Raw genomic sequence first — 115,030 nt, 5'->3', positions numbered from 1 at the left:
GGGCGGCGGCGACGCTGGGGGCAGGCCCCTGGCAGCGCTTCAAGACCATCATGTTCCCGCTGCTGCTGCCAGGGCTGGCGATCACCTTCTGCCTGAGCTTCGTGCAGGCCTTCTCGGTCTTTCCCTCGGCTGTGCTGCTGGGTGCACCGGCGGGGCCGACGCGGGTGATCTCGATCGCGGCCTATCAGGCAGCCTTCGAGGAGTATGATTATTCGATGGCCTCGGCGGTGGCGATGATCATGGGCGTCGTTCAGCTCGGGATCGTCGTCCTGATCCTGAGCGCGCGCGGCCTGCTCTATCGCGGCCCGGCCGGCGGCGGGAAGGGCTGACGATCATGGTTGCAGATACCCGCCTCTCGACGAAGCTCTGGGCCGCCGCCAACTGGGCTGTCATCGGCTTCTTCCTGCTCAACCTGCTGGCAATGATCGCCACCGTGGTGACGAGCTCCTTTGCCTCGCGCTGGCTCGGCACCTGGTTCCCGGCCGGCTGGACCATCCGCTGGTACTCGGCCGCCTGGGCCGAGTTCCAGCTCGACGAGGTGCTCAGCGTCACCTTCCAGATCGTCTTCCTGGTGGTCCTCCTGTCGGGGTTGATCGGCGTGCCGGCAGCCTATGCGCTGGCGCGGCGCGAATTCCCCGGCAAGCGGCTCGTCATGCTGCTGTTCCTGCTGCCGCTGCTGGTGCCGCCGATCACTTTCGGCATTCCGCTGGCGACGGTGCTCTACCGGCTCGGCCTCGCCGGGCAGATGTCGGGCGTCGTGCTCGCCAATCTGGTGCCGACAGTGCCCTTCGTCATCCTGGTGATGATCCCCTTCATCGAGCAGATCGACACCAAGATCGAGGCGGCAGCGCGCGTCTTCGGCGCCAACACCTTCAAGCTCTTCGTGCATGTGCTCCTGCCTTTGCTGATGCCGGGCATTCTCGCCTCGCTGCTGCTCGTGCTGGTGCGCACCATCGCGATGTTCGAATTGACCTTCCTGACCGCGGGGCCGACCAGCCAGACGTTGGTCGTGGCGCTCTACTACGCCGTCTTCGCGGCCGGCGTGCGCGCCGTGCAGTCGATCGACGCGATGGCTGTGGTCTACATGGTCACGACGCTGATCTGGCTCGTGATCGCACTGCGCTTCGTCAACCCGACACAGATCGTCGGGCGGGGAGGGCGGCGCTGACACAAAACTAGCGCAGCCGGCTCAGGGCCGGCTGCGGAGGGATGAATTCAAGGCCCCGGCGCGCCCTGTCAAAGGGGGGCGGATAGAGGGTCGAACCTTCAGGGAGATAAGCCATGACAGATTCGACATATCCGACACGCAGACGCGTCGTGACTGGGGCGGCGGGACTTGCCGCGCTGGCCGCGACAGGGGCCCGGGCCCAGACCGCGCCGGTGGCGCTGAACATCATCGATGTCGCGGGCAATCTGCAATTGACGCAGGCCGCGATCGAGCGCTTCGGCAAAGACAATCCCAAGCTGATCTCGCGATTGAATTTTTCGCGGGCACCCTCGCCGGAACTGCCGGCGAAGCTCAAGGCGCAGCAGGAGGCAAACCGCGTCGATATCGACCTCGTCCTGACCGGGCCGGGCGCGATGTCGGATGGCATCCAGCAGGGCTTGTGGGTCGATGTCTGGACATCGCATGCGGCGAAACTGCCCAAGGCCGAGGAGGTCTATCACGAGCAGGCGCTGATGATGCAGCGCAATTTCGGCCAGAACGAAGGCGTCGCCGTCGTCTATTCGCCGTCGGGCCCGCTCTTCGAATATGCGCCCGAACGCCTCAAGGTCGTGCCCAAGACGGCCGAGGAGTTCTTGGCTTATGTCAAGCAGAACCCCAAGCGCTTCACCTATGCCCGGCCGGTCAATTCCGGCCCCGGCTGGACCTTCCTGCAGGGCCTGCCCTACATCCTCGGCGATACCGATCCGTCCGACCCGATGAAGGGTTGGGACAAGAGCTGGGCCTATCTCAAGGAGCTCGGAACCGGCATCGACTATTATCCCGGCGGCACCACGCCGACGATGAAGGAGCTCGGCGAGGGCACGCGCGACGTCATCGTCTCGACCTTGGGCTGGGACATCAATCCGCGTGCGCTCGGCATCGTGCCGAAGGAGGCCAAGGTCTTCGTGCTCGCCAACACGCACTGGATTCCCGACACCCAGTTCATGTGCATCCCCAAGGGCGTGCCGGCCGACAAGATCGCGGTGCTGCTGGCGCTGATGTCGCATATGCTGAAGCCCGAGGCGCAGGCCGCGACCTATGACAAGGGCTATTTCTACCCGGGGCCGGCGGTGAAGGGCGTGACGCTTGCCATGGCGCCGCAGGAGAGCCGCGACGTCCTCACTGAATATGGCCGCCCGGAATATGACGACCTCATCGCCAAGCTGCCGACCAGGCCGCCCTTGACGCCGGAGCGTCTCGTTGCCGCCTTCCGGCGCTGGGACCAGGAGATCGGCGTTGGGCACGGAGCACCGAAATAGGATGCGCTTCGCCGCGACAGGGCTGGACCACCGCCATATCTTCCACATGGTGGGCGGACTCATCGAAGCCGGCGCGCAATGCGTCGGCTTCGATCCGCGGACCAGCGACGAGCGCGTGCTGTCAGGCTTCCGCGAGCGCTTTCCCGCCCTCGCGCCGCGCAGCACGGACGAGCTACTCGACGACCCCTCGATCGAGCTGATCGTCTGCGCCGGCATTCCCGATGAGCGCGCCGCGCTGGCGATCCGCGCGATGCGGGCCGGCAAGGATGTCATGGTCGACAAGCCCGGCGTCACCACGCTGGCGCAGCTGGCCGAAGTCGAGGCGGTTGTGGCGGAGACCGGCCGCATCTTCTCGGTCTGCTTCTCCGAGCGCTTCATCGTTCCCGCGACCATCATCGCCGGCAAATTGATCGCGAACGGAGCGATCGGGCGCGTCGTGCAGACGATCGGGCTCGGGCCGCATCGGCTCAACCGCGCGATCCGGCCCGGATGGTTCTTCGACAAGGCCAGGTTCGGCGGCATTCTGACCGATATCGCCTCGCATCAGATCGACCAGTTCCTGCACTTCACCGGCTCGCGCGATGCCGAGATCGTGGCCTCCGCCACCGGTCATTTCGGCGCGCGCGACCTGCCCGACTTCGAGGATTTCGGCGAGATCCTGCTGCGCAGTCCGCAGGCTGGCGGCTATATCCGCGTCGACTGGTTCACCGCCGATGGCCTGCCGAGCTGGGGCGACGGGCGGCTCACCATCCTGGGAACCGAGGGCACGATCGAGCTGCGCAAATATGTCGATGTCGCAGGTCGACCGGGAACCGACCATGTCTTCCTCGTCGACAAGGTCGGCACGCGCCATATCGACGCCTCGCAGGAGCCATTGACCTATTTCCGCGACCTCGTCGCCGATATCGCCGCACGGACGGAGACGGCCATGGCGCAGGCCCATGTCTTCACAGTCTGCCGGCTGGCACTGGAGGCGCAGGCCAGGGCCGTGCGGCTGCAAGCGGAACCGGGCCGGGCCATGCCAGGGAGTGCACGCGCGTGACGGGCAAGATCGGCATCGCCATCATCGGGCTTGGGCCGGCTTCGCTGCCGCATTCCAAGAGCCTGCTCGATCTCGCCGATCGCAGCCAGGTGCGCTGGGCGGTCAGCCGCTCGCAAGAGCGCAGTGAGGCCTTTGCCAGGCAGTTTCCGTTCCCGGTGACGACCGATCTCGACGCCGTGCTGGCGGACCCCGCTGTCGATGCGGCGATCGTTCTGACGCCACCGAGCAGCCATCTCGACGCGTCGGCGCGCTGCTTTGAGGCCGGCAAGCATGTCCTGGTCGAGAAGCCGCTGGAATTGACGAGCGCGCGCGGCGCCCGCCTCGTCGAGGCGGCGCGAAAGGCCGGCAAGATCTTCGGCGTCGTGCTGCAGCATCGTTTCAGGCCGGCGAGCCTTCGCCTCAAGGCTGCGCTGGACGACGGCGAGCTCGGCAGCGTCGAGGCCGCCTTCCTGCGCGTGCCGTGGTGGCGGCCGCAATCCTATTATGACGAGCCGGGGCGCGGCACGCTGGCGCGCGATGGCGGCGGCGTCTTGCTGACGCAGGCGATCCACTCGCTCGACCTGTTCCGTTCGCTGGTCGGCGTCTCCAAGGTCGTGGCGGCGCAGGCTCGCATCACGGCGTTGCACCGCATGGAGACGGAGGACTACGTCTCGGCACTGCTCGAAACTGGCAATGGTGCGCCCGCGACATTGGTCGCGACCACGGCCGCCTATCCCGGCCATCCCGAGCGCATCGAGATCATCGGCAGCAAGGGATTTGCCGCATTGGTCGGCGGCCGGCTGGAATTGTCGTTTCTCGACGGCCGCTCCGAGATCGTCGAGGCCGAGGGCTCGACCGGCAGCGGCGCCAACATCATGGATTTCCCGCATGACGCCCATCGCGCCGTGATCGCGGATTTCCTCGATGCGATCACGCAGGGCCGCGATCCGGTCGTGACCGGCGAGGAGGCGCTGACCTCTCAGCGGCTCGTCGACGATATCCTCGCGGCAGCCGGCTGGAAGGCAGGCGAGGGAGGCGCGCCATGAGGCCGGGCTCGCGCCGCTCAAGCGTTCTACGGCAGGCGGGTCTCCGGCTGCAGCCGCACGATCTCGGCGCAAGCGAGCAGCAGGTGGTAGAGCACACGCACTGGGACCGCCTCAACGATGGCTTGCCCGGCGCTGTCGATCTGGTTGATCCAAAGCCCGGTCTTGCGATCGACGAAGCGGTCGAACATCAGGCGCAGATGGGCGTCGAGCCGGCCCGCCGCGGTTTCGTCGCCCTCGAACTCGATCCGTGCGACGAGCGCCTTGAGATATTCGGTCTGGGGCCAGAGCAGTGCCGCGCCGTTCAGAACCGCTCCGCTGGGGTCGATCTCGTTGATGACGGGACGCGTCGTGCCTTGATCCCGATGCCGCTCGGCGAAGCCGTAGAGCCGGCGTGCGTCGACGCGGGCGCTGGCGGAATGCGTCAATCGCTCATGGTGGTAGAGCAGCCAGGTCCATTCGTAGTGGTGGCCGGGCTCACGGACGAGTCCGCGCGGTTCCGGCCAGGCGTTCCAATCCTGGCCGAAGAACTCGCCGAGCGAATCCGTCGCCTCATCGAGCATGCGGCTGCGCATCAGCGCGACGATTGCGTCCGCGCGCGCGAGCCAGCGTCTGTCGCGGCTCGCTTCGGCCAAAGCGTGGCAGGCTTCGAGCAGGTGCATATGCGGGTTCTGCCGGCGCGGCAGGGTGCCCAGCGTATCCTCCCTGAAGCCGCCATCGGGATGCGCGAGCTGCGTCTCGATGAAGCCCATCACCTCTTCTGCCCGCGCCAAGGCCGGGCCATCACCGCTCGCCCTGGCGAACCAGCCGAGCGAGAACAGCACGAAGGCGAGGTCGTAGAAATCGGACCGCGCATCGACGACCTCTCCGCTTGTCCTGCAGCGATGGCAGAAGCGGCCATCGGGGCGCCGGCAGGTCGCCCAGAGGAAGGTCATGCCGTGGCGTGCAGCATCCAGCGCGCCGGGCACGCCGAGCAGATGCGCGTGGCTGAAGACATAGGTCAGGCGCGCCGTCACCAGCGTGCTGCGGATGTCGCTGCCGGAGGCTGCGCCGCCGGGCTCGAGCATCTCGACGAAGCCGGGCCGGGTGGGGTCGTAGACGCGCGCGAGCCAGCCCGGCAGCAGCGTTTCCTTCAGCCAGCCGGAGAGCGTGTCGGCGGTGTCGGCAGGCATGGCGTCGTCCTTTGCAGGCCCCGGCGTCGGGACATCTCGAAGGCGATGTATCGGGACGCTGCGAGCTTCGACAAGTGCGCGGCGCGACAACGCGCCATTTCATTTCCGCATCCGCCTCGGCGCTGCGGCCAAGGACGTCGGGCCTGACTCGACGGAGTTCCGGCCTGACGAAACAACCAAGCAAGGGAGACACACAATGACAGACGATCAGAGGACAAGAAAGCCGGGCGCTTCACGCCGGCAATTCGTCGAAGGCGGCGCAGCCATGCTGGCGACCCTGCCGGCGCTGGGTGCGACGGGCGCCTTCGCGCAGGCACCGGCGCTGCCGAAATCGCCGGTTGCGATCAGCGTGATCGATGTCGGCGGCGCGCTCGCTTTGCTGCAGAAGCCGCTCGAGAATTATCGCGACGCCAAGAAGAATCTGGTCTCGCGCATGACCTTCACCAAGGCGCCGGCGCCGGAGCTGCCGGGCAAGATCAAGGCGATGCAGGAGGCTGGCCGGGTCGATATCGACCTCATCATCGGCGGCCTGGATGCGCTCGCTGCCGGCATCGAGCAGAATCTTTGGGAGCCGCTCCTGCCGGCTCATGCGGCGTCGCTGCCCGATCCGACCAAGATCCTGCTGAAGGCCGCGCTCGACATGCATAATCTCGGCGGCGGCCAGGGCATGTGCGTGGTCTACTATCCCTCCGGTCCGCTGCTCGAATACATGCCGGCCAAGGTCAAGACGCCGCCGACCACGGTCGAGGAGCTGCTGACCTGGACCAAGCAGAACCCCAACCGCTTCCTCTATGCCCGTCCGGCCAATTCCGGCCCGGGCCGCACCTTCATCATGGGGCTGCCCTATCTGCTTGGCGACAAGGATCCCAAGGACCCGGTCAATGGCTGGGACAAGACCTGGGCTTATCTCAAGGAGCTCGGACAGAACGTCGAATACTACCCGACCGGCACCGGCGCGACGATGAAGGAGCTCGGCGACGGCTCGCGCGACATGATCGTCTCGACCACCGGCTGGGACATCAATCCGCGTGCGCTGGGCATCGTGCCGAAGGAAGCCAAGATCCAGGCGCTCAAGGGCTTCCACTGGGTCTCCGACGCCCAATACATGTTCGTGCCCAAGGGCGTTTCCAGCGAGAAGCTCGCCGTCATCCTCGACCTCATCAGCCACACGATGACGCCGGCGCAGCAAGCCTTCACCTATGACGAGGGCTATTTCTATCCGGGCCCGGCCGTGAAGGACGTGCCGCTCTCGATGGCGCCCGAAAGCAGCCAGAAGGCGATCGCCGAATATGGCCGGCCCGAATATGCCGACCTGATCGCCAATAATCCGATCGAGACGCCGCTGACGCCCGACAAGATGGTCGTGGCCTTCCGCCGTTGGGACGAGGAAGTCGGTACCAAGCGGAAATAGCTCTTCCGCTGGTAGGCTCTAGATCACGGCGCTTTCGGACAGTTACGTCCGAAAGCGCCGTGATCGATTCCATGAGTTGAGAGCATTGCTCTTGCGAAAAACCGGTACCCACTTTTTCGCGCAATGCTCTGGCCTAAAACAAGAAGGCGGCGCGGTTCATCCGCGCCGCTTTTTTCGTATGGGCTCGGTCTCTCGGCTCAGGCGGCTTGCGCGAGGAAGCGCTCGGCGTAGTGGCAGGCGACCAGGCGTTGGTCGAGCTCCCGGGCCGGCGGGCGCTCGCTGCGGCAGAGATCCGTCACATGCGGGCAGCGGGTCGAGAAGACGCAGCCCTTGGGCGGGTTCAGCGGCGAGGGCAATTCGCCTTTCAGCACGATGCGCTCGCGCTTTTCCGTGGTGACGCGCGGCGTCGAGGCGAGCAGAGCCTGGGTGTAAGGGTGCAGGGGCCGGGCAAAGATCGCCTGCTTGGGGCCATGTTCGATGGCATGGCCGAGATACATCACCATCACGTCATGGGCGATGTGCCGGACGACGCCGAGATCATGCGAGATGAAGAGATAGGCCAGCCCGAACTCGTCCTGGATATCGGCGAGCAGGTTCAGCACCTGGGCCTGGATCGAGACGTCGAGCGCCGAAACCGGCTCGTCGGCGACCAGCAGCTTCGGCGACAGGATCAGCGAGCGGGCGATCGCGATGCGCTGGCGCTGGCCGCCCGAGAACATGTGCGGGTAGCGGCTGTAATGCTCCGGGCGCAAGCCGACCTTGGCCATGATGGCGCGCGCTTTCTCGGTGCGCTCGGCCTTGCTCAGCTTGGTGTTGATCAGCAGCGGCTCCTCGAGGATCGCGCCGATGCGCTTGCGCGGATTGAGCGAGCCGTAAGGGTTCTGGAAGACCATCTGCACCGTACGGCGCAGCCTCGTCCTTTCGGAAGACGGCGGGTGGATGGCGTCGAGGCCGTCGAGCGTCAGCGCGCCCGATGTCGGGGTCTCGATCAGGGTGGCCATCCGCGCGAGCGTCGATTTCCCGCAGCCGGATTCGCCGACCACGGCGAGTGTCTTGCCGGGGTCGACTGTGAAGGAGACGCGGCTGACGGCTTGCAGGCTCGCCGGAGCGCGGAACAGGCCGCGCTTGACCGGATAGGTTTGCGTCAGTTCGCGCGCATCGATGACCGGGTTTGTCACGGCGTCGTCTCCGGGGCCGCGAGCTGATTGCCGCCGGCCGCGCGCAGGGCGTCGCGCTGCGGATCGCCGAGCGGGTAGTGGCAACGGATCTGCCCGTCCTGCCAGGGCCGCAGCTCCGGCTGGACCAGGAGGGAATGGTCGGTGGCATAGGCGCAGCGCGGGCTGAACAGACAGCCCTTGGGCCGGTCATGCAGGCCCGGCACCATGCCGGGAATGGTGGCGAGCCGGTGCTCGCCTTCGCTGCGCTCGGGCAGGGCGGCCAGCAGCGCGGCGGAATAGGGGTGCTGCGGGGCCGCGAAGAGCGAGGCGACGTTGCGCTCCTCCATGATCTGGCCGGCATACATCACCATGATGCGCTGCGCCGTCTCGGCGACCACGCCCATATTATGGGTGATCAGGACCAGCGCCATGTCGCGCTCGCGCTGCAGCGAGATCAGGAGATCGAGGATCTGCGCCTGGATGGTGACGTCGAGCGCGGTGGTCGGCTCGTCGGCGATCAGCAAGCGCGGATTGCAGGCGATCGCCATGGCGATCATCACGCGCTGGTTCATGCCGCCCGACAACTGGTGCGGATAGGCCTTCATCCGGCTCTCGGGAGCGGGAATGCCGACCTGCTCGAGCAGTTCGATCGCGCGTCGGCGCGCCGTCTTGCCGTCCATGCCTTCATGCTTCCTGAGCGTCTCGGCGATCTGGAAGCCGATGGTGAAGCAGGGATTGAGGCTCGTGCTCGGCTCCTGGAAGATCATCGCGACATCCTTGCCGGTGAGCTTGCGACGCTCCCGATCGGACATGGCGAGCAGGTCGCGTCCGCCGAACATCAGGCGGTCGGCGGTGATCTTGCCGGGATAGGCGACGAGGCCCATCAGCGCGAGCATGGTGACGCTCTTGCCGGAACCGGACTCGCCGACGACGCCGAGGATCTCACCCTCGTCGAGCGTCAGGCTGATGCGGTCGACGGCCTTCAGCGTGCCGGCGGAGGTCGGGAACTCGACGCTCAGATTCTCGATTTCGAGCAGCGGCATGGCTAGAGCATGATGCCGAAAAGTGGGAACCGGTTTTCGGACGACATCATGCTCACTCCTTAGTTGTAGAGACGGATTCAGATTTCAGGTCGATCCGACCTGAAATCATCCGGCTCTAGCGTTTCAGTTTGGGGTCGAGGGCGTCGCGCAAGCCATCGCCGAGCAGGTTGAAAGCGAGCACGGTGATCAGGATCGCCAGGCCCGGCAACGTCACCACCCACCAGGCGCGCAGCACGAACTCACGCGCATCGGCCAGCATCGTGCCCCATTCCGGCGTCGGCGGCTGCGCGCCCAGGCCGAGGAAGCCCAGCGCCGCGGCGTCCAGGATCGCGGTGGAGACGCCGAGCGTCGCCTGCACGATCAAGGGAGCGGTGCAGTTGGGCAGCACTTCGCTGAACATCAAGCGCAGGGTGCCTGCGCCGCTGACCTTGGCGGCGACGACATAGTCCTTCGAGGTCTCGGCGATGACGGCAGCGCGGGTGATCCGGACATAATGCGGCAGCACCACGATCGCGACGGCCAGCATCGCGTTCATCAGGCCCGGCCCCAGGATCGCGACGATGACGATGGCGAGCAGCAGGCTCGGCATCGTCAGCACGATGTCCATCAAGCGCATGATGATGATTTCGGTGATGCCCTTGAAGAAGCCCGCGACCAGGCCGAGCACGATGCCCAGCGCCATGGCGAGCGCCACCACGGCGATGCCGATGACCAGCGAGAGGCGCGCGCCATAGAGCAGGCGCGAAAGGATGTCGCGGCCAATCGCGTCGGTGCCGAGCGGATAGCTCCACGAGCCGCCTTCCTGCCAGGCCGGCGGCTTCAGGAAGACGGCGTTGTTGGTCAGATAGGGCGAATGCGGCGCCAGCACCTCGGCGAAGACGGCCGCCAGCAGCACGAGCACGATGACGATGAGGCCGGCAACCGCGCCGCGATTGGCGCTGAAATAGCTCCAGAACTCGCGCAAGGGATGGGGCGGGGCGCCGGCAGGGACGGTCACGCTCGGGGCTTCCAGGGTTTCGGTGGTCATGGTTCAGAGCCCCTCAGCGTGCATGGCGGATGCGGGGGTTGATCAGGCCGTAAAGCAGATCGACGAACAGATTGACGCTCATCACGACGACGCCGATCAGGAGCGTGCCGCCTTGCAGGATCGGGTAGTCGCGCCGGCTGATCGCCTCGATCAGCCATTTGCCGATGCCCGGCCAGGAGAAGATCGTCTCGGTCAGGATCGCGCCGGTGAACAGCACGCCAACCTGCAGGCCGATGACCGTGATCACCGGGATCAAAGCGTTGCGCAGGGCATGCAGCCCGACGACGCGCAAAGGCGCCATGCCCTTGGCGCGCGCAGTGCGGATATAGTCCTCGCCCAGCACCTCCAGCATGGCCGAACGCGTCATGCGCGCGATCACGGCGAGCGGCACGGTGCCGAGCACGATCGAGGGCAGGACGAGATGCGACAGCGCCGATTTGAAGGCGTCCCAATCGCCCGCCAGCAGGCTGTCGACGGTGAGGAAACCGGTGACGGGCTCGATGTAATATTGAACCGCGATGCGGCCTGAGACCGGCGTGATCCCGAGTTGGACCGAGAACAGCAGGATCAGCAGCAGGCCCCACCAGAAGATCGGCATTGAGTAGCCTGTCAGCGACAGGCCCATCACGCCGTGGTCGAAGATGGAGTTTCGCTTGACCGCCGCGATGATGCCGGCGGGCAGTCCGATCGCCAGCGCGATGAAGATGGCGCAGAGTGCGAGTTCGATCGTCGCCGGGAAGAGCGCGTTGAACTCCGAGATCACGCTCTCGCGGGTGACGATCGACTTGCCGAGATCGCCATGCAGCACGCGGCCGATATAGATGCCGTACTGGACCAGCAGCGGCTGGTCGAGGCCGAGCTCCTTGCGCAGCATCTCATGGCGCGTCGCGTCGATGCCGCGCTCGCCGGCCATGGTTTCGATCGGATCGCCAGGCACGAGCCGGATCAGGAAGAAAGCCAGCATCGTGATGCCGATGAAAGTCGGGATCACGAGGCTGACGCGTGTGAGGATGAAGCGAAGCATCGGAGCCCCAGTCTTGTCGGCCTGTTCGCCGCGTGAACCGATCGTCGCGACAGATTTTATTTGGTCCTGTTACAACGAGGTCGAGCGTGCCTGCAAATCCTGCCTGTGGATTAGGCAATCCGGGCGCGGCTTTGAGAGGCCCGCGCCCGGTTTCTCAAGTCATTTCGTCAGCGAGACGCCGACGAAGGGTTGGCCGCCGAAGAAGTGGATCTTGTAGTCCTTGACGTCCTTGCGCACCGGCGTGAAAGCCTGCGCATTGGCAAAGAGCAAGCCGCCGACATCCTCCTGGAAGATCTCCTGCATGCGCACGAACATCTTGGTGCGCTCGGCCTGGTCGGTAATCGTGTTGGCCTTGGTCAGGAGGTCGGAGAACTCCTTGTTGCACCAGCGCGCCCGGTTGGCGCCGGATTTGACGCCGTCGCAATGCCAGCCCGAGAGCAGGATCTGGCTCGGATCGGGATAATCCCAGGTGTAGCCGAACATGCCGACCTCATGGTCGCCGGCACGGCCGCGCTTGAGATATTCGCCCCATTCATAGCTCTGGATCTCGGCCTGGACGCCTATCTTGGCCCAGTCGGCCTGGATCAATTCGGCGGCGCGACGGCCATTGGGCATATAGGCGCGCACCACCGGAATGGCCCAGAGCACGGTCTTGAAACCATTGGGGTAGCCGGCCTCGGCGAGCAGGGCCTTGGCCTTCTCGGGGTCGTAAGGGCGCGGCTTCAAGGCGTCGTCATGCGACCAGAGCGAGGGCGGCACGAGCGCTGCCGCCTGCTTGCCGGTGCCCTGATAGACGGCGTCGATGATGGCGGGGATATTGGTGCCGTAGACCAGCGCCTCGCGCACGCGCTTGTCGTCGAAGGGCTTCTTCTGCTGGTTGAAGGCGAGGAAGCTCTGATCGGCAATGCTGCCCGAGAGCATGGTCAGGTTGGGGTCGGCCCGCATCGCCGGCAGGTCGCCTGGATTGGGATAGCGCGCGATCTGGCATTCGCCGGACTTGACCTTGGCGTAGCGCACCGAGGCGTCGGGCGTGATCACGAAGATCAGATCGCTGACCAGCGCCATGCGGTCGCGATTGCCGACGGCCTTGGTCCAATGGTCCGGCACCGCCTTGAAGCGGATCGTCGCATCCTTCTGATAGACGACGAGGGAGAAGGGGCCGGTGCCGATCGGCGCCTGATTGACCTGCTCGGGCGTGCCCGCCTTCATCATCGCATCGGCATATTCGGCCGAAAGGATCGACATCGGCTCGACCGAGAGCGCGCTCAGGAGCGGTGCGTAAGGCTTGGTCAGCGTAACCTTGAGGGTGTAGTCGTCGAGCTTCTCGACCGCCTTCAGGCTCGGCTTCACGATCTCGCCGAAGAACTGATAATTCGAGCCGCCGACTTTGTAATAGGGGTGGTTCTCGTCGAACATCCGCGTGATCGTGAAGATCACGTCGTCGGCGTTGAAGTCGCGCGTCGGCGTGAAGATCTTGCTGGAGTGCCACTTCACGCCGCGGCGCAGCTTGAAGGTGTAGACCAGCCCGTCATCCGAGATCGTCCAGGATTCGGCGAGGCTCGGAATGATCTGGGAGCCGCCGCGCTCGGTCGTGACCAGCTTGTCGTAGATCTGCGCCGCGACATCATAAGCCGTGTTCTGCGACGAGAATTGCGGGTTGAGGAAATCGGGGCTGGCCTCGGAGCAGACGACGAGCGCCTGCGCGCCAGCCGTACTCGGCTGCAGAAGGGCGCTCAGGCCAAAGGCCGCCGCGGCGGCGAACATGCGAACGGACATTGTGGTCTCTCCGAAGACAATCAAAGGCAGAGCAGGACGCGAGAACCGGTTTCCGCCTTTGACAAAACCGCTCTAGTAAAACGGGCGCGGCTCGAAAGCCGCGCCCAGCCGTCAATGCATCAGGCGGGCCAAGGCCTCAATTGGTGATGTCGACGCCGTAGAAGACATGGCGGCTGAAGGGCGAAAGCTTGAAGTCCTTCACCTCCTTGCGGATCGGCTTCAACTGCACTGCGTGCGCAATGGTAAACCAGGGTGACTGCTCCTTGAAGATCACTTGCGCCTGCCGATAGAGCTCGGTGCGCTGCGCCGGATCGGAGATCGTCTTGGCCTTCAGCACCAGATCCTCGAAGGGCTGGTAGCAGAACTTCGCGACGTTGCCGCCGTTGTTCTTGGAGGCAGCGCAACCCAGCAGCGTGTGCAGGAAGTTGTCCGGATCGCCATTGTCGCCGGTCCAGCCGAACATGCCGGTCTGGTGCTCGCCTGCCTGCAGGCGCTTGCGGTATTCGCCCCATTCGAACGTCTTGATCTCGGCCTTGATACCGACCTTGGCGAGGTCGGCCTGCATCAATTCGGCGATGCGCTTGGCGTTGGGATTATACGGACGCTGCACCGGCATCGCCCAGAGGTCGATCTCCAGCCCGTTCGGATAGCCGGCCTCGGCCAGCTCCTTCTTGGCCGCCGCCGGATCATAGGGATCGTCCTTGATCGTCTCGTTATAGGACCACATCGAGGGCGGGATCGGGTTGATCGCGGCGATGCCGCTCGACAGATAGACCGCGTCGATGATCGCCTGCTTGTTGATCGCCTTGTTGACTGCGTGGCGGACCTTGACGTCGTCGAAGGGCTTCTTGGTGGTGTTGTAGGCGAGATAACCGATGTTCAGACCCGGCTGCTCCAGGATCTGGACATTGGCGTCCTTCTTCATCGCTTCGAGATCGGCCGGATTCGGATAGGGCATGACATGGCATTCGCCCTTCTGGAGCTTGGCCCAGCGGACAGAGGCGTCAGGCGTGATCGCGAAGATCAGGTCGTCGATCTTGGCCTTGCCGGCCCAGTAATCCGGGAAGGCTTTGTAGCGGATGATCGCGTCCTTCTGATACTGCACCAGCGAGAACGGGCCGGTGCCGATCGGATCCTGGTCGATCTTTTCAGGCGTGCCGGCCTTGAGCATGGCGTCGGCATATTCCTTCGACTGGATGCTGGCATATTGCATCGCGAGGTCAGAGAGGAACGGCGCCTCGGGCTGGTTGAGCGTGATCTTGACGGTGTAGTCGTCGATTTTCTCGACTGATTTCAACAGCTTGGGCATGCCCATGTCGTTGAAATAGGAGTGGTTCGAGCTGGTGACCTTGTAATAGGGGTCGCTCTCCTTCCACTGCCGGTCAATCATGAAGATGAAGTCGTCGGCGTTGAAGTCGCGCGTTGGCTTGAAGGCGCGGGTGTTGTGCCACTTCACGCCCTTGCGCAGGCTGAAGGTGTAGGTCAGCCCGTCCGGCGAGATATCCCATTTCTGGGCAAGCGCCGGCTCGACCTTGGTGCCGCCGCGCTCGAACTGGACGATGGTGTCGTAGATCTGGGTGTTGGCGTCGAAGGAGGTGCCGGTCGTGTTGATGCTTGGCGCGAAATTCTCGGGGCTGCCTTCGGAACAATAGACCAGGGTCTTGGCCATCAGCGGCTGCGCCGCCATCAAGGCCGACGCCGAGAGCGTGGCCAACAGAATCTTCTTCATGATCAGCTTCCCCAGTTTGTGATCGCACGGTTCAGGGTCGTTCATGCCCAACTCCGTCCGATCTTTCATGGGACCATGGCGCGAGCCTCGGCCCGGCCGGAACTTGGTCCCGATTGGGACGGAGCTTATTGGAATGCGAGCAAGCTGGGTAGCAGATTTGCGGGGGTTGTAAGGCAGGGCGTCTTATCCAAATGGCTCAGATGTATGGCACGGGATCGTCGTGTCGGCCGGTTCAACGACAGAAATCGGCGCAAGCCTGATCCCAGAACGGCGTGTTGGCTGCCGGCTGCGGAATCGACGGGCGCGGCTTGCTGCCCGGCAGGTCGGTCGGCGTCGGGCTGACCTTGTCCCACCAGCCATGGGCGCATTGCGAGCGCCAGGCCATCTGGTCGGAGATCGAGGTGCCCTCGCGGGCGAGCACTGCATCCAGAGCCTCGCAGCTCTGGCGCAGAATGGCGTCATGCGCGTCCGAGGGGGTGTTGGCGTAGTCGTGGAAGGCCTCGGTGAAAGCCTCCATCTCGCGGGCGATATGGGGCCATTGCGTGCGCTCGAGATTCCAAGCCTGCATCCACTCGCCCACGACGGTCTCCACAGCCTCGGCCTTCGGCTTGCCAGCGACCTTTTTCGCGGTCGTCAGCATATGGCGCATCAATTCGGCACGGGCGTGGATATGGCGGGCGGCGAGCGCGGCCTGCTTCATGCGCGCGATGGCGCCAGCCGCTTCCTGCTGAAGCTCTTCGACAAAATGGGACATGCAGGTTTCCTTGAGGGCGTGCCGACGGCTTCCGGTCAGGGGAGGGTAGCGAGGCGCGCGGTCATGCGCTCGAACAGTTCGTGCGCTTGCACGCCCGCGACGACATGGGCATTGGCCGGGCGCTTCAGCCGGCCGTTCCAGTCGATCGTCGTGCGGCCGCGCTGGGAGCCGTCCGAGGTCTCGACCGCGACGAAGCAATCGCGCCCCTCGAACAGTTCGGGCCAAAGCAGGAAGGCGATGACGCAAGGGTCATGCATCGGGTGGCCGGCCGTGCCGAGCCCACCAGGCCGCGGCCGTGTCAGCATGCCGTGGATCGCCTTGCCGGTCGCGGTGCCGAGCGCGCCGATCGCGGCGACCTGTTCATGGCTCGCGATCGCCTGATGCGTCACGCCGAGCCCCATCATCACAATCGGCCGGCCTGAAGCATAGACGATCGCGGCGGCATGGGGGTCGACATAGATGTTGAACTCGGCCGCCGGCGTCATGTTGCCGAGCCCGAGCGCCCCGCCCATCGAGACGATGCGCTTCACCTTCGACAGGATGTCGGGTGCGAGGCGGAAGGCGAGCGCGAGATTGGTCAGCGGCCCGAGCGGGCAGAGCGTGACACTGTCATCGGGCGCGGTGCGGCAGAGTGCGATGATCGCCTCGACGGCATGGCAGGGTGCGGGCTCGCTTTGGGGTGGCGGCAGATGGGCGCCGGCCAGCCCGTCCGGCCCGCAGACGAATTCGGCGGTTTCGAGCGGGAAGAGCAGGGGACTTTCCGCACCGCGATGAATGGGCGTCCCAGTGCCGGCGAGCTCACGGATGCGCAGCGCATTCGCCGTCGTCTGGTCGACCGGGACATTGCCGGCGACGGTGGTGATGGCGCGCAGATCGAGCTGGTCGCTGCTGGCGAAGGCGAGCAGCAGGGCAACCGCATCGTCCTGGCCGGGATCGGTGTCGATGACGATCGTCTCGCGCATCGCTTCAGGCCGCCTTGGCGTTGCCGCTCATGATCATATGGGCGATGTCGTCGGCGCTGAGATCGCCGATCGGCTGGTCGACATATTTGCGGCCCGCTCCCATGATCACGACCCGGTCGGCCAGCGCCACGACATCGCGCATGTTGTGGCTGATCAGGATCACGGTGCGCCCGTCCGCCTTCAGCTTGCGGATCAGGTCGAGCACCAGCGCTGTCTCCTTGACGCCGAGCGCCGCCGTCGGCTCGTCCATGATGATGATCTCCGCGTTCCAGCGCAGGGCGCGCGAGATCGCGACGGCCTGGCGCTGGCCGCCGGAGAGCCGCTCCACCGGGCGGTCCATGTCGGCGACCGTGACCGAGAGCTGCGAGAGGAAGCCGCGCGCCTGCTCGCGCATCCGCGCCTTGTCGAGCACACGCAGGAAGGGCAGCAAGACCGGCCTCGTCAGCTCCGAGCCCATGAAGACGTTCTGGGCGATGGAGAGGCGCGGGGCGAGGGCGAGATCCTGGTAGATCGTCGCTACGCCGTGACTCAAGGCATCGTGCGGGGAGGCGAAGACGACAGGCTTGCCGCGCATCTGGATGGTGCCGGAGGTCGGCTCCTCCGCGCCGGAGATGACCTTGATCAGGCTCGACTTGCCCGCGCCATTGTCGCCGCAGATCGCGACGACCTCGCCGGGGAAGATGTCGAGATCGACTTCGCGCACGGCGGCGACGGCGCCATAGCTCTTGCTGACGCCGCGCAGCGAGAGGAGGGGAGTGGATAGATTGTCGAGGCTATGGGTGGACATCACGCGCTCCTTCCTTCTCCCCTCGGGGGAGAAGGTGGCCCGGCGTCAGCCGGGTCGGATGAGGGAAGGACGGATGAGGGCATGTGTGACATCCCTCATCCGTCAGCGCTTCGCGCTACCACCTTCTCCCCCGAGGGGAGAAGGCAAGAGCTCACTTCAGGAACTTGTCGACATTGGTCTTGTCGACCAGCACGGCCTCGGTGAAGAGATAAGGACCGCTCGTCACCGCCTCCTTCGGCTTCTTGTCGATGACGATGGTCTGGATCGCGTCGACCGCCTGCTTGCCCATCTCCTCGAAGGGGATCGAGACCGTCGCGGTGAAGGTCGAGGCCGGGTCGGCGATGCGGGCATAGGTTTCCTTGCCGCCATCGACCGAGATCAGCGGGATCTGGCCCTTCTTGATCCCTTGGGCCTGCAGCAGGTCGTCGATGATGTAGGCCTGGCCGTCGAAGGAGGCCCAGATGCCATTGATCTTGCCCTGGTTCTGCAGCAGCAGCGCCTGCATGCCGGCGCGGACATCGTCCCTCCAGCTCTGGGTGCGGGCCATCGAGAACTTGCCGAGCTCCTTCACGCCCTGGTTCTCGGCCAGAACATTGTCCAGCACCTTGCCGCGGATGCGCGAGGCGACGTTGAGGTCGAAGCGGGCGGTGACGATGTTGCCCTGATAGCCGAGCTGGCCAAGCAGATAGAGCGCGGCATCGGCGCCGATCTTGTATTCATTGCTCTGGATGTCGAAGAGTGCATGCGGGCTTGCGCCCGACTGCACGGTGATCACCGGGATCTTGGCGTCCTTGGCCGCCTTGAACTGGGCGTCGGCCTCGACCGGCTTGCCCATGGCGATGATGATCGCGTCGACCTTCTTGGCGATCAGCGCGTCGAACTGCTCGGCATGCTTGGGCAGCGAGCCCTCCGAGTTCAAAAGCGTCACGCCCCAACCCTTGGCCTTGGCGGCGGCGGCAGCGGCATTGGCGACGCGCGCATGCGTCTCCGAGGAGAACTGGAAGCCGATGACGCCGACCTCGAAGGCCCCAGCCGATTGGCAAAGCGCGATCAGCGTCGCGGTCGCGACCAGGAATTTGCGAAACCCTGACATGATGAACACTCCCCCTGTCTTTTAGAACTTGCCCTGTCTTTTAGACCATGAACGTCGCTAGACTTGGAACGCCGCCTTCTTCATCGCGCTGGCCGAGAAGGCGACCGAGCCGATGATGATGACGCCGAGAACGATATCCTGAGCGTAATAGGGTGCGCCCATCATGACCAAGCCATTGCCGAGAACCTTCAGCACCAGCGCGGCGAAGACCGTGCCCGGCACATTGGGCTTGCCGGGTTCGAACATGGTCATGCCGAGCAGCACGGCGGCGATCGCATAGAGCAGATAATCGCCCGCCATATTGGGCGCGGCCGAGGACAGGCTCGCCGCCAGCAGCATGGCCGTAATGCCGGCGAAGAGACCGGTCAGCAGGAGGCCGATCCGCTTCATGCGGCCCGTCGCGATGCCTGCGAGCCGGGCGGCTTCATCGGCCTCGCCGGTCGCCACCATATGCGCGCCGGTGCGGGTCCATTTGACCAGGCCATAGGCGAAGAGCGTGACCGCCGTCATCCAGAGGACGAGATTGGGAATGCCGAAGGACGTGCCGCGCGCCAAGCCGGTGAAACCCACCGGCCAGCGCCCGACGAAGGCGATGCCCTGCGTGATCATGAAGGCCAGGCCCTTGGCGATCGCCGCCGTGCCCAGCGTCATGATCAGCGAGGGGATGCGCAGCACGGTGACACCGAAACCGTTGAACGCGCCGAGCGCACCGCCGACGCCGATCGCAGCGGCGACGGCGACGATGGGCGGATATTGCGACTGGATCAGCCAGCCGCAGACGACGGCCGCCAGGCTCGCCGTCTCGGCGATCGAGAGATCGAGCTCGGCGACGGTGAAGGCGAGCGCGAAGCCGAGCGCCAGGATGGCGAGGAAACTCGTATCCTTCAGCACATTGACGAGATTGGTCGCGCTGGCGAAATTCGGCGCGAAAACTAGGAAGAAGGCGATCAGGACGAGCCCGGCGATCGCCGTGCCATAATGTCCGACCACATCGCGCCAGTTGAGCCCGAGCACGGCCTCATGCCCCCTTGGCGATGGTCGAGATCGGCGACAGGATCTCGATGCCACCAGTGATCGGGATCAGTGCGCCGGTGACGAAGGCGGCTCCGGGCGAGAGCAGGAAGGCGATCACGGCTGCGACATCCTCGGGTTTTCCAAGCCGGCCGAGCGGCGTGCGGGCCGCCGCGCCTGCGACCAGGGTGTTGAATTGCTGCGCGAAGCCGTCGCGCACCATCGGCGTGTCGATGATGCCGGGCGCGACTGCATTGACCCGAATCCCATGCGGGCCGAGCTGCTGGGCCATGCCATAGGTCAAGGTGGCGACGCCACCTTTGGCCGAGCCGTAAGCGAGATTTGCACCGCCATTGGCATGGGCGATCGAGGAGATGTGGACGATGGCGCCGCCTTCGCCCTGCGCGATCAAGTGCTTCGCCACAGCCTTGGAGATGCGGAAGACCGCCGACAAGTTGATGTCGACGAGCTTGTCCCACTCATCGTCTTCCATCTCGACGAGCTTGACCGACCGCGAGGCTCCGGCTGCCGTGACGAGGTTGTCGAGCCGGCCAAAGCGAGCGATGGCGAGGTCGACGAGTTCCTGCGGCAGGTCGTGTTCCCGGACATTTCCGGCGAGCGTTACGACCTCGCCGCCTGAGCGGGCGATCCCTTCGGCCATTTCCTCCAGCGGCGCGGCGTCGAGCCCGGAGAGGACGAGCCGATGGCCTGCAGCAGACAGCATCGCGGCGAGCGCGCCGCCGATGCCGCCCGATGCGCCGGTGATGAGCGTGACGGGAGCGCTCATGGCGCGGGCCTCCTTGCGGTCGGGGCGTCGGTGCCGTGCGACAGGGCAGCAAGCTCGGTCGAGATCGGCGCGAGCGCCGCTTCGCTGCGGCGGTAGAGCGAAAACAGGTGGTCGTAGAGCGCGGCGCGTGCCGGGTCGGGCTCGAAGCGCGCGGCGACGCCGACCAGCGCAGCCTGCGCCTCGGCGAGCGAGGCGAAGCGGCCAAGCCCCGTCCAGGCGATGATCGCTGCGCCCAGAATGCCTGGCTCCTTCGCATGGCCGATCGCGACCGGACGGCCGCAGATATCGGCCTTGATCTGGCACCAGAGCCGGTTGTTGGCCGCGCCGCCGCCGAAGCGGATTTCCGAGACGGGCGCACCGAGCGCGGCTTCCGCCCGCTCCAGCACGATGCGGTTGAGGAAGGCGACGCCTTCCAGCACCGCCCAGGCGAGGTCGGTCGCGCCATGCTGGCGGTTGAGGCCGATGAAGGCGCCGCGCAGCGACGGATTCCAGTAAGGCACGCGCTCGCCCTGCAGATAGGGCAGGAAGAGCAGCGGCTGGGCGTGGCGCGGGCCGGCGAGCAGGGCGTCGATATCGCGCCCGATGGCGGCGTGGTCGCCATCGCCGCGTGCCAGCAGCGACAATAGCCAGGACACCGTATCGGCGCCGTTCTGGCTGGGGCCGCCGAGCTGCGATACGCCGCGCCAATCGACGGTCATCAGCCCCTCGGCTTCCGCTGCGCGCTCACTGACGACGCCGAGCACTTCGGTTGTGCCGGAGATATTGTAGGCATAGCCCGGCCGCATGGCGCCAAGCCCGGCGACGGCGGCCCAGGTGTCGTTGGACGAGCAGAACACCGGCACGCCCGTGATCGCATCGAACGGCGTGGGTAAACCGGACTTGACCGGTCCGACGATCTGGCAAGGCTCCAGCACCTCGGGCAGGATCGCTGAGGAGAGGCCGACCGCGGCGAGCGGGTCTGCGCCTGCGACGATCTCGGCGGAGGCAAGCAGGCGCGCCAACGAGACCGGATCGCCGGCCTGGCGGCCGGTCAGCCTGAAATTCAGATAGTCCTTCGGCTCCAGCACCGAGCCGAGGTTCTGGAAGGTCGCCTCCTCCTCGTGCAGTTCTTGCTCGTGCAACCAGGCGAGGCGCGCCAGGGGATGGAAGGCGTTGATCCGTGCGCTTTCGGGGTGCGCGTTGCCGAGCCGCTCGCGCAGGCGCGAGGCGGCGGCTTCCGAGCGCGTGTCCTTCCAGGTCATGGCGGGGCGTAACGGCTCTCCATCGCGTCCGAGGAAAACCTGCGTGCGCGTGACGCCGCAGATCGCAACGGCCTGGACATGAGAGAACAGCGCCGGCTGCGCCTTCGCGATGGCGGCGCAGGCCTCGATCAGGATCTGCCACCATGCGGTCGGATCGACCTCCGACCGGCCCATCCGGTCGAGGCTTGCCGGCCCCGGAATCATGCTCTCGGCCAGCGTCGTGCCCTGGGCGTCGACGAGCGCGGCGCGGAAGCTGGTGCCGCCGAGATCGCAGGCGAGGACGACGCTCATGAGGTGGCGCCCGGAGCCCGGCGATGGATGATGAAATGGTCGATGGTCTGGCGGATCAAGTCAGTGCCGCTCTCGGTGATCGTCGCCGGCAGGCGGGAGGCAACACTCCAGGCGGCCGGCGATGTCCTGACGATCGATCACAATGCGGCCCCTCTCCAGCGCCGCATGTGAGGGACAAGCCCGGGATAAATCAAGCCGGCGCGAGCGGCGACCGCTGCAGTCCCCTGGATCGTTTGCCGAATGGCGGGATCAGGGCGCGCGGTTTCAGGCGCCGTTCTTCATCAACTCCCTGGCGATGATCGTGCGCTGAATCTGGTTCGTGCCTTCATAGATCTGCGTGATCTTGGCGTCGCGGTAGAGCCGCTCGACCTCGAAACCCTGAATGTAGCCGGCGCCGCCGAATATCTGCACGGCGTTGGCGGTTTGGGCGACGGCCATGTCGCTCGCGAAGCATTTGGCGATCGAGGCGGCCGAGGTCGCCGAGGCTCCAGCGTCGATCAGGCCGGCCGCCCGTTCGACCAAAGCGCGGCCGGCGGCGATGTCCTTGGCCATATCGGCCAGCATCCATTGCACGCCCTGATTCTCGATGATCGGCTTGCCGAACTGGCGGCGCTCCCGGGCGTAGCCGAGCGCGGCCTGCAGCCCCGCCTGGGCGATGCCGACCGCCAGCGCGCCGATGCCGACGCGGCCTTTCTCCAGCACGCTCATCATGATGTGGAAGCCGCGATTGATCTCGCCGAGCAAGGCATCTGCGGGCAGCAGCAGATCGTCGAAGCTCAGGCCGCCGACCTGGCTCGCGCGCTGGCCCATCTTGTGCTCCTTCTGGCCGCGCGAAACGCCCTTGGCGTGCAGGTCGACGATGAAGATGCTCATGCCGCGATGCCTGGCTTGCGGGTCGGTCGAAGCCAGCACGAAGCCGAGATCGGCGACCGGCGCGTTGTGGATCCAGAGCTTGCCGCCATTCAGCACCCAGCCCTCGGCCGTGGGCTTCGCCGTCGTCCTGACATTGGACAGATCCGAGCCGGCCTCCGCCTCGGTGAGGCAATAGGCGACGCGGGTGCGGGCCTTGAGAATGGCGGGCAGATGGCGCGCCTGCTGCGCGGCCGTACCGTAGCGCGTGAGCAGCGTCCCGATCAGCTCGACCAGGCCGCATTGGTCGGCGATCGAGGCGTAGCCCCGGGACAACTCCTCCATGACGATCGTATAGGCCAGCGTGTCGAGCCCCGCCCCGCCAAGTGCTTCGGGGACGGTGATGCCGAACAGGCCGAGCTCGGCCATCTGCTGGTAGATCTCGGCCGGAAAGGCCGCGCTGCGGTCGAGTTCCACGGCCGCGGGGCGGATGACATCGTCTGCGAAACGGCGCGTGGTGTCGCGGATCTGGTCGTAGATGGCGATGTCGATTGTCATGGCGGCGGCCGGGCTTTGGGGTTGCGAGGAGCGAGGTGGCAAGGCGGGCGTCAGGACGAAAGTTCGATTGCTTGGGAAATAGCCTCTTTGGCGGGGCGCCGCTGCCCCAACTTTAGCGCCGGAGGAGGCTCGCCTTGTGCGCGGGGTACAAGGCGGCCCTCGTTCGAAAGTCGGTTCCTCCTTTGGCGCGTCATGCTCTAAGGAACGTTTCATGGGCCGCGCCGCTTGCCGGAGCGATGGGGTTCGCGCGACTTTAAAACACGGTGGCCGGGTTCAACCGACTCCAGACTATCTGGGAATAAGGAAACCTGATCTTGATCGAGCCTATGCCGCCCGCTTGTTCCTGTCGCCCTGTCCGGATGCGGCGCTGAGATGGGCTATCAATTCGAATTCGCGGATGTCTTCGCCTATTGGCCGGATCTGCTCGCGGGCGCGCTCCACACGCTGGTGCTGTCGGGGTTTGCCATGGCGATCGGCATGGTCGTGGCGGTGCTTGGCGCGCTCGGCAAGACATCGGGCCCGCGCTGGCTGCAATGGTTCCTCGACGGCTATATCGAGGCAATCCGCAACACGCCCTTCCTGATCCAGATCTTCATGATCTATTTCGGCTTGCCGGCGGCCGGCATCCGATTGTCCTCCGACACGGCAGCCCTGCTCGCGCTCGTGGTCAATGTCGGTGCCTATGGCATCGAGATCATCCGCGCCGGCATCGAGAGCATTTCCAAGGGCCAGATCGAGGCGGGCAAGTCACTGGGCCTGCGGCCCCTGCAGATCTTCCGCTTCATCATCCTGAAGCCGGCGATCCAGGCGATCTATCCGTCGCTGACCAGCCAGTTCATCCTGCTGATGCTGAATTCCAGCGTCTGCTCGGCGATCGCGGCGAGCGAGCTGACGGCGGCGGCCGGCGATATCCAGTCGCGCACCTTCCGCAGCTTCGAAGTCTATTTCATCGTGACCTGCATGTATTTCGCCATGTCGGTGCTGTTCTGGGGCGCGTTCGCCGCCATCGAGCGCATCTGGCTGCGCAAACCCAGCCTGCGCTAGAGCGTTGCGCGAAAAAGTGGGTACCGGTTTTTCGTGGCAGCAATGCTCTAAGCTTTTAGAATCGATCACGTTTTTCGCATTCGGACGGAACCGTCCGAAGGCGACGTGATCTGGGAGAGCCGATAATGCGCGTCCTCAGCGAAGGCGACATCTTCTTCATCGTGACGGCCGTCCGCTGGACGCTGCTGCTCTCCCTGGCCGCCTTCATCGGTGGCGGCATCGGCGGGCTTGTGGTGGCGCTGGCGCGCACGGCTGAGTTCAAATGGCTGCGCTTCCTGGCGCTCGGCTACATCAAGATCTTCCAGGGCACGCCGCTCCTGATGCAGCTCTTCCTGGCCTTCTTCGTGCCGGGCATCTTCGGCATCGACATCGATCCCTGGGGCGCCGCGGCGGTGGGCCTCTCGCTGCATGCCAGCGCCTTTCTCGGCGAGATCTGGCGCGGCTCGATCGAGGTCGTGCCGCGCGGGCAATCCGAGGCCGCGCGCGCGCTCGGCCTGACCTATGTGCCGCGCATGTTCCTGATCATCATCCCGCAAGCCTTCCGCATCGCGATTCCGCCGACGATCGGGTTCCTGGTGCAGTTGATCAAGGGCACCTCGCTCGCCTCGATCATCGGCTTCGTCGAGATCACGCGCGCCGCGCAGATCATCAACAATGCGACGTTCCGCCCCTTCACGATCTTCGCGCTCGTCGCGCTTGTCTATTTCCTGATCTGCTGGCCGCTCTCGGCCTATAGCAAGATCATGGAACGGAGACTGACCGTCGCAAGCCGGTGAGTGGCAATGATTAGAAAAACACCATCGAAACCACAGGAGAAACGACCATGACCATGAAGACGATATCCCGCAGGGCCATACTCCGTAGAGCCATGAGCCTGACGCTGGCGCTCGGTCTCGCAGCGGCGCTGCTGCCGTTCAGCCGCAACGCCGCTTCGGCCGCAACGCCGGACGAGATCAAGGCGCGCGGCAAGTTTCTGGTCGGCGTGCTGACCGACTATCCGCCGTTCGGCGGCACCGACGCCAACCAGAAGCCGGCGGGCTACGATGCCGATGTCGCCGTGCTGATGGCGAAGTCGCTCGGCGTGCCGCTCGAGCTCGTGCCGGTGACCGGCCCCAACCGCATCCCCTATCTCCTGACCAACAAGATCGACGTCCTGATCGCCACCTTCGGCATCACCGCCGAGCGCCAGAAGCAGGTGCTGTTCTCCAACCCCTACAGCGCCCTGACGATCTATGTGCTGGCGCCCAAGAACGTCGTCATCCAGAAGCCCGAGGACCTGAAGAACGTCTCGATCGGCACGGCGCGCGCCAGCACGCAAGACACCGCGATCAGCGCGATCATGCCTGCCGGCACCCAGCTCAAGCGCTATGACGACGATGCGACCGCCCTGCAGGCGATCATCTCCGGACAGATCCAGGCGATTGGCGCGAGCAACACCATCCTGGCCCAGCTGAACAAGGACTATCCCCAGCTCAACATCGAGCCGAAGATCACCTTGAAGGAACAGGCCAACGGCATGGCCTTCCGCAAGGCCGATACCGCGCTGGCGGAGTGGTCGAACAAGTTCATCGCCGAGATCGCCGCCAACGGCCAGCTTAGCGAGATCAACAAGCGCTGGTTCGGCATTCCGCTGTCGGGCCTGCCTCCGATGCCGACCTTCTGAGCGCGCTTGCCGGTTCGCGCGGCCGCCAGACAAGGGCGGCCGCGCAAATGCTCCGATCGGCTCAATCGCGATTGCCTGGGGTGACCGCCTGGCAGGATTGCCGAATGACCAGGGTGGTCGGGAGCTTGAGGGCGCGCGAGGTTGCGGGCGCCTCGCCGCGCATGCGCTCCAGCAGCATCGTTGCGGCATGGCGGCCCATCTCGGCGAGATTCCAGCGGATCGCCGTCACGCCTGGAGAGTAAAGCTCGGCGAGGTCTGAATCGCTGCCGGCGACGAGGGCGACATCGCGGCCGACCTCGCGGCCGAGTGCGCGCAGCGCCCGCAGGCTGCCGCCCAGCGTGTCCATGGCGGCGACGAAGAAGGCAGTCGGCGCATCCGGCAGGCTGAGCAGCGCCATCGTCTCGCGGAAGGCGTCCTCCTGGTCGAGCACCCGTTCGCGCAGCAGCCCGGGATCGATCGCAACGCCGGCGGCGGCGCAGGCCGCGCGAAAGCCCTCGACACGGCTGCGCGAGGGAAAGGCCTTGAGGTCGCCGACGAGCATGGCGATGCGGCGATGACCGAGGCCAAGCAGATGCTGGGTCGCGGCCCTGGCCCCGCCGAAATGGTCGACCGTCACCCGGTCCAGCGTCCCGATATGGTCGCGGTCGATCAGCAGCACGGGCACGCCCGCCTCGGCGAGCGCTTTAGTGACGCCGGCGTGACCCTCGTCGCTGATCGTCATCATGATGCCGTCGACGCGGCGGCGCTCGAAGGCGCGCAGCAGCGCCATCTCGACATCGGGCTGGTTCGTCGTGCTCGACAACAGCAGCGTGTAGCCGTTCTCGCGGAAGATCCGCTCGGCTTCCTTGATGTAGGTGGCGAATTGCGGGATGTCGAAATCCCGGATGGCGCAGGCGACCATCTTGGTGGTGCCGCCGCGCAAGCTCTGGGCGACGACATCCATCTCGTAGCCGAGATCGTCGATCGCCGCCTGCACCTTGCGGCGGACGGCCTCCGTCACGGTCGGATTGGCGTTGAGCACGCGCGAGACCGTGCCGACCGCCACGCCCGCCGCCTGCGCGACATCGCGCAGCTTGACCTGCCTCGGCTTGGCTTGCGTGCTCATGCGGTTCCCGTCGGCTGGGCCGCACTTGACGAAGTTGCGGTGAACCGGTTCATAATTGATCCTCTTTCGCGATGCAATCCTGGGCGGGATGCGAAAAACTGGGAATCGGTTTTCGTATTGATCCTGCTCTAAACTCTTAGATGAGAGACGGATTCAGATGACGTCTCAAGCCCGAACCGCTGGTAGCGTCTGGGTCATCCTCTGGCTCGGCGCGGTGGCCTTCGCCAATGCGCTGGGTTCGGTGATGGTCTTTCCGCTGGCGCCGTTCCTGGCCGATGATCTGAGGGTGCCGGCCCAGGATGTCGCCTATACCAGCGTCTATTTCAACGGCGCGGCGGGGCTGGGCGGGATCGTCGGAGCCCTGCTGCTGGGGCGGATCGCGCGCCGCAGCGCGCTGCTCGGCGCGCTTGCCGGGCTGGGCCTCATGACCGGGCTCGCGGCGCTCGCGCCGAATTTCTCCTGGCTGCTGCTCGGCCGCCTGCTCGCGGGGCTCTGCGCCGGGCCGCTCCTGGCGGTGGTCTTCGCGACGGCGGCCGACCTTGCGCCGAAGGGCGGGCGCAATCGCGCCGTCAGCGCGATCGTCGGCTCCTATGGCCTGGCGCTGCTGCTCGGCTCGCCGCTCGCGCTGGGGCTGATTTCGGCCGCGGGGAGCTGGCGCGCGCCCTTCATCGGCATGGCGGCCTTGTGCCTGGGGCTGACTGTCCCCGTTCTGCTTGGCCTGCCGGGGCTCTCGGCGCGGGCCGCGCAAGCGGATTTCGGGCGCACGCTGCTGCGCGATGTCGGGGCGATCCTGCTGCGCCCCGGCAGCCTGACGGGGATCCTGCTGACGGCTGGAGCCTCCTTCGCGACATTGCTGATCTCGCCTCATATCGGCACTTTCGCGCTGAAGAATCTGGGCGCGAGCACGGCCGAGCTCGGCTCGATCTATCTGATCGGCGGCGGCTTGGCGCTGCTGACGACAGGCTCCACCGGCTGGGTGATGGACCGCATCGGCTCGCGGGCGGCGTCGCTGGGGGTGGGGGTTGCGCTGACGCTGCTCCTCACCTGCGCCTTTCTGCTCCCCATGCCGCTGCCGGTCATGGCGCCCGTCCTCGGCCTGATCCTGGCGGCGCAGCTCGCCCGCAGCACCGTCGCCCAGGCGAGCGCCAGCCGCGTGCCGCGCTCCAGCGAGCGGACGGCCTATCAATGCCTGGTCGCGGCCGCCACCAGCCTGGCCCAGGCGGCGGGAGCGGGCGGCTCGACCTTGCTCCTGTCCGAGCGCGCCGACGGGCATCTGGTCGGAATGGAGCGCCTGGCGCTGATCAGCATCCTGCTGTGCTGGGTCTCGCTATGGCTCGTCGCGCGCCTCGAGCGCCAGATCGGGCGGTCGGCGTCGCTTATCGATGCATCACGCTAAAAATTTGTGCATCTTTGATGAACCGGTTCATTGTACGTCGACAAAGGTGGTGATTAGCTGAGTGGGCATCGCTGCATCAGGGGATCTCTGCCATGCGCTTCCGCCTGCTCCTCGGCCGCCTTCTCGTCGCATCGACTTGTACCTGCGTAGCGCTGGTTGCGAATGCGCAAACCCTGCCGCGCCTGAACTTCGCCGGCTCTGTAACCTGGATCGGTCAGGTGCCGATCCTGGTCGCGATAGAGAAGGGTTTCTTCCGCGAGCAAGGGCTCGACGTGCAGGTCCAGGTCATCGTCAACTCCGCCGACCGGATCCGCGCGATCGCCGCCGGCGATGCGGCCTTCAGCAATCTCGGCCGCGTCTCGGTGATCAGCGAGATGGCGCGTGGCAACGAGGCCTTCTCGATCTTCGCCAATGTCGACGATTCACCGGGGCAGGAGGGTTGCTGGGCTCGCCCGGGCATCGCCTCGGTCAAGGATCTGAAGGGCAAGCCCGTGGCGGCCAATTCCTCGGCCGAGATCACCTTGATGGGGCTCCTCTCCGAAAGCGGCATGACTTTGCAGGACACCGACTATCGCAGCCTGCCCGGCACCGAGATGGCGGCTGCGCTCAGCCATGGCGACGTCCAGGCGGCCTGTGTCTGGCAGCCCTTGCTCGATCGTCTGAAGCAGGCGGTGCCCGAGGGCAAGCTGCTCGGCACCGATAAGGACACGGCGATCTATCGCGATTTCGGCACCATGGCGGCAGGCGACATCGTCATCATCTCGCGCAAGCTCGCTAGGGAGGATCCCGCTACCGCCAAGAGGATCGCCGCCGGCGTGCTCAAGGGTGCCGACTTCACCATCGCCAATCCCGGAGAGGCGGGGGCCGCGGTCGCGAGCTATTTCCGCCAGACGCCGGAACAGGTCACGGCGGCGATCAAGGGCTTCCAGTTCTTCGGCAGCGCGGGCTGGCCCGAGCATATGCGCCGGCATCAGGCCCAGATCAAATACCTGACCAAGCTGCTGCATGGCGCCGGCAAGATCCCGGCTGCTCCCGACACCGACCTCTGGGTCGACACCAGCTTCGTTCCCGGGGGGAAGTGATGACGATGCGCGAACATATCGCAGTCGGCACGCGGCGCCTGCCGTGGCTGACGATCGACTGGCCGGGCCGGGCCGCTTTGGTCAGCATGGCCTCGGTCCTGCTCTTCATCGCGCTATGGGCGCTTGCGACCGCGACGGGCTGGATCTCGCCGCTGTTCCTGCCGTCCCCGGTCGCGGTGGCGCAAGCCGCTGCCAAGCTGGTGCTGTCGGGCGATCTCTGGCGGGCAGTGCTCGCCTCGTCGGCCCGCGTCTTCGCCGGCTTCTTCCTGGCGGCGATCGTCGCGATCCCGCTCGGCGTGGCGATGGCGACCTTCTGGCCGGTGCGGGCGATCTTCAGCCCGTTCATCTCGCTGCTGCGCCCCCTGCCGTCGATCACCTGGATTCCCCTGACGATCCTGTGGCTGGGCATAGGCGAGCAGCAGAAGGTGACGATCGTCTTCCTGGGAAGCTGGGTCTACATTCTGCTCGCGACCTATGAGGCGACGCGGCGCGTCGACCCGCTCCTGGTCCGGGCCGCGCGCAATCTCGGCGCGGGCGATCTCACCGTGATGCGCGAGGTGATCTTTCCCGGTGCGTTGCCCGGCATCCTGGCGGGGCTGAAGGTCTCGCTCGCCATCGCCTGGTCCTGCGTGCTCTCGGCCGAGATGATCGCGGCGCGCAACGGCCTCGGCTCGCTGATCTGGGAGGCCAAGGACTGGGGTGACATGACCGTGGTGCTGGTCGGCATGGTCTCGATCTCGCTGACCGTGCTTGCGGCCGACGTCCTCGCGAACCGGATCGAAATCCTGCTGCAGCCCTGGGAACGTCACCGGCGCCACTGAGCCGGCCTCGTCACGATTGGACAAGCCATGCCCGCCATCCTCAGCGCTGAGCACGTGACCAAATCCTATCCCGTCGGCGGTTCTGATGTCGTCGCCGTCCGCAACCTGTCGCTGGATGTCGAGGAGGGCGAGCTCGTCTGCCTGCTCGGCGCGTCGGGCTGCGGCAAATCGACGATGCTGAACCTGTTTGCCGGCTTCGCCAGCCCGACGAGCGGGCGCGTCCTGCTCCGTGGCCGCCCGATCTCCGGCATCGAGCCGCGCTGCGGCATGGTGTTCCAGTCCTATGCGCTGTTTCCCTGGAAGACGGTGCGCCAGAATGTCGAGTTCCCGCTGCGCATGCGCGGCGTGCCGCGGCACGAGCGGCGAGGGATGGCCGAGTTCTTCATCGACATGGTCCAGCTCAACGGCTTCGCCGATCATTACCCGGCCGAGCTTTCCGGCGGCATGCAGCAGCGCGTGACGCTGGCGCGCAGCCTCGCCGCCGATCCGGAGGTGCTGCTGATGGACGAGCCGTTTGCGGCGCTCGACGCGATGACGCGCCAGGTGATGCAGGACGAATTGCTGCGCATCCAGGAGCGGAGCGGCAAGACCATCGTCTTCATCACCCATAATATCGACGAGGCGATCGTGTTGGGCCACCGCATCGTCGTGATGTCGGCCCGGCCGGGGCGCATCCGCACGATCATTCCCAACGCCTTGCCCAGGCCGCGCGACATCCATGTCCAGACCTCGCCGGCCTTCGCGGAGCTGAAGAGCGAGATCTGGAGCCATGTCGAGGAGGAGGTCACGCAGCACATGGCGGCCTCCCGCCTGGCCGAGCCAGTCTGAGACCGCCGCAGCCCCGGAGAAGGACACGAACCCCCATGCAGAAGCGTCAGATGCGGCTCGTCGCCTTTCTCAAGGCCGGCCCGACCAGCCACCACCACGGCATGTGGCGGCATCCCGAGACCGATAACGGCTTTCTCGAGCCCGATTGGTACGAGCACATTGCCCGCGTGCTGGAAAAGGGCTGCTTCGACTGCCTGTTCTTCGCCGATGTGCTCGGCATCTACGATTATTACAACCGCAGCTTCGCGACCATGGTCGGCAAGGGCGGCGCACTCAGTTTGCTCGATCCATTGCCGATCCTGGCGATGATGGCGCGTGTGACGCGGCATATCGGGTTGGGCGCGACGCTCTCGACGACCTTCCATAATCCCTACCAGATCGCCCGCACGCTCGGCACGCTCGACATTCTGAGCAAGGGCCGCATGGCCTGGAACGTCGTGACCTCGGCGAGCAATCTGGAGGCCCGCAATTTCGGTCTTGAGGCGATCCCAGGCCGGGAGGAACGCTACGGCCGCGCCGATGAGGTGCTGGAAGCCTGCATGGCGCTTTGGCAGAGCTGGGACGAGGGCGCGCTCGTCATCGACAAGGAGGCCGGCCGCTTCGCCGATCCAGGCAAGCTGCATTATGCCGACTACCGCGGCGAATGGGTCAGGACGCGCGGACCGTTGACCGTGCCGCGCTCGCCGCAGGGCCATCCAGTGATCATGCAGGCCGGCTCGTCGGGGCCCGGCAAGGCCTTCGCGGCGCGCTGGGCGGAGATGATCTTCACCTTGCAGCACACGGCGCAGGACATGCGCCGCTTCCGCAGCGAGATGCGCGCGGCGATCGAGGCTGCCGGCCGCGACCCCGATCATTGCGCCGTTCTGCCCTCGGTCGATCCCATCATCGGCGAAACCGCCTCGATCGCCCGCGAGAAGCAGGATTTCGTCAACAGCCTGGTCGATCCCGAACTGGGCATGGCGCTGATGTCCTCGCATATCGGCACCGATCTTTCGCGCTTCCCAGCCGATCAGCCGGTCGTCGACCTGCCGCTCGAGGAAGGCTCGCGCGGCTCCTTCGACGTGATCCTGCAAGGCACCAAGGCCGAGGGGTTGACGCTCGGCGAGGCGGCGAAGCGCTTCGCGACCAGCGAGCTCGCGCCGCAGATCGTCGGCACGCCCGTGCAGGTCGCGGACCAGCTGGAGGCGATGTTCACAAACGAGGCCTGCGACGGCTTCATCCTGACCCCGACCGTATCACCGGGCACCTGGGAGCAGTTTTCGCGGGCCGTGGTGCCGATCCTGCAGAAGCGCGGATTGATGCGCAGCTCCTATGAAAGCGCGACATTGCGGGAGAACCTTCGGGCTGGAGCGAAGGCCCGCGACATCGCGCAGCAGGGGAGGGCGGCATGATGGCCCCCATCATCGGCTTCGTCGGCTTCGGCGAGGCGGCGCAGTGCTTTGCGCGCCATCTAACCCTCAAGGGCGCTGCTGCGCCGCTCGTCTTCTGCGAAGGCCGTACGAACCGCCCGCCCTATTCTGAGCCGTTCCGCCTGCAGGTGCGCGAAGCGGGTGCGGAATTGGTCGACACGCTCGACGCGCTGCTGGCGCGCGCCGACATCGTCGTCTCGGCTGTCGTCGTCGCGACCGCCGCCGAAGTCGGGGCGGCGATCGCAGGTGGGCTGCGGCCGGGCACGCTCGTCGTCGACATCAACGCCTCGACGCCATCAAGCAAGATCACTGTCGCCGAGGCGGTGCGGGCCAGAGGCGGCTCCTATGTCGACGCCAATCTGATGGGCGCGGTCAGCATCTATGGCGCGAAGGTGCCGCTCTATTGCTCGGGCGATGGGGTCGAGCGTTTCGCCTCCGTCTTCGCCCCGTTTGGCTTCGCCATCGAGAACGCCGGTCCGCGCGCGGGCGACGCGGCTGCCGTGAAGATGCTGCGCAGCGTCGTCACCAAAGGCATCGAGGCCCTGGTGATCGAGGCGATGACGGCAGCCTCCGTTGCCGGTGTGCGCGCCGAGGCGCTGCGCGGGATCTGCGAGCCGATGGATGCGACGCGCTTCAGCACCTTTGTCGACATGTGCATCAGGACCGATGTGCTGCATGCCGAGCGGCGTGCGGTCGAGATGGACGGTGTCGCGGAGGGCATTCGCGAGCTCGGGCTGGATCCGGTGATGACGGAGGCGACCTGCGCCCGGCTGCGGGCTTCGGCCGCGCTTGGGCAGCGCGAGGCCTTCGTCGCGCGGACAAGCTACACGGCCGATGATGTCCTCGACGCCTACCGTGCCCGATCTGGAGAACTGCCGTGTCGATGAGCGCGCTCAAGCTGCCGAATACGGAACGCGAAGAGGGCGGCACTGGCAGCGTCGCGCTTGACACGCGCGAACTGCGCCGCGCGCTCGGACAATTCGCGACCGGCGTCGCTGTGGTGACGACGCATGAGCGCGGCGGCGATCCTGTCGGCTTGACGCTGAGCTCGTTCAACACCGTCTCGCTCGATCCGCCGCTGATCCTGTTCAGCGTTGCGCGCAAGGCCCGCAGCCTCGAACATCTGCTGCAGGCGCAGAGCTTCGCCATCAACATCCTGCATCGCGAGCAGGAGGCCATTTCCAATCGCTTCGCCCAGTCGGTCGCGACAAAATGGGATGGCGTCGATCACCGGCCCGGCCGGACCGGAGCACCCTTGCTGCCCGGTGCGCTCGCCCATTTCGAATGCCGTTGCTACGCACAGCATGATGGCGGCGACCACGTCATCTTCGTCGGTGAGGTGCTTGGCTTCGATTGCGAGCCGATCGATACGCCCCTGATCTTCTATCGGGGGCAATATCGCAGGCTGGACGGTTCGCGATAAGCGGCCACGGCCGCTGAAGCCATGGTTCACATAGGCGTTATTGCAAGCCTCGCTCTCCGAAAATGCGGCATATGGCGATATGCCGCGGACGCGCATCTTGCTAATGGAAGAGGCGCGGCGTCGATGCACTGATCCGGACTATCTTGCCGATCGTGACGCGGCTCAATCCACCACTGTTCCGCCTTCAGCAGGATATGTTTCCATGACAAGCATCAATCATCGCGTCGCCGAGCATGCGATCGACCCGCTTTTCCTCGAGCGCTGGTCGCCGCGCGCCTTCACCGTCGATGGCATCTCCGAGGCCGAGCTCTTGTCCCTGTTCGAGGCGGCGCGCTGGGCTCCGTCCTCCTATAATTCGCAGCCTTGGCGGTTCGTCTATGCGCGGCGCGGCACAGCGCATTGGGACAAGCTGCTCGGCCTGCTGAACGAGTTTAACGCCTCCTGGGCCAAGCACGCCGCTGCTTTGGTCATCGTGGTCTCGAAGCAGGCCATGGCCGTTCCCGGCAAGGCCGAAGAGGTCCCGTCCTACAGCCATTCCTTCGATGCCGGTGCGGCCTGGGCCCAGCTCGCCTTGCAGGCGACGCGGTCGGGCTGGCAGGCCCATGGCATGGTCGGCTTCGATCATGCGCGCGCGGCGACCGAACTGAACGTGCCCGCCGGCTACCGCGTCGAGGCTGCGATCGCGATCGGCAAGCCGGGCGACAAGGCGCAATTGCCGGAGGCGCTGCAGGCGCGCGAAACCCCGAGCCAGCGTAACCCGCTCTCGGCCAGCGTTTTCGAAGGCGCCTTTCCGACGGGTTGACTTGTCTCATGATCCTCGATGAACGCACCTACGCGATCAAGCCGGCTCATGTGCGCGACTATCTCGATCTCTATGTCCGCGAGGGCATGGAGCTGCAGGTCTCGCATCTCGGTCACCTGATCGGCTGGTTCACCACCGATACGGGCGTCGTCAACGAAGTCGTCCATATGTGGCGCTTCGAGGATGCGGGTGACCGCGAGCGCCGGCGTGCGGCGATGGAGGCCGATCCGCGCTGGCAGGAGTTCCGCGCCAAGGCTGCGCCCTATGTGCTCGAGATGCGCAGCCGCATCCTGCGCCCCACGGCTTTTTCGCCATTGCGCTGAAAGCTACAGCGTTTGGTCGAGCGCTGTGAGCCACGATCAGGCTGTTCACCCGCCGCCAGATCTTGCCGATCTGGCGGCGGCTTCGCACTCCCGCTGGAGCCGTTTCTGATCCGATTGGATCGTTCAACAGCTCCAGCTCTTTGTTTCAACGCGTTTTCTTCACGCGAACCGATATCCACTTCGCTCGAAAACGCTCTCGTTCACAAGGATGCTCCGCGATGCCGCTTTCGATCGACCATATCGTCATCGCCGTCACCGATCTCGATCAGGCCGTTCGCGATTATGAGGCGCTGGGCTTCACGGTGCTGCCCGGCGGCGAGCATCCGCGCGGCTCGCGCAATGCGCTCGTGGTGCTGGCGGACGGCGCTTATCTTGAAATCATCGCCTTTTCCCGGCCGGTGCCGGATTTCCGCTGGTGGCGTGTCCTGGACGCGGCCGGCAGCGGGCTGGTCGACTACGCCCTGCTGCCGGATTCGCTCGATGTCGACCTGGCTCGGGCCCGCGCCGGCGGAATCGTGATGGATGGCCCGATCGATGGCGCGCGCTTGCAGCCCGACGGCACGCGCCTGGCCTGGCGCTCGGCGCGGCCGCCTGAAAGCGATATCCCCTTCCTGTGCGAGGACGTCACGGCGCGGGCGCTGCGCGTGCCGGAGGGCGCGGCCCGCACGCATGCGAACGGGGTCACGGGCGTCGCCGGCGTGACCGTGGCGGTCCGCGATCTCGACGTGTCGGCAGCGCGCTACCGTACGCTGCTGGGCATGGCGCCTGTCGCCAGCGGCGGCGTGCCGGGGCTCGGCTTCAGGCTCGTGCAGTTCCAGCTCGGTCGTCAGGCATTGTCGCTGGTCGAGGGGCGGGCTGAGGCCTGCGAAGGGCTGACGCGCCATCTCGAACGGCGTGGCCAGGGAGCCTATGCGATCTCGTTCTTCGGCGGGAAGGACCAGGTACTCGACATCAGCCTCACCCATGGGGCGAGGCTCGAGATCGTCAGGGAGCGCTGAGAGCTCTAGCTCTTTGTTTTAACGCGTTTTCTTCACGCAAACCGGTGTCCACTTCGCTCGAAAATGCTCTAATAGGCGCGCAAGCCCAGCGCCGTGGTCGCTTCCTCGATCATCCAGCCGAGCCGTTCATAGTCGCCGCGCCAGTAGACCAGGGCGGCGGCGTCGCGGCCGAGCCTGACCTCCCGGACCCGGCCGATGATAATGGCGTGGGAGTGGCGCTCGATGATCTCCTCGACCTCGCAATCGAGGCTGGCCAGCGCGCCGTGCAGGAGTGGTGCGCCGGAGACCCCGCTCGTCCAGTCCGCATCGGCGTAACGCGCGGCGCCCTTCTCGCCGCCCCGGCCGGCGAAGCGATCAGCGACCTGCTTCTGAGACGCGCTCAGGAAATTCACGCCGAAGCTGCGGTGACGCTGGAGCACGGGATAGCTCGACGAGCTCAGATTGAGGCCGAAGAAGATGGTCGGCGGCTCGGCCGAGAGCGAGGAGACCGAGGTCGCGGTCAGGCCGGTGCGGTCTTCGCCGTGCCCTGTCGTGATCACGCTGACGCCGCCGGCGAGATGGCGGAAGGCGGCGCGGAAGCTGGCTGCGTCGTCGCGGACCGGGCGGATCGCCTTGGGCAGCTGGGTGATGACGGCCATCGCTTTCATCTCCTTCATATCGCGTATTCGGGCGGGTTGGCGTCCTCGGGGATCAGATCCTTGAGGATGCGCTCTTCGAGCAAGGCGAGGTCGACCGAGCCACGCCGGCGCGGGCGCGGCAGGTCGACCGCGATGTCGAGCGTGATGCGGCCCTCGTCGATCATCACGACGCGGTCGGCGAGCGTCAGCGCCTCTGAGACGTCATGGGTCACCAGGATCGCGGTGAAGCCCTGGGCCAGCCAGACCCGCTCCAGCAGGCCCTGCATCTCGATGCGGGTCAGCGCGTCGAGCGCGCCGAGCGGCTCGTCCAGCGCCAGCACGCGCGGCCGGCTGACCAAGGCGCGGGCGAGCGCGACACGCTGACGCTGGCCGCCGGAGAGCAGAGCAGGCCATTGCTGCGCCTTCGCTTCGAGGCCTACGGCACGCAGCGTCTGGAAGGCGCGCTCCTCGGCCTCCGGCAGCTTGCGCTCGGCACCCAGCCCGACCTCGACATTGGAGAGCACGCGCGCCCAGGGCAGCAGGCGCGGCTCCTGGAACATGATGCGCGGGGTCGCGGAGGCGGTGCCTGCCTGACTGAGACTGAGCGTGCCTTCGCTTGGCTTATCGAGCCCGGCGAGGATGCGCAGCAGCGTGCTCTTGCCGCAGCCGCTGCGCCCGACGATGGCGAGGAACTGCCCTGCGGGCACGTCGAGATCGATCCCACGCAGAACCTCAAGCTCGCCGAAGCGCTTCTTCAGGCCCCGTATCGCGATCGGCTGGCCGCGTGCAGCCCGGGCCTTCGCCGACTGGTCCTCGAACAGGGCCTCGAAAAGCCGGGCGCCGGGCGCCGATGTTGTTGTCGCCAATGTCGCTGTCGTCATCGCCGGCTCCTCAATGCTTCTGGAAGGCGGGGTGCCAGGACAGGCAGAGCCGCTCCAGCAGCCGCACCACGGAGTCGGCGAGCTTGCCCAGCGCCGCGTAGATCACGATCGCCAGCACGACGACGTCGACCAGCATGAACTCGCGCGCATTCATCGCCATGTAGCCGATGCCGGAATTGGCCGCGATCGTCTCCGCCACAATCAGCGTCAGCCACATGATGCCGAGCGCATAGCGCACACCGACGAAGATCGAGGGCAGGGCGCCGGGCAGGATGACGCGCCGGAACAGTTCGAGATTGCTCATGCCATAAGAGCGGCCCATCTCGACGAGCTGGCTGTCGACGGTACGCACGCCGTGGAAGGTGTTAATGTAGATCGGAAAGAAGACGCCGAGCGAGGTCAGGAACAGCTTCGCCTCCTCTTCGATGCCGAACCAGAGGATGACCAGCGGGATCAGCGCCAGGTTCGGGATGTTGCGCACCATCTGGATGGTGGTGTCGGTGACGCGCTCGGAGGTCTTGGACAAGCCGTTGAACAGGCCGAGCGCGAAGGCGAGCGAGCCACCGAGCAGGAAGCCGGAGATGGCGCGCTTGAAGCTGACGCCGATGTTCTCGGCGAGCTGTCCGTTGAGCGTCAGCCGCCAACCTGCCGCGAGCACGTCGCTCGGCGCCGGCAGGACATTGGCGGCGATGAAGCCCAGCCGCGAGGCCGCTTGCCAGACCACGAGGATGGCGAGCGGCAACAGCCAGGGCGTCAGGCGCGCGAGCCATGGCTGCAGTGACTTGGGCTGCAGCGGCTTGAGGTCCGGCACACGCAAGCTGGTGCGTTGCGGGCGCGGGATCGGTTCTGCGCGGTCGGTCATGAGCTCGCAGCCCGTTTCTGCTCGGGCTTGGCGTCATTGGCGATGGTCTCGCCGAACGGGCCGTTATTGACGGTGCCGTTGATCACCGGCTTGCCGTGGTTAAGCGGCAGCAGCGGGAAGACCAGTTCGGCGAAGCGATAGGCCTCCTCCAGATGCGGGTAGCCCGACAGGATGAAGCTGTCGATGCCGAGCGCCATGTACTCCTTGATCCGGTCGGCCACCTGCTCGGGGCTGCCGACCAGGGCCGTGCCGGCCCCGCCGCGCACCAAACCGACACCGGCCCAGAGATTGGGCGAGATCTCGAGCTTGTCGCGGTTGCCGCCATGCAGCGCCGACATCCGCCGCTGGCCCTCGGAATCCATGCGGGCGAAGATCTGCTGCGAATTGGCGATGGTGGCGTCGTCGAGATGGCTGATCAGCTTGTCGGCCGCCGCCCAGGCCTCGGCCTCGGTCTCGCGAACGATGACGTGCAGGCGAATGCCGAAGGAGAGTTTCCGTCCAGCAGTCTTGGCGGCGGCGGAGACGGTGGCGATCTTCTCGGCCACCGCCGCCGGCGGCTCGCCCCAGGTCAGGTATTTGTCGATGGTCTCAGCCGCGACATCGATGGCGGCAGGCGAAGAGCCGCCGAAATAGAGCGGTGGGCCGCTGGCTTGCGTCGAGGGATAGAGCAGTTGCCCATCCTCGATGCGGATATGCTTGCCCTCATGCCGCACGGTCTCGCCGCGCAGCAGGGCGGAATAGACCGAGAGGAACTCGCGGGTCACCTCGTAACGCTCGTCATGCGACAGGAAGATGCCGTCGCCGGCGTTCTCGATCGGGTCTCCGCCGGTGACGACATTGACCAGAAGCCGCCCGTTCGAGACGCGGTCGAGCGTCGCGGTCATGCGCGCTGCCAATGTCGGCGATTGCAGGCCGGGCCGGACTGCCACGAGATAACGCAGGTTCTGCGTCAGTGGCGCGACCGCCGAGGCGACGATCCAGGAATCCTCGCAGCTTCGGCCGGTCGGCAGCAGGACGCCGTAATAGCCCAGCGTGTCGGCGGCTTGGGCGATCTGGCGCAGATAGGCGAAATCGGTCTGGCGGCCACCGGTAGCCGTGCCGAGATAGCGGCCGTCGCCATGGGTCGGCAGGAACCAGAGGACATTGGCGCTGTGTGCAGGCGCGACGCTCATGAGGCGATCCTCTTCACGGCGCTGGCGATGGTGACCGGCTTGGGCAGCAGGCCGAGCGCATGGAAGGTGTCGGCAATGCGCTGCTGCTCGGCGATCGTGGCCTCGTCGAGCGGCCTGATGCCGTAGCTCTGGCGCGCCAGCGCCAGCTGCAGGATCGGGGCCGGGATGCCGGTCGAGGGGCTCAGCGCCTCGGCGACGGCGGCGATGTCGGCCTTGGCCCAGTCATCGACCTCTCTCAGCTGCTTGAGGAAGACTTTCAAGGCCGCGTCGTGATTGGCGACGAGTTTCTCGCTGGCGAGATAGAACTGGTGGTTGGCGACGATGCCGGTGCCATCAGTGAGCGTGCGCGCGCCGATCGTTGTCTCGGCCGCAGCCTGGAAGGGATCCCAGATCGCCCAGGCGTCGACCGCGCCGCGCTCGAAGGCGGCGCGCGCATCGGCCGGGGTCAGGAACACCGGCGTGATCTCGGAATAGGCGACGCCGGCCTTCTCGAGGGCCTTGACCAGCAGGTAATGGACGTTGGAGCCCTTGTTCAGCGCGACCTTCTTGCCCTTGAGCTCGGCGACCGACTGGATCGGGCTGCTCTTGGGCACCAGGATGGCCTCGCCCTTCGGCGCCGGCGGTTCATAGGCGACATAGACCAGCGGCGCGCCCGCGGCCTGGGCGAAGATCGGCGGCGCTTCACCGGTGTTGCCGATGTCGATCGCCCCGACATTGACCGCTTCCAGCAATTGCGGGCCGGCTGGAAACTCGGTCCAGGTGACCTTGTAGCCGAGCGGCTCCAGCGCCTTCTCCAGCGTGCCCTTGCCCTTGAGCAGCACGATCTTGCCGTATTTCTGGAAGCCGACGCGCAGCGTCTTCTCTTGCGCGGAGGCACCGCTCGCGGACAGGCTAAGCGCCAGGCTCGCCGCCGAGAGGGTCAGGAACGATCTCTTCGAAATCATCGGGTGATTGTCTTTCTCAGGGGAACGGAGGAAGCCGATTGCTCAGGCGGTGGGCTTCCAGTCCCAGACGATGTCGCGGACATTGATCGGCTTGGGGATCAGGCCGAGCCGGTGGAAGCGGTCGGCGACGCGCTGCTGCTCGTCGAGCACGCGCGGATTGAGCGGCGCGATGACGAAATCGGAGCGCTCGACCGAGCGCTTCCAGGGCTCGATCGGCAGGCCGGTCGCGGCCGCCTGGACGCTGGCCACCTCGTCGCGATGGCTGTCGGCCCAACGCGCGACCTTGGCGAGCTCGTCATTGATCGCCGCGACGATCTCGGGGTTCTTCGTCGTGAAGTCGCGATTGGCGAGGTAGAACGAGTTCTGCGAGACGATGCCCTTCGACAGCGACAGGATGCGCACGCCGGGAATGGCCTCGGCGATGGCGAAGAAGGGATCCCAGATCGTCCAGGCATCGACCGAGCCACGCTCGAAGGCGGCGCGCGCATCGGCCGGCGGCAGATAGACCGGCGTGAACTCGTCATAGCCGAGCCCGGCCTTCTCGATCGCCGCGATGGTGAGGTTGTGCGAGCTCGACGCCTTGGCGAAGGCGATCTTCTTGCCCTTGAGCTCTGCGAGCGTCTGGATCGGCGATTTCGGCGGCAGCAGGATCGCGGCGCCCGAACCGGCGGCCTCCTGCGTCGCGACATAGAGCAGGTTCGCCTTGGCGGCCTGGGCGAAGATCGGGGGCGCGTCGCCGGTCGGGCCATAGTCGATCGAGCCGACGTTCAGTGCCTCTAGCAGCGGCGGTCCAAACTGGAATTCGACCCATTTGATCTCGATGCCTTGCGGCTTGAAGCGTTTCTCCAGCACGCCCTGCTGCTTGGCGATGAGCAGGACGCCGTTCTTCTGGAAGCCGATGCGCAGCTCCTTGGGCGAGAGGCTGGATTGGGCGATGGCGGCCCCCGCAGCGAGGGCGAGCGACGAGCCGGCCAGGCTGGCGATGAAATCTCTACGGTCCATGGCGTGAGGGCCCTTGTCTGGATCGAGGGGCGAAAGGGTTCAGGCGGCCTTGCGGTCGTCCTTCTTGCGGTCGTCCTTGGCGATGCGATGCGCAGCGGCGGTGCGGCGCGCCTGCTCGGCGGAATGAAAGCTCCGGCCGTCGAGCCTGTCGAAGGCCGGCTCGGAGGAGAAGAAGCGGAAATTTCCGGGGGAGCCGACAACGATGCCGGCCGTCGTGCCAGAGATTTCGATGATGATGGCTTTGGACATGGCTTTGGACATGGCTTGGCCTTCGCCGAGCGGGATCGGCGCCTTTTCGTCTGCGATGATGAGTGAATCCTCGGCGGTCAGCCGGGCCGGGCGCGCAATGGGCGCGCTGTCAACATCGAGTGGAACGCAGGAAGGCGGAAACGCGCAGCAAGCCTCGTATCACGAAGTGGCTGAGATAGATCATGACCGTGTCTCCATCCATTGGGAGCCCACGAATTCATCGTGGTGCTTTTAGCGTTGGTGACGCGGCGCAAGCTGCTCCAGCAAATCCCGCGATCGATCCGGACGACTTCGTTTCGATACTTGAGTATTTCTCGATCGATCGGGCCCGGTCAATGAAACGTCCTTTCAAAGATCGCTGTCCGAGAGGGATGACGACCTCTCCAGACGGCGCTACGCGATAGCCTTTCGCTCGATGCCGCTTATCCGGGCAGTCTCGTATCCCAGCCGTCTTGGGCGCGAGCGTTGTCCAGCTGTCAGGCGAAGAACCGGTTCGCCGGGCGCGGCAGGCCGAGATTCTCGCGCAAGGTCTTGCCGGCATACTCCGTCCGGAACAGGCCGCGCCGCTGCAGCTCCGGCACGACCTTGTCGACGAAGTCGTCGAGCCCTTCCGGCAGATAGGGGAACATCACGTTGAAGCCGTCGCTGCCGCGCGTCGTCAGCCACTCCTCCATCGAATCCGCGATGGTCTCGGGCGTGCCGACGAAGGCGAGCCCGCCATAGCCGCCCAGCCGCTGCGCCAATTGGCGCACGGTCAGATTCTCGCGCCGCGCCAGTTCGATGGTGCGCTCGCGGCCGCTCTTGCTTTGATTGGTCTCAGGGATGTCGGGCAGCGGCCCGTCGGGGTCGAAATCCGAGGCGTCATGGCCGAGCGCGATCGAGAGCGAGGCGATGGCGCTGTCGTAATGCACGAAGCTGTCGAGCAAGGCGCGCTTCTCCTGCGCCTGCTCGACCGTGTCGCCGACCACGGTGAGGACGCCGGGCAGGATCTTGAGATGGTCGGGATTGCGGCCGATCGCCTCCATCCGGCCCTTCACATCGGCATAGAAGGCCTGGCCGGCGTCGAGCGTCCGGTGCGCCGCGAAGACAACCTCGGCCGTCTCGGCTGCAAGCTGGCGTCCCGGCTCGGAGGCGCCGGCCTGAACGATCACCGGCCAGCCCTGCGGCGTCCGGGCGATGTTGAGCGGGCCGCGCACCGAGAGGTGCTCGCCCTTATGCGCCAGTACATGCAGCCTCGTAGGGTCGAAGAAGAGCCCGCTCTCCCGGTCGCGGATGAAGGCATCGTCGGCGAAGCTATCCCAGAGCCCGGTGACGACGTCGTAGAATTCGCGCGCCCGGTCATAGCGCTCGCCATGGTCCATATGCTCGTCGAGCCCGAAATTCAGCGCGGCATCGGGATTCGAGGTGGTGACGATGTTCCAGCCCGCCCGGCCGCCGCTGATATGGTCGAGCGAGGCGAAGCGCCGGGCGATATGATAGGCGGCATCAAAAGTCGTCGAGGCGGTGGCGACGAGCCCGATATGCTCGGTGACGCTGGCGAGCGCCGAGAGCAGGGTGAAAGGTTCGAAGGATGTCACGGTGTGGCTGCGCTTCAGCGCCTCGACCGGCATGTTCAGCACGGCGAGATGATCGGCCATGAAGAAGGCGTCGAATTTGCCTGCCTCGAGCTTCTGCGCGAAGCGCTTCAGGTGCCCGAAGTTGAAATTGGCGTCGGGATAAGCGCCGGGATAGCGCCAGGCGCCGGTGTGGATGCTGACCGGGCGCATGAAAGCGCCGAGATGAAGCTGGCGGGGAGTGGGCATGGAGCGGCCTGTCGTGAGGGTCTCGAGCGCTCACCATTTAAGACAGGGGCATTCCGTTTTTTAGGAGAGGCCCAACAAAGCGAGATTCGCGCTCGCTACGGGCGTGTAGCGAGCGCATTTGTCCTGTCCCGATGCCTTGCGGTGGAACAATGATCCGCCCGGCGCGCAGGCGCCGGCTCTCAGGTTTCCAGCGGCTCGCCCAGCGTATGCATCAGCCGGTTCGCCCAACCGAAGATGGCGGAGGAGAGAACGAGGTCGAGCATTTCAAGTTCGTCGAGCCCTGCCTTACGCAGGGCGTCCGCATCGCCTTGCGTGAGCTGTGACGGCGTCGTCGAGAGCCGCGCCGAAAAATCGAAGATCGCCTGCTCGCGCGGTTCGATCTTGGCATCGAGCTCGTCCTTGAAGATCGCCTCGATCACGTCGGGGCGCTTGGTCAGGCCGTTGAAGCGCGAGGCATGGACCGCCGCGCAATAGATGCAGCGGTTGACGACGGAGGCGCCGACCGCCCCGAGTTCGCGTTCGGCGGAGGACAGGCCGTCCTTGCCATACATGATCAGGTTGAACAGCGGCGAGCGCACCGCCAGCGATTCCGGATCATGCGCCAGGGTGAGAACATATTTCGAGACGCCCTTGTTGGAGGGCGTCACCTGCATCGCCGCCATCTGCTCGGGCGTGGCCGAGGCGAGGTCGACCGGCGTGACATAGGGCGACCAGACCGGAACCGTGCTGGTGAAGGTGTGGACGACGTTGCTCATCGGTTTCCCCTCAAGACCTTGAGGCCGGCCAGGACGCGGACCTGGTAGTTCACGAAGGCGGCGAGTTCGGCGAGGCGGACGATGTCGGGCTCCTCGACGCCGGCCGCCTTCAGCGCCTCGATATCGGCCCGGGTCGCGTCGCGCGGGGACAAGGTCAGCATGTCGGCATGGCGGAGGATCGCCGTGATGCGCTGCCGTTCGGGCTCGGAGAGGGGCACGGCCTCGACTTCGCCGGTGCGGGCGAGGCAGGCCTCGTAATGTGCCGCCAAAGCGGGGTCGGCATTCTGCCGCGCCATGCGGGCCGCGAGCGCCGCGCGCAGGCCATGGCTCAAGCCACCCGGTTCGCGCGGAACGATCACGGCATCATGGCTCGCTTGGCTCAGGCGGATCACCTCGGCGCGGGTCGACAGCGCCTGCGCGAGCGCCGAGCCGGGCTCGATGCCGGCAAGCTGCTCGATGAGAGTGGTGGAGGTCATGCGTTCCTCTTGCGTCCCTCTTGCCTCTTGCGATCGGGTGGAGGCTCAGGCCTCTTCGAGATGGCAGTCGAACGCGCCGCCGGCCAGCAGGGTCTCGATCCTGGCCTCATAGGGCGCGGGGTCGAGGCCTTTCGAGACGACCCATTCGGGCTCGTAATAGGTCTTCAGATAACGCTCGCCGGAATCGCAGATCAAGGTGACGAGCGAGCCCTCGACGCCATTCGCCTTCATTTCATTGGCGAGCCAGCACAAAGCGAAGAAATTCGTGCCCGTCGAGCCGCCGACGCGGCGGCCGAGCCGGCGCGACAGGACGTTCATCCCCGCGATCGAGGCCGCATCGGGAATCTTGACCATGCGGTCGACGACGCCGGGAATGAAGGAGGGCTCGACGCGCGGCCGCCCGACTCCCTCGATCAGCGAGGCGCGCTCGCAGCAGCAGGCGGCGTTGCGTGTCCGGAACCCCTCGAAGAAGGCGGAGTGCTCGACATCGGCGACGCAGAGCTTGGTTGCATGGCGCTTGTAGCGCAGATAGCGCCCGAGCGTCGCCGAAGTACCGCCGGTGCCGGCGCTCATCACCATCCAACGCGGGACGGGGTAACGCTCGCGCTGCATCTGCTCGAAAATGGATTCGGCGATATTGTTGTTGCCGCGCCAGTCGGTGGCGCGCTCGGCGAAGGTGAACTGGTCCATGTAGTGGCCGCCCAGGCGCTGGGCGAGCGCGGCGGCCTCGCTGTAGAGCAGCCGGCCGTCATCGATGAAATGGCAGGTTCCGCCGTAATGCTCGATCGCTGCGACCTTCTCCGCCGAGGTCGAGCGCGGCATCACCGCATAGAACGGCACGCCGATCATCTCAGCGAAATAGGCTTCCGAGACCGCGGTCGAGCCTGAGGAGGCCTCTACGACCGGCGTGTTCTCGCGGATATGCCCGTTGCAGAGCGCGTAGAGGAAGAGCGACCGCGCCAGCCGGTGCTTCAGGCTGCCTGTGGGATGGGTCGATTCGTCCTTCAGATAGATGTCGATCCCGCTCAGACCGGCGCAACCGAGCTTGAAGAGATGGGTATCGGCCGAGCGATGCTGGTCGGCTTCGAGCACGGCGATGGCGTCTCCGACCCAGGCGCGAGGGCAACCGTCAGAACTGCGCGGAGGGCTGGAGACTTGCATTGCTGTGTCGGGTTCCGATCGGGGATGATCAGTCTCTCATTATGCGAAATCAGTATCAATATCTTCCAATCATTCAAAAATGTGCGGATCGGCGATTATCGATCAGCGTTTTATGTTTGATCTGCATCAATGCGGACCTAGCATACCGGATATGAATAATGAAGCTTTCGACATCCGGCAGCTTGAGGCCTTCGTGGCGGTGATGTCGGCGGGCAGCATCACCGGCGCGGCGCGCTTGCTGGATCGCTCCCAGCCCGCCGTGACCCGGCAGATCCGGGATCTCGAGGCGGAGATTGGCTACGAGCTTTTGCATCGCAGCGGTCCGCGCATCAGCCCGACGCCGCGTGGTGTGCTGTTCCATGTGCAGGTCGAGCGCCTGTTCTTCGGCCTCAAGCATATCCGCGAGCGTGCGGCGGCGATCGGGGCCGGGGCGCTGCCCGCGATCGAGCTCGCGGCGACGCCGGCCCTGGCTGCGAGCATCGTGCCGGATGCGCTCGCCGCGATGGATCCTGCGCTCCTGCCGCGGCAGATCCATATCGAGGCGCTCGCGGCCGAGGGCGTGGTGCAGCAGGTGCTGTCGCAATCGGCCGATTTCGGCCTGGCCAGCCTGCCGATCGAGCATCCCGGCCTCGATGTGCACTGGATCGGCGAGGCGCCCTGCCTTGCGGCGATGGCGGAAAACGATCCGCTGGCGAGCCGTGACGTCGTCGCGCTTGCTGACCTCGCCGCGCGGCGCGTCATCACCATGGCGAACCCCTATCGGCTGCGCCGGCGGGTGGATGAGGCTTTCGCGGCAGCCGGCATCGCGCCGCGCGAACTGATCGACGCCAATGCCTCCCTCACGGCGCTCGCCCTGGCGCGTCGTGGTTTGGGCGTGGCCATCATCGAGCCGGCGGCGGCCTGTGGTCTGCCCATCAAGGGCGTCGTGCTGCGCCCGCTCGACGTGACGATCCCGTTCCTGTTCGGGGCGATCTCGCCTGTCGCGCGCCCGCTCACGCCCAGTATCGCGGCGCTGAACGAGGCGCTGCTGAAATCCGCCGCTGCGCTCATCCCAGGCTTCGTGCTGCGCGATGCGGCCGGCACCGAGATGCTGGCCGATGCCGTCTATGGCGCGGCGGACAACCAGGAGGCGCGCTCATGACCGTATCGCCCGCAACCCCGATGGGGCTGGCCGCAATGGGACTTGCCGCACTGGAAGCCCGCCTGCGGCAGGATCTGGAATGGCTGGAGCTTCCGGCAAAACCCTGGGTGCCGCCGCGCGAGATCGATGGGCGGCGCGTGCGCGACGTCGTCATCATCGGTGCCGGCATGGCAGGGCTTGTCGCGTCGGGCATGCTGAAGCGCCTCGGCGTCGACAATCACGTGCTTTACGACCGCGCGCCCGCAGGCCTGGAAGGGCCATGGGTGACATTCGCCCGGATGCGGACCTTGCGCTCGCCGAAGCAATTGACGGGGCCGGCGATGGGCCTGCCGGCGCTGACCTTCCGCGCCTTCTACGAGGCTCAGTTCGGGCGGGCCGCCTGGGACGCACTCGACAGGGCGCCGCGCGCGCTCTGGATGGATTACCTGATCTGGTATCGTGGGATGCTCGACCTGCCCGTCGAAAACGAGACGGAGGTGGCCGCGATCCATGCCCGGCCCGACGGCGTCCTCGCGCTCCGGATCGTTAGGGCGGGCGTGGCCGAGACCGTCCATGCGCGCCATGTCGTGCTGGCCACGGGGCGCGACGGGCTTGGCGGACCCTATGTTCCGCCGATGGCCGAGACGATCGACCGTCGCTACTGGGCCCATACCGCCGACGCGATCGATTTCGAGGCGCTGAAGGGCAAACGCGTCGCCGTCATCGGCGCTGGCGCGTCATCGATGGACAACGCCGCCGTCGCGCTGGAGGCAGGCGCTGCGCGGCTCGACCTGTTCATCCGCCGCACCGACATACCCCGCGTCAACAAGTTCACCGGCATCGGCAGCCAGGGCGTCGTCCATGGCTTCGCCGGTCTGCCCGATGAATGGAAATGGCGCTTCCTTGACCATACCTTGCGCGCGCAGACGCCGCCGCCGCGCCCGAGCACCTTGCGGGTCTCGCAACATCCCAACGGGTATTTCCATTTGGGCAGCCCGATCCTCGACATCGAGGAGCGCGACGGACACCTGGTCCTGACGACCCCGAAGGGGCACTACGACACTGATTTCATCATCTTCGGCACGGGCTTCCGCGTCGACCTGATGTCGCGCCCGGAACTGGCCGATTTCGCGCCGTATATCCGGCTCTGGCGCGATCGTTTCCCGGTCCCTGCCGACATGCCCAATGTGGAGCTCGAAACCTCGCCCGATCTCGGCGAGAGCTTCGAGTTCCTGGAGAAGACACCGGGCGCCTGCCCGGCGCTCAAGGCGATCCACTGCTTCAATTTTCCCGCCACCTTGAGCCATGGCAAGCTCTCGGGCGACATTCCGGCGATCAGCGAGGGCGCGGACCGCCTCGCGCGCGGCATCGTCCGCAGCTTGTTCGTTGCCGATCGTGAGGCGCATTTCGCCACCCTCCAGGCCTTCGACACGCCCGAGCTCCAGGGCGACGAATGGACCGATGCCGACGCCCCCTCGCAGGATGCTTCCCATGCCGCCGAATGAAGCCCCGCGCTGGATCGAGCTCAACGGCGCGACATTCTGCTATGACGTCGCCGGCGAGGAGCATGACGAGACCATCATCGTGCTGCATGGCGGACGCGGCATCGGCGACCATCGCGGCGAGTTTGGCGCCTACCGGGCGCTGTCGGACCGTTATCGCGTGCTGGCCTTCGACCAGCGTGGCTGCGGCCGCAGCTCGCTGACGCCGCCTTTCCTGTTCGAGCAGTTCGCCGATGATGTGGAAGCCTTCCGGCAGACGCTCTGCGGTGGCCGCAAGATTGTGCTGATCGGCGGCTCCTTCGGCGGCATGATCGCGCTGACCCATGCGGTCAAATATGGCAGCAACAGCCTGTCGCGCCTGATCCTGCGCGGCACCGCGCCGAGCCATCACCATGAGGCGGAGGCGATCGAGCATTTCAAGGCGCGCCTCCACAAGGCGCCCTGCGCCTCGATCGGCATGGTCGAGAAGCTGTTCTCCGACAAGATCATCGACGACACCGAATTGCGCCTGATCTGGCTCGCTTTGCAGCCGCTCTATTTCGAGAACTTCGACCCGGACTCCGCGCTGGAGAAGACGCGCACGCTGCATCTGCACGCCGAAACCCATAACGCCCTCTTCGCCACCAAGGATTACGACCTGCGCGACAAGCTTGCCGGCATCGACGTGCCGACGCTGGCGATCTGCGGCGCGGCCGACTGGATCTGCCCGCCGAGCCAGTCGCGCCTGATCGCCGAGATGGTTCCGGGCGCGGAACTGCTGGAGATCGAGGGCGCCAACCACGCCGTCCATATCGAGGCCAATGCGCGCGTGCTGTCGGCCGTCCGGGACTTCCTCGCAAGGACGGCGCCGTGACGCGCTACTTCGCCGGAAAGCTCGGCGAGGCCCTCGTCGCGATCTGGGGGGTCGTGACGATCGTGTTCTTCGTCACGCGCTTCCTGGGCGATCCGGTCGCGTTGCTCCTGCCTGTCGGTGCTTCGCCCGAGCAGATGCAGGCACTGACGGCCGAGCTGGGGCTCGATCAGCCGATCTGGCGGCAATACATCAGCTTTCTCGCCCAGGCCCTGACCGGCGATTTCGGCCAGTCCTTCCAGTTCGGGCGCCCGGCCATCGGCGTCGTGCTGGAGCGGATGCCGGCGACGATCCAGCTCGCTCTGACCGCGATCGCGCTCGGTGTCCTGATCGGCGGCACGGCAGGGGCGATCGCCGCCATGCGACGCGGTTCGGTCGCCGAATTCGTGGTGATGACGCTGGCCTTGCTGGGGCAGGCGACGCCGGTGTTCTGGCTCGGCATCATGCTGATCCTGCTGTTTGCGGTCGATCTCGGCTGGCTGCCGACCGGCGGCTATGGCAGCCCGGCCAATCTCGTCCTGCCAGCCTTGACGCTTGCCGTCTTCGTCTCCGCCTCGATCGCGCGATTGTTCCGCTCCAGCATGCTCGATGTGCTCAAGGAGGATTATGTCCGCACCGCCCGCGCCAAGGGGCTGATGCCGGCGACGGTCTTCACCTGGCATGTCGCGCGCAACGCGCTGATCCCGGTGGTGACGATGATCGGCATCCTGACCGGCGAGCTTCTGGGCGGCTCGGTCGTCACCGAGACGGTGTTCGCCTGGCCCGGCGTCGGCCGGTTGATCGTCCAGGCGATCGAGACCAAGGATTTCCCCGTGATCCAGGCTGGCGTCGCGCTGATCGCGGCAATCTATGTCGCGACGAACCTGATCGTCGACCTGCTCTATGCGCTGCTTGATCCGCGCATCAAGGGGAGTGCCTGAGATGGCCGACTTCCTGCGCGCCTTGCTTCGCAGCCGGACCGGCCTGCTCGGTGTGGTTCTGCTGACGCTGTTCATAGGAGCCGCGATCCTGGCGCCCTTGCTGGGGCTGCCCGACCCGGTGCGCTCGGATCTGCGCGGGCGTTTCGCGCCACCGACTTGGACGGGCCTGTTCAGCCCAGGCGCCCATCCGCTCGGCGCCGACCAGCTCGGCCGCGACATTCTCAGCCGCCTCATCTATGGCAGCCAGATCACGCTTTCGGTTGCGACCTGCGCCGTGGTGCTGGGCGGCATTGTCGGCGTCTTCCTTGGCATCGTCGCCGGCTATTTCGGTGGCGTCGTCGACCGCATCCTGATGCGGCTCGTCGATATCCAGCTCGCCATTCCGCTGATGCTGCTGGCGCTGCTCGTGGTCGCGGCACTCGGTCCCAACCTGACCAATCTGGTCATCGTCTTGGCCGTCACCAGCTGGATCCGCTACGCCCGCATCATCCGTGGGCAGGTGCTGGCGCTGCGCTCGCGCGAATTCGTGCAGTCGGCCCGGGCGATCGGCGCGAGCACCTGGCGCATCATGCTGCGCCATATCCTGCCCAACGTCCTGACGCCGGCGCTTGTCGTCGCGACGCTGGAACTCGCACGCGTCATCATCATGGATGCGGCCCTGTCCTTCCTGGGCCTCGGCGTGCAGCCGCCCGATGCGAGCTGGGGCCGGATGCTGGCCGAGGGGCGCGTCTACATCTCCACGGCCTGGTGGATTGTCACCTTTCCCGGCCTTGCCATCCTGCTGACGGTTCTGAGCGTCAACCTGCTCGGCGACTGGCTGCGCGATTATTTCGATCCGAAATTGAGGACGTGACCATGACCATTACCGCTCCCCGTACGGAACGCCTGCGCCAGAGGATGCACGCTGCCGGTCTCGATGTGATCCTCGCCTTCAAGCCCGAGAGCAGCTTCTACCTGACGGGCTTCAACCCGATCATCTACAGCCATCCGGTGATCGCGATCCTGCCTGCGCAGGGCAAGTCCTCGATGCTGATCCATGCCTTGCGCGACGACCATGCCCGCGCCTCGACCTTCATCGAGGATATCCGCCTCTACGGCGCCTGGTCGACCAAGGTCACGATGGGGCCGAACTGGCTCGACGCGTTGAAGACGATGCTGGAGGAGGCCGGTCTCGCCAAGGCGGTCATCGGCGTCGAGGAGGACTTCCTGCCGGTTGCGCGGGCGCGCCAGCTTGCCGAGCTTCTGCCCGGCGCCTCCTTCCGCGACGCCTCCGAGATGATCATGACGACACGCCTGGTGAAGGACGCCGACGAGATCGCCAATGCCCGCGACGCCGCCCGCATCGCCGATACCGGCATGATCGCCGCGGTCGAGGCCGTCCGCCAGGGTGGCTCGGAGCGTGACGTGTCGCTCGCGGCCATGGCGGCGATGAACCGCTTCTGGGCCGATAACTTCCCCGACAAGGAGGTCTGCGATTTCGGCAGTCTCGAAGGCGGGGCGCAGAACGGCCTCTGGGCCTGGGCGCTGGCTGGCGACCGCATGTTCATGAACTGCGACAACCCGACCAACCGCAAGCCTGAAGCCGGAGAGGCGATCAGCATCCTGATCTGGACGATCGTCAACGGCATCCATGCCGAGAACGAGCGCACGGTCGCAGTCGGCGCGCTGAACGACGAGCGCCGCCGGGCACTCGATTCGATCATCGAGATCCGCAACGAGGTCGCGGCGCTGCTGAAGCCCGGCACGCCGATCAGCGCATTGTTCGATGCGACCAAGGCCGGTCTCGAGGCGCGCGGCTATGGCAAATACCTGCCGGGCCGCATCGGCCACGGCATCGGGCTCGGGGCGCATGAACACCCCTCCCTCGACGCCAAGACCGGCATCCTGCTCGAACCCGGCATGATCCTGACGCTCGAGCCCAATCTGCGCATCCCCGGCATCGCCGCGACCCAGCTCTCCGACACCGTCCTGATCACGGAAGGCGGTTGCGAGTTCCTGACGCGCGCGCCGGATGTCGTGTTGAACGCCTGAGGCGAACCGGCATGGCCCCGCTCCTCGAAGTCAGGAACCTGACCGTCGCCTTCGATACGCCGGGCGGGACGGTCCATGCCGTCAACGACGTCTCCTATGCGTTGAACGAGGGCGAGACGCTGGGCATCGTCGGGGAATCCGGCTCGGGCAAGAGCGTGCATGTGCTGGCGATGTGCGGGTTGATTCCGCGCCCACCCGGCCGGATCGTTGCCGGTGAGGTGCTGTTCCAGGGGCGCGACCTGCTGACGCTGCCCGAGCGCGCATTGCGCGACATTCGCGGCGGGCAGATCGGCTTCGTCTTCCAGGATCCGATGACCTCGCTCAACCCGGTGCTGACGGTGGAGCGGCAACTGGTCGAACTGATCCGCCGGCACACAAAGCTCGACGCCAGGGCGGCGCGGGCGCGGGCGATCGAACTGCTCGAGATCGTGCGCATTCCCGATGCCGCCCGCCGCATCGGCCAGTATCCGCACCAGTTCTCCGGCGGCATGCGCCAGCGCGTGATGATCGCGATCGGCGTTGCCTGCCGGCCCAAACTCCTGATCGCGGACGAGGCGACGACGGCGCTGGATGTGACCGTGCAGGCGCAGATCCTCGACATGGTCAAGGATCTGAAGCGCGAGTTCGGCACCACGGTGATCTGGATCACCCATGACATGGGCGTGGTTGCCGGCATCGCCGACACCATCCAGGTAATGTATGGCGGGCGCATCATGGAGCGCGGCCCGGTCGATGCGATCTTCGCCGACCCGCGCAGCGCTTATAGCTGGGGCCTGCTGCAATCGTTGCCGACAGCGGAGCGCCGCGCCGAGGGGCGGCTCCACCAGATTCCGGGCTCGCCGCCCGATCTCTATAAGCCGGCGGTGGGCGACCCCTTCGCGCCGCGCAACGTTTTCGCGACGCCGCGCTGCCAGCTGGAAATGCCACCGCTGCGCCAAGCCGAAGGCAGCGTGCCGGGCCATCTCGTCGCCGCGTGGTATGATCTGCCCGCCGCGCTGAAGGCCCGTAGGGAGACCGTGGCATGAGCACCTCGCCGACGAATCCGCTTCTCAGCGTCCGCAATCTGGCGAAGCATTACACCAGCGGCGGCGGCTGGCTCGGCGGGGCGTCGCATCTCGTCAAGGCGATCGACGACATCTCCTTCGACATCGCGCCCCGGGAGATCGTCGGGCTGGTCGGCGAATCCGGCTCGGGCAAGAGCACGACCGGGCGCGTCGTGCTGCGCTTGGAAGAGCCGACCGGCGGCGAGATCCGCTTCGACGGCCACGACATCACCACCTTGCCGGCGCGCGAATTGAAGGCCTTTCGCCGCCAGATGCAGGTCGTCTTCCAGGATCCTTACGCCGCCCTCAACCCGCGCATGACCGTGGGCGATTTCGTCGCCGAGCCCCTGATCGTGCATGGACTTGTCTCCAGCCGCTCGGAGCGCAGCGATCGCGTCGCGGCCCTGTTCAAGCAGGTCGGGCTCGATCCGCGCTTCATGACGCGCTATCCGCATGAATTCTCCGGCGGCCAGCGCCAGCGCGTCAACATCGCGCGGGCCGTCGCGATGCGCCCGCGTCTAATCATCGCCGATGAGCCGATCACGGCGCTCGACGTCTCGATCCAGGCCCAGATCATCAACCTGTTCCAGGATCTGCAGCAGGAGCTGGGCATGGCCTATCTCTTCATCGCGCATGATCTGTCGATGGTGCGCTATCTCTGCCACCGCGTTGCGGTGATGCTGCGCGGGCGCCTGGTCGAAATCGCCCCGACGGAAGCGATCTTTTCCGATCCGCGCCACCCCTATACGCGCTCGCTGCTCTCGGCGATTCCGATCCCGAATCCGGCGATCGAGCGTGCCAGGCGGCCGCTGGCCTTCGACTACGAGACGCAGAAGCCTGCCCCCGATGCCGTGCTGACCGAGGTTTCGCCCGGTCATTTCGTCCTGATTTGAGCCCTTATTGCCCTTGCTCGCTGCCATTCCTTGCCACCGCCATTGGAGCCCGTGACATGACATCGTTCTGGATCAAGACCCTCAGCGCTGCCGCATTGGCCGCCGCGCTGTCCGCTTCGCCGGTGCTGGCCCAGTCTGGGCGCACGGCGACGATCGCGCTCTCGGTCAACGTCAACACCTTCGACCCGCATATGACGGGCTCCTTCGGCTCCGATATGAGCCTGTTGAGCCACATCTATCCCTCGCTCGTCATTCGCAGCGCGGACCTCAAATTGGCGCCCGCGCTGGCGAAATCCTGGACGCTGGTCAACGACACGACATGGCGCTTCGACCTCGTCGAGGGCGCCAAATTCGTCAATGACGAGCCGCTCGACGCCGCGACGGTCAAATGGAACCTCGACCGCGTGCGCGATCCCAAGGTCAATGCCCGGATCAAGTCCTGGTTCGACCTGGTCAAGGAGGTCCGCGTCATCGACGCTCGGACCGTCGAAGTCGAGACCAGTGCGCCGTTCCCGGCCTTCGTCGACCAGCTCTCGATGTTCTTCCTGCTGCCGCCGCAATGGGCGGCGAGCCACAACCCGGCAACCGAGACGATGTCAGGCAGCCGCTACCGCATGACCGAGAACGTGCCGGGCGATCACATCACGCTCGCCGCCAATCCGGGAGGCTGGCAGGGCAAGCCGGATTTCGACACCGTCGTGTTCAAGACCATCCCCGAACCGGCAAGCCGCATCGCCGCGCTGCTGGCCGGTGAGGTCGATCTCGTGACCGGCATTCCGACCTCGGAGCTTGCGCGGGTCAAGGCGAGCAAGAACGCCATTGCCGGCTCGGTGCAGAGCACGCGCAACGTCTTCATCAAGTTCAACACCCAGAAGGCGCCGCTCGACAACAAGCTGGTGCGCCAGGCGATGAACTACGCCATCGACAAGGATGCGATCCGGGATTCGATCTTCGACGGGCAGGCCTATATCGAACCCTGCCAGATCCTGACGCCGTCCTATTTCGGCTTCAATCCGGACCTCAAGCCCTATCCCTACGACGTGAAGAAGGCGCAGGCCCTGCTGAAGGAATCCGGCATCGATCTCAAGCAGGTGATCGAGATGGACATCCCCGTCGCGACCTACATCCAGGGGCAGGAGGTCGCCCAGGCGGTCGCTGCCATGCTCGGCGACGCCGGTCTGAAGGTGAAGATGAACGAGATGGATTTCGGCGCCTATATGAACAAATATCTGAGGTCGCGGACCCTGGCGCAGACTTCGCTCCTGACCCATGGCTGGCCGACCCTGGACGCCGACGGCCAGTTGACCCTGCTCGCGCCCGGCAACCAGTACGCCTATTGGGATGATGCTGCCTTCGGCAAGGCGCTCGAGGCTGGGCGCTCGACCATGGACAAGGACAAGCGCCTCGCAGCCTATAAGGACGCGACCAAGATCATGTGCGAGGAGGCGCCGGTGCTGTTCCTCTATGCGCAACCGACCACCTATGGCGTTTCGAGGCGGGTGACCTGGCAGGCGCGCGGTGACGATTGGGTTCGCTCCTTCGATATGAAGCCGGCTCAGTAGGAGGCGGGTCTTGCACCTGTTCGGGACGCATTTCGGCACCTATGAGGTCGTCCACGACGGTTCCGGACAGGCTGCCTTGCAGGGCTTCGGGCTCGACCCGCAGCCTTCGCCGGTCGGGGCGGCCTATCTCGATCTCAAGGACCATCCGGCGCGTGTCCTTCATCCGATGGTGCGCAAGGGCTGGCTCGCGGCGCGAGAAAACCCGCAGCGGCGCGGCCGAGACCGTGGCCGTGATGAGTTCGTCCGCATCAATTGGGACGAGGCGGCGGCGCTCGTCGCCGGTGAGGTCGAGCGCGTCCGCACGGTTCACGGCAATGCCGCGATCTTCGGCGGGTCCTATGGCTGGGCCAGTGCCGGGCGCTTCCACCATGCGCAGGGCCAGCTCAAGCGCTTCCTCAACCTCGCGGGTGGCTTCACCTCGGCCGTCAACACCTACAGCTTCGGTGCCGGCGCGGTCATCCTGCCGCATGTCATCGGCCCGCGCTTCAAATTCGCCACCGATGTCGCCCCGAGCTGGGACCAGATCGCCGCCCATGCCAAGCTTCTGATCTCCTTTGGCGGCTTTCGCCTGTCGAATGCGCAGGTCGAGGCCGGCGGCACCGGCCAGCACCGCTCCGAGCGCGGGCTCGCGGCAGCGGCAGCGGCAGGCGTCCGGATCATCATCGTCAGCCCGGTGCGCACCGATGTCCCGGATCTGCCGGGCGGGACGACCGATTATGTCGCGATCCGGCCCAATACCGACACGGCGATGCTGCTGGCGATGGCGCAGACGCTGCTGGCGGAGGGCCTGGCCGACCGCGCCTTCCTCGCGCGCTGTACGGTGGGGCTTGCGGAGCTCGAAGCCTATCTGGCGGGCGAAAGCGACGGGGTGGTCAAGGATGCCGATTGGGCGGCCGGAATCTGCGGCGTGCCGGCGGCGACGATCCGGGATCTCGCTTGCGCCTTCGCCTCAGAGCCCGCGCTCGTCAATGCGGCCTGGTCGCTGCAGCGGGCACGCTTCGGCGAGCAGCCCTATTGGGCGGCGATCGCGCTTGCGGCCATTGCTGGCCATGCCGGAAGGCCCGGCTGTGGCATCGCCTTCGGCCTGACCTCCGTCAGCACCGTCGGCCAGCCGATCCGGCGGTTGCGCGGCCCGGCCTTCGACCAGGGGCGCAACCCGGTCGAAAGCTTCATCCCCGTGGCGCGGATCACCGAGCTCCTGTCCCAACCGGGCGGAACGCTGGATTATGACGGTCGGCGCCTGGTGCTGCCCGATATCCGCCTGGTCTGGTGGGCGGGCGGCAACCCGTTCCACCACCATCAGGATCTCGCCGGTCTGACCGAGGCCTGGCGGCGGCCGGAGACGGTGATCGTCAACGAGCCGATGTGGACCGCGACCGCGCGCCATGCCGACATCGTGCTGCCGGCGAGCTTCCCGTTCGAGCGCGACGACATCGCCGCCTCCTCCCGCGACAACTGGCTCATCGCCAGCCGGCAGGTCTGCGCGCCGCCGGGCGAAGTCCTGTCCGATCACCAGATCATGGCCCGCATTGCCCGCGAGATGGGCTTCGAGCAGGCCTTCACTGAGGGGCGCGAGCCGCGGGAATGGTTGCGCCGGATGTATGACGGCTACAGCACAGCCCATACCGAATTGCCGGATTTCGAAACGTTCTGGGCGCGCGGCTATGCTGCTCTCGACGAAGGTGAGGCTGCGCCGGCCCCGGTCACGCCACTGGCCGATTTCGTTGCCGACCCCGAGGGGAAACCGCTGGAGACGCCGTCCGGCCGCATCGAGATCACTTCTGCGACGATCGCCGGTTTTGGCTATGACGATTGTCCTGGCCATCCGACCTGGCTCGCGCCCGAGGAATGGCTCGGCTCGCCTTTGGCGCAGCGCTACCCGCTGCACCTGCTCTCGCCGCAGCCGGCGCATCGCCTGCACAGCCAGTTGGAACTGGCGGGGCCGAGCCAGGCGGCAAAGCGCGACGGGTATGAGGTCGTGCTGATGCACCCAACCGACGCCGCCAAACGCCATCTCCGGGATGGTGACATCGTAGAACTCTTCAATGACCGTGGCCGCTGCCTGGTGGCGCTCAGGTCGACGCGTGAGGTTGAGCCGGGCGTCGCCGTGCTGCCAACCGGCGCCTGGTATGATCCGGTTGGGGATGGCGGGGCCTTGCCGCTCGACCGCGGCGGCAATCCCAACAGTCTCACCTCCAGCATGCCGACCTCGCGCCTCGCGCAGGCGACCGCGCCCAATTCTTGCCTGATCGAGATCAAGCGGGCAGGAACCTGATCGTCGATCGAATCCGCCACCGCCATCTCGCATCGCAAGAGGCCGACCATGCCCCTGACTGCCGCCAATTCGCATGAAGCCGGGGCGCTCGATGTCGCGCTCGCCGAGGCTCGCGAGGACTATGTGCGCCGCAACCCCGAGAGCCGGGCACGCTTCATGGCGGCGGCCGAGTCGATGCCGGGTGGCAACACCCGGACCTCGCTCTTCTACGATCCCTTCCCGCTCTGCATGCTGCGCGGCGAGGGCTGCCGCCTGACCGATGCCGACGGGCACGAATACCTGGATTTCCTGGGCGAGTTCACCGCCGGCATTTTCGGCCACTCGCCCGAGGTGTTGAAGCAGGCGATCCGCGCCGCGCTCGATGACGGGATCAACCTGTCCTCGCACAATGCCATCGAGGGGAAGCTGGCCCAGCGCATCTGCGCGCGCTTTCCGTCGATGGATCTGCTGCGCTTCACCAATTCCGGTACGGAAGCCAATCTGATGGCGCTCGCCGCCGCACTCACCTTCACCGGACGGCGCAAGATCCTGGTGTTCGCGGGCGGCTATCATGGCGGCGTATTGACCTTTCCGCCCGGTGGCACGCCCGTCACGGTGCCGCACGACTTCGTCGTCGCCTCCTATAACGACCTTGAAAAGACGCTCGACCTGGTCAAGCCGCATCGCAGCGAGTTGGCGGCGATCCTGGTCGAGCCCATGCAGGGTGCGGGTGGCTGTATTCCGGGCACGCCCGAATTCCTCGCCGGCCTGCGCCGGCTCGCCGACGAGTCGGGCGCCGTGCTGATCTTCGACGAGATCCAGACCTCGCGGCTCTCGCTGGGCGGTCGCCAGCAGCTGCTCGGCATCACGCCGGACATGACGACGATCGGAAAATTCTTCGGCGGCGGCCTCGCCTTCGGCAGCTTCGGCGGCAGGCGCGAGATCATGCAGGTCTTCGATCCGCGCCGGCCGTCCTCGATCGGCCATGCCGGCACCTACAACAACAACACCTTGACCATGGCGGCGGGGCTCGCGGCGGTGGAGCAGCTCCTGACGGCCGAGGCGCTCGACGCCTTGAATGCGCGTGGCGACCGGTTCCGTGCCGATCTGAACGCGCTGTTTGCGGCCAAGGGCGTGCCGATCACCGTATCCGGCCTCGGCTCGTTGATGAATATCCATCCGCAGGGCGCACCGCAGACGGCGAACGCGAAGCGCAACCTGCTGTTCTTCGATCTCGTGAAGGCCGGTGTCTATTTCGCGCCGCGCGGCCTGATCGCCCTGTCCTTCCCGATCGGAGGCCAGGAGTTTTCGGCTTTCCTGAACGCGCTCGATCGCATTCTCGACGCCCGCAGGAGCGTGCTTGCCTGAGGTCGGAACGGGCAGGGCGTGTTGCCCTACCCGTTCTGATCTCAGTAGCCCGTGCGCGGATGCGGCCCGGTGTTGACGTCGACGACCGCCGGCGAGGACACGTCGACCGGCTTGGTCCAGCTGCCGCCGAGCGCCTTGTTGAGGGCGATGAAGTCGGTGGAAACGGCGACCCGGCTCTGCAGCAGCGTGTCTTCGGCGCTGTAGAGCGAGCGCTCCGCGTCGAGCACGTCGAGGAAGCTCGACGAGCCGGTCTGGTAGAGCGTGCGGGAGAGCCGCGCCGCATCACGATAGGAGGTCGCGGCGGAGGACAGCTTGCCCGAGCGCAGGCGTTCCTGCGCCAGCGAAACCAGCGCGTTCTCGACATCCTGCATCGCGGTCAGCACCGAGAGCTTGAAGGCGGAATCATACTGGTCGCGCTGGGCCTGGGCGACCTCGACAGCAGCCCTGAGCTCGCCGCCATTGAAGATCGGCACGCTCAGCGTCGGTCCGAAAGACCAGCCGATCGAGGAGTTCTTGGCAAGGTCGCCGGTTTTCAGGGCCGAGGTCGTGATATTGCCGGTGAGGCTGACGGACGGATAGAGCGCCGCTTCCGCCTGGCCGATCTTGGCCGTGTACTGGGCGAGCTGGCGCTCGGCCTTGCGGACGTCGGGGCGGTTGCGCAGGACATCGGCGGGCAGCCCGGCAGGCGGCGTGCTACGCGCAGCCGGGATCGGGCCGCCACGCGCCAACCGGCCGGCCAGCGCGGTGGGCGCCTGCCCTGTCAGGATGCCGAGCTGGTGCAGGCTCTGCGCATAGGCGGCCTCCAGGCTCGGAATTGCCGCCTCGGTCGAGCTCGCTTGTGCAGCCGCCTTGGCGACGTCGACGGCCGAGGCCGAGCCGGCCTGGAACTTGGTCCGCGTCAGGCCTTCGGTCTCGCGCTGCGAGGCCGCGGTGCGTCTGGCCAGGGCGATACGGGCCTGGTAGCCGCGCGCCTCGACATAGTTGGAGGTCACGTCGCCGACCAGCGTCAGCAGGGTCGCGCGCAGGTCCTCCTCGGCAGCGTCAGCGCCATAGGTCGCCGCCTCGACGCCGCGATAATTCGCGCCGAACAGATCGAGCTCCCAGCTTGCATCGAAGCCGGCCTTGTACAGGCTGGAGGTGGTGTTGTCGCCCGTGCCGGAGGTGGCGGCGCTGGTGCGCGACCGCGTGGCCGAGCCGGTGCCGTCGAGCGACGGAAACAGCGCCCCGACGGCTTGGCGCCTGGTCGCTCGCGCTTCCCGGATGCGTGCCTTCGCCGAGGCGACGTCGAGATTGCCGGCCACGGCCTCCTCGACGATGCCATTCAGTGTCTTGTCGCCGAGACGCTTCCACCACTCATCCAGCGCCTTGGACGCCAGTGGCCGTTTCGAGGCTGGTGCGTTGCCCCATTTCGCCGGCAGGCTCAGGGAGGGGCCGGCATAATCGGGCCCGACCGCGCAGGCGCCCAGCATCAGGCAGAGCGGCAGGGCCAGGCTGAAGCGTTTCATCGTCGCGCGGCTTCCGGTCATCGTTGCGGCCATCTCAGCTTGCCTTTGCCGGCTCGGCCACCGGCTCATCCCCGCGCTTACCCTGCGCGCCCTTGCCCTGCGCATCCTTGCCCTGGACAAGGTGGCGCACGGTGACGAAGAGCAGCGGCACGAAGAACACGCCGAGCGCGGTGGCGGCGATCATGCCGCCCATGACGCCGATGCCGATCGCGTTCTGGCTGCCCGAGCCGGCGCCGGTCGCGACCGCCAGCGGCGTTACGCCGAGGACGAAGGCGAGCGAGGTCATCAGGATCGGCCGCAGGCGCTGGCGCGCTGCCTCCAATGTCGCCTCGACCAGCCCCTTGCCGGCTTGCTGCTGCTCGATCGCGAATTCGACGATCAGGATCGCGTTCTTGGCTGCAAGGCCGATCGTCGTCAGCAGTCCGACCTTGAAATAGACGTCGTTGGTCTGCCCGAACCAGGTCGCGGCCAGCAGCGCTCCGAAGATGCCGATCGGCACGGAGAGCATGACTGCGAAGGGAATCGACCAGCTCTCATAGAGCGCGGCCAGGCAGAGGAAGACCACCAGCATGGCCAGCGCATAGAGCGCCGCCGCCTGGCTGCCGGAGAGCCGCTCCTGATAGGACAGTCCGGTCCATTCATGAGCGTAGCCGGCCGGCAGCTGCTTCATCAGGGCATCGATCTCGTCCATCGCCGCACCCGAGCTGACGCCGGCCGCAGCGGCGCCCTGAATCTCCACCGCCGCCGAGCCGTTATAGCGCTCGAGCCGGGGGGAGCCATAGGTCCAGCGCCCCGAGGAGAAGGCCGAGAACGGCACCATCGTGCCGCCGGAGTTGCGGACATACCATTTGTCGACATCCTGCGGCTGCATCCGGAACGGCGCACCGGACTGGACATAGACCGATTTCACCCGGCCGCGATCGATGAAGTCGTTGACATAGGCGCTGCCCCAGGCAGTCGAGAGCGTCGCATTGATGTCGGAGAGCGAGAGCGTCAGCGCGCTCGCCTTCTCCTGGTCGATCTCGACGGAGTATTGCGGCGTGTCTTCCTGGCCGTTGGGCCGGGTGCCGGACAAGACCGGGCTCTTGCCGGCGAGGCCGAGGAGCTGATTGCGTGCCTGGATCAGCTTCTCATGGCCGGCGCCGGCGATGTCCTGCAGGTAGAAGTCGAAGCCCGCCGTGTTGCCGAAGCCCTGGATCGCGGGCGGCGCCAGCGCGAAGACCATGCCGTCCTTGATGGAGCGGAACGCGCCCATGGCGCGCATCGCCACCGCCTGCGCCGTCGCCTGCTTGCCCTTGCGCTCGGCGAAGGGCTTCAGCCGGACGAAGGCGAGGCCGACATTCTGGCCCTCGCCGCCGAAGCCGAAGCCGGCGACCGTCAGCACGCCCTCGACGAGGTCCTTCTCCTTGTCGAGATAATGGGTGCGGATCTGGTCGAGCACGCGCAAGGTGCGGTCCTGCGTCGCGCCCACCGGCATCTGCACGATGGTGAACAGCGTGCCCTGGTCCTCCTCCGGCAGGAAGGAGCTCGGCAGGCGCGTGAACAGCACCGCCATGCCGATGCCGATCAGCAGGAAGACGGCGAGGAACCGGAACGGCCGCGCGATCATGCCGGCGATGCCGCTGCGATAGCCGTGGGTCGCCTTGTCGAAATTGCGGTTGAACCAGCCGAAGGGGCCCTTCTGGGTGGCATGGTCCGTCGGCGGCTTCAGCATGGTGGCGCAGAGCGCCGGCGTCAGCACGAGCGCGACGAGCACGGAGAGCATCATGGCGGTGACGATCGTGACCGAGAACTGCCGGTAGATCACGCCGACCGAGCCGCCGAAGAAGGCCATCGGCACGAACACGGCCGAGAGCACGGTGGCGATGCCGACCAGCGCGCCGGTGATCTCGCCCATCGATTTGATCGTCGCCTCCTTCGGCGACAATTTCTCTTCCTGCATCACGCGCTCGACATTCTCGACGACGACGATCGCGTCGTCGACGAGCAGGCCGATGGCGAGCACCATGGCGAACATGGTCAGCGTGTTGATCGAATAGCCGGCGACCGCCAGCACGCCGAAGGTGCCGAGCAGCACGACCGGCACGGCGAGCATCGGGATGATCGTCGCGCGCAGATTCTGCAGGAAGACGAACATCACCACGAAGACGAGCACGATCGCCTCGATCAAGGTCTCGACCACCTTCTCGATCGAGAGCCGGACGAAAGGCGTGGTGTCGTAGGGGTAGACGACCTCGACGCCCTCGGGGAAGGTCTGCGACAGCCGCGTGATTGCCTTCTGCACCGCCTCGGCGGTCGAGATGGCGTTGGCGCCGGTTGCGAGGCTGATCGCGAGCGCCGCTGTCGGCTGGCCGTTGTAGCGGGCGGCCGTGCGGTAGTCCTTGGCGCCGAGCTCGACCGTCGCGACGTCGTTCAAACGCACGATCGAGCCGGAGCTGCCGCTCTTCAGGATGATGTTCTCGAACTGCGGGACGGTCTGAAGGCGGCTCATCGCCGTCACCGTCGCGTTGAGCTGCTGGCCGGGCTTCTGCGGCAAGCCGCCGAGCTGGCCGGCCGAGACTTGCGTGTTCTGCGCCGTGATCGCGTTGGAGACGTCGCTCGGCATCAGCGCATATTTCTGCAGCTTGTCGGGATCGAGCCAGATGCGCATCGCATAGCCGGAGCCGAAGAGCTGGCTCGAGCCGACGCCGGGGACGCGCTTGAGCGTGTCGTTCAGCGTCGAGTCGACATAGTCGGCGAGGTCGGTCGAAGACATCTTGCCGTCGCGTGAGACGAAGGCGATGACCATCAGGAAGCCGGTCGAGGATTTCGACACGGTGATGCCGGTGTTCTGGACTGTTTGTGGCAATTGCGAGGTGACGAGCTGCAGCTTGTTCTGCACCTGCATCTGCGCGACGTCGGGATCGGCCGCGTTGGTGAAGGTCAGCGTCAGCGAGGCATTGCCCGACGAGGTCGAGGTCGCGGTCATGTATTGCAGGTTGTCGACGCCGGTCATGCCCTGCTCGATGACCTTCGTCACGGAGTTCTCGACCGTCTGGGCGTCGGCGCCGGCATAGCTTGCGCTGATGTTCACGGTCGTCGGCGCGATCTGCGGGTATTGCGAGATCGGCAGGGACTGTAGCGCCAGCAGGCCGGCGAGCATGATGACGATAGCGACGACCCAGGCGAAGATCGGCCTGTCGATGAAGAAGCGTGACATGTTCAGTTCTTCACCGTGCCGGGCGTATCCGTTTCTGCGGCCGCGCGCTGCGCCGCCGGGCGCAGCTCCCCGCTTGCCTCGTCGATCGTGACCTCGTTGGCCGTGACCGTCTGGCCGACACGCACGAGCTGCCCGCCCTCGACGATCACCTTGTCGCCGTCACCGATGCCGGTATCGACCAGCCAGTTGTTGCCGATGGTGCGACGGGTCACGAGCACGCGCTCCTCGACCTTGCCGTCCTTGTTGACGAACTTGGCCGTGGCTTCACCCTTGGTGTTGCGGCCGACAGCGCGCTGCGGCACCAGGTAATTGTTCTCGGCGATGCCCTCCTGGAGGATGGCGCGCGCATACATGCCGGGCAGCAGCAGCCGGTCGGGATTGGGGAATTCCGCCCGCAGGGTGAAGGTGCCCGTGGTCTGGTCGACATTGGCCTCGGCGAATTCGAAGCGTCCGTCCTGGTTGTAGAGCGTGCCCGTATCGAGCCTGAGCTTGACCGCGACATTGGGGCCGCTGAGCTTCAGCCGGCCCTCGGCGAGCGCGCTGCGAAACTTCAGCAGGTTGGTGCTCGACTGGGTGATGTCGACATTGATCGGATCGAGCTGGCGGATCGTGGTGAGCGCGTCGGTCTGGCTCGCCGTCACCAGGGCACCCGGCGTCAGGGAGGACTTGTCGATCCGCCCACCGATCGGGGCAACGACCTTGGTGTAATCGAGATTGATTTTCGCCGTGGCGAGGCTCGCCTTGGCCGAGGCGACGTCGGCATTGGCCTGGGCCAGGGCCGAGATCGCATCGTCGAGGTCCTGCTTGCTGACGGCGTTCTGGCGAACCAGGTCGCGATAGCGGTCAAGCTTTGCCTGGGCGCTCGGCACAGCGGCCTCGGCCTTCTGCAGGGCGGCCGCAGAGCTGTCATAGGCCGCCTGGTAGCTCGCCGGGTCGATCTCATAGAGCACGGTCCCGGCCGCGACCTCGCCGCCTTCCTTGAAGAGGCGCGACTTGATGATGCCGTTGACCTGCGGACGCACCTCCGCGACGAGGCTGGCCGAAACCCGGCCCGGCAGTTCGGCCGTGATCGCGACAGGCTGCGGACGCAGGCTGACGACACTGACCTGCATCTGCGCTGATGGCGGAGCGGGGCCGGCCGCCTTCTCGTTGCAGGCCGAGAGCAGAAGCCCCACCGCAATGGCAGCGACCGCGATTCGCCCACGCAAAACGGGCATGCCGCAGTGCACAAGGCTGGTCTCGCGATGTTGCATCCTCAAGCGCTGCACGGCATCACCCTATTTTGGAAACTTAAGAGTACCCTTATGGCTTGCAATCTTCCGCTGTCAATCGCATGGAGGTGAAATAAGGGGAAACACATGGCGCAGGGGCAGACGATAACATGTGAGGACGCGGCGGCGGCCGCCAAGGGAACGCCCGTGCGCGGGCGCCCGAAAACCATGGCCGACGAGGCTGTGCGCGCGATGATCGTGGCCCATGCCAGGGATGCTTTCCTCGAGGTCGGCTATGCCGGCACGACGATGGATCTCGTCGCGGCGCGTTGCCGCATTTCGAAGCGGACGCTCTATCGCCTCTTCCCCGGCAAGACCGACCTGTTCACGGCAGTCGTCATCCTGCACCGGCAGTCGATGCTGGATCTGCCGCGCCCCGACGATGAAGATCTGCCCGTGGCCGAGGCCCTCGAAGCGATCTTCAGGATCGATATCGACGAGGCCGCCGATCGCGAGCGCATCGCGTTCATTCGTCTCGTCATTACGGAATCGACCCGGTTTCCCGAGATCGAGCTCTTGATCCTGCGCGACGGCGCCGAGGCATCGCGTCGCCTTCTCGCGGAATGGCTGATGCGTCAGGTGGAGCGCGGTCTCATCGCGCTCGCCGATCCGGCCAAGGCCGCGCAGATGCTGATGGATATGGTGTTCGGCGTGTTCGCGCGCCGGCGTCACCATGGCGAGTGGGGCTCGCGCGAGGAGCGCCGCGCCTATCTGCGAATGTGCATCGACATCTTCGTCAACGGCGTCGCCCGTCGCTGAAGTGCGCAGCGCATGCCAGGCGCGCGCCAGCGTCAGACCTTCAGGGCCATGCCGTCGCGCTGCGGATCGGCGCCGCCCGACCAGCTCGCCTCCTCCGCGCGGATGCCATGCGGCGCGCCGAAGGCGAAGGACTGGTAGGACCGGCTTATGGCGTAGCCTTTGGCTTCCAAGGCGGCGGTGACGCGGCGTTCGATGCGGTTGGAGACGTCGATCGTGTCGCTCAGGCAGACGATGCGCGGCGCGGCAACCGCCTCGGACATGCTCATTCCGAAATCGATGACGTTGCTCAGCGCCTGGGCGATGGCGGGTACGATGAAGGTGCCGCCTGGCGCGCCGATGGCGATGATCGGCTTCTCGTCCTTGAACATGATCGTCGGCGCCATGGCGCTGCCGCGGGCCTTGCCGGGAGCGATCGAGCCGGCGCGGCCGGGGCGGGGGTCGAAACCGCTCATTGAGCCATTATACATGAAGCCCAGGCCGGGGGGGATGCCGCCAGAGGGCTGGCCGAGGGTGTGGGTCAGCGTCACCGCATTGCCCTCTTCGTCCATGACGCAGACGACCGTGGTGTCCGGCGGATCCCTGGACAATTCCGAGCGCGCCACGCGCGCCTTCTCACCCGACCGGATCGCGTCGGCATGGCCGGCGGCATGGGCCTGTGAGAGCAGCCTGTCGATCGGCACATCGACGAAGTCGGGATCGCCGATATGGGCGTCGCGGTCGATCGTCATCCACTTCATCGCCTCGGCGAGGATCGCGATATGCTCGGCGCTGTTGTGCTCGAGGGCGCCGATCTCGAACTCCTGCAGGATATGCATGAGCTCGATCAGCGAGACGCCGCCCGCTGCGGGCGGGTTGCCGGCGATGCGCAGGCCGCGATAGGCGCCCCAGACGGGCTGCTTCTCGCGCACCTTGTACTCGGCGAGATCGCGCTTCGTCAGGAGCCCGCCTTGCGCTGCCATATCGGCGGCGATCTCCTCGGCGATCGCGCCGGTGTAGAAGATCTCAGGGCCGGCGGCGGCGATGCGCTCCAGCGTGCGGGCGAGGTCGGGATTGGTGATAACGTCGCCGGGGCGCTTCAGCGTGCCGTCGGGGTGGAAATAGATCGCGCGCCCGGTCTCGCTGTGGCGGAGCTTGTCCTCGGTGTTGATCTGGCCGGTGCTGCGCTGGTCGATCGTCCAGTAGTAGTGGACATAGGGGCGGATCGTGAAACCGTCGCGTGCCTGCCGGATCGCTGGCGCCATGACGTCCCTGAGCTCCATCGTGCCGAAGCGCGACAGGGCCTCGGTGTAACCTTTGACGTTGCCCGGCGTGCCGGCCGCGAGATGGCCGAGCTCGTTGGCGTGGTCGCTGAGCAGGAAGACGAAGCCGTCGCGGGTCTGGCCGACGAAACGGTCGGCCCACATCTCGGGCGTGGCTGCGAGTGGCGCCAGCGCCAGGAATTCGAGCACGGTGTGCACGCCGCGTTTCGGCATGCTGATCTGCATCGCGCCGAACCCGCCGATCCCGCACATCTGCGGATCGACCACGCCCTGGCTGAAGGCGCAGGCGATGGCGGCGTCGATGGCGTTGCCGCCCCGGCGCAGGATGTCCGCGCCGGCTTCGGCAGCTTCCGGCTGGGCCGCTACGATCATGCCGCGCATCTATGTCTCCCCGGTTCCGCCGCGCATGGTCGCCCTGAGCCAGCGACCGTCGTTCTGGAAGAGGCAGCATCGCGCGTCGGCTTGCTGTCCGCCACCCGCAAATCCGCATGCGCTTTCAGCTGACAGCGCAGGTGCCGTTTCCCGTGGATGCGGTGCATAACAAGCCTTCGCCGCTCCGATCGGTCGCTTCGGTGTTGCCACCGCCACCAGCGATTGATCGGTCCAATGCTTTGCGACCAGACGAATGAGGACATGACCTATGACGATCGGAGTGGGCGGATCGAGCTTCGAGGCCGAGCTCGCCAAGTTGAAGCCGATGACGGATGGCATCGAGCCGATCGCAGTGACCGAGTTCAAGGCTCGCATCGCCAAGGCGCAGGCCCTGCTGCGCGAACAGGGTCTCCAGGCGCTCTATCTCGATACCTCCACGAGCCTTGCCTACTTCACCGGCATCCAGCTCGCCTTGTCCGAGCGCCTGCATGGTGCGGTCATCCCGGCCGAGGGCGAGATCGTCTATCTCAGCCCGACCTTCGAGGAGCCGAAGACGCGGGAATTGATGCGCTTCGGTGAGGAGGTGCGCTGCTGGGAGGAGCATGAGGACCCGACGGAGCTGGTGATCGAGACCATCCGCAGTCTGGGCTATGAGAGCGGCCAGGTCGCGCTCGATCCGCATACGCCGTTCTATATCGTCGACGGGCTGCGCAAGGCTGGCAACCGCTTCTCCTTCAGCCACGGCAATGTGATCACCGCAGCCTGCCGGCAGTTGAAGTCGGCCGCCGAGATCGCTCTGATCCAACACGCCATGGACATCACCATGGAGGTCCACCGGGCGGCGGCCCGGGCGCTGCAGGTCGGCGTCACCACCGCTCAGGTCAAGCTGTTCCTCGACCAGGCGCATCGCAAGCTCGGCATGAGCTGGACCAGCGGCGCCGCCCAGTTCGGCGAGGCGACGGCCTATCCCCATGGCGTGCCCTATGAGCAGACGCTGCAGGAGGGCGACATGGTGCTGATCGACATGGGCACCAAGGTCGGCGGCTATCGCTCCGACATCACCCGCACCTATGTCTTCGGCGAGGCCAACCCGCGCCAGCGCGAGATCTGGAACCTGGAGAAGCGGGCGCAGCTCGCGGCGTTCGATGCGGCTGTCCTGGGTGCGCCCTGCGAGGCGGTGGATGCGGCGGCGCGCGGCGTCATCGAGGCGGCGGGCTTCGGCCCGGGCTACAAGGTGCCGGGCTTGCCGCATCGCACCGGCCATGGGCTCGGCCTCGACGTGCATGAGGAATCCTTCATGGTGAAGGGCAATAAGACGCCACTCCAGGTTGGAATGTGCTTCTCCGACGAGCCGATGATCTGCATCTATGGCGAGTTCGGCGTGCGCCTCGAGGACATCATCTACATGGCCGAGGACGGGGCCCATTGGTTCACCAAGCCCGCCCATTCCGTGGACGATCCCTTCGGCTACGAAGCCTGAATGCGCGGAGATGGGTGACTGGGCCCCGGTATGGGGCTCCGGTCATCCCCTGATCGCCTAGAGCCGGATGATTTCAGATGGGGTCATCACGTGATCCCATCTGAAATCTGAATTGGTCTCTCATCTGAGAGCCCGGCGATCTGGTGGGAGGGGGCGGGCATCGTCGCCGAGGCGGAGCGTTTCCTGGCGCGTCGTAAGATAGAGCCGCCTGGACGCGTGCTCCTGCAGGCGGGCGAGTATGAGCAGGCGCTCGCGCTGTTCCAGACAGGCGCGACTGACCTGGAAAAGCGCATCAAGGGCTTCGCGGACAGCCGCATCGTCGACAATGCGCGGGCGATGGCGGAACGGCTTGCGCGCGCCGCGAACCTCCTAGCGGAATTCCAGTTCCTTCCCGGCGAGACCCATATGTCCGTGCTGCCATTCGCGCTCAATGTGGCCGTACGCTTCGTGTTCGGAGCGCCGGCTGCGTGATGACGCGCTTGTTGGATCTCGACGCGGTGACCTTTGCGATCTCCGGCGCGGCTTAAGCCGAGCCGAACTCGTCGGTACCCAGGCGTGTCCATCGGTCGCCGGCAAGGCCGCCGATCAGGGCCCTGTTGTCGCGAACCGCCTGGATGACATCCTTGTTGGCGGAACGGACCATGGTGCCCCCGGCATAGTAGAAGAATAGGCCGGGATGGGCGTAGAGATGCGGCATCATGCTCGGCTGCGCTGCGCCGTGCACGCCGATGCAGCCCATCTCCTCTGTGGTTTGCCTCAGGCAGTCTATGACGGCGCCCCAGCGCCCGTCTCGGGCGAGCACCTGCAGGACGCGCGCCACGCCGTGCTTCTCGGCATAGAAGGCATAGCAGCCGATCGGCGCATCGGAACCGTCCCGTACGACCCGGAAATTCAGCGGCCCGCTGTTGCGCCTCTGCGCCGCCTGACCCAGGAGCCAGTCGAGCTCAGGGCGAGCCCAGACCGGGCGCAGGCGAAACGCGTCGAGGAAGGTCGGTGCGATCTCGGCGAAGGCTGCGGCGTCTATGGCCTCGTCCTGCCATCGCCCGGGTGCCGAGCGTTTGCGCCGGGAGCGCAGGACCCGGCCGGCGGCGAAGTCGGCGACATGCGCCATCGGCGCCAGGATGGCCGCCGGCGTCAGCGGCCATTTCTGCTGCATCTTATGCACCAGCAGGGCGCTCGGCCGGAAAACGCAGGCCCATTCCAGGCAGTTGAGCGGCAGCAATTCGTATTTCAGCGGGCGGGAGAGGGCGAGCGAGGCGCGGTTGGCCGAGTCGGCGAAGACCAGATCGAACGGGCTCTGATTGAGGGCGCGTACCAATTGCGGGCCGACGGGCCCGGCGACATGCTCGTCTGCCGCCATCAGGGTGCTGATCACGCCGGCGCTGAGGGCCTGCCCGTCGAGGGTGTAGCTGTTCTTCAGGATGCCGAGGAAGCCGACGATGTCGCCTTGCGCATCGACCCGCACCAGCGAGCCGGCGCCGCCTTCGCTGCCGGGTCCCTCCAGATAGAGCTGGCGCATATAGCCGGCGGCCTCCTCGATCGCGCTTTGGGCTTGGGAGGCCTTCCGCTTGCGCCGGAACGTCTTGAGGAACAGGGTCGCTACCTGCTCCAGATCGCGGCTCTCCAGCGGGCGGACCAACCCGTTGGGCAGGACGCGTCCGCCCGCGGCGGACGCTACCAAGGCTGCAGGATGATCGTTGCTGTCGCCGGGAGCGGACGTCGCCCTGGCCGAGGCGGGGTGCGCCATGTCTGATGCCTGAAGGGACGTCATAGCCGAGCCTCCTTGCCCGGGAGCAGAGCTTCGAGCCTTTGCTTCGTTCGGCGCAGGGTCCGGCGGCCGGCGCGCAATTGTTCGAAGGTCCTTGGATGCGCCTGCAGCCAAGCCTTGCCGGCGTCGGCCTGGCGAAGCCCGGCGAGCAGAATCCGGCCGCGCAGCGTCAGGGCCTCGTCGATCTCGAAGAGCGGCATTTCCCGCCCGCCAATGTCCTTCTTGTAGTGCAGCGAACCGACCGACATGTCGTAGTAGTCGAGGCCCTGCTGGCTGGCCCAGATCATGGCCCGGGCGACGATCTGCAGGCCGGGCGTGCACCGGCGCCACGAGTCCTCCGCCATGGCGAGGAGAAGACCCTGCAGAGCGCCGTGATGAACGAGGACATAGCAGGTGGCGACCCATTCATCGCCGACCCGGAGTCCGAAAAGGCGGACGGGGCCGCCCTTGAGACCCTGCATCGCAGCATCGCGGTGAAAGGCGACGGCGGCCGGCTGGGTGAGAAGGTCGAAGCGCCCGAGCTTGCGGAACCGCGCCAGGCGCTGCGCCAGCAGCGCGGTGAAGATCTCCTCGACCTCCGCCGGCGTCTGCGCCTCGACGAAACGCAGCTCGCCGCGCCGCTCCAGGCGGCGGCTGGCCTTACCGAAATCACGCACGAAGGCAGGGTTGCATTTGCGCTGCAGCAAGGTCTCGGGATCGCCGTCAAGCGCGATGCCGGTCGAGACGAGCGACGAGCGGCGGGCCTGGGCAAGGTTCGCGAGGGGATTTGCAACTCCGAAGACGTGCCGCGGAATTCCCCTCACACGCAGCATATCGGCCGGCGGCAATACGGTCCGCGCCGCAGCCCATGCGGCGGCAGCCTCCTTTGCGGTCAGTGCAAGGCCCGGGGCGAGGAGCGGGGCCGCGTAATCGCAGACGCCGCAGCTCAGCCATTCGATGACCTTGTGGCTGGGCCGGCGATAGCGGATCAGCGGCAGCAGCATGGTGGGGCGCTGCGTGACGGCGTCGATCACCTCCACGATCAAAGGCTCGGCGCCGCGCCGCGGGACAAGATGACGCGCGATGGTGCTGACCCAATCGAAGCGCTGATAGGCGGTGCAGGTGCCGTCGCGCTGCATGGCCTGCCAGAGTGGCTTCACTGCTTGCAGGCTGGTGTGGAGACGCGCCAGGAAGCTCCGTGGCACGCTTCGCTCAAGCGATGGTGCCACGGGTATGAGATGGAGAGCCGGGACAAGCGAGGGCCCGGCCGCCACATTGGAAGATGCGATGATCATCGAGGCTATCCTCTCATCCGTGGGTGGGGTCCGCCTTCAGGATCCAGGAGACGTCAAGGGCGCGGCCTCGGGCTGCTGCCTGTGCGTGAAGGCGAGCGAACTGCCCTCGGACATACCGTGCAACCGTCGGCGCACGACGATCCAGGAAGCGGCGAGAACGATGATTTCCGAGATCGCAGCACCTGCCAGCGCCCAGGCCACTGGCGCCAGGAAAAGCAGGAGCGTGATGCAGGCTATGCTGATGATGGCCGCGACCGTGGTGATGAGCGCCACCGTGCGGAAGGCTGTCATCGCCTCCAGCACGATACGCGGCATCACATAGAGCATGGTCACGGAGTGAATCGCCCAGGCGAAGATGCCGATCAGATGCACGGGCGTTCCCTCGAACGCCTGGGACTTGATCATCGGCAGGAGGGTGGTCATGGCGGCCCCATAGGCGAAGCCGCCCGTGCCCATGATTGCCGCCCAGATCTTGACCTGGCGCCAGACCCTTTCGTCCTCGCTCTGTGCCAGCAGCGACGCCAGTTCCGGCTGCATCAGGTTCACTAGCGCGGTGGCGGCGACGCGCAGCGGCACAAACAGCGTCAGCACCGCGGCGATGGGGGCATAGGCGGCAGGGCCTGCGATGGCCGTCACCAGGAGGGCGATGCCCTGTCCCTGCAGATTCGTCGTGGTCACGCTCACGCCGGACCAGCTGAGTTGCCGCCAGAGCCGGGCATAGCGTCGGCGCATCTTGGGCCCGTAGCTGATACGGAACGGCCGCCGCGACAGCGCCAGCATCGCGGCAATACCGAGGGTATTGGCGACTGTCAGGGCGAAGAAGACCTCCAGCAGCAGGTCCCCTCCGGCCCATAGCGCGACCCCGGCCAGGCCGGCGCCGCTGAGCGTGAAGATGAGATCGCTGAAGCCGACGATCCTCTGGCGCCCGCGCGCGAAGAAGGTCGTGCGCAGATGGCTGCGCAGCGACCACAGGCCGATGAAGCAGCCCCCGGCGATCGCCGCACCTCGATCCGCCCAGAAACGCAGCACAAGGGCTATGGCAACCGCCATCAAGGCCGAAAGCAAGGTGGCGCCGGAGCCGAAGGTCACCTCATAGGCATCCGCCCCGGCGCGCGACTGGCTCTGCCCGATCCAGATGCTGGCGGGCATCGCTGTGAGGGAGCGGATATAGGTGAGCCCGACGCCGCCGATCACCATCACGATGGCGAAGACGCCGTAATCATGTGCCGACAGCACATGGATCAGCGCGATGCCGAGTGCGAAATGGAAGCAGCTCTGCATCGCTTCGCCGCCGATCATCAGCACCAGCCGTCTTGCGATGCGGTTCACGTCGGTCTGTGTCATGACGCGTCCATTGTCGTGTGGACGGTCTTGGCGTGGACGGTCGCGCGGATGGCGGAGCCTCCATCCGGTTGGAACAGCTTGGCGCCGGCTACGGCTCCGATCGCGGCCATCGCCGCCCTCTCGCTGAAAAGCGCCTCATAGCGAGCGCGGCCGGCGGCTGCGAATCCACGCCAGGCCATGGGATCCTCGATGATGGTGCGCAGCCTGGCTGACAAGGCGGCTGCGTCGCCGGGCGGCACCAGCCAGCCGCTGCGCCCGTCCCGCACGACCTCGGTCAAGCCGCCAATGGCGGAGACCACGGGCGGGCGGCCGAACGCCATCGCCTCGATCGCGACGCGCCCGAGCGATTCCGGCCGGCGTGACGGCACCGCGACGATATCCGCCCAGCGATAGAGCGAGGATGGGTCGGAGACGAAAGGCTCGACGCTGACCTGTCCCGTCAATCCCATCGCCGCGACCAGCGCCGGCAAGGCGCGCTCGCGCTCTTCGCTTTCGAAGGCGCTGCCGACCAGCCGTAATTCGATCCGCGTGCGTAACTCGGGGGGCAGTGCGGCGACGGCTTCCAGCAGGACCTCCTGCCCCTTGATCCGGCTGATGCGGCCCAGCATCAGCACGCGCAGCGGCCGGACGCCGTCATAGGTCACGGGTTCCGGCGCGGCGGGGCCGGTCACGCCGTTGTAGATCACATGGGTCCGCGTGCTGGGGTGGAGCGAGAAGGCCGCGCGTGTCGCCTGGGAGTTGAAGATGATTTCGGCCCGGCTCCAGCGCGCCAATGCGCGCAGGATCGTCCGCGCCGCTCCTTCCGGAATCTCGTGGATGTGCAGCAGCGCCTTGTTCGGGAAGAAATGCGCGGCAAGCGTGTAGTCCGTGACCACGGATGTGTTGATGTAGACGAGATCGTTCTCCCGCAGACGCCGGGCTGCGCGCATGAGCGCGCGTGGCAGCCGGGCAAGTCCGCTGGTCGCCAGACGCAGCAGGGCCTGGCGCCGCAGCACCCAGATCGGCTCGAAACTCACGCGGGAGGCCTTGCCTTCCAGCAAGCTCAGGATCGGCCCCGGGCGCGGAAGCACCACCTCGATATCGGCGAGTGGGTAGGCGGCGCGAAGCGCGGCGACGCTTTCCGCGAAGCTGCGATCGGAGCCGTACAGCTCATAGCCCTGGTGAACGCAAGCAATACGCATCGGAAGAACCGCTCTCCACTCCCATAACGGTACGAAAGCCATCGCCTGCGCCGGTCCCGGCAAGATCTGTGCCCGGCATCTGCTTTGCGCCGGACAGGTCACATTGGCCTGAATTGTTTCGATTCCGAACACTCTCGCGCGAAGAATGGGGTGACTATGCAAAACGTGAAGCGCTCTATTCTCATTTTGGGAACGCGAGGCCTGCCGGCGTCTCATGGCGGGTTCGAGACCTTTGCGCAGCATCTGGCCTTGTTCCTCGCGGCGCGCGGCTGGCATGTCGGGGTCTATTGCCAGGACGATGTGCCGGCCGTGACGCAGCGCTTGCGCAGCGAGACATGGCGGCACATCGAGCTCATCCATGTACAGGTCGCTTCAGTGGGGCCCCGCGCGACCCTGGAGTTCGACTGGCATTGCGTGCGCGACGCGGCCAGGCGCGACAGCGTCGCCCTGGTCCTGGGCTATAACGGTGCGGCCTTCTTGCCCTATCTGAGGTTGTGGCGGCGCAAGGTCATCACGAACATGGACGGCATCGAATGGCGCCGCCCGAAATGGAGCCCGCCGATCAGGGCCTGGTTCTGGGTCAATGAGTGGATCGCCGCGTGGTCGTCGCAGCGCCTCATAGCGGACCATCCCATCATCGCGGACCATCTGGCGACCCGCAGGCCGCGTAGCGCGATCGCCATGATCCCCTATGGCGGGGTGCCCGTGGGGTCCGCGCCGGACGCGCCCGTGCGGGCGATGGGGTTGGAACCTGGCCGCTATCTGATCTCTATCGCCCGGATCGAACCCGACAACAATATAGCGCCGATGGTCGCGGCATTCTCGCGCTGCCCCCGCGATACGAAGCTCGTGATTCTCGGCCAGCTCAACGAGGACAACGCCTATCACCGGCAGGTCCGCGAGGCGGCGGGCGAGGATGTGATCTTCCCGGGTGCGATCTATGATCCCGCCATTGTCCAGGCGCTGCGCTTCCATGCCCGCGCCTATGTCCATGGCCATACGGTGGGGGGGACCAATCCCTCGCTGGTCGAGGCGCTATGGGCGGGCAATGCCGTCATCGCTCATGACAATCCCTATAACCGCTGGACCGCCGGAGCGGCGGGCGTCTTCTTCTCCGATGGCGACAGCTGCGAGGCTGCGATGGCGCTGATCCTGAAGGACGATGCGCTGGCGAAGCGCTGCCGCGCCGAAGCGAGGGCTCGCGCCAGCGCGTTCTTCAACTGGGACGATATCCTCCAGGCCTATGAGCGCGAGGCCCTGGCGCTTCTCGGGGACCCTGCCGCCGCGGCAAAGCCGCTGCGATCGCCTTTGGAGGGAGTTCGGTCATGAGCGGGATGTCACGGCGCGGCATGATGGGCGGCGCCGTGGCGCTGGCCGGTCTTGCCGCCTGCATGGGTGTCGGCGCCGCGCCGGTCACGCCCGTGCTGAAGCGGGGCATCAACACCTGGCCGTGGTTTTCGCTGACGCGGGAATACCCGGCTCCGCGCACCGACTACGCTTGGCCGCCCTTTCAAGAGCAGCGGCCGGTGCCGACGCCGACGGACCTCGCCCGCCTGCGACGGGCAGGGCTGGACTTCCTGCGCATCCCCATCGATCCCGGGCCTTTCCTGGCTGGAACGGAACAGGAGAAGGCGATCCTGTTCGACGTGGCCGGCGCCGCGATCAACGACGCGCTGACCGCCGATCTGTCGGTGGTGGTCAACCTTCATGCCAATGGCGCCACCCATTACTGGAACCCGGAGCGGTTGCTCGGCAGCACGATGGCGCCGGCCTTTCCCGCCTATCGCGCCCTTGTGGGCGAGATCGCCGGGCGCCTGGGGCGCCTCAATTCGAGCCGCGTTGTTTTCGAGCCGGTCAACGAGCCTGGCGGAGAATGTTCCTCGACTGCGTGGCGCGATGTCCAGATGGACTTGCTGACCACGGCGCGGACGGCGGCTCCGAATCTGCCTTTGATCGCGACCGGCGGCTGCGGCAGCATGGTCAGCGGCCTCGTCGCCCTCGACCCGGCGCCGCTGCAGGCGCTGGGGCCGCTCTTCTTCACTTTTCATTTCTACGAGCCCTATCTGTTCAGCCATCAGGGCGCGCTCTGGATGCGCGAGCCGGTCTATCGCGCGCTCAATTCCGTGCCATGGCCCGCCTCGGCCGGCAGTCTCGAGCAGACACTGTCTGCCGTGCGGGTGCGGATGGATCAGGACACGGTCACCTCGGCCGCGGATAAGCGGGCGGCTTATGAGGAGACGCAGCGGGTCCTGAAAGTCTATTTCAATGCGCAGCCGGACCGGCTCTTCATCGACCGCTATCTCGGCATGGTGCAGGCCTGGGGACAACGCAACGGCATCGAGAGCGCGCGTATCCTGATGGGCGAGTTCGGCGCGCTGCGCAGCGATGCACGCTATGTCGCGGCGGCGGCTCCCGATCGCGCTCGCTATGTCGAGGATGTGCGCCGCAGTGCCGAGGCTTTCGGCTTTCCCTGGGCGTTCTGGAATCTCTTCGACGGCATGGGCATGATCGACGACACCACCCGGGCCTTCGATCCGGCGATCACCGAGGCCCTGGGGCTGGTGATGCCGCGCGATTGAGCGGGCGCGCGGCGGCGGGTCCGCGGCGCCGGTACATGCACAGGATGATGATGCTGAACTTGGCCAGCACCGTCGTCTTGGCCGCGATGGTCTCGGCCGTGTTGAGCAGGATGAGCCAGCCGATCATCGGCAGCCAGGTGCCGGGTTCGCAACCGCGCGTCAGCTCGTACATGAAGAGACCGAAGACGAAGGTCATGACCAGCGTCAGGAAGGCGCCCTGATAGAGCGTCATGCGGATGATCGGGTTCTCGATACCCCATTCCAGACCGTTGATGCGGCGCAGGCTCTCGATCAACTGCAGGTCCGGACCGACGATGATGTCTTCCAGCGAGAGGTATCTGAACAGCTCGAACATCTGGACGCGGGCATTGGCGCTGCCGCCATCCGAGGCGAAGCGGCTGAGCAGCGCGTCGAAAAAGCCGCCCGAGGCCAGGAAGCCGACGACGACGGGAACCAGCGCCAGCAGCAGGACGCCGACGGCGGCACCCAGAAGCGGCACCCGGCCCATCCGCAATGTCTTCAAGACCGCGGCCGCCGCATAGGCGCCGCCGAGCACGGTCGCCACCACCATGGCGGACCGGCCTCCGAAGGCGACCAGGGCGGCCGATTGCAGACCGATCATCATCAACCGCAACCCACTGGGCAGCCTGCGCGCGCCGCTCAAGAGCGCCAGCAGATAGCAGGCCGTGACGGTGGCGTTCGCCAGCGGGTGTCCCTGCAAGGCGGTGGAGCGGGTATCCGTCGGGAACACCGCACCATCGAAGCGGTACGGGAAGATCAAGGTCTTGGTGGCGAATTCGCCCAGCGCCATCAGCGCGTTGGCGGCCATCACGATATGCAGGATCGTCTCGATGCGCGCCATCAGGCGCTCATCGGCGTCAGCCAGCAGCAGGGCAAACAGCGCCGGTCCGAGAAAGGCATCGATGGCCCCGGCCATGCCGGGGCCCTTGCGCATGATGATGATGATGAGCAAGGCGGTGGCGGCGAAGGCCATCAGCACCGCGGCGGGGCGCCGATTGGCGACATGCACGCAATAGCCGACAGGATTGCCGAATGTCAGCGCCCGCCAGATGAACAGGGCTGCCGCCATGTATGTGAAGGGGTGGATCTTGGTGACGGGACTGCCGGTCAGCCCGTCGTAATTGTAGCCGAGCAGCCAGAGCAAACCGCCTGATACGCCAAACAGCACGACGACGGAGGCAGTCAGGCCGAATGCGCTCAGCCAATCGACCGCGGCCCGACTGCGCGCGGGGTAGGCCTGGAAGCCGGAGTCGGCGGCGCCCGCCCCGCGCATCTCAAGCCTGCGCCAACGGGTCGACCAGCAGGACAGCCGTAATGGCGCGTCCCATGATCGCCACGGCCTGCGTGGTCGCGGTGACGTTGCGTTGTGGGGTGACGGTGAGCTGGGCGACGAGCACCAGCTCGTCGACGGCGGCCACGAGCGGGGCGGCTTTCAGATTCTCGGCCGCGGCGCCGCCGTCAAGGACGACGAGATCGAAGTTCTGCCGGGCCTGCGCCAGCATCCGCCTGGCGAAGGCGCTTCCGATGCTTTCCTGGAAAACCGCTTGGTGACGCCCCTTGCCCATCAGCGCGATGCTGATGCCGACGCTGGCGTGCACCACTGCGTCGAGCGGGCATTCCCCGCGCAGCACTTCGAGCAGGCCGGGCCGGGGGCTTTGCTGGTTGCGGGCGACATTCGCGTCGATCAGCAGCACGCGCTCGCCCCGCATCGCGGCGGCGGCGGCCAGGAGCCGGCTGACCCTGACGCGTTCGGCGTCGTCCTCCGTGCTCGATGTCAGCAGGACGCTGCGAACCGCATTCTGTGCCCGCGCGGGCGAGGCAACATCGAAGAGCCGGCGCAGCGCCAGGCCGATGACGGCCTCGGTCCGCGCACTGTTCCCCTCTGCCGGAAGGCCGTCATCCTGGGTGTCCGGCTCCTTCTTCCTGAGCCGCTGGAACAAGGATTGGCGGCGCGCGAGGCGCTTGTCCGCGGGCACGATGCCGATGACGGGCGCGCCGGTGACCGACTGGATCTGCCCGCTCGACAGCACGGTCGGCGAAACGTATTCGGCCACGAGCGCGATGCCGGCGCCGAGGCCCAGCCCTCCGAAGAAGGCCCCGGCGAGCAGCAGGGCAAGCGGCGGCCAGCTCCGCTGCTGCGCTCGCAAGGCTCGCGTGATGACGCGGGCATTCGTGCTGTCGACATTCGCCTGTTCGTGGGTCTCCCGAGCGCGCTGGAGGTAATTGGCGTAGACGGAGCGGACGGCTTCGAGGTCGCGCTGGAGCTCACGCAGGCGTACCGAGGCCTGGTCGGTCGACAAGGACTGGCTCTTCAGGCTGTCGAGCTTGGTCGAGAGCGCGCGCTCATTGGCTACCGCCCTGTCGTAATCGGCGCGGGCGGCCTTCGCCACCCGGTCCAGTTCGGCGCTGATCAATTGGCGGATGTTGCGCAGTTGATCCCGCACGGTGGCGATGGCGGGGTGGCGCGGGCCGAGCTGGGATTCCAGGCTCGTGGCGCGTTCCACCAATACGCCTTCCTGCTCGCGCAGCTTGGACACGACGGTGGATTGCATCGCCTCCGCAGTGGCGTCGGCGGCGCCGCCGGCCTTGCGTTGCTGGGCGATCTGGTCGATCTGCGCCTTGAGCGCGGCCGCGCGGTTCTGCGCGTTCGAGAGTTGATTGCTGAGATCCGTGAGCTGCTGCTCACTGACGAGCCGGCCGGTCGCCATCACCATGTTGTTTGCGGCTTTGTATTGCTCGACCGCGTTCTCGGCCTCTTCCACGCGCTTGCGCTGCTCGGCGAGGCCGGCGCTCAAGGAATCCGAGGCGTCGCGGGCGGCCTTGGCGCGCGCATTAGCCTGGTCGGCCAGATAGGCGTCGGCGATGGCGTTGGCGAGGCGCGCAGCCTTGTCGGGGCTCTTGGCCGTGACGACGACATCGATGACCAGAACCTTGTCGGCGCGCTTGACGGCGAGGCGGCGACGCAGGGCGTTCAAGGTCTTGGCTGATGTATCGCTCAGGGCCTGATCAGGCGAGGGGCTGCTGAACAGATTGTCGAAGAAGTCGGTCACGCGGTTTATCAGGCCGCTGCCGTTGAACTCCGAGTCATTGGTCAGGTCCGTCGCCGCGATGGCTCGCAGCAGCACGCCGCCGGACTGGACGACGCTGACCTGGCTTTCCACCTGTGTGACGCCCCCGTCCGGTGACACGGAGCTTGGATTCACATCATTGCTGACGACCTGCCTGTCGCGCGGATCGACCAGGATCTGGGCGGTCGCAGTGTAGAGCGAGGGCGTGAGCAGGCCGTAAAGCAGCGCCCCGATCGTCAAAAGCGCGGCGGCCCCAAGAATGAGCAATCTCCGATGCCACAGGATACGCCATAGATCCGCAACCTCTACTGTTCCGTCACCCAGCTGGGCGGGTGCGATGACAGAACGTAAGTCCGCCGTTGGATACTGCTGAGCCGTGGTTGGAACCAAGCTGGGCATTTCTCATTCTCAAGCATGCAACATGGCGCCGCTGAAGCGGCACGGCGGTTGTGCAAGATGACTGCCACGGATCTGCTTAAAAATTACTTTTCCATGCCTGAGCGCTCAGCCGATCCAGGCATGAGCCTTGCCTTTCCACATGAAGATGAGCGACGATCGTCCGGTTGTCGTTGAGGGATATGGAAGTATCTTTTCGCGTGCGGGTTTGAGTTCTTGAGCTGAATGTACGCGGAAAAGCTTCATCTTCGCATGAAGAGGTCGACGATATGCGTGTAAAAGTCCGCTTGGATGGCCACCGTCTCCGTCGCTGGCACGTTCTTCTGCTCGAACGCCTGGCCAGCCGGCCAGGTCTGGAGGTGGAGGTTGATCCCGTATTGGGACAGATCGCCCCTCCTCCCAGCATCGAGAGCCTGTTCCAACTTGAAACATTGATCCATGGCCTGTCGCGGTCCGGGCCGGCCCAGCTGGTGCCTCATTCCGCCCTGGCGCCGTTCTCGCGGCTGACGTCGGCCCCGGCCGACCTGACGCTGGACCTGTGCGGCGACGAGCATGCGGGCAAGGGCCGGGTCTGGCGACTGATCTTCGATGGAGTGGCGGGGGAGATGGCGTTGCTCGCGCTGATCCTCGACGGGCGCACCCCGTTGGCCGAGGTCGTCGAAGGCAATGTGGTCGTTGCCGCCGGCCGCCTCGGAACCGAATATGGCGGCATCGCAGTCGCCTCGTTCGAGGATATCCTCGCGCGCGTCTCCACCTTGATCGTGGCCGCGCTGGCGGGCGCTGCGAGCCCGGCCCTGCCGCTCCTGCCGCCGGGTGCACGGCCTTCGCAGACACTGTTCAGGCTGTCCTCTGCGCGCCTGCCGACCCTGGCCGCCGAGCAGGTGGCGCGCAAGGTCGCGCGCAAGCTCTACCATCTCTGCTACAACGCGCCGCATTGGCGCATTGGCTGGCGAAGGCTCGAAGGCGCGGGCGACCTGATCGACCTGCGCCGTCATCCCGATGAGGGCTGGCATGATCTGCCCGATGACGGCAGGCGCTTCTATGCCGATCCGTTCCCGATCGTGCGGGAGGGAAGGGTCACGCTCTTCGTCGAGGATTACGAGCATCGGCTCGGCAAGGGCGTCATCTCCGCTGTTGCCTTCGGGCCGGACGGTCCGATCGGCCGCCCGGAGCCGGTCCTGGAGCAGCCGGGGCATCTGTCATACCCGTTCGTGTTCGAGCGCGAGGGGCAGTACTGGATGGTGCCTGAGAGCTACACCGCCGGAACGGTGGATCTTTACCGCGCCACGGCGTTTCCCGGTGGCTGGGTTAAGGAGGCGACCCTGCTCTCGGGGATAGCGGCCAGCGACGCCACGCTCGTCGAGCATGGCGGATGCTGGTGGCTGTTCGCCACGGTGCGCGAGGGCGGGGGCGCCTTTTCGGATGCGCTGCACCTCTGGTCGGCGCCCGATTTCCGCGGTCCCTGGACGCCGCATCCGCGCAACCCGGTGCTGATCGACATCGCCTCGGCCCGTCCGGCGGGCCGCATGGTGCAGCGCGACGGCATCTTGCTGCGGCCTGTGCAGGATTGCCGGGGCGGTTACGGCGCCGCGCTCGGTATCGCGCGCGTCCTGCGCCTCGATGCCGAGGCGTTCGAGCAGACGGTCGAGACCATCCTGACGCCAGGTCCGCAATGGCAGGGCCGCCGGCTCCACACGCTCAACAGCGCCGGCGGGCTGGAATTCATCGATGGATCGGCGCTCTCGCCGCGCTGGGTGAAGGGGGCGGCCGCCTGAGCGTGCGGCCGGGGGAGCCCCCGCCTGAGCTGTCCCATCGATGTGGCGGTGAAGCGTGGGCTCCGGAGCCGGTGTCTGCGTGGCGCGGTCGCGTCTCAGGGGATCGCGGAGGCGGCAGGCAGGGTGCTGCGCCGCGCGAGCAGCTTGTCGATCCGCTTGCCGTCCATATCGACGATCTCGAAGCGCCAGCCCTCATAGTCGAAATGCTCGCCGGCCTCCGGAAGCCGGCCGAGCTGGAACAGGGCGAACCCGGCGATGGTATGAAAATCGCCCTCCACCGATCCAGGCCGGAAGCCGAGACGGGCGAAGGCGTCGTGCGCCAGCATCGCGCCGTCGAGCAGCAGCGAGCCGTCCTCCCGCTCGACGATGTCCGGCCCTTCGCCTTCCGCATCCGACAGGTCGCCGGCGATGGCCTCGAGCAGGTCCGTCTGGGTGACGATCCCCTCCAGGCTGCCATATTCGTCGATGACGATGGCGAGGCGGACCGGGGCTTTCTTGAACTGGTCGAGCACGCGGAAAATCGACACGCTTTCGTGAACGATCACGGGCTCGCGGATGACAGCCATCGGGTCGAGCGCCTTGCCGTCGAGCACCTGGTCGAGCAGGTCCTTCTTCAGGATCATGCCCAGGGGTTCGTCGACATCGCCGCGCCCGACCAGGAGCTGCTCGTGGCGGCAGGTGCGGATGGTGCGCAGAATCTCGGCCGGGCTCTCATTGGCGTCGATCCACTCGATGTCGCGGCGCGGCGTCATGATGTCGCCGATGCGGCGGTCGCCGATATTGAGGACGCGTTCGACGACCTCCTGCTGCGTCTGCTGGAGGATGCCGGCTTCCTGGCTGGCCTGGATCAGGAGCTTGAGCTCCTCGGGCGAATGCAGCGCATCCTCGCCCGTACCTGGCTGCAGGCCGCATAGCCGCAGCAGGAGACTGCCGAGGCCGTTGAGCGCGATGATCGCCGGCCGGAGCAGGAACAGGAACAAGCCGAGGGGGCGCACGACCCAGAGCGCAGTACCTTCGCTGCGCTGGAGGGCAAGGCTCTTGGGGGCGAGTTCGCCCAGCACGATATGCAGCGTGGTGATGATGATGAAGGAGATCGCGACCGCGATCGCATGGGAGGTGGCCGTCGCCAGGGATCCGGGCAGCGCGTTCAGCAGAGGCATGATCAGATGGGCGAGCGCCGGTTCGCCGATCCAGCCGAGCGCCAGGGACGAAATCGTGATGCCGAGCTGGGTGGCCGCGAGATTGGCGTCGAGGTTGTCGACGGCCCGCTTCAGGGCGCTGGCGTTGGTCCTGCCGGCATTGACCAGTTCGGTCACGCGGCTGCGGCGGACGGCGACGAGGGAAAATTCCGCTGCGACAAAAAAGCCGTTCGCGGCAACGAGAACAAGTACGGCGAGTATCCCGATCAGATCGGGCATACTGCCATCGGAACTAGACATGGTCTCCTTTTGGGCGGCAGTCCGCCACGGACTATTGCTGGAGTTTCCCGTATAGCACGGCTTTGCCCGATGCATGTGACCACTTATGCGGCAATCGAGCTGGGGCGATGCTTCGCCCGAGCCCGATGGCTCTTGGCACGGAGCGATTATTATTCGGATACGCCTGGAAGGCTGTCGCAAGACGTTGGGAACGCTGCCATTTTCAGCCTGACAGCCGATCCGGGTTTCAGGCGGCCGCAGCGCGCCAGGCTAGCATCGGCGCCTTCGGACAACGCTGCATTGAGGGACATCCTCGTTGTGAGTGTATAGGAGACAGCACGTTCTGGATGGAGAGCCTTGGCGATGGCGGGTGCATGTTCGGCTGGTATCGATACCGGGTTCGCCGCGTTGAATTTCGGGCAGATGGTCGTTCTGGGCCTCGTGCAGGGCGTCAGCGAATTGCTGCCGATCTCCTCGACGGCGCATATGCGCGTTGTCCCGGCCGTGCTGGGCTGGCCTGATCCGGGATCGGCCTTCTCGGCGCTGATGCAATTGGCGGCGCTTGCCGCCGTGGTGACCTATTTCCGGCGCGACGTCAGCGAGATTGCGACCGGGTCCTGGCTCGCGCTGAGGCGTCGCGAGACCGGCGGGCCGCACTTCGGGCTGGCGGTTGGCATCGTGCTGGCGACGATCCCAATCGTCGTCGCGGGCGTGCTGCTCGCGCCGCTGCTCAATGCCTGCGGCTCGCCCCTGCGCTCACTCTGGGTGATCGGCGCCAGTTCGATCGTGATGGCGCTGCTCCTGGCCCTGGCCGAATGGCTGGCCCGTCATGACCGCAGCGTCGAGCAGGCCAGGCTTCGGGATTTCCTCCTGGTTGGCCTCGCCCAGGTCGGTGCGCTGATCCCCGGCGTGTCCCGCTCGGGATCGACGCTGACCGCGGCGCTGGGGCTGGGCTTCAAACGCGCTGAAGCCGCGCGCCTGTCCTTCCTGATCGGCCTGCCGGCGATCGCGCTGGCGGGGCTCAAGGAGGCGGTCGAGCTCGCCAGGGCCGGCATCGACGCTCATGCCGTGGCTCTGCTGCTGGTGGGCCTCGTCGCCGGTTCGCTGGCGTCATTTGCCGCGGTCTGGGGGCTGATGCGCTTTCTGGAACGCATGTCGAGCTGGCCGTTCGTCCTCTATCGCGGCTGCATGGGCATCCTGCTCCTCGTCGGAGTCGCTGCGGGCTGGCTGCATTAGCGGTTGAGGCGAAGGCTCGCTCCTCAGTCCAAGACCCGTCAGCCCAAGACCCGTCAGCCCAAGATCTCTCAGCCCAAGATCTCTCAGCCCAAGAGCGCCTTCGCATAGGTCTGGCCGGAATTGGCGATATGCGCGGTCATCAGGCTGGTGAAGCCGGCGAAGTCGCCGGCCTGGAAGAAGCCGAGGATGGCGCGGTGCTCCTCGAAGGAGAGTGGCGTTTGGACGTCGATTGGCGAACTCAGATTGGTTCGCAGCGCCGCGACGCGCCCGGCCACGAGCCGGTAGGATTCCTGCAGATAGCGATTGCCGCAATGGTTGAAGAAGGCCTCGTGCAGGGCCGTGTCGGCACGGCCATAGGCGACGTTGTCCTTGGCCTTCAGCGCCTGTTCCATCCCGGCGATCGCCGTCTCGATCTCGGTGACGACACTGTTGCGGTCGCGGTGATAGGCGAGCTCGGCCGCCTTGGGCTCGAGGATGATCCGGAACTGGCAGATCGTAGCGATGTCCTCGGCATCGGGGCTGAAGACGAAGCTGCCGACCTGCGGCTTGATCACCACCAGCCCCTGCAACTGAAGCTGGTTGAGCGCCTCGCGCACTGGGGTCCGGCTGACGCCGAAGGACTGCGCCAGCATTTCCTCGGCAATGAAGGCACCGAGCGGGAGCTCACCTTCGATGATCGCCTGGCGAAGGCGCAGGATGACCTTCTGCGCCAGGGATTTCGGCGAATCGAGCTTGAAGGACTTCACGAGCCGTCTTCCTGCCTGGGGCCAGAGCCGTTTCCGATCCCATTGAATCGTTCAACAGCTCCGGCCCTTTACTTTAACGCGTTTTCTTCACGCGAACCGGTGTCCACTTCGCTCGAAAACGCTCGGCTCTCATCCAAGAGCGAGAGCAGGATCAATGTGAAAAACCGGTTCCCACGTTTTCGCATCCTGCTCTGAGCTGATCTCCGCGCGGAAGCCCTATTCCTTCACCGCACCAGTCATGCTCGACACGTAGTAGTCGACAAAGAAGGAATAGAAAATCGCGACCGGGATGGAGCCGAACAGCGCCCCGGCCATCAGCGCTCCCCATTGGTAGTCGTCGCCCTGGACGAGCTGGGTCAGGACCGCGACGGGCACCGTCTTCTTCTCCGAGGACTGGATGAAGGCGAGCGCGTAGATGAATTCGTTCCAGGACAGTGTGAAGGCGAAGATGCCGGCCGAGATCAGGCCGGGAATCGCCAGCGGCAAGGTGACCTTGCGCAGGATCTGCAGGCGCGTGGCGCCGTCGATCATGGCGCATTCCTCAAGCTCATAGGGGATCGACTTGAAGTAGCCGATCAGGAGCCAAGTACAGAACGGCACCAGGAAGGTCGGGTAGGTCAAGATCAGCGCGAAAGGCGTGTCGTAGAGGCCGAGCTGGAAGACCACTGTCGCCAGCGGGATGAACAGGATCGAGGGCGGCACCAGATAGGCCAGGTAGATACCGAGCCCGACCCATTCCGAGCCCTTGAAGCGCAGCCGCTGGATCGCATAGGCGGCGAGCACGCTGGCAAACAGCGACAGCGCCGTCGCAGCGACAGCGACCCCCATCGTCGTCATCAGCCACTGCGGATAATCGGTGTCGAAGAGCAGCTTCTTGACGTTCTGCAGCGTCGGCGAATGGATGAGGAAGGGGTTGTAGGTCTTGTAGTCGAACAGCTCCTCGTTGGGTTTGAAGGTCGTCAGCGTCATCCAGTAGAACGGGAACAGCAGCACGACGATGAACAGCGCCAGCGGGAGCTGCAGCGTCATCAGGCGGCGCAGGCTCGAATCCCAGGAGATCGCGCCGCTGCGTTCGGTGTCGGAGGTCTGGGCCATGTCAGTTCTTGTCCGATCCTTGCTGCCAGGTCTGGCGTGACAGGCCGAGATAGCTCAGCAGCGTCGCCGCGATCAGGAACGGGATCATCGCGACCCCGATCGCGGCCCCTTCGCCAAGTTGGCCGCCGGGGATGCCGCGCTGGAATGCCAACGTCGCCATCAGATGCGTCGCGTTGTTCGGGCCACCGCGCGTGATCGCATAAACGAGCTGGAAATCCGAGAAGGTGAACAGGACGGAGAAGGTCAGCACCACCGCCAGAACCGGCATCAGCAGCGGCACGGTGACATGGCGGAAGCGTTGCCAGGATGTCGCCCCGTCGAGCATCGCCGCCTCATAGAGTGAGGGCGAGATCGTCTGCAGCCCGGCCAGGAGGCTGATGGCGACGAAGGGGATGCCGCGCCAGATATTGGCTGCGATCAGCGAGAAGCGTGCCGCCCAGGGCGTGCCCAGGAAGTCGATATTGCTCTCACGCAGCCCCAGAACGTCTTTGGCCGTGTAGGAGATGATCGAGAACTGCGGATCGTAGATCCACCAGAACGCCATTGCCGAGAGCACGGTCGGCACGATCCAGGGTATCAGCACGATCGCCCGAATCAGCGATTTGAAGCGGACATTGTCGTTGAGCAGCAGCGCGAGCCAGAGGCCGAGCACGAATTTCCCGGCCGTCGCCACCAGCGTGTAGAACAGCGTATTCGTGACCGAGAGCCAGAAGATCCGGTCGCTGAACAGCGAGACGAAGTTCTCCAGCCCGATGAACTGTCCGGAACGCCCGATCTTGGCGTCGGTGAAAGCGAGCCAGAAGCCCAGCCCGAGCGGATAGGTCAGGAAGACCAGGAGCAGGCCCAAAGCCGGCGTCAGGCAGATCACGATCAGGAAGGGCTTCCAGTCGAACAGCCTGACCAGCCAGTTGTCACCAGCTGGCCGGGCCGCATATGCGGGCGAAGTCAACGTCATCGGGCGCCTCGGGCAACGAAGGAATGGCCCCGCGGCCAGTGCGGCCGCAGGTTCGAGGGACCGGCGTCTCAGCCCTTTTTGTAGTAGCGGGCGGCGCGGCGTGCGCCTTCGGCTGCCGCGCTTTCCGGCGTCTCAGCGCCGGAACAGACCGAGGCGAACATGTCGACGGTGACATAATCGGCGACGACGGCAGCGGAGGCATCGCCGATCGGCCCCTTGTAGCCGTACCAGAGCGAGTTCTTCATGGTGTCGCGATAGGCGGCGATCTTGGGATCGCTGGCCCAGACAGCGCTCTTCTCATAGGCCGCGAGGGGATGGGCCCAGTAGCCGGCCGAGCCGGTGAGCCATTTGTCGTATTGCTCGGCTTCCATCAGGAAGGTCAGATAGGCCTTCGCCGCGTTCGGGAACTTCGTGTATTTGAAAACCATCGAGTTGACGACGAGCGCCGTCTCGGTGCCGCGCCCGACCGGGCCGATCGGCATCGGCGCATGGGTGACGTCGGCGGCGAGCGCTGCGATCTTGGGATCCTGCGAATTCTTGAAGGCGTAGTAGACCGAGACGCCGTTCTGGGTCAGGCCGATCTCGCCAGCGAGCATCGCCTTGTTGTTCGAGGGATCCTGCCAGGATTGTGTGCCGGGAATGAAGGTCTCGTACAGAGCCTTGGCGTATTTCAGCGCCGCCACGGTCTCCTTCGAATTCATCGTGACCTTGCCGCCCTCGTCGACGACCGAGCCGCCATGGCTCCAGAGCAGCCAGTGCGCGTAGGAATTGGCGTCGCCCACAGCGTGGCCGAGCGCGAAGCCGGCCGGGTGCTTGTTCTTCTGCAGTTGCTGGCAGAGCTTCAGGAAACCGTCGAGCTCCTTCGGAATGCCGTCGAAGCCAGCCTCCTTGACCCAGGATTCACGATAGACCGCGGGGCCGCCCGAACCGCCGAGCGGGATGGCGATCCAGTTGTTGGTGCCGAACTTCTTGCCGATCCGCTCCGAGAGCGGATACCAACCGCCATATTTCTTGCCGAGATATTCGGCGACGTCGGAGAGTTCGAGCAGCTTGTCGGAATAGAGATGCGGATCATCGGCCCAGCCGATGACCACGTCGGCGCCGACGCCGGTGTTGGCGCTGACTGCCGTCTGCGGCCGCAGATCCTCCCAAGCCTGGTAGTCGACCCGCACCGGGATGCCGGTCTTGGCGGTGAAGGCCTTGGTGTTCTCGTTGAACAGGGTCTCGTCGGCGGGCACGAACTTGGCCGGCCGCAACACGCGCAGGGTCGCGCCCTTCTCAAGCTTGAAATCTGGCGCCGCGACGTCCGCAACGGGAATCGCTGCGCGGGCGCCGCCGATCAGGCCGCCGGAGGCCAGCATTGCCGCGCCTCCAAGTTTCAGGGTCTCGCGTCTGGAAAAATGGGTCATGGTTTCCTCCTTGTGATCATTGATGCGGTGTCGCGGCCGTCTTGCGCGGCCTTCTTGATCTCGGCTCACATCGCCTGCCGGCGGCACGCCCCCGAGGCGATGAAATGTCTTCTTCCGGAGGCCTGGGCATCGTCCCGGCGACGCCCCCCGCCTGCTCCTGCACTGCGCGCTAGAGCAGTTTCCGATCCAACTGGATCGTTCAATCGCTCTATCGATTTGTTTTTAAATCATTTTCTTCACGCGAACCGGTCTCCACTTCGCTCGAAAACGCTCTAGATCACCTTGCCGGGATTGAGCAGATTGTCGGGGTCGAGCGCTGTCTTCAGCGTCCGCATCAGCGCGATTTCCGGCTCGCTGCGGGCATGGCCGAGCCATGGCTTCTTCAGGGTGCCGATGCCGTGTTCGGCCGAGATGCTGCCACCGAGTTCACGGACGAGACCGTAGATGATCGCGTCCATCGCAGCCTTCGGCTGCTGCTCGATGGCAAGCCCCGGCACCCAGGCGACGAGATGCAGGTTTCCGTCGCCGATATGGCCGTAATAGACGCTCTCGCAGCCGGGGATGCCGGCGCTCAGCGCGGCCTTGCAGCGCGTCGCGAAGGCGTCCATGCGCGCCACCACGAGGCCGATATCATAGGAGACATGCGGGCCCAGAACCTGGCCGAATTCGGCGCAGGCATCGCGGACCGCCCAGAACGCCTGCGTCTGGGCATGGGATTGCGCGACTGCCGCGTCAGCGAGGATGCCGCGCTCCATCATGCCTTCGAGCCAGGCCTGGAAACGCGCACCGTCGGCCACCTCGTCCGAGCCATGTGTCTCGACCAGCACATAGCAGCCATGGCCGCTGCGGACCGGAGCGCGCACGCCGACGCGCTCGGTGACGACCTGCCAGTAATCCGGCCACATCACCTCGAAGGCCGAGAGGTTCGAGCCGAGGCCGTTGCGGGCTTCGCCCAGCAGCGTCACCACCGCGTCGTAGTCGGCAAGCGCGCAGAGCGCGGCCATGGTCGAGCGCGGCTTGGGGAACAGTCGCAGCACGACGCGGGTGATGATGCCGAGCGTGCCTTCCGAGCCGATGAATAGGTGCTTCAGGTCATAGCCGGCATTGTTCTTGAGCAGCTTGTTCAGATTGGTGACGATCGTGCCGTCGGCGAGCACGACCTCGAGCCCGAGTACGAGGTCGCGCGTCATGCCGTAGCGAATGACCCTGTTGCCGCCGGCATTGGTCGAGAGATTGCCGCCGATGGCGCAGGAGCCACGCGAGCCGAGATCGAGCGGGAAGAGGAAGCCGGCGGCATCAGCCGCGTTCTGGATCACCTCCAGCGGCGTGCCGGCCTTCACCGTCATCGTGGCGCTGGCTGTATCGATCTCTTCGATGCCGGTCATGCGCTCGAGCGAGATCGCGACCCAGCCCGCCTCGGGCGTGGCGCCACCGCATAGCCCGGTCATGCCGCCTTGCGGCACGAAAGGCAGGCCCGCCGCACGGCATGCGGCGACCGCCCGGGAAACACCTGTTGCATCAACCGGTCGCACGACGGCCAGGGGCCGGCGAGGGAGCTGGGCGCTCCAATCGTTGCAGTTGCGCGCAGGAACATCGGCCCCGGTCAGGACGGCATGCGCCCCAAGCCCGGCCTTCAAATCCTCGAGCGCATCCTCCGCGCGACGGGGTTGGTTCATCGCATGCATAGCGAAACCGCCATCTTGTATGTAAGGTACAGTCTTCTATGAGTCGTGATGACGCAGGTCAAGGGGCGGTCACGCCCTTGCGGCGAATGCGGCCAGCGAGGGCGCGGCCCGCCTTTCCGGCGCTACCTCGTGCCCGTCATTGCGATAGGGTCGCTGTGACGGAGGCGATGGAGAACGCCTCAATGGCCGGACGGAGGCAGGATGAGCATTCGCGCGCAACTGATCGAGCGGTTCTTCCGCTATCTGGCGGTGGAGAGTCAGAGCGACGCCAAAGCTACGGCCTTGCCGAGCACGCCGGGCCAGCAGCGTATGGCCACCTTGCTGGCGGAGGAACTGCGTGCGCTCGGGCTGGAGAAGGTCGTCATCGATGATCACGCCACCGTCACGGCACGGAAGCCCGGCACGCGGCCGGGCGCGCCGAGAATCGGCTTCATCGCGCATGTCGACACGGTCGATTCCGGCCTGTCGCCCGTAATCCACCCGCAGATCCTGCGCTTCGATGGCGAGGATCTTTGCCTGAACCAGCAAGAGGACATCTGGCTGCGCGTGGCGGAGCATCCTGAGATCCGCCCCTGGGTCGGCTCGGATATCATCGCGAGCGACGGTACGAGCGTGCTCGGAGCCGACAACAAGGCCGCGATCGCGGTGATCATGACGCTGCTTGCCAATCTGCGTCCCGAGGACGCGCATGGCGACATCCTGGTCGCCTTCGTCCCGGATGAGGAAATCGGCCTGCGCGGCGCCAAGGCCTTGGACCTTGCCCGGTTCGACTGCGATTTCGCCTATACTATCGATTGCTGCGAGCTCGGCGAGGTCGTGATCGAGAATTTCAATGCCGCGGCCGCCGACCTCATCTTCACCGGCGTCAGCGCTCACCCGATGTCGGCGAAGAATGTCCTGGTGAACCCGCTGCTGATGGCGCACGACTTCATCAGCCAGTTCGACCGCGCGCAGACGCCCGAGCATACCGAGGGCCGTGAAGGCTATATCTGGTTCCACGACATCGTCGCCAATGTCAGCGAGGCGCGTTTGCGGGTGATGATCCGCGATTTCGACAAGGCCTCGTTCGAGCAGCGCAAGGCGCGCCTTGGCGAGGTTGCGGCGCTGATCGCTGCGCAATATCCGAAAGGCCGCGTCGATTGCCAGGTGAGCGACACCTACGGCAATATCCATGACAGCCTGGGCGATGACCGTCGCTCGGTCGACCTGCTCTTCGCGGCGCTGGCGGCGCTGCGGATCGAGCCGAAGCTGATCCCGATGCGGGGTGGGACGGATGGCGCGGCGCTCTCGGCCAAGGGGTTGCCGACGCCGAACTTCTTCACCGGCGCCTATAATTTCCACTCGCGCTTCGAGTTCCTACCCGTCCCGGCCTTCGAGAAGTCCTTCGAGGTCGCTCGCATGATCTGCAGCTTGGCGGCGCAGCAGGTCGGTAAGGTCTGACATTCCCCAGGGCGTGGGGGCGAGTTCGATAGGGCTGCCCGCGCGTTCTTCAGGATGAAGGCTGTGTTTCCAAAAGCCTTCTCGATGGCGAGCGGATGATCTGTAGAAGGCGGATCTTCTGCTTATATAGCCGTTTTATCGCAGTAATTTTTGAATTTCGTTCCAGAATTAGGTGCGGATCTTAAAATCAAGCACCGTCGCTCTTCGAAAATAAGGCGCGGCGAAGTCGTTCAGACACCGTGCGAAATGGTCGGAAGCAATTGGAATCAATCTCGTCGATTCTTCGCCTTTAGTCGCTGGTTAGCCTGCCGCCGGCGTAACCGGTGATGCGATAGGCGATAGAATGATGTGGATTTCCCCGAGCCGGGCTTTCAAGGCGTGGCTCTCTCTGTCGGTCGGGCTTGCCATGCTCCTGCTGGCCCTCAGCAGCGGCGTCGCGTTCGCCCAGACCGTGATCGTGCAGGGTAACAGGACTGTCGATGCGGAGACGATCCGGGGTTATGCGAGCGACCCCGAAGCAAGGACGCCCGAGCAGATTCGGACGCCCGAGCAGATTCGACAGAAGCTGGTCGCGAGCGAGCTGTTCTCCAGTGTCCAGGTCAGCCGGCGCGGTTCACAGATCGTCATCGCCGTGCGCGAGAACGAGGCGGTCAATCGCGTCGCCTTCGAGGGCAATCGCCGCCTGAAGAGCGATGTTCTGCTGCAACAGATCCAGTCCAAGGCCAACGGCCCGCTGAGCCAGGCGCTGATCGATGCCGACGTTCAGCGTCTGAAGGATGCCTATCGCCGCGCCGGTTACGGCCTGGCTTCGGTCAGCGGGCGCATCAACACCTTGTCGAATGGTCGCTCGGATGTGGTCTTCACGATCTCCGAAGCTGGCAAGACCGGCATCAGATCGATCAATTTCAGCGGAAACAGTGTCTATTCGTCGAACCGCCTGCGCGATCTGATGACCTCGACCGAGTCGAACTTCCTCAGCTTCATCAAGACCTCGGACGTCTATGAGGCGGACCGGATCACCTCCGACCTCGAAATCATCCGCCGCTATTATCTGAAGAACGGCTATGCCGACTTCCAGATCGTCTCGAACAAGGCCCATTTCGACGAGGCGCAAGGCGGCTGGATCATCGACATCGCGGTCGAGGAGGGTCCAAAATACCGCGTCGGCAATGTCGCGGTCGATTCCAGCCTGCGCGACGTCGACCCGGCGGCCCTGCAGCGCATCGTCGCGACCTCCACCGGCGACACCTACAACGCCGAAGCGGTCGAGAAGTCGTTGTTGGCCCTGACGATGGAGGTGTCGCGTCGTGGCTATGCTTTTGCGCAGGTCCGCCCGCGCGGCGACCGCGACGCTGCCGGCCATCTCATCGGCATCACCTATGTCGTCGATGAGGGCCCGCGCGTCTATGTCGAGCGCATCAATGTGCGCGGCAATACCCGTACGCGCGACTATGTCGTGCGCCGCGAACTCGATCTCAGCGAGGGCGACGCCTACAACAAGGTGCTGGTCGACCGGGCCGAGCGGCGTCTCAACAATCTCGGCTTCTTCAGTAAGGTGCGCATCACCAACGAGCCCGGCTCGACCCCTGACCGCGTCATCGTCAACATCGATGTCGAGGACAAGGCGACCGGCTCGTTCTCGGTCAGCGGCGGCTATTCGACCTCGGATGGCGTCATCGGCGAGGTCGCGCTGTCGGAGGCGAATTTCCTCGGCCGCGGCCAGTTCGTGCGCATCGCCGGCACGCTCGGCCAGCGCACCCAGGGCGTCGATTTCTCCTTCACGGAGCCTTACTTTCTCGGCCATCGCGTCGCAGCCGGGTTCGACCTGTTCTCCAAATACAATGATTATTACAGCACCAGCCGCTATTCGAGCCGCGTGACCGGCGGGCAGCTGCGTTTCACCCTCCCGATCACGGAGGAGTTCTCGATCACGCCGCGCTATTCGCTCTATACGACCGAGATCAAGGTCCCGAACTCGACGGACTATCCCTACAACGACTGTACGAACGCGATCACGGGAACGACGCCGGGGACAACGGGCGCGACTGCGGAAAGCTCGACCTATAACTGCCTCACCAATGGCGAGGCATCGGTCGCGGTGAAGGAGGCGCAGGGCTCGACCATCACCTCCCTGATCGGCCTGAACCTGAACTACAACTCGGTCGACAACATCCAGAAACCGCGCAACGGCTTCGTTGCCGAATTGAAACCCGAATATGCCGGCCTCGGCGGCGATTCGAACTTCCTGCGGGTTGCTGCGGATGCGCGCTATTACCGTGAGCTCTTCGACGATGTCGTCGGCTTCGTGCGGTTCCAGGGCGGTCATGTCCAGGCGACCAGCGGCGATCTGCGCATGATCGACCATTACTCGATGGGGTCGAATCTGGTGCGCGGCTTCTCCTCCACCGGCATCGGCCCGCGCGATGTGCTGACAGGCGCGGCTCTGGGTGGGACGACCTATGTCGGCGGCACGCTCGAAATGCAGTTCCCATTACCGGGCCTGCCGCGTGATGTCGGTCTGCGCGGCGCGATCTTCGCCGATGCCGGCACGCTGTTCAATTATGACGGCGGCTCGAAGACGATCACCAGTTCGAGCTATACGGGCTGCCCCAGCGGCTCGGATGCCAGGCAGTACAAGGTCTCGACGAGCTCGAGCTATCAATCCAACATCGCCTGCGTCCGCGATAACAGCGTCATTCGCTCGTCGGTCGGCGTCAGCCTGCTCTGGCAGTCTCCGCTCGGCCCCATCCGCTTCGACTACGCCTATGCGCTAACGAAGGATGATGGCTGGCGCGACCCGACGACCGGCATCAGATATGGCGGCGACAAGCTCCAGGCCTTCCGCTTTTCGGGTGGTACGCGCTTCTGAAGCTGGCGCGTCTGCGGCGGAGGGCCGCCGCAGACGCGATCATTCCGCGATGATGATCTCGATGCCCGCCGCCGACAGGGCTTGGGCAAGGGGGCTTGCCGGCGGCTCGTCCAGCACCATGCGCTGGATCCGCCTGAGGTCGCAGACTTGGAAGATCGCGGTTTTCCCGAGCTTGGAGCTGTCGGCGATGACGGTCAGGGTGCGGCTCTGGCCGAGCATTGCCTGGGCGATCTCGGCCTCTTCCGGATTGAAATCGGAGACGCCGTCGGCATCGATCGCCCCGACGGTGATCACCAGATGCGCGGCCTTGAATGCGCTGATCTGCTCAAGCGCGAGGCGGCCGACATTCTGGGCGGTGTCGTCCCGGTATTCGCCGCCGATGAGGAAGACGCGATTATTGGCGCCCTTGCTCACATGCTGCGCGACCAGGATCGAATTCGAGATCACGGTCAGGCCCGAGAGCTTTCCGAGCTCCTCGGCCAGATAGACCGTGGTGCTGCCGGTATCGACGAAGATCGAGTCCCCAGGCTTGAACAGAGCGGCCGTGGCCTTGGCTATGCTGCGCTTCTGGGGCACGTTTTCATGCATGCGGGCCTGGAACGAGCCCTCGACGATCTGGCCTTCCGCATAGGCGCTGATCCCGCTGGCGCCGCCATGGAATTTGCGAAGGCGGCCATCCTTCGCCAGGGCGGACAGATCGCGACGGATGGTTTCGCGCGAGGTGGAGAGGGTAGAGGCGAGGAACTCCACCGTGACGCTGCCGCGTTTCTCGACATAGTCGACAATGAGGTCCTGGCGAGCCGACGGACGCATTCTCTAGCCTTCTTCTCGTAGCATCGATCTTCTCGTGGCTTCGATTCTTGGCAGCGCCGCATTCTTGGTAGCTCTGCATTCTTGGCATCGAATCGAGTCGAGCTGCTGATCGACCCTTCCGCAAGCGAAGAACGTCGGAACCCGCCCCTCAAGCAAGCGGTTTCTGCCACAGCTCATCCAAGCGAGCACGTCGTAAACGAGGTCTGACTGGTCTGTCCCGAAGCCCAGGCCGCGGGCTTCGGGGTTGGTGCAGGCGAAGCGAGCCTTTGCGGCGGGAGCGGCTCAGCTCCTCCTGATGTTCCAGAAGGTCGCGAAGCCCTGCTGCATGCCGGTGATGTTGGAGCGATAGGCCGTCGGCTGGATGTATTGCCCCAATGGCAGATAGGGCGCGTCGATGAAGGCCTGTTTCTGCATGTCCTCGGCGAGGACCTTCTGGGCGGCGAGATCGGGCGCGTTAAACCATTTGCCGCGTAGGGTCTCGAGCTCCGGGCTCTGCGGCCAGCCGAAGAAGCTGCCGTCGCCGCGCAGCAGCAGATGCACGGCCGGATTGAGATGGTCGAGGCCGCCCCAGCTGCTGCAATAGGCGCTCCAGCCGCCCTTGTCGGTTCCCTCGCGATTGGCCCGGCGCTGAATGACCGTGCCCCAATCGGTGGCCTGATAATCGACCTTGAGACCGACCTTCTGCATCATGTCTGCGGCGACGTCGCAGGCGTTCTTCACATTCGGCACGTCGGTGCCGGCGATGAGCACGACGGGCTCGCCGCCATATCCGGCCTGGGCGATGGCGCGCCTGACCGCGTCGAGGTTTCGCGGGCTGGTCAGCGCTTCCATGCCGGCCTGGTTTGCCAGCGGCGTTCCCGGGCAGAAGACGCCGACGCCGGTGCGGTAGAGCGAGGTGTCGTCGCCGACCTGTGCCTGCATGAACTCCTTCTGGTCGATGGCGCCCAGCAGCGCGCGCCGGATCGCTGGATTGTCGAAGGGCTTGGTCAGCGTGTTCATGCGCATGGTCGGAATCAGGCCGGTGGGATCGGTGATCTCGACCCGGACATCCCGGTTCTGCCTCAGCATCGGCAGAAGGTCGTGCAGGGGGTATTCCCACCAGTCGGCCTCGCCGGTCGTCAAGGCGCTCGCGGCGGTGGCGGCGTCGGGGATCACCTTCCACTCGACCCGGTCGAAATGGACGATCTTGGGACCGCCGGTCCAGCCGCCAGCGCCGTCTTCGCGGGGTTTGTAGTCGGCAAAGCGTTCATAGGCGACATGTGCGCCGGAAACGCGCTCATCCGCCTTGAACCTGAACGGACCACTGCCGACCATCTCCGTGACCTGCGTGAAGGCGTCGGTTCTGGCGAGGCGCTCGGGCATGATCGCCGCCATGAAGGATTGGGGCTTGGCCAGAGCGTCCAGGATGAGCGGGAAGGGCCGGCTCAGGCGGAACAGGATCGTCTTGTCGTCCGGCGCCGAAAGCGCCTCGGTGGCTGCGAAGAGGGCCTGTCCGAAGCTGTCGCGCCGGCCCCAGCGGCGCAGGCTGGCGACGCAATCCCGGGCGAGGACGGGCTCGCCGTCATGGAAGCGCAGGCCGGGGCGCAAGGTGATGCGCCAGGCCAGTCCGCCATTCTCCGAAACCGCGCTCTCGGCCATCTGCGGCACGGGGCGGAGAGTGGCATCGACCCCGAACAGAGTGTCGAAAACCATATAGCCGTGATGGCGCGTGACGAGGGCCGTCGTCCAGATCGGATCCAGAATCGCGAGGTCGGCCTGGGGAATGAAGCGCAGGATGCGCTGGCTTTGCGCCACGGTGATGGCCGGCATGGCGAGCGTGGCCGCTGCGGCCTGAAGGAAGGTACGGCGCTTCACAATTGATCTCCTCGGCTGGGCTCGGCATGACAGGATCGGCGGAATGGCATGGCGGCGCAGCCCCTCATGGACTTCGGACGTGCTGGAAACGAGCTCAAGCGCGCCATCCGCGGCTGCGCTGCACGGCCCCAGCGAAACGCTCGCGCCATTCGCCGCCACGCGCATCTATGGGTGAGAAGATCCGGCTGTGCTCGCCCACTGCCTTCACAGGCTCCGGGTCCGTGCCGGAAGCGAGCATGGCGCAGCCGAGTGCGGTCAGTTCATGGAAGGCCGGCCGAATGACCGGGCGCTGCAGCACGTCGGCGAGGAACTGGGCGAAGTAGTCGCTCTGGGCGACCCCGCCATCGATGGAGATCCGGTCCTGAATAGCGACCCGGCTGCCGATGGCCTCGACCACCTCGGCCGTGCGCAGCGCGATCCCTTCCAGAACGGCCTGGCAGAGATCGCGTGGCGTCGTCGCCGCCGTCATGCCGATCCAGGTTGCAGCCGCGCTGCGGTCCCAATGCGGGCAGGCGAGGCCGGACAGGGCGGGGACGAAGGTGACGCCACGCGAGATCGCCGGCGCAGCATCAAACGTCTGCAACTCGTCGAAGGCGGCGAACAGGCCGAGATTGCGGATCCAGTCGATCGCCGAGCCGGCATCATAGACCCCGCCATCGACGGCATAGGTCGCCCGGCCGCCATGGCGCCAGGCCACGGTCGGCAGCATGCCGCGATCAGGCGCGCGAACGATCTCGTCTCCCGTTACGGTCAGGACGAAGGCGCCCGTCCCGAAGGTGATCTTGGTGTCGCCGGGCTCGCGGCAGCCATGGCCGAACAGGCCCGCCTGCTGATCGACGATCGAGGCGCAGATCTGCGCGGAGCCGACGGCGCCGAAATCGCCGACCGTTTCGCGAATCTCCGGCAGCGTCTCGATGGGAACCCCGAACAGCTCGCACAGGGTGGGATCCCATGCGCCGCTTTCCAGATTCATCAGGGAGGTCCGGGACGCCGTGGTCGCGTCGGTGGCGAAGGTTCCCGTGATCCTGTCGAGAAAGAAGGCATCGGTCGTTCCCAGGCGCAGTCGCCCGGCGCGTCGCGCTGCCTTGACCGCCTGCGAATGCTCGAGCAGCCAGCCGAGCTTCGAGGCGGAGAAATACGGGTCGAGCGGCAGGCCGGCGCGAGCCAGGGTTTCGGCCTCAGCGCCATCGGCGCGCAACTCTGCGATCCGATCGACTGTGCGGCCATCCTGCCAGACGATCACCGGCGAGAGCGGCTCTCCGGTCCGCGCATCCCAGGCCAGGCAGCTTTCACCCTGGTTGGCCAGGCCGATGCGAGGGACCGCTCCCGCCTCATTCAGGCAATGGCGGATGTTCGCGAGCAGCTCCAGCGGGTCATGCTCGACCCAATTCGGGTGAGGATAATGCTGGGCGTGCCGGCCGGCCTTGATCAGGCGCAGGCTGCCATCCTCGTCGAGGACGAGTGCGCGTGTGCTGGTGGTGCCCTGGTCGATCCCGATGGCGCGAGGGGTCATGGCCGCATCTCCACCCTGATCTCGGTTGCGTCGTCTAGGAGCCCCAACGCCTTCAGATCGAGCAGGATGCGCCGCTCGGGCAAGGCCGAGAGCGGTTTGCGCAGGAGCGTCCGGCCATTGCTCGAGACGTCGAGATGGCCCGTGCTCGCCTCCTCAACGCGTAGCTCGATAGTTCTGGCGCCGGCCAGGAGCCCCGGCAGGGCGATCTGCTGGGGAACCGCCAGCTTGATGTCGCGTCCCGGCACGATGGGGATCAGGCGCTCGGCCTTGGCGAGGCTGCCCTGGAGGTCGTCTGCGATATAGCCCGCGATGCGCCGACCCTCGCGGAAGGACCAGCCTGCCGTCTCGACGGCGCGCAGCAGATTGCCTGCGGCATAGTAAAGGCTGTCGGAGCAGCGTCCGAATTGGTCGATCCGTGGGCCGCCGGAATGCGCGTCGAGGGTCAGATGGCTGAGCCTGACGAGCGAGGCCTCCGGAACGAAGCCACCGGTGAACAGCACACCGTCGCAAGCCAGCGTAGTCCGTTCGCCATCCTGCTTCTGCAGGATCACGCTCTCGACGCGGCCATCGCCATCGATTGCGGCGATCTCGGTGCGGTAATGCACGGGAATGCCGACGAGATGAGGCAGTAATGCCAATGGCCAGCGCGCGGTGGGGCGGGAGCGAGCCTCGACCATCGCGACGGGGCGCATGCCGTGGGTGAGGCAGGTGGCGATGGCGGAGAGGCTCACCAGTTCCGTGCCGACGATCACGGGGCGGCGAAACGGGATCATGCCCTGCAGATGGACATAGGCCTGCAAGGCGCCCGTATTGATCACACCGACCGGGCGCGTGCCGGTCACGAGCCTGGCCGAGCGCGGTGTCTCGCGGATGCCGGTCGCCAGCAGGACGCGCTTGGCCCTTACCGCGATGCGGCCATCGGGCGTCGCCAGTTCGAGGTGTCCTTCTGGATGCAGGGCGACCACCGCATGATTGAGCCTGATCTCGACGCCGGCCTGAAGCGCGTGGCGGACGAGGCGCCGTGCATAGGCCGGGCCGGTGAGAAGGCGGCCGAACTCCCGCAAACCGAAGGGCGGGTGGCCGCAATGTCGGGGCACACCGCCGGCCTCGACGTCACGATCGAAGACGACGACCTGCCCGATGCCGCGGCGCTTCAATTCGATAGCGGCCGACAAGCCCGCCGGCCCGCCGCCGATCACGGCGACATCGACGCTCAGGGGGTTTGCAGGCTCAGTCATGGTTGGCTCAGTCATGGCCAGGCTCAATCATGGCAATGTCCTACGGCCAACGGCACGGGAAAACGCCCCTCGGTGAGGCTCGCCAGCCGCGCGCTGCAATTGAAGCCCTGGCAGCGGCCCATTCCGGCGCGGGTGCGGCGCTTCAGGCCACCGATGTCGCCGGCAGGAAGGGGCCCGTCGAGCGCCGCCTCGAGCTCGCGCCGCGTGACCATCTCGCAATGGCAGATGATCTCGCCATAGCCCGGCCGTGTCCAATCGCGTTCCTCATGTTCCGCCAGCATGGGCGCTTCCGGCCAGACTGGATCGGCCAGCGGCGTGTGCGCATTGCTGCTCGCCCAGAGCCGGCCGACATGGCGGGCAAGCCCCAGCGCCGCCGTCAGCCCGGTCGAGCGTATGCCTCCGATCGTGATGAGGTGCTGCTCAACGTCGTGCCTGACCCGGTATTCCTTGCGTTCCGTGGCTGGCCTCAAGCCAGCATAGATCGCCGTCACCGGCATTCCGGCGAGTGCGGGGAGGATCGCCTCGGCCTTCTGCTTCAAGCTTTCGAGCGTCGCCGTGTCGACCCCGGCGCGGTCGCGCTCGTCCTGCTCTTCCGCCGTCGGGCCGACCAGGAGGTTGCCGAAGATCGTCGGCGTGAGCACGATCCCCTTGGTGCGCTCGCTCGGGACGGGGAGGATGATGGTGCCGAGCAGGCGCGCCGCAGCCTTGTCGAAGACCACGAACTGGCCCTTTCTCGGCTTGATCGTGAAATGCGTCTGGCCGGTCAGGCGCTCGTCGACAATGTCGCCGTAGAGCCCGGCACAATTGACCACCGTGGTCGCCGCCAGCTCTCCCGTCGAGGTGGCCAGCCGCCAGTCCCGGCCGTCGAACTGGCCCGAGAGCAGCTCGGTGCTGCGGCGGATCTCGGCGCCGTTCGCCAGGGCCTGGAGCATATAGGCCAGCGGCGCGGACCAGGGGTCGATCAGATGCTCGCGCGGCACGAGTAGGCCGCCCAGCGCCTGAGCCGACAGATGCGGCTCGCGCGCCTGCAATTCGTTGCGATCCAGCCTGCGGACATCACTGATGCCGTTGTTGCGCGCGGTCTGCTCGATCTGGTCGAGGCGGCCGGCCTCGTCGTCGTTCCAGGCGACGACGACCGCCCCCGTTTCCAGGATAGGGAGACGTAAACGCGTGCGAATATCGATGTATTCCTGGTAGCCCTCCTGCATGCAGGCGAGTTCCAGGCTGCCAGGCGGGGCGTCGAAGCCGGTATGCAGGATGGCGCTGTTGCCCTTGCTGGCTCCGGACAGGATATCCGTCGCCTTTTCCAGCAGCACGACCTTCGCGCCCGCCAAGGTGAGATGGCGCGCCACGGCGCATCCGACGACGCCGCCGCCGATGATCGCCACATCGAAAGGAGTGGGCTGAAGCATGGTCGCGGTCACGTCGGCCCCAGAGAAAGACAGGCGGTCATGCTAGATCGCTGCGCGTGATCGGTCAATCATTTCCACAAAAAATGACCGAACGGTCTATTTTATTCAAGAACTCACTGAGCTGCCTGAAGAGCTTCTGCGGCGGCCATTCGACCGCATTGGCGCCGAAATAGGGCCTGGCATCGCTGCGGAATGCTGTAAGGCGCTTCGCATGCAGAGAGGCTGACTCATGCGGGTGCTTGAAATGACCGATCAGTCATTAAATGCATAATAATTTGACAGAGTGGTCATCGTCGGCCTTTAATTGCTCTAACGCGGGCTCAGCTCGCGGCGAAGCGTCCGCCATCACGTGCTGGGCTGAGAGGAGAGCCGATGTTCCTGGTCAAACCGATGCCGACGCAGATCCCTGGGGATGTCGTGGCGCTGCTCGAGCGGGTCGAGACAGCGACGGTCGGGCATTTCTACCATGATGGTTTCGTCGACCGCAGCATCACCGCCGTCTTGCCGGGTGCACGCGTCGCCGGAACCGCGGTGACCGTGCGCATCCCCAATATCGATTCAGCGCTGCTCCATTACGCGATCAACTCCGCACGCCCCGGCGACATCATCGTGGTCGACCGCTGCGGCGATGACCGCCATGCCTGCTGGGGCGGCGGCGTGACCAATGCGATGAAGCTCGCCGGCGTCACGGCCGGGGTCATCGACGGCCCGGCGACGGATCTCGGCGAGGTGCGCCGGCTGGGCTTCCCGCTCTGGAGCCGCGGCGTCTCCCCGATCACGACGAAGATCCTGGGAATGGAAGGCGCCCTCAACGTTCCCGTCAGCGTGGGCGGCCAGACGATCGAGCCGGGCGACGCCATCCTCTGCGACGAAAGCGGCGTCCTCGTCGTCAAGCCAGCGGTCGCGCGTGCGGTCGCGGAGCGCGCCATCGGCATGCAGGAAGCCGAGCTCCTAATGATCGAGCGGCTCCGCAAGGGAGAGCGGATCGCCGACATCAGCGGCGCGACCGCGATGATCGAGGCCAAGCTCGTCAGTTGAGCGCAGGGCAGTGGCCTCACCGCCTGTTCATTCAATCAAAAAAGGGGACGATCGACATGAGCCACGCCAACTCGAACCATCCGCATATGCCGATCTCCCGGCGCGCCGTCCTTGGCGGGCTCGGGGCGGCAGCGCTCGGCTCCATCGTCACCAGCCGTCACGCCTTCGCGGCGGAGCGGACCTCCCTGGTCTACGGCCTGTCGGCGTATCCGCCCAATCTGAGGCCCTGGGAGAACGTCGGGGCGGCGGCCGGTGCGGTCAAGCTCATGCTGTATCGCGGCCTTCTGGGCTATGACGGAAACGGCAATCTCGCCGGCGAACTGGCCGAGAGCTGGAAGCTCGATGGCGAGCGCGCCTATGTGTTTGCGCTGCGGGCCAACGCCAAGTTCCACAATGGCGATCCGGTCACGGCCGCCGACATCAAGCATTCGTTGGACCAGATGATGGCGCCGACATCGACGGCTTTCCTGCGCCAGGATCTGCAGGTGATCGAGACGATCGAGACCCCGGACGCCCGGACCGTCCGCCTCGTCCTGAAGGAGCCGAGCACGATCCTGCCTTACCTCCTGGCGAGCTTCAACGCGCCGATGGTCTCGGCGAAATCGAAGCCCGACGCGCCGATCGGCGCTGGCCCCTTCACGCTGAAGGGGATGGAGAAGGGCTCCTATATCGAGGTCGAGCGCTTCGATGGCTTCTACAAGCCGGGCAAGCCGGCCCTGAAGGCGATCCGCTTTTCCGTCTTCGCCGATGAGGATCTGAGGTTGGCGGCGCTCGAGGCCGGCGATCTCGACATCATCGAATATGTGCCGTGGCAGAGCATCGACCGGGTCGGGAGAAATCCCAAGCTCGCGCTCGAGACGACCAACGGGCCGTTCATGTTCGTCATGTTCAATACGAGCAAGGGCCCGTTCGCGGACGCTCGGGTGCGCCGGGCCGTCGGCTACGCGATCAACCGGAAGGACATCATCAACGCAGCCTTTGCCGGAAAGGGCGAAGAGCTTTTCGGGCTGCCCGTACCTGTGGGGTCGCCCTTCGCGGGCGAGGATCCGGCCAATTCCTGGAGCTACGATCCCGCCAAGGCCAAGCAGCTTCTGGCGGAAGCGGGCCTTGCCGGCGGCTTTTCGACAAGCCTGCTCAGCACAGCGCAATACGGCATGCACAAGAACACGGCCGAGGTCGTCCAGCAGCAATTGGAAGCCGTCGGGATCATGGCGGAACTCAAGCTCCCGGACTTCGCCACGCGCATCCAGCTCGGCACCAAGGGCCAGTACGAGATCGCCGTCCATGGCTCCTCGGGCGACTACAACGACCCGGACGCCCTGAGCCCCTTCATCGGCTCGGGCTCGCCGAACCATCTGCGCTCCTTCGGCTTCAAGAGCGAGCGCATCGACGCCATCCTGGCGCGCGGCCGCAGGGAGCTCGACCAGGCCAAGCGCGTGGCGATCTATGCGGAGCTGCGCAAGGCGTTCTTCGAGGAGGCGCCCCTCGTCGGCCTCAACTGGCGGACCCAGGCCTATGCCCGCAAGGCCGAGATCAAGGGCTTCAGGAACCTCCCGGGCTTCTTGAACGTGTCCTCGCCCTACACGCTCGACGACGTCGTCATCGGCTGACCGGCCGCGGCGGGCGCCTGTTTCGCCGCTCGCCACGCCGTCAGCATCGAAAGCCACAAAAAAACGGGGACCAAGCCATGAAAACCAGCATCAAATACGCATGTCTCGTCGCCGGCGCCCTGACGCTCGCCGGGCCGGTGGCCGCGCAGACGGTGGTGACCGTCGGCGGCTATGGCGAGTTGTTCGCGGAGAAGTACAAGAAGGCCGTCATCGACCGCTTCAACGAAAGCCAGAAGGAGGTTCGGGTCGAATATTACGCCATCGGCAGCTCGGCCCAGATCCTCGGCAATCTCCGCGCCCAGAAGAGCGCGCCCCAGCTCGATCTCGCCGTGCTCGACATCTCGGTCTCGAAGGCTGGCACCGATGAAGGCCTCTTCGACAAGATCGACGAAACGGTCAGCAAGCGCGTCGCCGATTTGAACCCGCAGGCGCGCCTCGAAGGGGCGGCCGGCATCGGCTTCACGCTCGATAATGTCGTGATGCTCTACAGCAAGAAGCAGTTCGCGACGGCGCCGACCTCATGGTCGGCGATGTGGGATCCGGCCCTGCGCAACAAGGTCACGGTGTCGGCCCCGCCTGAAATCCTGGGCCTGGCGCTCTCGATCGTGGTGGACAAGATGGAAGGCGGAACCGACTTCAAGGCGAGCACCGCCAAGGGGCTCGCCAAGCTTGCTGAGCTCGCGCCCAACGTCCTGACCTTCGATCCGAAGCCCGACGCCTATGCGCCGATCCTGTCGAACCAGGCGAGCCTCGGTGTCGGCTGGAACGCCCGCGCCCAGTACTTCGCCGACCAGCCGGACAGCAATCTCGGCGTCGTCCTGCCGAAAGAGGGCAGCATCTTCCAGATCAACACGCTCAACCTCGTCAAGAACCGGCCATCGGGCGAAGCGGCCACTAAGTTCCTCGACTACGCCTTGAGCCCCGAGGCTCAGATCGCCTTCGCCAAGGAGGTCGCCTACGCGCCCACCAATATGAAGGCGGTGGTGCCCGAGGAGATCGCCAAGCGGACGGCGGCCGGCGCCCCGGAACGCATGATCGCGGTGAACGCCCTCGACCTTGCCGCGGTGCGCGACCGCATCGTCCAGGAATGGCGCCGCAGCGTCATTTCCCGGAAGTAGCCCGCACAGCCACGCCGGCGCGTCCTGCGGCAATCCGGGGCGAAGCGCCAACAATCAGGAGAGCTCGATGAGCTTGGACGCAATCGGCTCTGTCGGCGGCAGTCATGCCCCGGGGGAGGCGGGCTATCTCTCGATCGAAGCCCTCTCCAAACATCATGGCGCGGCGCGCAGCGTCGACAGCCTGAGCCTCTCCATCGAGAAGGGGGAGCTCGTCGCGCTTCTCGGCCCGTCCGGATGTGGCAAGACCACCACGCTGCGGATGATCGCGGGTCTGACGCCCGCGACCTCCGGCCGGATTCTGGTCGCGGGGAACGAGGTCACCGCGGTGCCGACACATAAGCGGGATATGGGGCTCGTCTTCCAGAGCTACGCCCTCTTTCCGCATCTGACGATCGCGCAGAACGTGGCCTTCGGGCTGGAAATGCGCCGCCTTCCGCGCGTCGAAATCCGCACGCGTGTCGCTGCGGCGCTCGAGATGGTGCATCTCTCAGGGCGTGAGGATCGCAAGCCCTCGCAGCTTTCCGGCGGCCAGCAGCAGCGCGTCGCTCTGGCGCGTGCGCTGGTGATCAAGCCCTCGATCCTGCTGCTCGACGAGCCGCTCTCGAATCTCGACGCCAAGCTGCGCGACGAGATGCGCAATGAGATCCGGGACATCCAGACCCGGCTCGGGATCACGGCCGTGTTCGTCACGCATGATCAGGTCGAGGCGCTGGCGATGTGCGACAAGGTCGCCGTCATGGAGGCCGGGCGGCTCTCCCAGGTCGGAACGCCGGAGGATGTCTATGAGCGCCCGGCAAACCCGTTCGTCGCCTCCTTCGTGGGACGGATCAACCGGGTCGCGGTCGAGGGGCGTGGCAACAATGCCGTCGCCTTCCAGGACCAGCTCTTCCGCACGGAGCATTCGGTCATCGGCCCCGCAACCATGATGGTCCGGCCGCACCGGGTTGCGATCGGGACGGATGACGGCGCACGCTCCGGCACAGCCAATAGCCTGCGCGGCCATGTCGTGCGGGTGACCTATGTCGGCGACCTCCTGCAATACGACGTGGATATTGGCGGCACGAGCTTCATGGTCGAGGCCGCGACGCGTGGCATAGCGGCGGCCTTCCGCGTCCGCGACGCCGTTCGGCTGGAGTGGCAGCCGGCCGATACGCTCGTCTTCGGAGCCGCGCCATGAATGCGGTTCCGGGCGCGGGAGCATCCCGGCGCGCCGTTCTCGCCCTGCTCTTTCCGATCATGCTGGTGAACCTGATCGGGTTCATCGTGCCGATGCTGAATCTGGGGCTGCTGTCGTTCAAGGAAGCGCTGACGGGTGGCGGCATCGGCGAAAAATTCACGCTCGCCAATTGGGTTACCCTCGTCACCGACGACTTCAATCGCGAATTGCTGCTCAACTCGGTGGGCGTCAGCCTGGCGATCACGGTAGCGGCGCTCGTCCTGAGCTATCCCATCGCGCTCTATATCCAGCGCGCGGAAGGGCTTTGGCGCAGCATCCTGATCGTCCTCGTGATCTCGCCGCTACTGACGTCTGCCGTGGTGCGGACCTATGGCTGGGTCGTCATCCTCTCCGACCAGGGCGGCCTGCCGAGCCTCCTCAACGCGATCGGCCTGACGGCGCCGCGCATGATCTTCAACACGACCGGCGTGATCGTCGGGCTCACCGAGATCCTGATGCCGTATATGATCGTGTCGCTGCTGGCCGGTTTCGGGCGGCTCGATCCGCGATTGGAGGAGGCGGCTGCCACGCTTGGCGCATCGCCGATCCAGAGCTTCTGGCGCGTGGTGTTTCCGCTCACCCTGCCGGGTGTCGCCCTGGGCTGCCTGCTCGTCTTCGTGCTCTCGGTCTCCTCCTTCATCACCCCCAAGCTCCTGGGGGGCGGGCGCGTCTTTCTCCTGGCCACGGAGATCTACGACCAGGCTATCGTGACGCTGAACTGGCCGCTGGCGGCGACGCTCTCGATCCTGGTCCTGGTCCTGTTCGGCCTCGTGCTGGTCGTCTACGGACGCGCCGTCGCAGCGCTCGATTGATGTGAGGCGGTCATGGAAGCGCGCAAATCCTCCCTGTTCATGACGGCGCTGGTCGCGGTCATTTTCCTCTATCTGCTGGCGCCGGTCATCCTGGTGTTTCCGCTGTCGTTCAGCGGAGATGCGGTGCTGGCCTTCCCGCCGTCGAAATGGGGCGTGCGCTGGTATACTGCGCTGGTAGCCGATCCGACGATCGGCAAGGCCTTCCTCGTCAGCCTCGGGCTTGGGGTGATCGTCACGCTGCTGTCGCTGCTCATCGCGCTGCCAGCCGCCGTCGTCATCGTGCGATTGAAGACAAAGGGGTCGGGCGCCCTGTACAATCTGTTCACGGCGCCGCTCCTCCTGCCGACGATCGTGCTGGGCCTTGCGATCCTGATCGCATTCGCCTCGTTCAACCTGCTTGCGACCTTTCACGGCCTGGTGCTGGCCCATCTCGTGGTGACGCTGCCCTATGCGCTGCGGGTCCTGGCGACGGCGCTCGGCAATCTGCCGCTGGCTGTCGAGGAGGCGGCCGCTACGCTCGGCGCCTCGCCCCTGACGGTCTTCCGCCGGGTGACCTTGCCGTTATTGAAGCCCGGGATGGTGGCTGCCGGCGCGCTGTGTTTCCTGGTCTCTTTCGACGAGGTGGTGATCACCCTGTTCCTGACGGGGCCGCGCATCACGACCTTGCCGGTCGAGCTGTTCCATCGCGTCGAGATGAGCGCCGACCCGCTGGTGGCGAGCGTCTCGGCCCTGCTGATCGTGCTGACGCTGGTCGTGGTTCTGATCGTCGACCGCAGCGCGGGGCTGTCGCGCACCTTCGTGCGTTAGCCGGGCTGGTCGCGCCGGCGTTGGGCGGGCGGCCGCTCGTCATTGGTAAGACGAGGCGCTTCGGTATCAGACGCACAAGCGAGCGCAGCGTTTTCTCCATATCGGAGAATGTGTGGGCTAACTCCTATGTTCGTTGAGTTGGCCGGGTTATTGCGGTCTGCACTATAGTGCCCTTCGATGATGATCCCGCAGCCGAAATGAGCGGGATTCTTCAGGCGAAAACGCGAGGTTATCCTTGGCCCAGAACCCAGCCGACAGCATCCGCCGCTCCGTGCCGCAGAGGACGCTTGGGCAACAGGTTTATGGGCAGTTGCAGGAAACCATCCTGAACGGGCATCTGCTACCCGGCACGAAGCTCACCTTGCGTGGTCTCGCGACATCCCTGAACACCAGCATCCAGCCGGTTCGCGAGGCTGTCGTGCGGCTCGCGGCGGATGGCGCGCTTCATGCGACCCCCAACCGCTCCATCCTGGTGCCGGTTTTGACCCGCGCCGAGCTCGACGATCTGCACTCGGCCCGGGTCCTGGTGGAGGGGGAGGCGGCGGCACGCTTTGCCGAACGCGCCTCCGAGGACGACATCGCGATCCTGTCCCGGGTCAACGAGGAGCTTCGTCTCGCCTATGACAGCTCGGACGTCGTGAAGATCGTGACATGCATCCAGTCCTGGGGCTTGCGGATCGCGCAGGGGTCATCGTCGGGCGTGCTGCAATCGGCGATCTTCACATTGCGGCTGCGCCTCGGACCGCATCTCGCCGAGGCCATGTCCGTGCCCGTCGCGCTCGATCCCGATTTCCTGCATTTCACGGTCCATATCAACCATGAGATGGTCCTGGCCTTTCGGGATCGCGACCCGGTCAGGGCTCGCGACCTGCGGCGCGCCGACATCCTCACCTTCCAGCGCGATCTGTATCAGAGGCTCGGGCTCACGCATCGTGCGCTGGTCGCCGGCTAGCCTTGCGCGCTGCGGCTATTTGGCCGGCATGTCCTTCAGCACCTGATCCAGCGCCCGCGTCAGCCGCTCGAACAATTCGTCGATTTCCGCGACAGTGATGATCAGCGGCGGTGAGAGTACGAGGCAGTTCGCCAATGGCCGGACGATGATGCCGGCTTCGAGGCCGGCCTGATAGACCTGCGCCGGCAATCCACCGATCCGCAGCGAGGCCGGGACGGTCTCGCCGTCGCCGGGCTGCTTCAATTGCACTGCGCCCAGGAGCCCGAAACAGCGCGTCTCGGCGACGAGCGGATGATCCTTCAGCGCGGCAAGGCCGCGCGCCCAAGCGGGCATGACGTCGCGCACATGCGCGACGAGATTGCGCCGCTCATAGATCTCGATCGTCTTCAGGGCCACGGCTGCGGCGACCGGGTGAGCATGATAGGTGCCGCCATGGGCGAACCAGCCCTTCTCGGTGCTGCCGCGCTCCAGCCGGTTGTAAAAATCGCCTGACATCAGGATCGCCGAGATCGGCTGATAGGCGCTCGACAGCGCTTTTGACGAGGTCATGCAGTCGGGTTTGATGTCCAGCGTCTGGGTGCCCCAGAACTGCCCGGTCCGGCCGAACCCGGTCACCACCTCGTCGGCGACCAGCAGGATGCCGTAGGCATCGAGCACCGCCTTCATCTTGGTGAAGTAGCCGGCGGGCGGCACATACATGCCGGCGGATACCGATACCGGCTCCGCGAAGAAGGCGGCGACCGTGTCCGGTCCGGCCTGTTCGATGACCGATCTGAGCTCGGCGGCAAGGCGATCGCCATAGGCCGCCTCGCTCTCACCCGGCTCGGCGCCGCCTGGCCAATTGGGATGGCTGACATAAAGACATTCATCCGTCGGTACCGCGAAGGAGCGATGCAGATCGGAGCCGCCGCCGAGCGCCGTCAACTGGATCGTGCTGCCGTGATAGCTCGACCAGCGGCTGATGATCTTGCGCCGCCTCGGCTCGCCGGAGAAGCCGTTCGCATACCAGATGAACTTGATCAGATGATCATTCGCCTCGGAACCGGTGGTGGCGAAGGTGACATGGGTTTGCGGCATGGGCGACAGGGCGGCGAGTTTCTCGGCCAGCTCCATGACGGCGGGAACCGTGCGGTCGATCGCCGAGGGATAGATCGGCAGGGCGCGCATTTGCGCGATGGCGGCTTCGATCAGCTCTTCGTCGCTATAGCCCAGCGCGACGCAGTAGAACGACGAGACCGCCTCGATGTAATCGCGCCCGCGCTCGTCGAAGACCCTGATGCCGCGCCCGCCCGTCAGGACCAGCGGCCGCTCCGAACGCAGCCGCTTGAGGTCGCTGAAGCCGAGCATCAGGGTGTCATTGCGGTAGTTCAGCTTGGTCGAGGCCATATCGCTCTCCTGCCGGCTTGCGCATAATCCGCGATGGTGAATTGATGCAGCTTGGATTGCTGTTGACGGTGTGATCACATCACGCCGTCTGTCGGTTGTCGAGAGATTGGAGCGAAAAGCTCATGCGCTGCAGACTTGGTCGTATTGCTTAATTTTGCAGCTCAAAATGCTGAAAATCACTGCGCCCGATAATGGCCCGATCTTGACGCTGGCGGCGATATCTCGCCTGATGTGATCACATATTCCGCCTTCGAGATGCCGATCGCGATACGGAGAGTGACGATGGACACTGCGACCGCCGGGAATGTCGATTGGTCGAAGGGCGCTGCCTATCTCGACGGGGCCTATATGCCGGTCTCCGAGGCCAAGCTCTCGATCACCGATTGGGGCTATCGCCGCTCGGACGTGACCTATGATGTCGTCAGCGTCTGGGATGGGGCGTTCTTTCGGCTCGACGATCATCTCGCACGCTTCCGCGCCTCGATCGAAGCCATGCGCTTCACCCCGAAGGAGAGCGACGCGGACATCCGCGCGATCCTGCACGAGCTCGTGCGGCTGTCGGGCCTGCGCGAGGCGTATGTGGCGATGGACTGCATGCGCGGGAGGCCCAGCCCCGAGCAGCGCTATCACCCGGTCAATGCGCGCAGCTATCTCGCGGCTTTCGCCATTCCCTATGTCTGGCAGATGAAGCCCGATGTCATCGCGCGCGGCGCACATATGATCATCGCCTCGACACCGCGCATTCCCGATGTCTGCCTCGACGCCCGCATCAAGAATTTCCACTGGGCGGATATGACGGCGGCGATGTTCGAGGCCGAGGAGAAGGGCGCCGACAACCCGATACTGCTCGATCTTGACGGCAACGTCACCGAAGGTCCCGGCTACAACGTCTTCTGCATCACCGACGGCAAGGTCGCGACCGCCGACCGCAACGTGCTGCACGGAATCAGCCGGCTGAGTGCGATCGATCTTTGCGCCGAATTGGGGCTACCCTGCGAGGCGAGGGCCGTGCCGGTCGAGGAGTTTCGCCAGGCCGACGAGATCTTCGCCACGAGCACTGCGGGCGGCATCATTCCCGTGACCAGACTCGATGGGCGCATTCTCGGCAATGATCGCCCGGGACCGATCTCGGAGCGTTTGCGCGAGGCTTATTGGGCGAAACGGCATGAAGGCTGGCATGCCGAACCGATCGATTACAGCGCCGCCAGCTAAGCAGATTCCGGAAAAGTGTCCCACGGTTTTCCGACAAGAATCTGCGACAAATCAAAGACCTAAGCAGAACATTCGTTGGCGTGCCAAGGAATGTCTGCTTAGAGCGTTTTCGAGCGAAGTGGATGCCGGTTCGCATGAGGAAAACGCGTTAAAACAAAGATCTAGAGCAATTGCTCTAGTTTTGGGGCGAGAGCCCCGCATCGCCTTCGATTTTGTCTTTTGTCTCAGGCAGGGAGTGATCGGGTCATGACGAGCTTGCGGAAACTGGCTTATGCGGCGGCGCTCGCCGTTTGCGGATTAGGTGCGGCGGGCCTCCCCGCCGAAGCCCAGGTCAAGAGTGCGACGCTGGACGCGGTCAAGAAGCGCGGCGAGCTGAATTGCGGTGTGGATACCGGCATTCCCGGCTTCGCCTTCCAGGACTCGACCGGCAAATGGAAGGGGCTCGACGTCGCCTATTGCCGTGCCATCGCTGCGGCGGTGCTCGGCGATGCGGAAAAGGTCAAATATGTCGGGGTGACCACCAAGGTCCGCTTCACCGTGCTGCAATCGGGCGAGATCGATGTCCTGATCCGCGACAGCACGCTGACCTTCACGCGCGACACGCAGCTCAACCTCTCGCCCATCGCGGTGAATTTCTACGCCGGCCAGGCCTTCATGGTGAAGAAGAGCCTGAAGGTCGCCTCCGCCAAGGAATTGAACGGCGCGACCATCTGCATGCTCACGGGCGCGACGCTCGAGCTCAACATCGCCGATTATGGCGCCGCCAACGGCATCAAGATCAATTCCCTGCTGTTCGACAAGCCGGAGGAGGCCTTCGCCGCGGCGGAGGCGGGGCGCTGCGATGGCTATTCCGACGATTCCGGTAGCGTCGCCGCGGCGCGCTCGACCATGAAGACGCCCGACGACTGGACGATCCTGCCCGAGATCATCTCCAAGGAGCCGCTCGGCATCTATGCGCGCGAAGGCGATGAGAAATGGGGCGACATCCTGAAATGGACGCATATGATCCTGCTGACGGCCGAGGAGATGGGCGTCACCAAGGCCAATGCCGACCAGATCAAGGCCAGCAAGCCGGCTGACCCTTTCATGCAGCGTCTGCTCGGCCTCGACGAGGACTTCAGCAAGCAGTTGGGCCTCGATGGCGACTGGTCCTATCGCATCATCAAGGCCGTGGGGAACTATGGCGAGATCTATGACGAGTATTTCGGCCCCAAGGCGCTCGGCCTGCCGCGTGGAACCAATAATCTCTGGACCAAGGGCGGGCTTCAATATGCCCTGCCGCTGCGCTGATGGCCTTGGCTGACACCGCGGTCCTGATCGCGCGACAGCCAGCCCCGAGACAGCAAAGGCGCGGTTCTTTCCGCGCCTTTGCCTGGCAAGGCCTCTTCCTGTGCGCGCTCGCCCTCTTCGCATGGTTCATCATCGCCAACGCGTCGGATAATCTGGCGGCGCGGAACATGAATTTCGGCTTCGCTTTCCTCTCCCAGCGGACCGGTTTCGACATCCCCTTCCATGTCGTGCCCTGGTCGACGGCCGATAGCTATGGCCGGGCCTTGTGGGTCTGCCTGCTCAACACCCTGCTCGCCGCGGCGATCGGCATCGTCCTGGGCTCACTGCTGGGTTTCCTGCTCGGCGTGATGCGCCTCTCGGCAAACTGGCTGGCGCGCAGCCTGTCGCTGGCGATCATCGAGATCGTGCGCAACACCCCGCAATTGCTGCAGATCATCTTCTGGTATGTGGTGATGATCCAGGCGTTGCCGCCGCCGCGCAACGGCTTGGCCCTGCCGGGGGGCATGATCCTCAGCGTCCGCGGCCTGAACATGCCCAGTATCGAGATGGGCACTGCCGGCCTGTGGCCGGTCCTGCTGCTGGTGGCTGCGCTGTGCCTCGTCCCCGTATTCAGGGGCTTGCGCCGCCGGCATCGGGCCTTTGGATGGGCCGCGCCGCTGCTGCCCGCCATCGCGCTTGTGGTCGTCCTGCTGTCGGTCGACCATCTCGATTACCCGACGTTGCGCGGCTTCAACTATGTCGGCGGCGTCGTGGTGCCGCCCGAATTGATCGCGCTGGTCGCCGGGCTGTCGCTCTACATGTCGGCCTTCGTCGCCGAGATCGTGCGCGCCTCGCTCCAGGGCATCGCCAAAGGCCAGCGCGAAGCGGCATCCTCACTTGGCCTGTCCGGGGCGCAGGCGCTGTTCCTGGTCATCCTGCCGCAGGCATTGCGGGTGATGATCCCGCAATTGACGAACCAGTATCTCAACCTGACCAAGAGCACTTCGCTTGGCGCTGCGATCGCCTATCCGGAACTGGTCCAGATCTATGCCGGCACGGTGCTCAACCAGACCGGGCGGGCGCTGGAAACGATGTTCCTGGTGATGATCATCTTCC

General features: G+C 65.8%; 99 protein-coding genes (2 of these 99 running past the window's edge). 50 read left to right on the top strand and 49 right to left on the bottom strand.

From position 1 onward, the window contains the following. The 5 genes from BMZ97_RS11185 to BMZ97_RS11165 all read left to right on the top strand — a co-directional run. On the top strand, positions 1–329 hold the end of the coding sequence (locus BMZ97_RS11185) for an ABC transporter permease (protein WP_092168521.1). It extends 562 nt beyond the left edge of the window; the window shows 329 of its 891 coding nt (coding positions 563–891); its start codon lies off the left edge, out of view; the stop codon is at positions 327–329. Between the two features lie 5 nt (positions 330–334). Next, positions 335–1,168 carry an ABC transporter permease gene (locus BMZ97_RS11180; protein ID WP_092168518.1) on the top strand — a complete coding sequence of 278 codons (834 nt, stop codon included), beginning with the start codon at positions 335–337 and terminating at the stop codon, positions 1,166–1,168. Between the two features lie 113 nt (positions 1,169–1,281). Then, positions 1,282–2,466 (top strand): extracellular solute-binding protein, encoded by a 1,185-nt coding sequence (locus tag BMZ97_RS11175; protein WP_092168515.1) that lies wholly within the window; start codon positions 1,282–1,284, stop codon positions 2,464–2,466. A 1-nt stretch (position 2,467) separates the two neighbouring features. Beyond that, the gene (locus BMZ97_RS11170; RefSeq protein ID WP_092168512.1) at positions 2,468–3,508 is read left to right on the top strand and encodes a Gfo/Idh/MocA family protein; all 1,041 of its coding nucleotides are present in this window, start codon (positions 2,468–2,470) and stop codon (positions 3,506–3,508) included. Further along, positions 3,505–4,533, top strand: a complete 1,029-nt coding sequence (locus BMZ97_RS11165; RefSeq protein WP_092168508.1) for a Gfo/Idh/MocA family protein — start codon at positions 3,505–3,507, stop codon at positions 4,531–4,533. Before BMZ97_RS11170 ends, BMZ97_RS11165 begins: the two co-directional genes overlap by 4 nt. A gap of 26 nt (positions 4,534–4,559) precedes the next feature. On the opposite strand, the gene BMZ97_RS11160 is transcribed toward BMZ97_RS11165, so the two are convergent. Then, on the bottom strand, positions 4,560–5,702 hold the full coding sequence (locus tag BMZ97_RS11160) for an AGE family epimerase/isomerase (RefSeq protein WP_092168505.1): 1,143 nt from the start codon (positions 5,700–5,702) through the stop codon (positions 4,560–4,562). A gap of 196 nt (positions 5,703–5,898) precedes the next feature. Here BMZ97_RS11160 and BMZ97_RS11155 point away from each other — a divergent pair, with 196 nt between their 5' ends. Beyond that, positions 5,899–7,113, top strand: a complete 1,215-nt coding sequence (locus BMZ97_RS11155) for an extracellular solute-binding protein (protein ID WP_092168502.1) — start codon at positions 5,899–5,901, stop codon at positions 7,111–7,113. Positions 7,114–7,310: 197 nt separating this feature from the next. Here BMZ97_RS11155 and BMZ97_RS11150 read toward each other — a convergent pair whose 3' ends face one another. The 13 genes from BMZ97_RS11150 to BMZ97_RS11090 form a co-directional block, all read right to left on the bottom strand. Beyond that, entirely contained in the window at positions 7,311–8,291 is a 981-nt protein-coding gene (locus BMZ97_RS11150; RefSeq protein WP_092168499.1) for a peptide ABC transporter ATP-binding protein, read from the bottom strand. Next, positions 8,288–9,313: an ABC transporter ATP-binding protein gene (locus BMZ97_RS11145; RefSeq protein ID WP_092168496.1), complete on the bottom strand. Its 1,026-nt coding sequence runs from the start codon at positions 9,311–9,313 to the stop codon at positions 8,288–8,290. Before BMZ97_RS11145 ends, BMZ97_RS11150 begins: the two co-directional genes overlap by 4 nt. A gap of 115 nt (positions 9,314–9,428) precedes the next feature. Continuing rightward, positions 9,429–10,340: an ABC transporter permease subunit gene (locus BMZ97_RS11140; protein WP_092168493.1), complete on the bottom strand. Its 912-nt coding sequence runs from the start codon at positions 10,338–10,340 to the stop codon at positions 9,429–9,431. Positions 10,341–10,353: 13 nt separating this feature from the next. Further along, positions 10,354–11,364 (bottom strand): ABC transporter permease subunit, encoded by a 1,011-nt coding sequence (locus tag BMZ97_RS11135; protein WP_092168490.1) that lies wholly within the window; start codon positions 11,362–11,364, stop codon positions 10,354–10,356. A 159-nt stretch (positions 11,365–11,523) separates the two neighbouring features. Continuing rightward, the gene (locus tag BMZ97_RS11130) at positions 11,524–13,140 is read right to left on the bottom strand and encodes an ABC transporter substrate-binding protein (RefSeq protein WP_092168487.1); all 1,617 of its coding nucleotides are present in this window, start codon (positions 13,138–13,140) and stop codon (positions 11,524–11,526) included. Positions 13,141–13,276: 136 nt separating this feature from the next. Then, positions 13,277–14,872: an ABC transporter substrate-binding protein gene (locus tag BMZ97_RS11125; RefSeq protein WP_280141735.1), complete on the bottom strand. Its 1,596-nt coding sequence runs from the start codon at positions 14,870–14,872 to the stop codon at positions 13,277–13,279. Between the two features lie 229 nt (positions 14,873–15,101). Continuing rightward, positions 15,102–15,623, bottom strand: coding sequence for a hypothetical protein (locus tag BMZ97_RS11120; protein WP_092168483.1), 522 nt, complete (start codon positions 15,621–15,623; stop codon positions 15,102–15,104). A gap of 35 nt (positions 15,624–15,658) precedes the next feature. Then, entirely contained in the window at positions 15,659–16,585 is a 927-nt protein-coding gene (locus tag BMZ97_RS11115) for a nucleoside hydrolase (protein WP_092168479.1), read from the bottom strand. 4 nt (positions 16,586–16,589) lie between these two features. Further along, positions 16,590–17,372: an ATP-binding cassette domain-containing protein gene (locus BMZ97_RS11110; protein WP_092168475.1), complete on the bottom strand. Its 783-nt coding sequence runs from the start codon at positions 17,370–17,372 to the stop codon at positions 16,590–16,592. 151 nt (positions 17,373–17,523) lie between these two features. Beyond that, entirely contained in the window at positions 17,524–18,465 is a 942-nt protein-coding gene (locus BMZ97_RS11105) for a sugar ABC transporter substrate-binding protein (RefSeq protein ID WP_092169011.1), read from the bottom strand. A gap of 57 nt (positions 18,466–18,522) precedes the next feature. Further along, a complete protein-coding gene (locus tag BMZ97_RS11100) occupies positions 18,523–19,479 on the bottom strand; it encodes an ABC transporter permease (protein ID WP_092168472.1) in 957 nt (318 codons plus the stop codon). Positions 19,480–19,483: 4 nt separating this feature from the next. After that, positions 19,484–20,263 (bottom strand): SDR family NAD(P)-dependent oxidoreductase, encoded by a 780-nt coding sequence (locus BMZ97_RS11095; protein ID WP_092168469.1) that lies wholly within the window; start codon positions 20,261–20,263, stop codon positions 19,484–19,486. Then, entirely contained in the window at positions 20,260–21,795 is a 1,536-nt protein-coding gene (locus BMZ97_RS11090) for a xylulokinase (RefSeq protein ID WP_092168466.1), read from the bottom strand. The genes BMZ97_RS11095 and BMZ97_RS11090 overlap by 4 nt, the downstream gene beginning before the upstream one ends. A gap of 30 nt (positions 21,796–21,825) precedes the next feature. On the opposite strand from BMZ97_RS11090, the gene BMZ97_RS31210 reads away from it, so the two are divergent. Then, complete coding sequence (locus BMZ97_RS31210; protein WP_175525507.1) at positions 21,826–21,966, top strand: hypothetical protein; 141 nt, start codon at positions 21,826–21,828, stop codon at positions 21,964–21,966. Between the two features lie 93 nt (positions 21,967–22,059). Here BMZ97_RS31210 and BMZ97_RS11085 read toward each other — a convergent pair whose 3' ends face one another. Then, positions 22,060–23,202, bottom strand: coding sequence for an acyl-CoA dehydrogenase family protein (locus BMZ97_RS11085; protein ID WP_092168463.1), 1,143 nt, complete (start codon positions 23,200–23,202; stop codon positions 22,060–22,062). Positions 23,203–23,574: 372 nt separating this feature from the next. Here BMZ97_RS11085 and BMZ97_RS11080 point away from each other — a divergent pair, with 372 nt between their 5' ends. The 3 genes from BMZ97_RS11080 to BMZ97_RS11070 all read left to right on the top strand — a co-directional run bounded on the left by BMZ97_RS11080 (position 23,575) and on the right by BMZ97_RS11070 (position 25,909). Further along, positions 23,575–24,246: an amino acid ABC transporter permease gene (locus BMZ97_RS11080; RefSeq protein ID WP_092168460.1), complete on the top strand. Its 672-nt coding sequence runs from the start codon at positions 23,575–23,577 to the stop codon at positions 24,244–24,246. A gap of 125 nt (positions 24,247–24,371) precedes the next feature. Continuing rightward, on the top strand, positions 24,372–25,022 hold the full coding sequence (locus BMZ97_RS11075) for an amino acid ABC transporter permease (protein WP_092168457.1): 651 nt from the start codon (positions 24,372–24,374) through the stop codon (positions 25,020–25,022). A 47-nt stretch (positions 25,023–25,069) separates the two neighbouring features. Beyond that, complete coding sequence (locus BMZ97_RS11070) at positions 25,070–25,909, top strand: transporter substrate-binding domain-containing protein (protein ID WP_244546341.1); 840 nt, start codon at positions 25,070–25,072, stop codon at positions 25,907–25,909. Between the two features lie 61 nt (positions 25,910–25,970). On the opposite strand, the gene BMZ97_RS11065 is transcribed toward BMZ97_RS11070, so the two are convergent. After that, a complete protein-coding gene (locus BMZ97_RS11065) occupies positions 25,971–27,014 on the bottom strand; it encodes a LacI family DNA-binding transcriptional regulator (RefSeq protein ID WP_092168451.1) in 1,044 nt (347 codons plus the stop codon). Between the two features lie 157 nt (positions 27,015–27,171). Between BMZ97_RS11065 and BMZ97_RS11060 the strand changes: the two genes are divergently transcribed. From BMZ97_RS11060 to BMZ97_RS11015, 10 genes are all read left to right on the top strand, one after another. Continuing rightward, positions 27,172–28,410, top strand: coding sequence for an MFS transporter (locus BMZ97_RS11060; RefSeq protein WP_092168448.1), 1,239 nt, complete (start codon positions 27,172–27,174; stop codon positions 28,408–28,410). 92 nt (positions 28,411–28,502) lie between these two features. After that, positions 28,503–29,492, top strand: a complete 990-nt coding sequence (locus BMZ97_RS11055) for an ABC transporter substrate-binding protein (RefSeq protein ID WP_092168445.1) — start codon at positions 28,503–28,505, stop codon at positions 29,490–29,492. Further along, entirely contained in the window at positions 29,492–30,313 is an 822-nt protein-coding gene (locus BMZ97_RS11050) for an ABC transporter permease (protein WP_244546340.1), read from the top strand. The genes BMZ97_RS11055 and BMZ97_RS11050 overlap by 1 nt, the downstream gene beginning before the upstream one ends. Before the next feature lie 27 nt (positions 30,314–30,340). Continuing rightward, positions 30,341–31,141: an ABC transporter ATP-binding protein gene (locus tag BMZ97_RS11045; protein ID WP_092168442.1), complete on the top strand. Its 801-nt coding sequence runs from the start codon at positions 30,341–30,343 to the stop codon at positions 31,139–31,141. A gap of 35 nt (positions 31,142–31,176) precedes the next feature. Next, entirely contained in the window at positions 31,177–32,532 is a 1,356-nt protein-coding gene (locus BMZ97_RS11040) for an LLM class flavin-dependent oxidoreductase (protein WP_244546339.1), read from the top strand. Beyond that, complete coding sequence (locus BMZ97_RS11035; protein ID WP_092168439.1) at positions 32,529–33,437, top strand: NAD(P)-dependent oxidoreductase; 909 nt, start codon at positions 32,529–32,531, stop codon at positions 33,435–33,437. Before BMZ97_RS11040 ends, BMZ97_RS11035 begins: the two co-directional genes overlap by 4 nt. Beyond that, positions 33,434–33,973 carry a flavin reductase family protein gene (locus BMZ97_RS11030; protein WP_092168436.1) on the top strand — a complete coding sequence of 180 codons (540 nt, stop codon included), beginning with the start codon at positions 33,434–33,436 and terminating at the stop codon, positions 33,971–33,973. The genes BMZ97_RS11035 and BMZ97_RS11030 overlap by 4 nt, the downstream gene beginning before the upstream one ends. Positions 33,974–34,175: 202 nt before the next feature. Continuing rightward, positions 34,176–34,775, top strand: a complete 600-nt coding sequence (locus BMZ97_RS11025; protein ID WP_092168433.1) for a nitroreductase family protein — start codon at positions 34,176–34,178, stop codon at positions 34,773–34,775. Positions 34,776–34,783: 8 nt separating this feature from the next. Beyond that, complete coding sequence (locus BMZ97_RS11020) at positions 34,784–35,098, top strand: NIPSNAP family protein (protein ID WP_069688355.1); 315 nt, start codon at positions 34,784–34,786, stop codon at positions 35,096–35,098. Between the two features lie 218 nt (positions 35,099–35,316). Continuing rightward, positions 35,317–36,096, top strand: a complete 780-nt coding sequence (locus BMZ97_RS11015; protein ID WP_092168430.1) for a VOC family protein — start codon at positions 35,317–35,319, stop codon at positions 36,094–36,096. Between the two features lie 68 nt (positions 36,097–36,164). Here BMZ97_RS11015 and BMZ97_RS11010 read toward each other — a convergent pair whose 3' ends face one another. From BMZ97_RS11010 to BMZ97_RS10960, 11 genes are all read right to left on the bottom strand, one after another. After that, positions 36,165–36,734: a flavin reductase family protein gene (locus BMZ97_RS11010; RefSeq protein WP_092169001.1), complete on the bottom strand. Its 570-nt coding sequence runs from the start codon at positions 36,732–36,734 to the stop codon at positions 36,165–36,167. A 14-nt stretch (positions 36,735–36,748) separates the two neighbouring features. After that, on the bottom strand, positions 36,749–37,594 hold the full coding sequence (locus BMZ97_RS11005) for an ATP-binding cassette domain-containing protein (RefSeq protein WP_092168426.1): 846 nt from the start codon (positions 37,592–37,594) through the stop codon (positions 36,749–36,751). 10 nt (positions 37,595–37,604) lie between these two features. Beyond that, on the bottom strand, positions 37,605–38,456 hold the full coding sequence (gene ssuC, locus BMZ97_RS11000) for an aliphatic sulfonate ABC transporter permease SsuC (protein WP_092168423.1): 852 nt from the start codon (positions 38,454–38,456) through the stop codon (positions 37,605–37,607). Continuing rightward, complete coding sequence (gene ssuD, locus BMZ97_RS10995; protein WP_092168420.1) at positions 38,453–39,628, bottom strand: FMNH2-dependent alkanesulfonate monooxygenase; 1,176 nt, start codon at positions 39,626–39,628, stop codon at positions 38,453–38,455. Before ssuD ends, ssuC begins: the two co-directional genes overlap by 4 nt. Beyond that, on the bottom strand, positions 39,625–40,572 hold the full coding sequence (locus BMZ97_RS10990; RefSeq protein ID WP_092168417.1) for a sulfonate ABC transporter substrate-binding protein: 948 nt from the start codon (positions 40,570–40,572) through the stop codon (positions 39,625–39,627). Before BMZ97_RS10990 ends, ssuD begins: the two co-directional genes overlap by 4 nt. 42 nt (positions 40,573–40,614) lie before the next feature. Further along, positions 40,615–41,574, bottom strand: a complete 960-nt coding sequence (locus tag BMZ97_RS10985; RefSeq protein WP_092168414.1) for a sulfonate ABC transporter substrate-binding protein — start codon at positions 41,572–41,574, stop codon at positions 40,615–40,617. A 39-nt stretch (positions 41,575–41,613) separates the two neighbouring features. Beyond that, complete coding sequence (locus BMZ97_RS10980) at positions 41,614–41,835, bottom strand: hypothetical protein (RefSeq protein WP_092168411.1); 222 nt, start codon at positions 41,833–41,835, stop codon at positions 41,614–41,616. A gap of 464 nt (positions 41,836–42,299) precedes the next feature. After that, a complete protein-coding gene (locus BMZ97_RS10975; RefSeq protein ID WP_092168407.1) occupies positions 42,300–43,625 on the bottom strand; it encodes an LLM class flavin-dependent oxidoreductase in 1,326 nt (441 codons plus the stop codon). 179 nt (positions 43,626–43,804) lie between these two features. Next, on the bottom strand, positions 43,805–44,380 hold the full coding sequence (locus BMZ97_RS10970) for a peroxidase-related enzyme (RefSeq protein ID WP_092168404.1): 576 nt from the start codon (positions 44,378–44,380) through the stop codon (positions 43,805–43,807). Next, positions 44,377–44,856: a CMD domain-containing protein gene (locus BMZ97_RS10965; RefSeq protein ID WP_092168401.1), complete on the bottom strand. Its 480-nt coding sequence runs from the start codon at positions 44,854–44,856 to the stop codon at positions 44,377–44,379. The genes BMZ97_RS10970 and BMZ97_RS10965 overlap by 4 nt, the downstream gene beginning before the upstream one ends. 45 nt (positions 44,857–44,901) lie before the next feature. Beyond that, complete coding sequence (locus BMZ97_RS10960; RefSeq protein ID WP_092168397.1) at positions 44,902–46,017, bottom strand: PLP-dependent cysteine synthase family protein; 1,116 nt, start codon at positions 46,015–46,017, stop codon at positions 44,902–44,904. A 142-nt stretch (positions 46,018–46,159) separates the two neighbouring features. Here BMZ97_RS10960 and BMZ97_RS10955 point away from each other — a divergent pair, with 142 nt between their 5' ends. The 11 genes from BMZ97_RS10955 to BMZ97_RS10905 are packed head-to-tail and all read left to right on the top strand — an operon-like array spanning position 46,160 to position 59,560. Beyond that, entirely contained in the window at positions 46,160–47,158 is a 999-nt protein-coding gene (locus BMZ97_RS10955; protein WP_092168998.1) for a LysR family transcriptional regulator, read from the top strand. Next, positions 47,155–48,642 carry an NAD(P)-binding domain-containing protein gene (locus tag BMZ97_RS10950; protein WP_092168394.1) on the top strand — a complete coding sequence of 496 codons (1,488 nt, stop codon included), beginning with the start codon at positions 47,155–47,157 and terminating at the stop codon, positions 48,640–48,642. Before BMZ97_RS10955 ends, BMZ97_RS10950 begins: the two co-directional genes overlap by 4 nt. After that, positions 48,629–49,492, top strand: a complete 864-nt coding sequence (locus BMZ97_RS10945; RefSeq protein ID WP_092168391.1) for an alpha/beta fold hydrolase — start codon at positions 48,629–48,631, stop codon at positions 49,490–49,492. Before BMZ97_RS10950 ends, BMZ97_RS10945 begins: the two co-directional genes overlap by 14 nt. Then, positions 49,489–50,409 carry an ABC transporter permease gene (locus BMZ97_RS10940; RefSeq protein ID WP_092168388.1) on the top strand — a complete coding sequence of 307 codons (921 nt, stop codon included), beginning with the start codon at positions 49,489–49,491 and terminating at the stop codon, positions 50,407–50,409. Before BMZ97_RS10945 ends, BMZ97_RS10940 begins: the two co-directional genes overlap by 4 nt. Position 50,410: 1 nt before the next feature. Beyond that, entirely contained in the window at positions 50,411–51,262 is an 852-nt protein-coding gene (locus BMZ97_RS10935; protein ID WP_092168385.1) for an ABC transporter permease, read from the top strand. A 2-nt stretch (positions 51,263–51,264) separates the two neighbouring features. Next, complete coding sequence (locus BMZ97_RS10930) at positions 51,265–52,440, top strand: M24 family metallopeptidase (protein WP_092168382.1); 1,176 nt, start codon at positions 51,265–51,267, stop codon at positions 52,438–52,440. An 11-nt stretch (positions 52,441–52,451) separates the two neighbouring features. Then, on the top strand, positions 52,452–53,465 hold the full coding sequence (locus BMZ97_RS10925; RefSeq protein WP_092168379.1) for an ABC transporter ATP-binding protein: 1,014 nt from the start codon (positions 52,452–52,454) through the stop codon (positions 53,463–53,465). Then, complete coding sequence (locus BMZ97_RS10920) at positions 53,462–54,376, top strand: ABC transporter ATP-binding protein (RefSeq protein WP_092168375.1); 915 nt, start codon at positions 53,462–53,464, stop codon at positions 54,374–54,376. The genes BMZ97_RS10925 and BMZ97_RS10920 overlap by 4 nt, the downstream gene beginning before the upstream one ends. Before the next feature lie 56 nt (positions 54,377–54,432). Further along, positions 54,433–55,938: an ABC transporter substrate-binding protein gene (locus BMZ97_RS10915; protein WP_092168372.1), complete on the top strand. Its 1,506-nt coding sequence runs from the start codon at positions 54,433–54,435 to the stop codon at positions 55,936–55,938. A gap of 10 nt (positions 55,939–55,948) precedes the next feature. Next, positions 55,949–58,213 (top strand): molybdopterin-dependent oxidoreductase, encoded by a 2,265-nt coding sequence (locus tag BMZ97_RS10910; protein WP_092168369.1) that lies wholly within the window; start codon positions 55,949–55,951, stop codon positions 58,211–58,213. Positions 58,214–58,261: 48 nt separating this feature from the next. Then, entirely contained in the window at positions 58,262–59,560 is a 1,299-nt protein-coding gene (locus tag BMZ97_RS10905) for an aspartate aminotransferase family protein (protein WP_092168366.1), read from the top strand. Positions 59,561–59,601: 41 nt separating this feature from the next. Here BMZ97_RS10905 and BMZ97_RS10900 read toward each other — a convergent pair whose 3' ends face one another. The 3 genes from BMZ97_RS10900 to BMZ97_RS10890 are packed head-to-tail and all read right to left on the bottom strand — an operon-like array spanning position 59,602 to position 65,481. After that, on the bottom strand, positions 59,602–61,065 hold the full coding sequence (locus BMZ97_RS10900) for an efflux transporter outer membrane subunit (RefSeq protein ID WP_244546338.1): 1,464 nt from the start codon (positions 61,063–61,065) through the stop codon (positions 59,602–59,604). 34 nt (positions 61,066–61,099) lie between these two features. Beyond that, positions 61,100–64,264, bottom strand: a complete 3,165-nt coding sequence (locus BMZ97_RS10895; protein WP_092168363.1) for an efflux RND transporter permease subunit — start codon at positions 64,262–64,264, stop codon at positions 61,100–61,102. 2 nt (positions 64,265–64,266) lie between these two features. Then, positions 64,267–65,481 carry an efflux RND transporter periplasmic adaptor subunit gene (locus BMZ97_RS10890; protein ID WP_092168360.1) on the bottom strand — a complete coding sequence of 405 codons (1,215 nt, stop codon included), beginning with the start codon at positions 65,479–65,481 and terminating at the stop codon, positions 64,267–64,269. 222 nt (positions 65,482–65,703) lie between these two features. Here BMZ97_RS10890 and BMZ97_RS10885 point away from each other — a divergent pair, with 222 nt between their 5' ends. Further along, positions 65,704–66,294, top strand: a complete 591-nt coding sequence (locus tag BMZ97_RS10885) for a TetR/AcrR family transcriptional regulator (protein WP_244546337.1) — start codon at positions 65,704–65,706, stop codon at positions 66,292–66,294. Between the two features lie 32 nt (positions 66,295–66,326). Here BMZ97_RS10885 and ggt read toward each other — a convergent pair whose 3' ends face one another. Further along, the gene (ggt, locus tag BMZ97_RS10880; protein ID WP_092168354.1) at positions 66,327–67,934 is read right to left on the bottom strand and encodes a gamma-glutamyltransferase; all 1,608 of its coding nucleotides are present in this window, start codon (positions 67,932–67,934) and stop codon (positions 66,327–66,329) included. Positions 67,935–68,193: 259 nt separating this feature from the next. Between ggt and BMZ97_RS10875 the strand changes: the two genes are divergently transcribed. Beyond that, a complete protein-coding gene (locus tag BMZ97_RS10875) occupies positions 68,194–69,405 on the top strand; it encodes a M24 family metallopeptidase (RefSeq protein ID WP_092168351.1) in 1,212 nt (403 codons plus the stop codon). A gap of 216 nt (positions 69,406–69,621) precedes the next feature. Next, positions 69,622–69,876 (top strand): hypothetical protein, encoded by a 255-nt coding sequence (locus BMZ97_RS10870; RefSeq protein WP_092168348.1) that lies wholly within the window; start codon positions 69,622–69,624, stop codon positions 69,874–69,876. Between the two features lie 52 nt (positions 69,877–69,928). Here BMZ97_RS10870 and BMZ97_RS10865 read toward each other — a convergent pair whose 3' ends face one another. Genes BMZ97_RS10865 through BMZ97_RS10850 form a run of 4 tightly spaced genes read right to left on the bottom strand, consistent with a single transcriptional unit; the run spans position 69,929 to position 74,972 of the window. After that, positions 69,929–71,176, bottom strand: a complete 1,248-nt coding sequence (locus BMZ97_RS10865; RefSeq protein WP_139221195.1) for a hypothetical protein — start codon at positions 71,174–71,176, stop codon at positions 69,929–69,931. Beyond that, positions 71,173–72,447 carry a GNAT family N-acetyltransferase gene (locus tag BMZ97_RS10860; protein ID WP_092168339.1) on the bottom strand — a complete coding sequence of 425 codons (1,275 nt, stop codon included), beginning with the start codon at positions 72,445–72,447 and terminating at the stop codon, positions 71,173–71,175. Before BMZ97_RS10860 ends, BMZ97_RS10865 begins: the two co-directional genes overlap by 4 nt. Before the next feature lie 36 nt (positions 72,448–72,483). Further along, a complete protein-coding gene (locus BMZ97_RS10855; RefSeq protein WP_092168336.1) occupies positions 72,484–73,791 on the bottom strand; it encodes an MATE family efflux transporter in 1,308 nt (435 codons plus the stop codon). After that, on the bottom strand, positions 73,788–74,972 hold the full coding sequence (locus BMZ97_RS10850) for a glycosyltransferase (protein ID WP_092168333.1): 1,185 nt from the start codon (positions 74,970–74,972) through the stop codon (positions 73,788–73,790). The genes BMZ97_RS10855 and BMZ97_RS10850 overlap by 4 nt, the downstream gene beginning before the upstream one ends. A 156-nt stretch (positions 74,973–75,128) precedes the next feature. On the opposite strand from BMZ97_RS10850, the gene BMZ97_RS10845 reads away from it, so the two are divergent. Both BMZ97_RS10845 and BMZ97_RS10840 read left to right on the top strand, forming a co-directional pair. Next, positions 75,129–76,301, top strand: a complete 1,173-nt coding sequence (locus tag BMZ97_RS10845; RefSeq protein ID WP_092168330.1) for a DUF1972 domain-containing protein — start codon at positions 75,129–75,131, stop codon at positions 76,299–76,301. Next, positions 76,298–77,551: a glycoside hydrolase family 5 protein gene (locus BMZ97_RS10840; RefSeq protein WP_092168327.1), complete on the top strand. Its 1,254-nt coding sequence runs from the start codon at positions 76,298–76,300 to the stop codon at positions 77,549–77,551. The genes BMZ97_RS10845 and BMZ97_RS10840 overlap by 4 nt, the downstream gene beginning before the upstream one ends. Here BMZ97_RS10840 and BMZ97_RS10835 read toward each other — a convergent pair. Together BMZ97_RS10835 and BMZ97_RS10830 are read right to left on the bottom strand one after the other, a co-directional pair. Further along, positions 77,514–78,845, bottom strand: coding sequence for a VpsF family polysaccharide biosynthesis protein (locus tag BMZ97_RS10835; RefSeq protein WP_175525506.1), 1,332 nt, complete (start codon positions 78,843–78,845; stop codon positions 77,514–77,516). The genes BMZ97_RS10840 and BMZ97_RS10835 overlap by 38 nt on opposite strands. Position 78,846: 1 nt before the next feature. After that, entirely contained in the window at positions 78,847–81,039 is a 2,193-nt protein-coding gene (locus BMZ97_RS10830; RefSeq protein WP_092168324.1) for a GumC family protein, read from the bottom strand. A gap of 467 nt (positions 81,040–81,506) precedes the next feature. Here BMZ97_RS10830 and BMZ97_RS10825 point away from each other — a divergent pair, with 467 nt between their 5' ends. After that, the gene (locus BMZ97_RS10825) at positions 81,507–82,811 is read left to right on the top strand and encodes a glucosamine inositolphosphorylceramide transferase family protein (RefSeq protein ID WP_348272107.1); all 1,305 of its coding nucleotides are present in this window, start codon (positions 81,507–81,509) and stop codon (positions 82,809–82,811) included. 95 nt (positions 82,812–82,906) lie between these two features. Here the strand turns inward: BMZ97_RS10825 and BMZ97_RS10820 are convergent, their stop codons facing one another. Further along, the gene (locus BMZ97_RS10820; RefSeq protein WP_092168318.1) at positions 82,907–84,250 is read right to left on the bottom strand and encodes a hemolysin family protein; all 1,344 of its coding nucleotides are present in this window, start codon (positions 84,248–84,250) and stop codon (positions 82,907–82,909) included. Between the two features lie 342 nt (positions 84,251–84,592). Between BMZ97_RS10820 and BMZ97_RS10815 the strand changes: the two genes are divergently transcribed. After that, on the top strand, positions 84,593–85,465 hold the full coding sequence (locus BMZ97_RS10815; RefSeq protein WP_092168315.1) for an undecaprenyl-diphosphate phosphatase: 873 nt from the start codon (positions 84,593–84,595) through the stop codon (positions 85,463–85,465). Positions 85,466–85,548: 83 nt separating this feature from the next. Here the strand turns inward: BMZ97_RS10815 and BMZ97_RS10810 are convergent, their stop codons facing one another. The 5 genes from BMZ97_RS10810 to BMZ97_RS10790 all read right to left on the bottom strand — a co-directional run bounded on the left by BMZ97_RS10810 (position 85,549) and on the right by BMZ97_RS10790 (position 91,355). Beyond that, positions 85,549–86,211, bottom strand: a complete 663-nt coding sequence (locus tag BMZ97_RS10810; RefSeq protein WP_092168312.1) for a GntR family transcriptional regulator — start codon at positions 86,209–86,211, stop codon at positions 85,549–85,551. Between the two features lie 216 nt (positions 86,212–86,427). After that, positions 86,428–87,306 carry a carbohydrate ABC transporter permease gene (locus tag BMZ97_RS10805; RefSeq protein WP_092168309.1) on the bottom strand — a complete coding sequence of 293 codons (879 nt, stop codon included), beginning with the start codon at positions 87,304–87,306 and terminating at the stop codon, positions 86,428–86,430. 1 nt (position 87,307) lies between these two features. Further along, positions 87,308–88,261 (bottom strand): carbohydrate ABC transporter permease, encoded by a 954-nt coding sequence (locus BMZ97_RS10800; protein ID WP_092168306.1) that lies wholly within the window; start codon positions 88,259–88,261, stop codon positions 87,308–87,310. A 68-nt stretch (positions 88,262–88,329) separates the two neighbouring features. Then, a complete protein-coding gene (locus BMZ97_RS10795; RefSeq protein WP_092168303.1) occupies positions 88,330–89,670 on the bottom strand; it encodes an ABC transporter substrate-binding protein in 1,341 nt (446 codons plus the stop codon). 272 nt (positions 89,671–89,942) lie between these two features. Continuing rightward, entirely contained in the window at positions 89,943–91,355 is a 1,413-nt protein-coding gene (locus tag BMZ97_RS10790; protein ID WP_092168300.1) for an FAD-binding oxidoreductase, read from the bottom strand. A gap of 201 nt (positions 91,356–91,556) precedes the next feature. Here BMZ97_RS10790 and pepT point away from each other — a divergent pair, with 201 nt between their 5' ends. Both pepT and bamA read left to right on the top strand, forming a co-directional pair. Beyond that, a complete protein-coding gene (gene pepT / locus BMZ97_RS10785; RefSeq protein WP_092168297.1) occupies positions 91,557–92,795 on the top strand; it encodes a peptidase T in 1,239 nt (412 codons plus the stop codon). Between the two features lie 346 nt (positions 92,796–93,141). Beyond that, complete coding sequence (gene bamA, locus BMZ97_RS10780; RefSeq protein ID WP_244546335.1) at positions 93,142–95,664, top strand: outer membrane protein assembly factor BamA; 2,523 nt, start codon at positions 93,142–93,144, stop codon at positions 95,662–95,664. A gap of 39 nt (positions 95,665–95,703) precedes the next feature. On the opposite strand, the gene BMZ97_RS10775 is transcribed toward bamA, so the two are convergent. The 5 genes from BMZ97_RS10775 to BMZ97_RS10755 all read right to left on the bottom strand — a co-directional run bounded on the left by BMZ97_RS10775 (position 95,704) and on the right by BMZ97_RS10755 (position 102,494). Beyond that, positions 95,704–96,477 carry a DeoR/GlpR family DNA-binding transcription regulator gene (locus tag BMZ97_RS10775; protein ID WP_092168290.1) on the bottom strand — a complete coding sequence of 258 codons (774 nt, stop codon included), beginning with the start codon at positions 96,475–96,477 and terminating at the stop codon, positions 95,704–95,706. Positions 96,478–96,759: 282 nt separating this feature from the next. After that, complete coding sequence (locus BMZ97_RS10770; RefSeq protein ID WP_175525520.1) at positions 96,760–98,286, bottom strand: ABC transporter substrate-binding protein; 1,527 nt, start codon at positions 98,284–98,286, stop codon at positions 96,760–96,762. A 139-nt stretch (positions 98,287–98,425) separates the two neighbouring features. Next, positions 98,426–99,844 carry an FGGY family carbohydrate kinase gene (locus BMZ97_RS10765; protein WP_092168284.1) on the bottom strand — a complete coding sequence of 473 codons (1,419 nt, stop codon included), beginning with the start codon at positions 99,842–99,844 and terminating at the stop codon, positions 98,426–98,428. Then, positions 99,841–101,097, bottom strand: coding sequence for an NAD(P)/FAD-dependent oxidoreductase (locus BMZ97_RS10760; protein ID WP_139221194.1), 1,257 nt, complete (start codon positions 101,095–101,097; stop codon positions 99,841–99,843). The genes BMZ97_RS10765 and BMZ97_RS10760 overlap by 4 nt, the downstream gene beginning before the upstream one ends. A gap of 8 nt (positions 101,098–101,105) precedes the next feature. Further along, positions 101,106–102,494 carry an NAD(P)/FAD-dependent oxidoreductase gene (locus BMZ97_RS10755; RefSeq protein ID WP_092168989.1) on the bottom strand — a complete coding sequence of 463 codons (1,389 nt, stop codon included), beginning with the start codon at positions 102,492–102,494 and terminating at the stop codon, positions 101,106–101,108. A 372-nt stretch (positions 102,495–102,866) separates the two neighbouring features. Here BMZ97_RS10755 and BMZ97_RS10750 point away from each other — a divergent pair, with 372 nt between their 5' ends. The 7 genes from BMZ97_RS10750 to BMZ97_RS10720 all read left to right on the top strand — a co-directional run bounded on the left by BMZ97_RS10750 (position 102,867) and on the right by BMZ97_RS10720 (position 110,047). After that, complete coding sequence (locus BMZ97_RS10750) at positions 102,867–103,532, top strand: RraA family protein (RefSeq protein WP_092168281.1); 666 nt, start codon at positions 102,867–102,869, stop codon at positions 103,530–103,532. A 56-nt stretch (positions 103,533–103,588) separates the two neighbouring features. Then, positions 103,589–105,142, top strand: coding sequence for an ABC transporter substrate-binding protein (locus tag BMZ97_RS10745; protein WP_092168277.1), 1,554 nt, complete (start codon positions 103,589–103,591; stop codon positions 105,140–105,142). A gap of 77 nt (positions 105,143–105,219) precedes the next feature. Further along, complete coding sequence (locus BMZ97_RS10740; protein WP_244546334.1) at positions 105,220–106,260, top strand: extracellular solute-binding protein; 1,041 nt, start codon at positions 105,220–105,222, stop codon at positions 106,258–106,260. A 67-nt stretch (positions 106,261–106,327) separates the two neighbouring features. Next, a complete protein-coding gene (locus tag BMZ97_RS10735; RefSeq protein WP_092168274.1) occupies positions 106,328–107,437 on the top strand; it encodes an ABC transporter ATP-binding protein in 1,110 nt (369 codons plus the stop codon). Beyond that, positions 107,434–108,288 carry an ABC transporter permease gene (locus BMZ97_RS10730; protein WP_092168271.1) on the top strand — a complete coding sequence of 285 codons (855 nt, stop codon included), beginning with the start codon at positions 107,434–107,436 and terminating at the stop codon, positions 108,286–108,288. The genes BMZ97_RS10735 and BMZ97_RS10730 overlap by 4 nt, the downstream gene beginning before the upstream one ends. Before the next feature lie 12 nt (positions 108,289–108,300). After that, a complete protein-coding gene (locus tag BMZ97_RS10725) occupies positions 108,301–109,095 on the top strand; it encodes an ABC transporter permease (RefSeq protein ID WP_092168268.1) in 795 nt (264 codons plus the stop codon). A gap of 235 nt (positions 109,096–109,330) precedes the next feature. Beyond that, positions 109,331–110,047, top strand: coding sequence for a GntR family transcriptional regulator (locus BMZ97_RS10720; RefSeq protein ID WP_092168265.1), 717 nt, complete (start codon positions 109,331–109,333; stop codon positions 110,045–110,047). A gap of 15 nt (positions 110,048–110,062) precedes the next feature. On the opposite strand, the gene BMZ97_RS10715 is transcribed toward BMZ97_RS10720, so the two are convergent. Beyond that, positions 110,063–111,433: an aminotransferase family protein gene (locus BMZ97_RS10715; RefSeq protein ID WP_092168262.1), complete on the bottom strand. Its 1,371-nt coding sequence runs from the start codon at positions 111,431–111,433 to the stop codon at positions 110,063–110,065. Positions 111,434–111,715: 282 nt separating this feature from the next. On the opposite strand from BMZ97_RS10715, the gene BMZ97_RS10710 reads away from it, so the two are divergent. The 3 genes from BMZ97_RS10710 to BMZ97_RS10700 form a co-directional block, all read left to right on the top strand. Then, entirely contained in the window at positions 111,716–112,645 is a 930-nt protein-coding gene (locus tag BMZ97_RS10710) for an aminotransferase class IV (protein WP_092168259.1), read from the top strand. Between the two features lie 246 nt (positions 112,646–112,891). Continuing rightward, complete coding sequence (locus BMZ97_RS10705) at positions 112,892–113,935, top strand: amino acid ABC transporter substrate-binding protein (protein ID WP_092168256.1); 1,044 nt, start codon at positions 112,892–112,894, stop codon at positions 113,933–113,935. 5 nt (positions 113,936–113,940) lie between these two features. Beyond that, positions 113,941–115,030: the 5' portion of an amino acid ABC transporter permease gene (locus tag BMZ97_RS10700; protein ID WP_175525505.1), read on the top strand. It continues 71 nt past the right edge of the window; only the first 1,090 of its 1,161 coding nucleotides appear in the window; the start codon lies at positions 113,941–113,943; the stop codon falls past the right edge of the window.

Source organism: Allobosea sp. OK403, from assembly GCF_900113835.1.
In the GTDB taxonomy this organism is placed as follows: Bacteria; Pseudomonadota; Alphaproteobacteria; order Rhizobiales; family Beijerinckiaceae; genus Allobosea.
The sequence above is the reverse complement of the archived record's forward strand: the minus strand, read 5'-3'. Positions and strand labels throughout refer to the sequence as shown.

Coding starts and splice junctions, on each gene's coding strand:
- BMZ97_RS10930 (WP_092168382.1), top strand. CDS start 51,265: ATGACCATTACCGCTCCCCGTACGGAACGCCTGCGCCAGAGGATGCAC.
- BMZ97_RS10770 (WP_175525520.1), bottom strand. CDS start 98,286: ATGCCGGCCATCACCGTGGCGCAAAGCCAGCGCATCCTGCGCTTCATT.
- BMZ97_RS10925 (WP_092168379.1), top strand. CDS start 52,452: ATGGCCCCGCTCCTCGAAGTCAGGAACCTGACCGTCGCCTTCGATACG.
- BMZ97_RS10915 (WP_092168372.1), top strand. CDS start 54,433: ATGACATCGTTCTGGATCAAGACCCTCAGCGCTGCCGCATTGGCCGCC.
- BMZ97_RS11115 (WP_092168479.1), bottom strand. CDS start 16,585: ATGCGCGAGACGATCGTCATCGACACCGATCCCGGCCAGGACGATGCG.
- BMZ97_RS10970 (WP_092168404.1), bottom strand. CDS start 44,380: ATGAGCAACGTCGTCCACACCTTCACCAGCACGGTTCCGGTCTGGTCG.
- BMZ97_RS10975 (WP_092168407.1), bottom strand. CDS start 43,625: ATGCCCACTCCCCGCCAGCTTCATCTCGGCGCTTTCATGCGCCCGGTC.
- BMZ97_RS11080 (WP_092168460.1), top strand. CDS start 23,575: ATGGGCTATCAATTCGAATTCGCGGATGTCTTCGCCTATTGGCCGGAT.
- BMZ97_RS10875 (WP_092168351.1), top strand. CDS start 68,194: ATGACGATCGGAGTGGGCGGATCGAGCTTCGAGGCCGAGCTCGCCAAG.
- BMZ97_RS11025 (WP_092168433.1), top strand. CDS start 34,176: ATGACAAGCATCAATCATCGCGTCGCCGAGCATGCGATCGACCCGCTT.
- BMZ97_RS10705 (WP_092168256.1), top strand. CDS start 112,892: ATGACGAGCTTGCGGAAACTGGCTTATGCGGCGGCGCTCGCCGTTTGC.
- BMZ97_RS10935 (WP_092168385.1), top strand. CDS start 50,411: ATGGCCGACTTCCTGCGCGCCTTGCTTCGCAGCCGGACCGGCCTGCTC.
- BMZ97_RS11140 (WP_092168493.1), bottom strand. CDS start 10,340: ATGACCACCGAAACCCTGGAAGCCCCGAGCGTGACCGTCCCTGCCGGC.
- BMZ97_RS11065 (WP_092168451.1), bottom strand. CDS start 27,014: ATGAGCACGCAAGCCAAGCCGAGGCAGGTCAAGCTGCGCGATGTCGCG.
- BMZ97_RS11010 (WP_092169001.1), bottom strand. CDS start 36,734: ATGGCCGTCATCACCCAGCTGCCCAAGGCGATCCGCCCGGTCCGCGAC.
- BMZ97_RS10730 (WP_092168271.1), top strand. CDS start 107,434: ATGAATGCGGTTCCGGGCGCGGGAGCATCCCGGCGCGCCGTTCTCGCC.
- BMZ97_RS10860 (WP_092168339.1), bottom strand. CDS start 72,447: ATGATCATCGCATCTTCCAATGTGGCGGCCGGGCCCTCGCTTGTCCCG.
- BMZ97_RS11035 (WP_092168439.1), top strand. CDS start 32,529: ATGATGGCCCCCATCATCGGCTTCGTCGGCTTCGGCGAGGCGGCGCAG.
- BMZ97_RS31210 (WP_175525507.1), top strand. CDS start 21,826: ATGAAATGGTCGATGGTCTGGCGGATCAAGTCAGTGCCGCTCTCGGTG.
- BMZ97_RS10740 (WP_244546334.1), top strand. CDS start 105,220: ATGAAAACCAGCATCAAATACGCATGTCTCGTCGCCGGCGCCCTGACG.
- BMZ97_RS11105 (WP_092169011.1), bottom strand. CDS start 18,465: ATGTCAGGGTTTCGCAAATTCCTGGTCGCGACCGCGACGCTGATCGCG.
- BMZ97_RS10990 (WP_092168417.1), bottom strand. CDS start 40,572: ATGATTTCGAAGAGATCGTTCCTGACCCTCTCGGCGGCGAGCCTGGCG.
- BMZ97_RS10800 (WP_092168306.1), bottom strand. CDS start 88,261: ATGACGTTGACTTCGCCCGCATATGCGGCCCGGCCAGCTGGTGACAAC.
- BMZ97_RS11005 (WP_092168426.1), bottom strand. CDS start 37,594: ATGACGACAGCGACATTGGCGACAACAACATCGGCGCCCGGCGCCCGG.
- BMZ97_RS11180 (WP_092168518.1), top strand. CDS start 335: ATGGTTGCAGATACCCGCCTCTCGACGAAGCTCTGGGCCGCCGCCAAC.
- BMZ97_RS11060 (WP_092168448.1), top strand. CDS start 27,172: ATGACGTCTCAAGCCCGAACCGCTGGTAGCGTCTGGGTCATCCTCTGG.
- BMZ97_RS11090 (WP_092168466.1), bottom strand. CDS start 21,795: ATGAGCGTCGTCCTCGCCTGCGATCTCGGCGGCACCAGCTTCCGCGCC.
- BMZ97_RS11015 (WP_092168430.1), top strand. CDS start 35,317: ATGCCGCTTTCGATCGACCATATCGTCATCGCCGTCACCGATCTCGAT.
- BMZ97_RS11045 (WP_092168442.1), top strand. CDS start 30,341: ATGCCCGCCATCCTCAGCGCTGAGCACGTGACCAAATCCTATCCCGTC.
- ggt (WP_092168354.1), bottom strand. CDS start 67,934: ATGCGCGGCATGATCGTAGCGGCCCAGCCGGAAGCTGCCGAAGCCGGC.
- BMZ97_RS11175 (WP_092168515.1), top strand. CDS start 1,282: ATGACAGATTCGACATATCCGACACGCAGACGCGTCGTGACTGGGGCG.
- BMZ97_RS10895 (WP_092168363.1), bottom strand. CDS start 64,264: ATGTCACGCTTCTTCATCGACAGGCCGATCTTCGCCTGGGTCGTCGCT.
- BMZ97_RS10755 (WP_092168989.1), bottom strand. CDS start 102,494: ATGCTTCAGCCCACTCCTTTCGATGTGGCGATCATCGGCGGCGGCGTC.
- BMZ97_RS11075 (WP_092168457.1), top strand. CDS start 24,372: ATGCGCGTCCTCAGCGAAGGCGACATCTTCTTCATCGTGACGGCCGTC.
- BMZ97_RS10745 (WP_092168277.1), top strand. CDS start 103,589: ATGAGCCACGCCAACTCGAACCATCCGCATATGCCGATCTCCCGGCGC.
- BMZ97_RS10855 (WP_092168336.1), bottom strand. CDS start 73,791: ATGACACAGACCGACGTGAACCGCATCGCAAGACGGCTGGTGCTGATG.
- BMZ97_RS11120 (WP_092168483.1), bottom strand. CDS start 15,623: ATGTCCCATTTTGTCGAAGAGCTTCAGCAGGAAGCGGCTGGCGCCATC.
- BMZ97_RS11055 (WP_092168445.1), top strand. CDS start 28,503: ATGCGCTTCCGCCTGCTCCTCGGCCGCCTTCTCGTCGCATCGACTTGT.
- bamA (WP_244546335.1), top strand. CDS start 93,142: ATGTGGATTTCCCCGAGCCGGGCTTTCAAGGCGTGGCTCTCTCTGTCG.
- BMZ97_RS11085 (WP_092168463.1), bottom strand. CDS start 23,202: ATGACAATCGACATCGCCATCTACGACCAGATCCGCGACACCACGCGC.
- BMZ97_RS10980 (WP_092168411.1), bottom strand. CDS start 41,835: ATGTCCAAAGCCATGTCCAAAGCCATCATCATCGAAATCTCTGGCACG.
- BMZ97_RS10710 (WP_092168259.1), top strand. CDS start 111,716: ATGGACACTGCGACCGCCGGGAATGTCGATTGGTCGAAGGGCGCTGCC.
- BMZ97_RS10965 (WP_092168401.1), bottom strand. CDS start 44,856: ATGACCTCCACCACTCTCATCGAGCAGCTTGCCGGCATCGAGCCCGGC.
- BMZ97_RS11155 (WP_092168502.1), top strand. CDS start 5,899: ATGACAGACGATCAGAGGACAAGAAAGCCGGGCGCTTCACGCCGGCAA.
- pepT (WP_092168297.1), top strand. CDS start 91,557: ATGAGCATTCGCGCGCAACTGATCGAGCGGTTCTTCCGCTATCTGGCG.
- BMZ97_RS11050 (WP_244546340.1), top strand. CDS start 29,492: ATGACGATGCGCGAACATATCGCAGTCGGCACGCGGCGCCTGCCGTGG.
- BMZ97_RS10790 (WP_092168300.1), bottom strand. CDS start 91,355: ATGCATGCGATGAACCAACCCCGTCGCGCGGAGGATGCGCTCGAGGAT.
- BMZ97_RS10775 (WP_092168290.1), bottom strand. CDS start 96,477: ATGCGTCCGTCGGCTCGCCAGGACCTCATTGTCGACTATGTCGAGAAA.
- BMZ97_RS10715 (WP_092168262.1), bottom strand. CDS start 111,433: ATGGCCTCGACCAAGCTGAACTACCGCAATGACACCCTGATGCTCGGC.
- BMZ97_RS10890 (WP_092168360.1), bottom strand. CDS start 65,481: ATGCCCGTTTTGCGTGGGCGAATCGCGGTCGCTGCCATTGCGGTGGGG.
- ssuD (WP_092168420.1), bottom strand. CDS start 39,628: ATGAGCGTCGCGCCTGCACACAGCGCCAATGTCCTCTGGTTCCTGCCG.
- BMZ97_RS10765 (WP_092168284.1), bottom strand. CDS start 99,844: ATGACCCCTCGCGCCATCGGGATCGACCAGGGCACCACCAGCACACGC.
- BMZ97_RS10865 (WP_139221195.1), bottom strand. CDS start 71,176: ATGACGTCCCTTCAGGCATCAGACATGGCGCACCCCGCCTCGGCCAGG.
- BMZ97_RS10805 (WP_092168309.1), bottom strand. CDS start 87,306: ATGGCCCAGACCTCCGACACCGAACGCAGCGGCGCGATCTCCTGGGAT.
- BMZ97_RS10820 (WP_092168318.1), bottom strand. CDS start 84,250: ATGTCTAGTTCCGATGGCAGTATGCCCGATCTGATCGGGATACTCGCC.
- BMZ97_RS10735 (WP_092168274.1), top strand. CDS start 106,328: ATGAGCTTGGACGCAATCGGCTCTGTCGGCGGCAGTCATGCCCCGGGG.
- BMZ97_RS10750 (WP_092168281.1), top strand. CDS start 102,867: ATGTTCCTGGTCAAACCGATGCCGACGCAGATCCCTGGGGATGTCGTG.
- BMZ97_RS11160 (WP_092168505.1), bottom strand. CDS start 5,702: ATGCCTGCCGACACCGCCGACACGCTCTCCGGCTGGCTGAAGGAAACG.
- BMZ97_RS10905 (WP_092168366.1), top strand. CDS start 58,262: ATGCCCCTGACTGCCGCCAATTCGCATGAAGCCGGGGCGCTCGATGTC.
- BMZ97_RS11145 (WP_092168496.1), bottom strand. CDS start 9,313: ATGCCGCTGCTCGAAATCGAGAATCTGAGCGTCGAGTTCCCGACCTCC.
- BMZ97_RS10945 (WP_092168391.1), top strand. CDS start 48,629: ATGCCGCCGAATGAAGCCCCGCGCTGGATCGAGCTCAACGGCGCGACA.
- BMZ97_RS10850 (WP_092168333.1), bottom strand. CDS start 74,972: ATGCGTATTGCTTGCGTTCACCAGGGCTATGAGCTGTACGGCTCCGAT.
- BMZ97_RS11170 (WP_092168512.1), top strand. CDS start 2,468: ATGCGCTTCGCCGCGACAGGGCTGGACCACCGCCATATCTTCCACATG.
- BMZ97_RS10840 (WP_092168327.1), top strand. CDS start 76,298: ATGAGCGGGATGTCACGGCGCGGCATGATGGGCGGCGCCGTGGCGCTG.
- BMZ97_RS10815 (WP_092168315.1), top strand. CDS start 84,593: ATGGCGGGTGCATGTTCGGCTGGTATCGATACCGGGTTCGCCGCGTTG.
- BMZ97_RS10900 (WP_244546338.1), bottom strand. CDS start 61,065: ATGAAACGCTTCAGCCTGGCCCTGCCGCTCTGCCTGATGCTGGGCGCC.
- BMZ97_RS10920 (WP_092168375.1), top strand. CDS start 53,462: ATGAGCACCTCGCCGACGAATCCGCTTCTCAGCGTCCGCAATCTGGCG.
- BMZ97_RS10760 (WP_139221194.1), bottom strand. CDS start 101,097: ATGACTGAGCCAACCATGACTGAGCCTGCAAACCCCCTGAGCGTCGAT.
- BMZ97_RS11130 (WP_092168487.1), bottom strand. CDS start 13,140: ATGTCCGTTCGCATGTTCGCCGCCGCGGCGGCCTTTGGCCTGAGCGCC.
- BMZ97_RS10960 (WP_092168397.1), bottom strand. CDS start 46,017: ATGCAAGTCTCCAGCCCTCCGCGCAGTTCTGACGGTTGCCCTCGCGCC.
- BMZ97_RS11040 (WP_244546339.1), top strand. CDS start 31,177: ATGCAGAAGCGTCAGATGCGGCTCGTCGCCTTTCTCAAGGCCGGCCCG.
- BMZ97_RS10845 (WP_092168330.1), top strand. CDS start 75,129: ATGCAAAACGTGAAGCGCTCTATTCTCATTTTGGGAACGCGAGGCCTG.
- BMZ97_RS11110 (WP_092168475.1), bottom strand. CDS start 17,372: ATGTCCACCCATAGCCTCGACAATCTATCCACTCCCCTCCTCTCGCTG.
- BMZ97_RS10795 (WP_092168303.1), bottom strand. CDS start 89,670: ATGACCCATTTTTCCAGACGCGAGACCCTGAAACTTGGAGGCGCGGCA.
- BMZ97_RS10725 (WP_092168268.1), top strand. CDS start 108,301: ATGGAAGCGCGCAAATCCTCCCTGTTCATGACGGCGCTGGTCGCGGTC.
- BMZ97_RS11135 (WP_092168490.1), bottom strand. CDS start 11,364: ATGCTTCGCTTCATCCTCACACGCGTCAGCCTCGTGATCCCGACTTTC.
- BMZ97_RS11030 (WP_092168436.1), top strand. CDS start 33,434: ATGAGCGCGCTCAAGCTGCCGAATACGGAACGCGAAGAGGGCGGCACT.
- BMZ97_RS10835 (WP_175525506.1), bottom strand. CDS start 78,845: ATGCGCGGGGCGGGCGCCGCCGACTCCGGCTTCCAGGCCTACCCCGCG.
- ssuC (WP_092168423.1), bottom strand. CDS start 38,456: ATGACCGACCGCGCAGAACCGATCCCGCGCCCGCAACGCACCAGCTTG.
- BMZ97_RS10830 (WP_092168324.1), bottom strand. CDS start 81,039: ATGCCCAGCTTGGTTCCAACCACGGCTCAGCAGTATCCAACGGCGGAC.
- BMZ97_RS10885 (WP_244546337.1), top strand. CDS start 65,704: ATGGCCGACGAGGCTGTGCGCGCGATGATCGTGGCCCATGCCAGGGAT.
- BMZ97_RS11095 (WP_092168469.1), bottom strand. CDS start 20,263: ATGAGCGCTCCCGTCACGCTCATCACCGGCGCATCGGGCGGCATCGGC.
- BMZ97_RS10950 (WP_092168394.1), top strand. CDS start 47,155: ATGACCGTATCGCCCGCAACCCCGATGGGGCTGGCCGCAATGGGACTT.
- BMZ97_RS11020 (WP_069688355.1), top strand. CDS start 34,784: ATGATCCTCGATGAACGCACCTACGCGATCAAGCCGGCTCATGTGCGC.
- BMZ97_RS10985 (WP_092168414.1), bottom strand. CDS start 41,574: ATGGACCGTAGAGATTTCATCGCCAGCCTGGCCGGCTCGTCGCTCGCC.
- BMZ97_RS11070 (WP_244546341.1), top strand. CDS start 25,070: ATGACCATGAAGACGATATCCCGCAGGGCCATACTCCGTAGAGCCATG.